The following is a 113557-nucleotide window of genomic DNA, read 5'->3' as shown; positions in this document are numbered from 1 at the left end:
CAACTTCATGTTTGGCGAATTCGTGCTGCTGTTCATTGCCCTGGCGGCGATCATCCTGTTGCTCGATGTCTGGGCCATCCTCAGCGTCTATCGCAGCGACAAGGGCGTGGAAAGCAAGGCGTTGTGGTCCCTCGGTATCGCCCTGTTCCCGGTGCTGGGCCTGGCGGTCTGGGGTGTGCTGGGGCCGCGCGGTCTGGCCCATCCACCGAGCTCGCCAGAACACAGCAAAGGCTGAGCCCGGGGGCGGTCCCGGGCTCGTTGCCGAGCGTTACTCGGGCAGCTGGGCGTTGATCTGCTCGGCCATCTTCAGGTGATGTTCGAGCTTGGGCAGGGTCTGCTTGGCGAAGGCGGCGATCTCGGCATCCTCGGCATTGCTGGCCTTCTGGAACAGTTCGATGGCCTCCTTGTGGGCCATGACCTGGTTGTTCATGTAGGCCTTGTCGAACGAGGCCTCACCGCGCAGCTTTAGGATCAGCGCCTTGGCCTGGTTGATCAGTTCGGCGTCGGTGGACACCTCCAGTTCCTTCTTGGCGGCCAGTGCGCTGAGCTCCTTGTTGGCCGCGGTATGGTCCTCGACCATGCTCTGGGCGAACTCCTTGACGTCGTCAGTGGTGCCTTTTTCCAGGGCCAGCTTGCCGGTCTCGATTTCGGCGATGCCCTTGGCCGAGGCTTCCTCGACGAAGTTGCGTGGGCTCACCTGTTCCTCGGCGGCGGGCGTCTCGTTGGCTTGTACGGCGGTACCCGCGCTCAGGGCGACGGCGGCGAAGAGGCCAAGACTGAGTTGTTTTAGATCGAGCATGGATGTCTCTCCTGTTTGAGTTGCCTGGTGTAGAAGCGGCGAACGTCGGCGAAGTTCAGCAAAAAGGATGAGTGGGCACTCAGGGACGCAGCACCACCTTGCGGCAGTCGTCTTCCTTCTTGTCGAACAGCCGGTAACCCTCGGCGGCCTGCTCCAGGGTCATGCGGTGGCTGATGATCACCTCGGGCTTCAGCTCGCCGCGCTCCACGTGCTCCAGCAGCATCGGCAGCAGGGCCTGTACATGGGTCTGGCCCATCTTGAAGGTCAGGCCCTTGTCGAACGCGTCGCCGAACAGGAAGCCGTGGATGAACCCGGCGTATACCCCCGGCACGCTGACCGTGCCGCCACGGCGCACGGCGGCGATGCACTGGCGCAGCACCTTGCCGCTGCTGGCCTCCAGCTTGAGGGTGGTGAGGATGGTTTCGGTCGGGCTGCCCTTGGCCTCGAAGCCCACGGCATCGATGGCCGCGTCCACCCCACGGTGGCCCGCCGTCTGCTCGATGATGGCGGTGGCCGGGTCGTCGATCTCGTCGAAGTTGATCGGAATGATTCCGTAGGCCTGGCGGGCGAACTCCAGGCGATACGGATGCTCGTCGGTCATGAAGATCTGCTCGGCGCCGGCCAGGCGCGCGCAGGCAGCGGCCATCAGCCCGACCGGGCCGGCGCCGTAGATGGCCACGCTGTGGCCCGGACAGATGCCGGCGTTGAGTACGGCCTGGTAGCCGGTGGGCAGGATGTCGGTAAGAAAGAGCACCTGTTCGTCGACCAGGGTGTCGGGAATCTTCATCGGCCCGACATTGGCCTTGGGCACGCGCACGTACTCGGCCTGGCCACCGGGCAGCCCGCCATACAGGTGGCTGTAGCCGAACAGCGCGGCGCCGGAAGGTATCTGTTTCTTGTTGAGGATGGCGCCGCGCCCTGGGTTGGTGGTTTCGCAGGCCGCGTGCAGGTTCATGGCGCAGAAGAAGCAGGTGCCGCAGGCGATGACGAAGGGCACCACCACCCGATCGCCCTTGCTCACCCGGGTCACCGCGCTGCCGGTCTCGACCACTTCGCCCATGAACTCGTGGCCGAAGATGTCGCCATCCTTCACCTGGGGAATCTTGCCGCGATACAGGTGCAGGTCCGAGCCGCAGATGGCGGTGGCCGTTACCCGCAGGATGATGTCGTCGTCGGCCTGGATGACCGGGTCGGCAACCGTCTCGACACGAACGTCGTGGCTGCCGTGGTAGGTGAGTGCGCGCATGGGATTCTCCTCGGGACAAGTCCTGTATCGAGGAAAGTCGCTACCCCAGAGTTCAGCCCGCTGGACGGGCGGTGCCATCGGATTACTCGAACTTCAGGCGCACCCGCAAGGTCATTCCCTAGGTCCGCACCAGCGGTCAACCGTCCATAGCCTGGAGATAATCATGAACGCCGTAGAGCTGCTCAAACAGGACCATCAGGTGGTCAAGCAACTGCTGGAAAAACTCGTCGCCACCACCGAGCGCGGGGTCAAGACCCGCCAGGATCTGCTGCACAAACTGCACCTCGAACTGGCGGTGCACACCGATATCGAGGAACAGATCTTCTATCCCGCCTACGAGAAGGCCGGTGGCCGCGAGGAAGGGGTGATGTCTGCCGAGGCCAAGGAGGAACACCGCACCGTGGATTCCCTGGTGCTGCCGGACCTGGTCAAGACCGACCCGGCGACGATCAACTTCGCCGGCCGTGCCAAGGTGCTCAAAGAGCTGCTGGAGCACCACATCGAAGAGGAAGAGAAGGAGATGTTCCCCAAGGCCGAAAAGCTGCTCGGGGCGCAGAAGCTGGAAGAGCTGGGCAAGCTGATGGAGGAGCGCAAGCGCAGCCTCAAGCAGTCGCTCAGCCGCCAGGCCGCCTAGGCCGGTTCGGGCTCGCTCCGTACGGAGCGGGCCCGGGTTTCATCCAGCACCTGATCGACCACCGCCGCCAGTGCCTGACGTTGCCCGATGCCGGTGCTGCGCACACCTTCATATAACGCCAGCTGGCGCTCCGCACTGCTACCGTGGCGCAGAATGCGCCGGGCCTGCTCGAACACTTCGCCATCGCCGAACGCCTCGACCCAGGGGCCGATCCGCTCGCGCAGCTGCGCCAGCCAGTCCAGCGCGCGCAGTGCACTGCGGCCATCCATATCGAGAAAATGCGCCGCGCCACCCAGGCGCCGGGCGCGCCAGTAGTTCTCTTCCAGCACCAGGCGCTGCAGGCCCATGTCCGCCGGATCCTTGGCCTCGATGGCCCAGGCCACCAGGCCACGGAACAGCCCGGCGATGCACAGCACGTCCGCCACCCGCGGGCAGGCGTCGGCGATCCGCAGCTCCAGAGTGGGGAAGCGCGCCGAGGGGCGGATGAACCACCAGACATCGCCGCGCTTGCGGATCGACTCCGAGGCCAGCAGCAGGTCGATATAGGCCTGCAACGCCGGCTCGTCGGGCAACGCCTCGGGAATGCCCATGCGCGGCCACTCCCCGCACAAGGCGCGGCGGTAACTGAGCAGGCCGCTGCGCCGGCCATTCCAGAATGGCGACGAGGCGCTTAGCGCAAGCAGCAACGGCAGCCAGGGCAGCACCCGGTTCATCACCCGTACCCGATCGACATCCGCCGGCACGCCGACATGCACATGCAGGCCGGAGAGCAGGCTGCGCTGGGCCACGTCACGGTAGTCGGCGAACAGCTGCGCGTAGTGCGGCGAGTCGGTGGCCAGCTGCTGGCGCCAGTCGGCGAAGGGATGGGTAGCGGCGCCATACAGACCCAGCCCATAGCTTTCGGCGATCTCGGCCAGACGCTGACGGCCATCCAGCAGACAGGTGCGGGCGCCGGCGAGGTCGTGCAGCACCGGCGTCACCAGTTCGATCTGGCTGCGGAACATCTCCTCGGCCAGGCGCTGGCCGAAAGCCCGGCGGCAGGCTTCCACCAGGCCGGCGGGGGGCTGGGCCACCACATCGCGGCTGCGCGGGTCGACCAGAAGGAATTCCTCCTCGATGCCGAAAGTGGGGGCAGAGCAGTGGTCAGGCATGGCGATCTACCGGGTCTAGTTCCTTCCCAAGGGACGGCCCCTGGCTTCGCCGAGTTCAAGTAACCCGCCAATCCTGTTGGTGGAATCTTTGCGACGCACCGGCACTCCCACTGATACCAGGCATCGCGCGAGAACCCTGCCATGAGCATGACCACCACTGCACCACCCCCTACCTGCCCGCTGAGCGCGGTGGATTGCCACCCGGTGCGCGACACCTACGAAGCGCTGCTGCGAGGGCCGGCCGATGCCGCCAGCCTGGCGCGGGCGGGGGACTTTCTCGACACCCAGCTGGCCATGGCCGAACGCCTGCCCTGTGACTTGCCGAGCGATCCGCAGCGCCTGCTGGAGTGGGTTAGGGCTGGCGCCAAACGCACCACCGAGGCCTACGCCGAGTACCTGCAAGCCCGCAAGCGCGGCGAGCCGCGCCGTTACTTCAGCTGCCGCGCCCATGCCTTGTACTTCCTGCGTGGCGTGGCACCGACCAAGCTGGTGGACGGTGCCTGGCTGTACGGCCTGCTGCCACACTGGCACGAGCTGCGCTTCCAGCCGCTGGTGCAAACCTATGTCGAAGAGCTGGGCAGCGGCCAGCCGGCGCAGAACCATGTGCTGCTGTATCGCCGTCTGTTGGCCGAGCACGGCTGCGACGAGCTGAGCGGCTTGAGCGATGCCCACTATATCCAGGGGGTGCAGCAGCTCGCCCTCGGCTACCTGGCCGAGCGCTATCTGCCGGAGCTGATCGGCTACAACCTGGGCTACGAACAGCTGCCGCTGCACCTGCTGATCACCACCTACGAACTCGGCGAGCTGGGCATCGATCCTTATTATTTCCAGCTGCATGTGACCATCGACAACGCCGCCAGTGGCCATGCCCAGCGCGCCGTACAGGCGCTGCTGGACAACCTGCCGGTGGTCGGCGATCGCGACGAGTTCCTGCGCCGCGTCAGCCTTGGCTACCGCCTCAACGAACTGGGCCGCGGCACCAATGCGGTGATCGACGAGTTCGACCTCGAGCGCGAGCTGCTGGCCATGTTCGAGCGCAAGCGCCAGGTCGCTGGGCGGGTGCATTCCGATCACTGCCGCATCGACGGTCGCACGGTCAACCAGTGGCTCGGCGCGCCGGGCCGCATGGGCGACTTCCTCGCCGCGCTGCAGGCGCGAGGCTGGATTCGTCGCAACCAGGATCCGCAGGACAGCCACTTCTGGCAGCTGATCGACGGCCAGAAGGCGGCCATGTTCGGCGTATTCAATCCCTACGAACGACAACTGCTGCACGACTGGATCGCTGGCGAATGGCTGGGTGAGGAGGGTGCGTCGATCACTCAACGCCAGGAAGCGCCACAGGAGACGGGTGAGGGTGATTTCGCCAGCGAGACCCGTGCCCTGCTGGCGGAGCTGGAGCAGCTGTCCACCGCGCAACGCAGCGCTCGGCTGATCGAGCTGATGTCGCCGGCCTTGCATCACACACCGGCCGGGCTGCTGGCCACGCGCCTGTTCGCGGCGAGCCACCGCTGATCATGGGCCGGGTCAATCGCCATCTGCTGCGTCTCGGTCAGGCCCTGCATGCCCGCGCCTATCACTTCACCACGGTGACGCCGCTGACCCACAGTCGGGTCAATGCGCGCGTGGAAAATGCCTGGGCGAGCGATCTTGCCGGTGTGTTCGGCTGGAGCCGGCCGTTCCAGCGCGAGACCATCGGCGACGAGCTGTTCGGTCTGCTGGACAGCGCCAACGCCTTGCTGGAAACGCCGAACGGCGGCTGGCTCAGCACCGTGCGCTGGTCCAGCCTGGGCGGCGAGCTGTACGTGCACTCGCGTTACCCGACCGAGGAGGCGGACGCGGTGTTCTTCGGCCCGGACACCTATCGCTATGCCCAGGCCATCGAACAGCATCTACGGCAACAGCCCAATCCAATGCACCGGGTCGCCGATATCGGCTGCGGGGCAGGGCCGGGCGCACTGCTGGTGGCCCAGGCCGATAGCATGGCGGAGGTGTTCGCCCTCGATATCAATCCGCTAGCCCTGGAATACACCGAGGTCAATGCGCGCCTGGCCGGCATCGGCAACGTGCGCGTGCTGCGCAGCGATCTGCTCGACGCGGTCAGCGGTCAGTTCGACCTGATCCTCAGCAATCCGCCCTACATGCTCGATCCGCAGCAGCGCCCGTATCGCCACGGCGGTGGCGCGCTGGGTGCGGAACTGGCCCTGACATTGATCGATGCTGCGCTGCCACGCCTGGCACCGGGCGGTAGCCTGCTGCTGTACACCGGCGTGGCCATGGTCGCTGGGCGCGATCCGCTGCTGGAACACTGCAAGGCTTACCTGGCCGGGCAGGACTTTGTCTGGAGCTACCGCGAAATGGACCCGGACCTGTTCAGCGAGCAGCTGCTGGAGCCCGGTTATGAGGCGGTCGAGCGTATCGCCGCGGTAGTACTGACCATCACCCGCAGCTGATCGCGCGGAGAAGCCAATCGATGAATGCAGAGGAATCCCGCAGCAGAACCGAGCCGGTACGTGAAAACATGCCGCTGCAGCTCAGGGTCTGGCGGTTAGAGCGGCTCGGCTGGTGTTGTCTGCTCGCCGTTGTCCTGCTGGCCCTGGCCGGGGTATTCGGCAAGGGACCACTGAGCACGGCCAAGGCCAGTAGCGCGGACGGACGACTGCAGGTGGAGTATCAGCGCATCGCCCGCAACGGCGCGCACTCGGAGTTGTTGATCCACGTGCAGAAGGCAGGGGAGCGCCAGCTGGAGATCGACCTGAGCGGCGATCTGTTCGACGGGGTCAGCATCGAGGCAATCGAGCCGCAGCCGCTGCGTAGCGCGACGTCCGACGGTTCCGGCCAGCGCCTGCTGGCAGCTGCCGATGGCCAGGGCAGGGTACGTCTGCGCCTGCATCTGCGCGCTGAGGGCGTCGGGCGCTACGGTGCCCGCATCGATTCCGGTACGCAACATGTCGCGTTGCGGCAACTGATCCTGCCCTGAGGCTCGCCCATGGACGCCGTACTTCGCGCCGCCGCCATCTACCTTGCCCTGGTGGTGCTGTTCAAGCTGGCCGGGCGCCGCTCGCTGGCCCAGCTGACCACCTTCGACTTCGTGCTGCTGTTGATCATCGGCGAAGCCACGCAGCAGGCGCTGCTCGGCGAGGACTTTTCGCTGACCAACGCGTTGCTGGTGATCATCACCCTGATCGTCCTCGATGTGGGCGCCTCGCTGCTCAAGCGTCATTCGCAGCGTTTCGCCGCACTGCTCGACGGCACGCCGACCATCGTGGTGGAGCACGGCGTGCCGCTGGAAAAGCGCCTGGCCAAGTCGCGCCTGAAGCTAGACGACATCATGGAATCGGCACGCGAGAGCGGCATCGAGCGGCTGGAGCAGATCAAGTTCGCCATCATCGAACGCAACGGCAAGATATCCATCATCCCGCGGGAAGACTGACCAGGAAAAACCTTGAACCAGAGCGGAACCGGACCAGTCAGCTGATCAGTGCTGATACGTCAATTCGGTGAAACCACGATGATCAAGAAATGCCTGTTCCCCGCCGCGGGCTACGGAACCCGCTTCCTTCCCGCCACCAAGTCCATGCCCAAGGAAATGCTGCCGGTGGTGGATACGCCACTGATCCAGTACGGCGTCGAGGAAGCCTACCAGGCCGGGTTGACGCAGATCGCCATGGTCACGGGGCGCGGCAAGCGCTCGCTGGAGGATCACTTCGACATCAGCTACGAGCTGGAGCACGAGATCAGCAACACCACCAAGGAGAACGCCCTGCGTGGCATTCGCCGGCTGATCGATCAATGCACCTTTTCCTATACGCGCCAGGTCGAGATGAAGGGCCTCGGCCACGCCATCCTCACCGGCCGCCCGCTGATCGGCGACGAGGCCTTCGCCGTGGTGCTGGCCGATGACCTGTGCCTGAACCCCGGCGGCGATGGTGTGCTGACGCAGATGGTCAAGCTGTACAACCAGTTCCGCTGCAGCATCGTGGCGATCCAGGAAGTGCCGCCCGAGGAAGTCTCCAAGTACGGAGTGATATCCGGCGAAGCCATCCGCGACGATATCTTCCGGGTCGATCGCATGGTGGAGAAGCCACGTCCGGAAGATGCGCCCTCGAACCTGGCGATCATCGGCCGCTACATCCTCACGCCCGACATCTTCAAGCTCATCGAACAGACCGCACCGGGCAAGGGTGGCGAGATCCAGATCACCGACGCCTTGCTGAAACAGGCCCAGCAAGGTTGCGTGCTGGCCTACAAATTCAAGGGCCGACGCTTCGACTGCGGCGCCGCGGAAGGCTATGTCGAGGCGACCAACTTCTGCTTCGAGCACCTGTACAAGCCCGCCCACGAAAAGCCGCAGATCAAGGTGGCGAGCGAACCGGCTGAGCTGGAGACCTCCCCGGTGGCATAGCGCGGGCTATGCCATTGCCCGCGTTGCGGGTATCTAGAAGCCGCTCTCTCGAAGCAACACACCTGCGGTGTAGATCGCCATTTCGCCGAGCAGGCTGCGCTGGCGGCCGTCGATCTGCAGGTGGCCTAGGGTCTCACGCGGGCTGCCGGGAGGGGCGTCCAGCTGGATCAGCACATGGAACAGCGGGGTGCTGGGTATCAGGCCGTCGCCTTCGCGTGAGGTGGTGATGGGGCCGCCCAGCTCGGCGGCCAGCATGCGGTGGCTGAGGCGGGTGACCTGGGTGCTGGCGACCTCGAGCACGCGGCCGACGATGGCGATGGGCTGGCCGCTGGGGTAGAAGCGCACGCTGTCACCGGCGCTGAGCAGGTGCACCTGGTCCTGTTTGACGTAGGCGTCGACCTGCCAGCTGGACGGGTCGATCAATACACCTATCTGTTCCTGGCTGCCGATCCACTGTCCGGCCTGCCACTGCGGGTCCGTGTCCTGCCAGCGTCCTGCGAATGGCGTACGGAGCACCAGGCGCTGTATCTCGGCCTGGGCCGAGCGAACCTGCTCCAGCTCCACATCCAGGCGCTGCTCGGTGCTGCTCTGTTGCTGCAGGCCCGCCGGATCGGCCAACAGGCCGCCGAGGCGGGCGCGATAACCATCAATATTCGCCTGGTTGGCTTGCATGCGCGCGGCGATGTCAGGTTCGTCCAGCACCGCCAGGGTTGCCCCAGCTTCCACCGTGCCGATTGGGTGAACCTTCTTGAGCAGCGCGGGGTAGGGCGAGAACACCCGCAGCTGCTGGGCTGCGCGGGCAACGCCATCGGCCTCGACCTGGCTGTGCCAGGGCAGCGCCAGCAGAAGCAGCGCCGCCGCCGCTATGCCCCACAGCAGGTAGCGACGGCGGCGCGGGATACCGGCGCGTGCCGTCCACCAGTGCTCCAGCTCGCGCCAGACCGGCATTACGACGAACCAGGCGATCTCCACCAGGAACAGGAAGATGCCCAGCGCCTTGAAGAACATCAAGTAGACGGCCAGGGCAATGCCAAGGAACAGCACCAGGCGGTACATCCAGGTCAGTACTGCGAAGGTCACCAGCAGGCGCCGCTGGTTGTCCGGGAAGTGTTCCGGCCAGGGCTCGTCGAGGCCGAGCAGGCTGCGGCGAATGCTCACCCGCGCCAGCGCCGAGGAGCGCTCGTGCAGGTTGGGAAAGTCCAGCAGGTCGGAGAGGATGAAGTACCCGTCGAAACGCATGAACGGGCTGAGGTTCAGCGCCAGCGACAGTATCCAGCTGGTGGTTGCCAGGTAGAGCAGGGCGTTGCGCAGCATGCCCGGTTCGCTCAGGGCCCAGCCCAGGGTGGCCAGGCCGGCCAGGGCCAGCTCGGCGAGGATGCCGGCGGAGGCGATGGCCAGGCGTTGGCGTGAGCTGCGCAGCCGCCAGCTTTCGCTGGTGTCGGTATAGAGCATGGGCCAGAGCACGACGAAGGCGATACCCATGTGCGCCACGCGCAGGCCGAGGCGCGTGGCCACCAGGGCGTGGCCGAGTTCGTGAATGGTCTTGGCCACCGCCAGGGCCAGGGCGAAGCTGAGCATGCCATCGAGCGAGAAGGACTCCAGTACCGCGTGGGCGAAGCTGTCCCACTGCTGCAGCACCAGCATCACGCCGAGCGCGCCGAGCAACAGCACCAGCCAGGCGGCGAATGGGTGGAACAGCCAGTCCAGGTGCCCGGCCAGGCGCTGCAGATGTTGTTGTGGATGCAATAGCGGCACGCGGAAGAACAGGTAGTGGTGCAGCCACCATTTCCAGGTCAGCCATTGGTTACCCTCGCTGCGTGTGCGCAGGCGGGCGATTGCCGCGGCGTCCGGGCGCAGCAGCTGATTGTGTTCGAGGAACTGGCGCAGGCCGAGTACCTGCTCCACCTCGGGTTGCAGCGGCGTCTGCTCGCCGATCTGCTGGCAGATCTGCCGGGGCGTCTTGCCCCAGCGCAGCAGGCACTCGAACTCCAGCCAGCCAATGCGGTAGAAACGGTTGACCACGCTGTCGTGGATCATCCAGCAGGGTTCGCCGCTGGGCCCGGGATTGCCCTCGCTCAGGCGCAGATCCTCGCGCAGCGAGGGTGTCGGCAGGTCGGCCGGATCCAGCATTACCAGCCGCTCCAGGCGCGCGCCGCGGCCAGGGGGCGGCGCAGCAGGTAGTAGCCGAGCGGCACCCGATCGCCATGCAGCTTGGCGGTGCCATAGAGACCTAACCGGGCATGTGCGGGATGGCCGTCGATGCTGGCCAGCAGGCGGTAGGCGGGCACGCCGTCGTCTCCCGGCTTGGCCTGGTAACTGGTCTCCAGAATCTCGCCCTCGAGAGGTGCCAGCGGATAGGCGGTGAGGAATAGGGTGACGGGGGCACCGGCGTCCAAGGCGATGGCATCGGCTACCGGCAGGCTGATGCGCATGGCCGGTTGCTCGGGATCGGCAACCTGCATGATGCGCTCGCCGATGCTCACCGGCTTGCCCAGCCAGTCGTTGGGGTCGCCGAACACCGCCACCCCGCTGCGCGGCGCCAGTACCTGGGTGCGCTCCAGTTGCGCCTGGATCGCCGCGAGTTCGGCACGGCGCTGCTGCGCACGACCGCCGAGCAGGGTCAGCTCGGCCTTGGTCTGGGCGTTGTCGAAGGCACTCTGGCTGGCGGCGATCAGCTCCGCATCGGCCACCGCCACTTCCTTGCCTAGCACCTCGGCACGGCTGCGCAGGCTGGTCTCGTCCATGCTCAGCAGCAGGGTGCCGGCCTGTACCTGCTGGTTGGGCCGTACGTGGATGCTGGCGATCACGCCGTCGATGGGGGAGCTGACGATCTGTGCCTGGCGCGATACCACCTCGGCAGGCGCCAGTACCGTCTGTTGCACGGGCAGCAATAGCAGCGCCGCCAGCACGGCCAGGGTCAGCACGAGCTGCTTGCGACTCGGGCGCCAGCGCAGCAAGCGGCGCTGGCGGGTGAGGTTGGCCCAGCAGTAGGCCCAGGTCTGCCACAGGCCCTGCAGCAGTTCGGGCAAGGGTTCGGGCGGTGGCGCCTCGAGCTGGAACAGCAGCAGGCCGAGGCGGGTACCATCGCGGTCGCGCAGGGGCACGCACCAGATGCCTGGCGTCCACCACTCCTGCCAGCCCTCGGCGATCTCGGTGGGCGCGTCGCTCTGGTCCCGGTTCAACCACAGCGGCTGGTCCCCGGTCCGCTCGACGAGCCAGCTTCCGGCGCGATTCAGCCAGACCAGGTAGGGGGAGTCCTCGGTGGGCTTGGCCAGGCCGGAAATGCACAGCAGCTCGACCTTATCGCCGCGCTGGGCCAGTACCAGTGCCTGGTGGAAACGCAGCAGAGGATGCAGGTCGTTGGCCATGGAGAAGGCCAGGGCGTTCAGCGAGTCGGCGGCCAGGGCGCGGTCACGCAGGGCCGCCAGGCTGAGGAGCAGCTGCGGGTGCGGCAGGCGCTCGCTCATGGATTGTCCGCGAGACGTGCCACGCCGCTCATGCCGGCGATCAGTTCGGGATGCTCGGCGTCGAGCGTGGCTTCCAGCTCCACGCTCTGGGCCACCGCGTCGACCCGCGAGTTGATCGCGCTGACCTTGGCCGCGTAGTCCTTGCCGGTCTCGCTGATATTGATCTGCAGCGGGCTACCCAACTGCAGGCTAGTCAGCAAGCGTGACGGCACGTTCATGCGCACCTTGAGCGTGCCGGCACCAACCAGGTCGAACAGCGGGGCGCCGGCGCTAACGGTCTGATGCGGCTTGGCATGCACCTTGGCAATGCGCCCGGTAAACGGGGCGACGACCTTGCAGTAGCTGACCTGGGTCTGCGCCATGCTGCGCGCGCCGTCGGCCTTTTCCACCTCGGTGGCGGCCATCGCCACCTCCAGGTCGCCTACCGCGTCGAGCTTGCGCAATTGACGCTTGGCCTCGAGGTTCTGTTTGGCCATGGTCAGTTCGGCGTTGGTCACCTTGGCGCGAGCCTGCCCCTCGCGGCAGTCGAACTGGGCCAGCAGCTTGCCCTTGTCGACCGTTTGGCCGAGCGAGGCGTGCAACTCATCCAGGGTGCCACCCATCTTGCTGGAAAGGGTGGTCTCCACCTCGGCCGCCAGCAGCACACGGATCGCCGCGGGGTCGGTGTACAGGGCGCCGGTATCCACGGCGAGGGCAGAGTGGGAGACGAACAGCAGCGGCAACAACAGAGGAGTCTTACGGCTGGACGGCATTCGCACTTCCTTGTGTGGTGGCGAGCAGGTTCTGCTTCTGCTGGGCCTCGACGGTGTTCTGGATCTCGCGGGCCAGGGTCTTGATATCGTGCTGGTCGATGGCCTCCGGCAGCACGTCCAGGCCGACCGAGTTGTACAGGCGACCCCAGGCGGCCTGCGCGCTGGAATAGGCCGCCTCGCGTTGGTAGCGCGACAGCAGATAGCGGCCCTCGGCGCGGATCACTTCCAGTTCGGAACCCAGCGAGCTGCTACGAGCGGCGCGGGCATAGTCGAGCAGGCCTTCATCGACGCGCAGCCCGGCCTCGGAGAACTCCACTTCCTGCTGCGCCAACTGGTAGCGCAGGGCGCCGACGCGCACCTGGGTCAGCACGGCCATGGACAGTGCCACGCGTCGTGCATCGTCGGTGCCGCCCTGGCTGCCCTCGGCGTCCAGCAGGGCGGGAAGCTGCAACAGGCGCAGCAGGTTGAGCGAGACCTGTACGCCGGTTTCGGACCAGTGATTGTTGTACAGGTACTTGTTGGAGTCGTACTGATAGCCCCAGTTGAGGCTGACGTTCGGCCACAGCTGGGTCTTGGCGATCTTCAGATCGTTTTCGTTGACCCGCTTGCGGTACCACTCCTCCATGATCTCCGGGCGATGTTGCAGAGCGAGGCGTTCGAGGCGTTCGATATCCACGTCCAGCGGCGGCATGCTTGGCTCGTCCTGCTCCACCAGCTCCATGCGGCTGCCCGGCGGCAGGGACATCAATGCGGCCAGCTCGGCCTGGGCGAACTCCAGGTCCTGACGGCGTACGGTGAGTAGCGAGATGGAGTCGAGCAGGGCGCGTTGATAGGCGAGGATTTCCTGACGCGGCAACAGCCCCTTGGTCTCGGCCTGGCGGGCGGCGTCCAGCGCCTGTTCGGTGCGCGCCAGCAGGCGATTGACCTGGGGCAGCAGGCGCTGGGCACCGAGGGCTCGCCAGTAGGCGTTGCGTACGTCCTGCAGGACGTTCTGCGCCACCTTGCGCCGGCGCTCCTCGGCCATGAGTATCTGGTCGCTCTTCTGCTGGGTGCGGTAGTAGGCCATGCCGAAGTCCAGCAGGCTCCAGCTCAGCCCTAGGCCGGCAAGGTCGCGGTAGCGCTCCTGCGAGGTGGAGGCGCGCAGGCTTTCTTCGCCGTCCTCGATGCCGATCGAGGTGCCGCCGGAGTCGTTGTTACGCCCGGAATATCCGGCCGAAGCTACCAGGCGCGGCAACATCTCGTGGCTGGAAACGTCACGCAGGTCGGCGGCCAGTGCGCTCTCCATCAGCTTGAGACGGTAGTCGAGGTTGTACTTGAGGGCCCGCGCCGCCGCCTCGTAGAAGGTAATCGGACCGCTCACCGGTTCTTGCTGGCCGTACATCTGCGCGCGGTCGTCGAGGATGCGCTCGTCTTTCTCTTGCTGGCTGTAGGGTTGCGGCACCAGCGCCGAGCAGGCGCTGAGCAGCAGGGTGGAGGCGATGGTGAAACTCAACGCTTTTGGGGTGGTGCCGGGCATGGAGAGTCCTTTTCCTGTCAACTGCGCGGAGAGGTCTGCGCCAGCGGGCTGAGCCGCTTGGCAGCGGCTGCCAGCTGCTGCTGGAAGCTGCGCGAAGCCTGGGACTGCTGTTCCGGCTGTTCCTGCTCTTGCGGTGCCTGATGCATGCGCGTCATGTCGGCAGGGTCGCTGGCGAACAGCGATGGATCGCTGAGCAGGCCGTCGGCTGTCAGGTCGATGCGGCCCTGGCGGGCGAGAATCCAGTCCAGGTCCAGTTCGCTGGCAAAGCGGCTGCGCTCGACCATTTGCTCGACGAACTGGCCCGGTACCGCGGGAACCTCCAGCGACTCGCTCTCGACGAAGGACGGCCGCGCCAGCCGCAGATTGCTGCCGTCTGAGCGCCAGCTGCGCACCTCATCCAGCTCGCTGTTGGCCCGCACCACCGGTGTGACGTAGATCGCCGGCTCGAAGGCAAGCTGGGTCGAGACCGGGTTCTGCCCGGTGTGCTGATAGGGGTGCCAGCTATCGGCGTCATCCAGGCCGCCATCGTCCGGCGGCGGGATATAAGGCGCGGCGATGTCCAGGTCAATCACCAGTTCGGCCAGATCGGTGGCCCCGGCGAGGTCCTGCATGGTGTAGGTGAATACGTCCTGCAGCACCTGTCCGAGGCCGGCCGCGGCCAGCACCTCGGGGTTGCTCATGTCGATGCTGTAGCTGTAGCTGCCATCGGCGTTGATGACCAGGGTGCCGTAGCGGCCGACCAAGGACTGGCCGACGCCACCCGCAATGCCAGCCTCGCCCTCGGCCCCCGTGCGGATGCCAATGACCTGGAAGCGCTCACCGCCGTCCACGTCGCCGTCGTTTGGCAGCACATTGCCGGTGGCCTGGGGCGCACGGACCTGGTCACTGGCAACGTTGCGGTCGTTCTGTGCCAGCGGGTTGTCGTTGGCGCCCTGGATCAGCACATTGAGGCGTGCCGTGGACTCCAGGCCTGCGGTATCGCGCATGCGGTAGGTGAATACCTCGCGCAGGGTCTGGCCGGCGGTGCGCAAGGCCTGTACTACGGGATCGGCGTTGTTCAGCAGGTACTGATAGCTGCCGTCGGCGTTCAGGGTGAGGGTGCCGTAGCGACCCTGTAGCACCTGGCCGGCACCGGCGCTGTTGCCCAGCTCGCTGGTGGCGCCCAGGACCTGCTGGGTCTCGCCGTTGGCAACGCTGTCCACGTCGGTGTCGTTGCTCAGCACATTGCCGGTCGGGGCGGTGCCAGGCGTGCCGTTGGCTATGCCGCCAGCCTCGACAGCCGTGGCGTCGTCGTCGACGGCGATCGGAGTGTCGTTACGGCCGTCGATGGTGATCACCAGTTCAGCCAGGTCGGTATAGCCGTAGATGTCCTCCACCGTGTAGGTAAAGGTGTCGGTCAGGGTCTGGCCGCTAATGCGCAGGGCCTGCACGGCGGGCAGGTCGTTGTCGAGCACATAGTTCCAGGTGCCATCGGCGTTCAGGGTCAGGTCGCCGTACTGGCCGCGCAGCACGCTGCCGAGCGTACCGCTGGTGCCGCTGCCGCCCTCTGAGCCAGTGCGCACGGCGGAGACGATCAGCGCGTCGCCCTCGGTATCGGTGTCGTTGGTCAGGACGTTGCCGGAGGGGTCGCTGCCTGGGGTAGCGTTGTTCAACCCACCAGCCTCGATGGCCGTACCCTGGTCGTCGTTGCCCACCGGTGCGAAGTTCTGTCCGCGGATGATCACGGTCAGCTGGGCCAGGTCGGTCAGCCCACCCTGGTCGCGGACTTCGTAGGTGAATACCTCGGTGACGAAGCCTCCCGGACCGAGCGCCTGGATGTCCGGGTGGGACGAGTTGATGGCGAAGCTGTAGCTGCCGTCCGCATTGATGGTCAACTGGCCATAGTTGTTGTCGCCGGTCAGTGCCACGCCAACGGTACCGGCGCTGCCACTCCCGGCCTCGCTACCGGTGCGGATGCCGCTGACCGCCAGCTGGTCGCCCTGGTCGATGTCGCTGTCGGCGGGGAAGAAGCGTGAGTCGGTGATCACGTTGCCGGTTGGGCTGCGCCCAGGGTCGCTCGGCGACGCGGCCACGCCATAGGCCAGGTTATCCCCTGCCACCGGCGCATCCCAGGCGCCCTGGATACTGACATTGAGCTGGGCGTTGTCGGTCAGCCCGGCCGTGTCGCGCATGCGGTAAGTGAAGGTGTCGGTGAGCGACTGGCCGGGACGCAGCTGCTGCACGGCCAGCAAGCTGTTGTCCACCTGGTACAGGTAGTTGCCGTTGGCGTAGACGGTGAGGGTGCCGTACTGACCCTGGATCACCTGGCTGCCGCTGACATTGGTGAAGCTGCCGCCAGCCGCCTCGTTGCCGGTGCGGATACCGTTGATGGTCTTGCTGTCGCCGGCATCCACGTCGCTGTCGTTGTCCAGCAGGTTGGCGAAGCTGCCGGGGCTGTTGATCGAGTCTGGGTCCACACCCGGCGTACCGTTGTTGGTGCCACCGGCCTCTTGGGCGGTGATGTTGTCGTTGCCGGCCAGCGGAGCATCGTTGGCGCCGGAGATCACCACCATCAGTTGCGCTGCACTGGTGCCGCCGCGGCTGTCGCGCACCGTGTAGTTGAAGGTCTCGTTGAGCTGGTTGCCGCTCAGACGCAGGGCCTGAACGGCCGGCAGGTTGTTGTTGACCACATAGGTGTAGCTGCCGTTGGCGTTCAGGGTCAGGGTGCCGTAGGTGCCGATCAGCGCCTGGCCAACCGTACCGCCGCTGATGGCACTGACGCTCAGGCTGTCGCCGTCCGGATCGCCGTCGTTGCTCAGCACGTTGCCGCTCGGGTTGGTGCCAGGCGTCTGGTTGTTGACTCCGCCGGCTTCCACCGCCTGGGCAGTATCGTTGACCACCACCGGTGCATCGTTGACCCCGCTGATGGTGATGGTGAGTTGAGCCAGGTCGGTCAGGTTGCCGTTGTCGACGATGCGGTAGGTGAATACATCGTTGATCGTGGCGCCCGGGGCCAGGGCGCGGACCGTGGCATTGTTGCTGTCCACGTCGTAGCTGTAGCTGCCATCGGGGTTGATGGTCAGGCTGCCGTAGAGCCCGGGGACCACGGTGGCGCCGCTGACGCTGGTGAGGCCGCCGCCGGCCGCTTCGCCACCGCTGCGGATGCCGTTGACCAGCAGTTCGCTGCTCGCGGGGTTGTCGATGTTATCGACGTCCGAATCCGTGCCGGGGCTGTCGGTGATGACATTGCCGGTGGCGAGCACCTCGGGAATGCCCAGGGCCACCGAGCCGGCCTGGGCGGTGTCGCTGTCGTCGCGTGCGATCGGGTTGTCCTGGTTGCCCTGGATGGTGATGGTCAGGCTGGCCAGATCGCTCAGGCCGCCGGCGTCGGTCACCGCGTAGGTGAACGCTTCGGTCAGGGTATCGCCGATGGCCAGGGCCTGGACGGTGGCATTGCTGTTGTTGATGACATAGCGGTAGCTGCCGTCGGCGCCGATGTGCAGGGTGCCATAGAGACCGACCACCTGGGTGCCGTTGGCACTGGTGGTGCCTGCGGGCACCGCCTGCGCCGGGCCGGTCTGCCCATCGAGGATGGCACGTACGCCGGAAACCCGTTTGGTCTCGCCATTGGCTGCGCTATCCACATCGGTGTCGTTGGGCAGCACGTTGCCGGTGGCATCGGTGCCACCGGAGCCATTGGCCACGCCGCCGGCCTCGATGGCCGTGCCGACGTTGTCGACGCCTACCGGGGTGTCGTTGGCGCCGCGGATGGTCACGGTCAGGGTAGCCGTGGCGGCGGCCAGCGCGCTGTCGTTGATGGTGTAGCTGAAGCTCTCGCTGAGGGTCTGGCCACTGGTGCGCAGGGCTTGGACCAGCGGGTTGCTGTTGTTCACCACATATTCGTAGCGGCCGCTGGCATCGATCTTCAGGGTGCCGTACAGACCGACCAGCTCATACACGGTGCCGTCGTCAACGATGGCCTGCACCACGTCGTCGCCGCTACCGGCGCCCTTGAGCGCGGTGACCGACACCACGCTGAGCACATCGCCGTTGGTGGCGATGTCGACGTCGGTATCGTTGGCCAGCACGGTGCCGCGCGGATCCACGCCGAGGGTGCCGTTATTGACGCCGCCGGCCTCGGTGGCCAGCGCGCTGTCGTTGACCGCCACGGGGGCGTCGTTGACCGCGGTCAGCACGATCAGCACGCTGTCCTGGTCGGTCAGGGCGTCCTCACTGGTCTCGCCGGGAATGCCATCTCCGTCATGGTCGCCGAAGTTGCCCTGGTCGTTGGTCAGCACCGTGAGGGTGTCGTTGCCGTTGTAGTTGAGGTTGCCCAGGTAGCGCAGGTTGGCCAGCGCCGTGTTGAGAACGGCCTGGGTGCCGGTCAGCACCATCTGTGCGCTGTTGGCGCCGCTGACGCTGACCCCGGCCGGCGTACTGGACAGCGACAGGGTGCCGTGCAGCACGCGGAGGGTCACAGTAAGGGTACGGCTGGCGCTATTAGGGTCGCGGTCGGCATCGACATCGGCCACCGAGATGCCGCCAATGCTCAGCGGCGTATCTTCCGAGCCGTTGCGGGTGCCGGGCACCGTGTTGACCGGCGCATCGTTCTGCTCGACGTAACCGGCGTTGGCGGCCTGCTGCACGCCCTCGCCGAGGGTGACCAGCACCTGGCCGAGAGTGCCGCCGTCGCTGTCGATGCGCAGGCGCAGGTCGCCCACCGGCTGCGTGTAGGTGAGGGTGCCGGTGGGCACGTCGATACGGTAGATGCCGCTGGGCAGCACGCCGAAGCGGTACTGGCCGTTGCTGTCGGTGGTGGCGGTGAAGGTGGCGTTGTCGCCGGTGGTGGCCAGATCGCCGTCGGCGCCGGCCCAGACCAACGTCACAGTCTGCCCGGCCAGGCCGGTGCCATCGGGCGTGGTGCTGGCGGTTGCACTGGCGGTGTCGTTCCACAGGGTGCCGGCGATGATACCGAGCCCGGCACCGGAACTGAGCACATAGTCGTTGACCCCGCCGGTGCCGTTGCGCTCGCCGCTGGTGCCGCCGTCGCTGCCGACGTTGCTACCGCCCCAGCCCGTGAAATCCTCCGGCAGACTGGACCAGCGCAGGCTGGCCAGGGCGTTGTTCTGCGCGACCAGGGCGTCGTTGGGCACCGTCACCTGGTAGACCACGCGCACCTGGGTGCCCTCGTCCAGCTGATCGAAGTTGACCGTCAGCCCGCCGCTCTGGCTGAAGCTGATGCCATCGGCCGGCAAAGCGCCCGGCAGGTAGGTGGTGCTGCCCACGGTGATGCTGGTGAGGCTGTACCCGGAGCCGCCGGGGAAGGCGTCGGTGAGTACTGCGTTATAGGCTGGCACGCCGCCGTTCTGGGTGAACACCACGGCCACGGTGGCGGTGCCGGTGGCGCCGGATGGATTGGGATTGAAGGCGGTGACCGTCTTGTCCATGCCGGTAAAGCCGGGCTCGACGATGTCCTCGTACAGCGTCGCGCTGCTGCCGATCTGGGTGGTGCCGTTGCCCACGTAGTCGCGGGCGGTAAGGCCCAGCTGGTCGCCGGCCTGGTTCGAGGCCTGGTTGCTGACCCGTACGTTGAACTCGATGGCCACGCCCTCGAGGTTGCCGTCGTTGAGGTCGTTGTTGGTCAGGTTGCCGAAGCTAAAGGTGACGGTGCGGCCGTCGGCGGAAATCGAGATCTGGCTGGAATTCAGCACTGCGGTGAGAGAGTTGGCCAGGGCGGGGTCGAGCGGACCGGCCTGGGGCAGGTTCTCGTCGCCACCGAGTTGCGGATTGCCGCTGCTGACCAGCGCGCCACCCAGGCTGCTGGTCAGGCCGGTATCGGAGATCAACCCCACCAGCACGTTGTTGAGGTTGGCCGGAATGAATTCCAGGCCATCGTCCAGGGTCAGGCGGATCTGGTAACCGGTACGCCCGCCCTCGGGAATCACCGCCACCACCCGGTAGCGCACGATCTCGCCGATGGTCGCCTGTTCGTGGGCGCCATTGGTGGGAATCACCGCGGGCGTGTCATCCAGGCCGCCGACCCGCGAGATGCGCAGGCCTTGGGTCGCCGGAATGACCAGGGTAGCGCTGTGCCGGTAGTCGTTGAGCGTGCCGCCATTGAGCGCCCCGTCCACGCCGGTGCGCTCGCCGCTCGGGTCGGCGGTACCGCCGACGCTGCCATCCAGGCTGGTCCATTGCGCCGTGGCGGTGTTGCTGAAATTGGGTGCCAGGTTGGCCGAGGCGTTCACCGTGCCGCGCACGGTCAGCACGATGCTGTCGCCGGCGGCGATGTCGATATTGGCGCCGCCGACGCTGCGCAGCACGTATTGCCCGCCCACCAGAGCAACCTCGAAACCGGCGATGGGCGCGGGCGTGCCGTCGTCGTACTCGGCGCTGACCAGCAGAAGGCCGTCCAGCTGGGTGGGCAGGTTGTCCAGCAGTGTGATGTCGAAGGCGTCGTAGCCGCTGTTGTTGGCGATGGTGATGGTGAAGTCGATCACCGAGCCCAGGTCGAAGCCGACAATCGGCGGCACCGTGACCAGCTGCTGAGAGACGCTGAGCACCGGCTCGCGCACGGTGATGGCCGGCGTGCTGGTGTTCTCCACGCTGCGCTCCAGTGCGGTGCTGCCGTTGGCGATGTCGCCGTCCGGGTCGCTGTAGGTCAGGCGCGCATCGTTGGTGCGGGTGACACCCTCCTGGTTGCTGCTGGTGTTGTCGGCCACCAGGCGCACACGGATGACGAAGCTATTGTTGTTGCCATTATTGTCCGCCGAGGCGCTGGCGGCGCTGAAGGTGAAGCGTGCATCGACATCCTGTACGCCCAGGGTGCCGGAGATGCCGGTGAGCGTGGGGGTGGATATGCTGCCGGCGAAGTTGGCCGCCAGCGCGCCGCCGGCGGTGGTGATGATCTGGTAGCCGGTGCCATTGAAACTGGTATCCAGGCGCATGCCGGGCGGAATCAGGTCGTCGATGCGCAGGCTCTGGGTGGTGCCCTCGGGCAGGGTCACGACGATGTCATAGAGCATGCTTTCGCCGACCACCAGATTGGCCCCGGTGGTATGACTGGCGCTGGAGTCGCTGTTGTCCAGGCTGCCTCCGGCGAACACCAGATCGACGTTGGGCGCGGCCACCTGCTGGCCAGCGGTGTCGCTCAGGGGGCTGCCGGCGACGAAGTTGTCGCCGCCCTCGGCGCTGGCGTAATGGGTCAGGCTGGCACTGCTCTGCAGGGTGCGGCTAGCGGCGATGCTGTTGCTGACGCTGACGTCATAGGTGATCACCACCAGGTTGGCGCCGCTGGTATCGGCGGTGGTGCCGGAGCGACCTGCCAGCAGGGCGCCGACGCCGGCGCTATCGACGAAAGTGATGGTATTGCCACTGACGCTGTAGTCGACGCCGGCCTGCAGCAGGGTACCGTCACCGCGGTAGATCTGCAGGTTGGCGTTGGCCAGGCTGCCGCCGACGAAGGACAGTCCGGAGGGCAGGGTGATGCTGGTGGCCACGTCGAAGGCATTGCCACCGCCGCTGTTCTCGATGGCCGTGGCCAGGCGCAGCAGGTCGCCGCCGTCGATGCCGCTGACGCTGCCATTGATGTCGCCAATGTCGGTCACGCTGTTGCCCACGCCGAAGGGTGGTACGCCGCTGGTGCCCGGTGCGCCCCAGGTACCGGTCGTGCCGCTGACCGTGCCGCCGCTGCTGGAGACCACGCCGTGGCTGATGTTCAACACCGGTTCGGCGATGGAGGCGATCACCGCCACGTCGGCCGAGCTGAAGCTGGTCTTGCCTTCCAGGGTGGTGGTCTGGCTGGACTGCGCCAGCACGTCGAACTGGCGATTGTCGGCGAAGGGCTGGTCGCCGACGCGCAGGGTGAACTCGATCTCGATGCGACTGCCGGTGGTGATGTTGTTGGCCTTGACGTAGCTGCCCAGGTCGAACACCACCGAGTTACCAGCGCCGTTGCTCACGCTGATGCTGCCATCGGCATTGGTGTTGCCGCTGCCCAGTACCCACTGGCCGACATTCGCCTCGCCGCCGCTGCCGAGTTGCCAACTGATGCCGCTGACGTCGAATAGCGGCAGTGGCAGGTAGGCTGTGAGCTTGAGGTTTTCGTAGTCGCCGGTCACCAGGTCGTAACTGAGGCGGAAGGTCACCTCGTCGCCGGGCTTCAGCTCCACGCCAGGGGCCGGGGCGCCGCCGTCATTGAGATCAGCCAGAACGATGTCGATGTTGCTCTTCGGTACCTCGCTGACGGTGCTGGAGTCGTCGCTCTCGGTGCTGCCGGTGAGGTTGATGAAGTCTTCGAGAATGGTGGCGGTGACCGTGGCGTTGTTGCCAAGCTTGTCGCCCTCGTTGATCTCGCTGTGCGGGTTGCCGGCCGGTGGGGTGTAGCTCTGGCCGACCACTGCCAGATAACTAATGACTGCCGTGGTGGCGCCCTGCAGGACACTGTCGAAGGCCAGGTCGCCATTGAGCCAGCCGCGGTCGGCGAAGGCATTGAGCAGCGACTGGCCGATATCGAAGGTGAGCGAAGTGGTGCCATTGGCATTGACCACGCTGGAGGTGACCAGGGTGATGACCTGGCTACCGCCATTGAAATTCAGGGTCAGGGTCGGCGTGCCTTGCAGGGTCTGCCCATCGCCCAGGGAGTCGGCGACGGTGAACTGGCCCTGTTCGAAGAAGTTCTTGCCGAAGGCGAAGTAGTCGGAGATGGCGATATTGAGATCGTATTTCAGGGTATCGCCGGGCGTCACACCACTGTTACCGGCGTTGACCTGGATGCTGACTTCCTTGACCAGGGTGATGGACTTGGCGACGAAGCTGACACTGCTGCCGGTACCGCTGAAGTCGATCTCGGTAGCGGGCGGGGTCAGGTCACGGCTGTCCAGCGGCACCCATTCGCCGGTGGCGCTCGGCGCACCGAAGGTGATGGTGACATCGTCGCCGGTGACCGGGTTGAGTACTGGCTGGCCGTCCTGGTCGGCATCCGGCACGAAGAAGGTCACGGCGGTGCTGGTCGCCCCGCTGAGGCTCGCATAGGTGATGGTAAAACTACTGATATAGAGGTCGTTGCTCAGGTCGGCGTCGTTGTTCAGCGCCAGAGCGGCGGCAATGACCGCGGCATTGGTGCTGGTGCGGCCATCGTGCAGGGTGATGGAGGTGATGGTGCCGCCGGCGCCGGGAGTGATGCCGGTGACGATGACGTTGCCCGGGATCGGCTGGGTGACCACCACGTCGGTCAGGGTCTGGCCGCTGGCCGGCGTCACCGTCAGCTCGAGGGTACGCTCGAAGTTGGGGCCGGTGGCGGTCTCGCCCTCGGGAGTGATCACCGTCTGGTCGAAGGTGAGCACGCTGGGGCGCACCACGAAAGACTGGCTGCCTGCCTCCAGCAGGCTCGGGTCGCTGGCTGGGTTGTTCAGCGAATCGTTGCCGTATTGGAAGCCGCTGCGGGCGCGGATGGTCAATTCCGGCGTGCCGTTGGAGAAGCTGGTGTCGGCCAGATTGCTGAGCGCGGCGGTGATCTGCACGCCAATGGTCGGCTGGCTCTGGTTGACGCTGGCGAAGGGCAGCTCGATCACCACCAGTTGATCGCCAGCACGCATGCCGAAGCTGGCTGCGTTGATCACCAGGGGCGTGCCGCTGGCATCCACGGCCAGGGGGTGGGTGGCCTGGCCGTTGGCATCGAAGGTGATGACGTGGGTGACCAGCGACTGGCCCAGGTAGCTCGCCGAGACGAAGGTCACGCCATCGTCCGTGGCGCCGCCTGCGCCATCCTTGCCGGTGGCCGGCAGGAACAGGTCAATGAAGGGCGCGAAGCCGGTCTGGCTGGAGCTGTTGGTGAAATTCACGGTGAAGGTGAAGTTATTGCCCAGCAGCACGTCGCTGCTGCCGACCGGCAGACCGGTGGTGGGATTGGCGTTGGCCAGCAGCTTGTCGTAGCCGCTCAGCGCGGCGTCACTCAGGGCGATGTGCTGGTCGATGTCGCCGCTGCGGACCTCCAGTTGCCAATCGCCACCGGCGCCGGTGGCACCGGTGTCGTCGTCGGAGGCGGCGACGTCCGCGCCGGTCCAGCGTGCCAGCTCGGCCACCAGGGTCTTGCCCGCTTCACCGGCGCCGAGGTTGCAGCCATAGAGTTGAATGTCCGCGCGGCCGCTGAGGTTGTCGCGCCACTGCTGCAGTACCTCGCCGAACTGGCCGACATTGTCGCTGCTGAGGGTGGTGCCACCGAGGGTGAACTGGCCGGAACTGCCGTGGGAGAGGATCTGGATCGAATCGACCTGGCCGAGTGCTTCCAGAGCCTGTTCGATGGCAGCCAGACCATCCTGGCCGGCCTGCACCACCAGCGCCTTCACGCCGTGCGGCAGTTGCTGAACCAGTTGCTCACGATTCTCCACCCGGCTGTCGATCACCAGCAGGTGACGGGGGGAGGATTGGGCGGAGGCTGGTGGCTCGGACGGGGCAGGGTGATGGTCGATGCTGTCGGCCGGTGCAGGAGCGTTGTCATGTTGCTGCTCGACAGCGACAGCCGCCGCACCGTCGAACAGGATGCGCGGCTCCAGCGCCAGCGCCAGGCCCTGTGGTCGGAAGAGTGAACCGGTATTTTTACGGACACCTGACGTCATCGCCTCAACTCCATGGAGACGCACTCGCATCCGTGAACTATAGACATTTATCGGATTTGCCAAGAGCTGGTACTGCCGTTCCGGATGGGCGGCGTACTGGCCTCTGGCTATCTCTATCTCGGTAGTTCCAGGCAGGCTGAGTCTGCCGAGGCAGCCCTCCGTTTTTGCCGAGGGCGTCTAGGCTGAACTTCGGGTCGAAATGTCCATGTTGTGCCGGGCGATGGAGCCCTGCGGGGGATTTGAATCATGGGGAACCGGTTATACGGATGTCGCTCGATCTTCGTCGCCATCTGCCTGGCATGTGCGTGGGGTGCTCATGCCGCCGAAGAGGCTGCGGTGGTCACGGCGGAGCCGGCAGAGCTGAAGGTCGCCAACCGCAGCATCATCCTGCTGCAGGCCACGCTGCTCGGCGAAACGCCGGAGGTGCGGGTCCGCCGTGCGGAAAACGTGATCGGCGAGGTGCTGGACGGCACCGAACATGCCGAGGTGAGCGTGGACAGCATCCAGGACGCCTACATGGTGCTGCTGGGTGACCGTCGCGCCTTCATCGTCACGCCCAAGGACCTCGACTCGGCCGACCTGGATGTGCGCCGCGCCGCCGAAGAGGCCGCCCAGCGCCTGCGTCGGGTGATCGGTGAGACCCAGGAGGCCCGCAACCTGCGCTTCCTGCTGATCGCCGGCAGCCTGACCGCGGTGGCCACGCTGCTGTTCATCGGCCTGCTGCGCCTGCTCGGCTATTGCCGGCGGCGCATGCTGTCCTGGCTGCCCAGCCAGGTGCATCGGCATACCAGCGCCCTCAAGGTCGGCCATACCCAGCTGATCGACAGCAGCAACCTGGTCGCGCTGACCCGGCGCCTGATCGGCCTGCTGTACTGGCTCCTGGTACTGCTGCTGGTGTACGAGTGGCTGACCTTCGTGCTGCAGCGCTTCCCCTATACCCGGCCCTGGGGCGAGAGCCTCAACCATTACCTGATCGGGCTGGTTCGCTATCTGCTCGACGCCATGGTCAGCGCCGTGCCGGGGCTGGTGATCGCGCTGCTGATCTTTTTCATCGCCCGCGGCTTCAGCGCCTTCAGCAAGCGCCTGCTGGAGCGCCTGTCCCGCCCCGGGACCATCAGCTGGCTGAACCACGAGACGCTGCAGCCCACCACCCGGCTGACCTCGCTGGCTATCTGGCTGTTCGCCCTGGCGATGGCCTATCCCTACCTGCCGGGTGCCGGTACCGAGGCGTTCAAGGGGCTCTCGGTACTGATCGGCCTGATGATCTCGCTGGGCGCATCCAGCGTGGTGGGGCAGGCGGCGGCCGGGCTGATCCTCACTTACACCCGCACCCTGCGGCCCGGCGAGTTCGTCCGCGTCGGCGAGCATGAGGGCACGGTGACCGAGGTCGGCATGTTCACCACCAGCATCCGCACCGGCCTGGGCGAGGTGCTGACCATCCCCAACTCGATGATCACCGGCTCGGTGACCAAGAACTACTCACGGGTGGTGCAGGGCGCCGGCTACGTGGTCGACACCGTGGTGACCATTGGCTACGACACGCCCTGGCGCCAGGTCGAGGCCATGCTGCTGGAGGCCGCGCGACGCACTCCTGGCGTGTTGCAGAGTCCGCGGCCCCAGGTGTTCCAGACCGCGCTGTCGGACTTCTACCCCGAATACCGCCTGGTGGCCCAGGCGGTGCCCAGCGAGCCGCGGCCGCGCGCCGAGCTGCTGACCATGCTGCACGCCCATATCCAGGACGTGTTCAACGAGCACGGCGTGCAGATCATGTCGCCGCATTACCTGGGTGATCCCGAGCAGGAGAAATGGGTGCCCAAGGAGCGCTGGTTCACCGCGCCCGCCCAGGCGCCGGAACAGGACGGCAAGCCATGAGCGAGTTCGCGCTCCATGCGCTGCGCTCCAACCCGGAACTCGCCGTGTTCCTGGCGATAGCGCTGGGCATGCTGGTCGGCCGCATCCAGGTGGGCAGCTTCCACCTGGGCTCGGTGGCCGGCGCGCTGCTGATGGGGCTGCTGATCGGCCAGGTGGGGCTGGAGGTGCCCCACGAGCTGAAGTCGGTGTTCTTCATACTGTTTATCTACGCGGTCGGCTTCAAGAGCGGACCGGAGTTCTTTGGCAGCCTGAACCGCGGCACCTTCAAGCTGGTGCTGTTCTCCGTGGTGCTGTGCGCCACCGCCCTGGGCGCGATCCTGCTGATGAATTCGATCTACGACTTCGACGCCGGCTTCACCGCCGGGTTGGGCGCCGGGGCGTTGACCGATACGGCGATCATGGGCACCGCCAGCAGCGCCATTGCCCAGCTGCCGCTGGACGAAACGGCCAAGGCCCAGCTCAACAGCCACATGGCCATCGCCTACGCCATCACCTACCTGTTCGGCACCATTGGCCTGATCGTCTTCGTCGGCAGCATCGCGCCGCGGCTGCTCAACGTCGACTTGCGCGCCTCGGCACGCGAGCTGGAACTGGAGCTAGGTATCACCAGCGACGATGAGTACATCAACGTGCCCTATACCCGCATCGTGGTGCGGGCCCACCGCGCCGAGGCGGGCGGGGCGGCGGGCAGCTCCATCGCCGATATCGAGCGGCTGCATCCGGGGCTGAGCGTCGAGCGGGTGGTGCGCGGCGGGCAGGTCATCGCACGCGATCCACAACTGGTGCTGCAGCAGGGCGACATCCTCGGTATCTACGCGCTGCGCGAGGCGGTCGGCGAGTTGCAGCAGTGGATCGGCCCGGAGGTGGACCACGCCGAGTCGATGTCCTTCCCGACCCGCGAGGCCGACATCGTGCTGACCTCGGCCGAACTGGCCGGCAAGACCATCCAGCAGATCAAGTCACGTTTGATCGGCAGCGAGCGCCTGGGTTGCTTCATCAACGGCATCACCCGTCAGGGGCTGCAGTTGCCGCTGCTGCCCAACACCGTGCTGCGCCGCGGCGACGTCATCTCGCTCGCCGGCCGTACCGCCAGCATCGAGGCCCTGGCTGCGCAGCTGGGGCGCATCCGCGAGAGCAGCTACAAGTCGGACATCGCGGTACACAGCCTGGGCATGGTGCTGGGCGCGCTGCTGGGCATGCTGTCGACCCATATCGGCATGATCCCCGTCGAACTGGGCGTTGGCGGTGGCGTGCTGCTGGTGGCGCTGCTGATCGGCTGGTTCAATTCGCGTCACCCGGATGTCGGCAACTTGCCGCCGGCCGCTCAGTGGGCCTTCTCCGAGTTCGGCCTGACGGCCTTCGGCGCCGTGGTCGGCCTGCTCGCCGGCCCCGCGGCGCTTGCCGCCATGCAGGAGCAGGGCGTGGCGCTGCTGATTTCCGGTGTGGTGGTGACGCTGCTGCCGCCATTGGTGGCACTGTACTTCGGGCGCTATGTACTGCGGTTGCACCCGATGATCCTGTTCGGCGCCCTGGCCGGCGCCCAGACCGAGGCGGCGTCGATGAACAAGGTCATGGAGCAGTCCGGCAGCAATACCCCGGTGATCGGTTTCACCGTCTGCTATGCCATTTCCAACGTATTGCTGGCCGTGTGCGGGCCGATCATCGTATTCGTCGCCAGCTGAACTATTTGGCCGCATCGACAGGAAGCGAAGGTCGACATGAGTTAGCCTGATCGCGCGTGCCCGAGCATGTGAATAGAACGACAGCCCGTTCCAGGGCGACATGAATTGACCGTGGAGTAGGGGAATGAGGCAACGGCTGCCCGCCTGGTTCAAAGCGCCACTCTTGGCCCTGGGGTTGCTCATCAGCCATCCGGCTTGGGCCGGCAGCGATGCGCCAGGCCAGCTTCCAGCCCTGGCCAAGGACCGCGAAGGTTATGCCGAGGCCGCTAGCTGCCTCGGCTGCCACGCGACTCAGGCCAAGCAGTGGAAGGACTCCGACCACGACTGGGCGATGCGCGAGCCCAGTGCCGGCAATGTGTTGGGCAATTTTGCCGACGCCCGTTTCGACGAGGCCGGTGTCTCCGCTCGTTTCTTCCGCAAGGGCGAGCACTATTACGTCAACATCGAAGGCGAGGACGGCAAGCCGGCGGACTTCCGCATTCTCTATACCTTCGGCTACTACCCGCTGCAGCAGTATCTGGTGGCCCTGCCCAGGGGGCGCCTGCAGGCGCTGACCATCGCCTGGGACAGCAGGCCGCAAGGCGAGGGCGGCCAGCGCTGGTTCTCGCTCTATCCGGGGCAGCGCTTTACCCCTGACGATCCGCTGCACTGGACCGGCCGCTACCAGAACTGGAACTCGATGTGCGCCGATTGCCACTCGACCCGCCTGCTCAAGCACTACGACGACCGCCAGGACAGCTTCGCCAGCACCTGGCACGAACAGAACGTCGGCTGCCAGAGCTGCCATGGACCGGGTCAGGCCCATGTGGACTGGGCGAAGAAGGCGCCATCGGGCGCCCGGAAGACCTACAGCGAGGCCAAGGAGGTGGGCCTTTCGGTCGACTTCAAGGCCCTCGGCAACCAGGGCTTGGTCGAGCAATGCGCCTTCTGCCACAGCCGCCGGCAGACCCTCGGCACCGGGCAGATGCCCGGTCACCCGCAGCTCGACCAAAGCCTGCCGGCCAGCCTGCGGGCCGACCTCTACCATGCCGATGGACAGATCGACGGCGAGGTTTACGAATTCGGCTCCTTCACCCAGAGCAAGATGTATGCGGCAGGTGTGGCCTGCACCGATTGTCACGATCCGCATAGCACTCAGGTACGCATCGAAGGCAACGGGCTCTGCACCCAGTGCCACAGCCCGCAACCGCCGCTGGGGCGTTTCCCGAGCCTGCAGGCAAAGAACTACGACAGCAAGGAGCACCACCAGCACGAGCCGGCCACGCCGGGGGCCCAGTGCGTCAACTGCCACATGCCGAGCAAGACCTACATGGTGGTGGACCCACGGCGTGACCACAGCCTGCGCATCCCGCGCCCAGACCTGGCGGCCAAGACAGGCAGTCCGGATGCCTGCACCAGCTGTCACCAGGGCAAGACGCCGGAGTGGGCGGCCAAGGCTATCGATGGCTGGTTCGCCACGCCTCAACGTCCCGCGCATTACGGCGAGACCTTCCATTCGGTGCGCAATGGCGATGGCATCGCCCTGAGCCTGCTCGGCCGGGTCCTGTCGGATCAGGGCAATTCGGCAATAGTTCGTGCCAGTGCCGCCGAGCAACTGGGCGAACTCGGCCCGGTAGCCGGCCTGAACCTGAGCTGGGCGCTGAAGGACAGCAGTGCCCTGGTCCGCGCATACGCCGCGTCCGGCTTCGCCAGTGTGCCGCCGGCCGAGCGTGTGCAACCCCTGCTGCCGCTGCTGCAGGACCCGGCGCTGGCGGTGCGCGACGAGGCGGTGCGGGCGCTGGCCGATGTGCCCACTGCCCAACTGCCGGCAAGCTTCGTGGCGCAGCTGACCGACTATGAGCGGCGCCTGCGTGGCAATGCCGACCTGCCCGGCGGCCGCCTCAACCTGGCGGTGTTGCTGTCGCGCCAGGGGCGCGATAGCGAGGCCATGGACGAGTATCGCCAGGCGCTGAAGCTGGACCCGTACTTCTCTCCGGCGCGGGTCAATCTGGTGACACTGGCCAACGATGCCCAGCGTCCGGACGAAGCGGAGCGGCTGCTGCGTGAAGGCATTGCGCTGGAAAAGATGCCAGCGCCCGACCGTGGCAATCTGGCCTACATGCTGGCGCTGCTGCTGGTAGAGCGTGGACAGACTGAAGAAGCACTGCAATGGATGGAGGAGGCGGCCGTCGCGCTGCCAGGCAATTCACGTATCCGCTACAACCAGGGGCTGCTGCTCGCGCAGCTGGGGCGCCGTGGCGAGGCATTGGATGCCTTGCGCACTGGCCTGCTTCAAGCGCCGGAGGATGCCGATCTGCTCTATACGCTGGTCTACCTACATGCCGCGGCGGGTGAGCGCGCAGAGGCCTACGAGTATCTCAAGCGCATGCGCGAAGCAGTGCCTGGCGATCCTCGGCTGCAGGCCATCGAGCGGCATTGGCAGTGAAGTGCGAGGGTTTCCCAACTGCACTGACCACTCATCCGAGAGCCACTGGCGGGTCAGGAGTAAGCGTCTAGATTGATCGAAACGCGGTGCCAAGCGGCTCCAGCCATTTCCAGGCATTGCCTGACCGATCAATGGAAGTGTTCGTCGGGGGAAGGATCATGACTGCGCGTGAGCAAATTGCAGCGCTCGAAGCCAGCGTGGCGGAAAAGGTACTAGGGCAAGCTGCCATCATTCGCCAGGTACTGCTGGGCATGTTGGCCAATGGCCACGTACTGCTGGAGAGCTTGCCTGGGTTGGCAAAGACACGCACGGTCAAGACGCTGTCCACTCATCTGGAAGCGCGCATGAGCCGCATCCAGTTCACCCCGGATCTGCTGCCCTCGGATATCACCGGCGGGGAGATCCTGCAGCAGACTGCAGAGGGCAGCCAGATCAAATTCCAGCCAGGTCCGCTCTTCGGCAACATCATCCTTGCCGACGAAATCAACCGTGCCCCGGCCAAGGTTCAAGCCGCACTGCTGGAGGCCATGGAGGAACGGCAGATCACGGTAGCCGGGCAGAGCTATCCCATGCCGCAGCTGTTCATGGTGCTGGCTACGCAGAACCCCATCGAACAGGAGGGTACCTACCCGCTGCCGGAAGCGCAGATGGACCGTTTCCTCATGAAGGTCCAACTGGACTACCCCAAGGCAGAGGATGAAAGCCAGGTGCTGCGTCTGCTGCGCGACGAAGAGCAGAAGGCCCAGTCCGCAGCCGCGGAGCATCTGCGCTTGAGCCAGGAGGTGGTGTTTGCCGCCCGGGGCGAAATCACCGCCGTGCATGTGGCGCCAGCCATCGACACCTACCTGATCGACCTGATCAACGCCACTCGCTATCCGGCGCAATATGACGAGGACCTGGCGCGCTGGATCCAGATCGGCGCCAGTCCCCGCGGCGGCATCAGCCTCGACCGCGTCTCGAGAGCGCATGCCTGGCTGAACGGCCATGACTTCGTGTCACCGGATGATGTGCGTGCGGTGCTGCATCCCGTCCTGCGCCACCGCTTGCTGCTTTCCTACGACGCCGTGGCCGACGGCGTATCGGCCGACCAGGTAATAGATCGCCTGCTCGACAAGGTGGCCATTCCGACCTGAGTTCCGGCGAGGAGTTGTACATGCAGCAGTTCGTCACGCCGGATGGCTTCGTTTACGTCTCGCTGGAGCAGCTGATGCGGCTTGAGCACAACGTGTTCGGCCTACGTTTTCAAGGCAGCCAGCCGCGCTCGAGCATTCTTTCCGGCAACCACGCCTCGCGCCTGCGCGGGCGCGGGCTGAACTTCGACGAGCTGCGCCATTACAACCCCGGCGATGACCTGCGCCACCTCGACTGGCGCGCCAGCCAGCGCTATGGCAAACCCTTCGTGCGCAGTTACACCGAGGAGCGTGATCGCCCCGTGCTGATCCTGGTGGACCAGCGCATGAACATGTTCTTCGGCTCGCAACGCAGCTTCAAATCCGTTACCGCCGCGGAACTGGCCGCGCTCTCGGCCTGGATGGCCTTTCACGGGGGTGACCGGGTCGGTGGTTTGGTGTTCAACGACAGCTGCATCGAGCGCGTCAGCCCCGTGCGCAGCCGTAGCCGGGTGGAGGCTTTGTGCGCGGCCATTGTCCGGCAGAACCAGGCACTGGCCGCCGATCTGCCCGACACGGAGAACGAGCCGCAGTTGGACCGTGCGCTACAGACCTGTCTGGCAATGGCGGGGCATGACCATCTGATCTGCCTGATCAGCGACTTCGCGGGCGCCGGGCCGCGCACCCTGCAGCTGATGCGCCAGTTGTCCGCGCACAACGATGTGATCGCCATGCAGGTGTACGATCCTTTGGCGCTGAACCTGCCCAACCAAGGGCGGATCATGGTCACTCAGGGTGCGTTGCAGGTGGAGCTGGAAATCGAGCGCCGCCAGGTACACCTGCCATTGGGCGATTTTCTCAGCGGCCGGCTCAAGGAGGTGGCCGGTCTGCTGCGGCGCAGCCAGGTGCCGCTGATGATGATCAGCACCGGCGCGCAAACTCACGAACAGCTGCGCAGCGAACTGGGCAGGGCGAGCGGAGGGCGGCGATGAGCACGGACAACACGCCGCATCTCGATCAGCTCAAGGAACTGGCCTTGCCCGCGCCGCCGGTCAGTTACTGGCCGCAGACCTGGGGCTGGCTGGTGCTGGCTAGCCTACTGCTGCTTGCCTTGGCAGCCTGGGGCATCTGGTGCTGGTGGCGCTGGCGACGAGACCGCTACCGGCGCGAGGCTATTGCCCGCCTCGCCGAGATAGAGCGGGCGCTGGGCGACGACGCGCGTCGTTTGGCCGCGCTGCGCGAGCTGCCGGAGCTGCTCAAACGCGTGGCCCTGTCGATGCCGGATCGGCCGCAGGTCGCCACCTTGCACGGCAGTGCCTGGCAGCATTTCCTGCAACAGCGCAGCCCAACCCCACTGCCGGAGGATTTCAGCCACCACCTGGCCACGCTGGCCTATGCTCCCGCGCCGCACCTGGCGACCTGGTCTCGCGAGCAGCAGCAGACGCTGCTGGCGCACGCCCGACGCTGGATCGAGACCCATCATGTGGCAGTTTGACTATCCCTGGGTCGTGTTGCTGTTGCCGCTGGCGCTGTTGGGGTTGCGCTACCTCCGCCCCTACCGCGAGGCGCGCAGCGCCGTGCGGGTACCGTTCTTCGCCGCCATGAGCCGCGCCGCCGGGCAGACACCGGCGGCCTCCGGGGCAGGTGGCAACGCCTGGCAGCTGGGGCTCAACCTGGTGGTATGGACGCTGCTGGTGCTGGCCTGTGCCCGCCCGGTGCTGGTGGCAAAGCCCCTCGAGCACACGCAGCCGGTGCGCGACCTGATGCTGGCCATCGATATTTCCCAATCGATGGAGACGGCTGACTACACCAATGCCGCCGGTCAGCGGGTGGATCGCCTGAGCGCGGTCAAGGAAGTGGTGAAGGGCTTCATCGACAAGCGCAAGGATGACCGCCTGGGCCTGATCGTGTTCGGCACCGGCGCCTATCCCCAGGCGCCGCTGACCCTCGACCATGCCAGTCTGCAACTGCTGCTGGAGGAAATCGCCACCGGCATGGCCGGTCCCGATACCGCCGTAGGCGACGCCATCGGCCTGACCATCAAGATGCTTGCCGCGGCGAAGGAGCAGGACAAGGTGCTGATCCTGCTCACCGACGGCAACGACACCGGCAGCGCCATCACCCCCGAGCATGCGGCGCAGATGGCCGCGGACCAGGGCATCGTGGTGCACACCATCGGCATTGGTGATCCTAGCGCCACCGGTGAGGCCAAGGTCGACCTCGACATCCTGCAATCCATCGCCAGCACCACCGGCGGGCAGTTTTTCCGTGCCGATGATCGCGCCGCGCTGGATCAGGTCTATTCCACGCTCGATCGCCTCACCCCGCACAAGGTGCACAAACTCAGCCACCAGCCCAAACGTGACCTGTTCTGGTGGCCGCTCGGCGCCGCCATGCTGTTGCTGGCGGCCTATCAACTGCTCGCCGCCCTGCGCGCCCGCCTGACCAGGGCAGGGCAGGCACTGCAGGCGACGGGGGAGGTGTGAATGGACATCGACCTCGCCGCCTTCCACTTTTTGCGTCCGCTCTGGTTGCTGCTGGCGCTGCTGGGCATTGCCCTTCTGGTGCTCTGGAATCGCGCACGCCACTCGGCGCTGCGGGCCGTGCCGATCGCCCCGCACCTGCTCAAATCCTTGCTAACCAAGCCCGGCGACACTCATCGTCTGCGCCCGATCCACCTGCTGGCAGCCTTGCTGATCCTCGGCGGGCTGGCGGCGGCAGGCCCCACCTGGCAGCAGGATCGCCCGGACTTCCTGGAAAATCGTGCCCCGTTGATCCTCGCAGTCGACCTATCGCCCTCGATGGACGCCAGCGACGTGCCACCGTCGCGTATGCAGGCGGTCAAGCACAAGATGCACGACCTGATCCAGCGCCGTGCCGGGGCCAAGACCGGGCTGATCGCCTATGCCGGAACCGCCCACCTGGTGCTGCCCGCAACCCAGGACCCGCAACTGCTCGATACTTTCCTGCAGGCGCTGAGCACCGAGCTGATCGAGACGCCCGGCAAGGATGTGGCCGGGGTGATCGAGCAGGCCAAGCGCCTGCTGGCCGCCGAGGACTCGCCGGGCACCCTCCTGCTGCTCACCGATGGCGCCGAGGTGGGGCAACTGGATGAAGTGGTCGACAGCCTCAAGCAGAGTGACCTGCAGGTGCTGATACTGGCCGTCGGCAGCCAGAATGGCGGCATGCTGCGCGACGCAGAGGGCCAGCCACGGGTCGATGCCAACGGGCGTCCGCTACTGGCCCAGTTCGACGCCGAAGCCTTGAAGCAGCTGTCCCGCGCGGCCGATGCCCCGCTCGGCAGCCTGACCTTGGACGACGATGATCTGGAGTGGGTCGAGCTGCACGCTCAGCAGCACCTGCAGGCCGCCAACGGCGATGACGAGCAGGTTTACTGGAAAGACGCGGGCTACTGGCTGTGCTGGCCGCTGGCGCTGATCGCCTTCTTCGGCGTACGCCGGGGGTGGAGCGTCAACTGGCTCGCCGGCCTGCTGGCTGTCGCCTTGGGCGGATTCGGCACGCCAGCGCAGGCCGGCGCGCTGGCCGATGCCTTCTTCACCGCCGACCAGCAGGGCCGCTGGGCCTTTGAGCATGGCCACTTCCCGCAGGCCGCCAAGCACTTCCACGACCCGTACTGGAAGGGCCTGGCCGCCTACCGCTCGGCCGACTACGACACCGCGCTGGCCAGCTTTGCCCGGCTCGACAGTGCGCCGGCTTACTTCTACCTGGGCAATACCTATGCCCACCTGCTCAAGTACCCGGCGGCCATCGCCGCCTACCGCCAAGCCTTGGAACTGCAGCCGCAGTTCCCCGAGGCCAGTGCCAATCTGGCGCTGGCCATTGCCCTGCAGAAGGACTTCGAGGAACAGCAGGAAGTAGCTCCCGAGATGGCGCCGGACAAGATCGAGTTCGACAAGCAGGCTGGCAAGGGCAAGAAGGCCGAGATCAGCGCCCAGCAGAGTGCTTCCGATGCCCTGTGGCTGCAGAACCTGACCACCTCGCCGGCCAAGTTCCTGCAACAGAAGTTCCGCATCCAGAGTGCGCGCCAGCAACCAGGGGGCACGCAGCCATGAAGCGTCTGCTGCTGGTCCTGCTGCTCGGCCTGGCGCCGCTGTCCGTCGTGGCCGAGCCCCAGGTGCTGGTGGAGACCCGGCTAGTGCCGGATGACAAGCCACTGGTCGGCAGCAACCTGCAATTGCAGGTCGATGTGCTGACCGACACCTGGTTCACCGATGCACCGCAGTTACCGATATTCGATCTACCTGGCGCGCAGGTCACACCGCCCAGCAGCGAGGCGACTCACCTGACGTTCCAGCGTGACGGCGTGACGCTGTTTGGCCTGCGTTTCAACTACCAGATCACCCCCAACCAGGCCCAGCCGTTTCACATCCCGGCCTTAGCCGTGATTGCCAGCCCGGGGCAGGGCAGCGGGCCGGTGACGGTGCGGACAGCTCCGGTGGACTTCGTCGCCAGCCAACCGGAAGGCATCGCCACGGGACAACAGGTGCTGATGGCCCGGCGTCTGACCTTCACGCAGCAGATCGAACCCTCGCACACGCCACTGCGGGTGGGCGACAGCGTGGTGCGCCGTCTTGTCTTGGAGGCCGAGGACACGCAGGCCATGCGCATTCCGCCCCCCGAGTTCGTCGACATCGATGGCCTGCAGCGCTACGTCAAGCCGCCGCAGGTGGGGCCACTGGACGATGGGCGCGGCAATGTGACCGGCGGGCGGCGGGTGGATGCAGTCAGCTACGTGGTCAAGCAGCCCGGCGACTACCAACTGCCGGTTATCGAGGTGCAGTGGTGGGACGTGGCGGCCAAGCAGATGCGCACCGCCCAGGTGGCGGCAAAATCCCTCAAGGTCAGCGCCGGCCAAGCCTATCAAGCGCCGTTTTCGATCGCCGCAGACTTGCAGGCGCTGGGCCAGGGTGCGCGTATCCACATTGCGCAGCACTGGCTGCTGTCGGTGGTGGTTCTGGCACTCGCCGGACTGGCCGCATATTGGGGCCTACCGGTATGGCGGCGTGGCAAGGCAGCCTGGAAGGCCTGGCGCATTCGCCGTCAACACACTTACCGGCAATCCGCCACATTCGCCTGGCGGCAGATACCCGACCAGCTCCGAGCTAGCCCCGCGCAGCTCGGCGCGCTGTACCTGTGGGGCCGGCGAAGCCTGGGCGCACGGACGCTCGCCGCCATGGCCAAGGAAATATCCAACCCCGCTGCGCAGCGACTGCTAGCGTTTCTCAGGGCCTGCTACGGTCCAGAGGCCCGGCCGGATGCGGCGGGCGCGGAACTGCAGCAGGCACTGCCGGCGTTGAAGCGTAGCCTCCAGCGGCGGGTGGGGAGCCCGTCCCGCCATGGGCTGCTTCCCTTGAACCCTCGCCAGCCGTTGGCCGGCAACACTTACGGGGACGAACGATGAACAGACATTCGCATGCCCACATCGCCTGGCGCTGGCTGCTCGCGCTCCTGCTCGCGCTACCACTGCTGACCAGTGCCGCCGATCCGCTACCGGCTTGGCAGGACGGCCCATCGAAACAAGCCATCACCCGGTTTGTCGCGGCGGTGACCGAGGAGGGCGCCAAGGGCTATGTGCCGCCGGCCGAGCGCATCGCCGTGTTCGACAACGACGGCACTCTGTGGAGCGAGCAACCGATCTACTTCCAGGTGCAGTTCGCCTTCGACGAGGCCAAGCGCCTGGCGCCCGAGCACCCCGAGTGGAAGACCACCCAGCCGTTCAAGGCCCTGCTCGAAGGCGACCAGAAGACTCTGGCCGCCAGCGGCATGGACGGGCTGATGAAGATCGTCGGTGCCACGCACACCGGCATAAGCAGCGAGGAATTCTCCTCCCGAGCCAAGGCCTGGCTGGCCAAGGCGAAGCATCCGAAAACGGGTAGGCCATACACCGAGATGGTGTTCCAACCGATGCTCGAACTGCTCGACTACCTGCGCGCCAATGGCTTCAAGACCTACATCGTTTCCGGCGGTGAGGTGGTGTTCATGCGGGCGTTCGCCGAGGAGGTGTACGGCATACCGCCGGAGCAGGTGATCGGCACCACCTTCGCCACCGACTTCGAGGCCAAGGGCGGCACCTTGCTGATCCAGCGCCAGCCCAAGCTGCTGCACAACGACGATGGGCCAGGCAAGCCGGTGAGTATCGATCAGGTCATTGGCCGCCGGCCGATCCTCGCCTTCGGCAACTCTGACGGCGACCTGCAGATGCTGCAGTGGACCGCCGCGGGCGATGGCCAGCGTTTTATGGGGCTGGTGCACCACACAGATGGCCAGCGGGAGTGGGCTTACGACCGGGAATCCCATGTCGGAAAGCTGGACAAGGCGCTCGATGAGGCCAAGGCAAACGGCTGGACGATAGTGGACATGGCCAAGGAGTGGCGGCGCGTGTACCCGTTCGAGCAACCCTGATTTCGAATAGCGGCGTGCCGCGGCGTACGAGCCGAGGCGTGCCAGGAATCCATCGACCGAGCCGGAGTTGGAGGCTGTTCTGGCTCGGTCGCCATGGAGCGTCAAGGCCCAACATTCCGCCTAGGTCTTGATAGCTGCAAGCAGTTCGCAGGCGATGAACGACCAAACTTGCATTTAGGAGTCACCGATGAAACGGACCATCTTGGCCTTAGCAGCCGTAGCTGCAATCGGCGCAGGGGGGCCTACTCAGGTCCTGGCGCAAACGGAAAAACCCAATATCGTCGTGATCTGGGGCGATGATATCGGCGTTCACAATGTCAGTGCCTATAACCTGGGCGTGATGGGTTACCAGACACCCAATATCGATCGCATCGGTAAGGAGGGCATGCAATTCACCCACGCCTACGCACAGAACAGCTGCACTGCGGGGCGGGCTTCATTCATCCTCGGGCAGCACCCGTTCCGCACGGGCTTGCTGACCATCGGTATGCCTGGTTCCGAGCACGGCATCCCCGACTGGACCCCTACCATTGCCGACCTGCTCAAGGAGCAGGGCTACGCCACCGGCCAGTTCGGCAAGAACCACCTGGGCGACCGCGACAAGCACCTGCCCACCAAGCACGGTTTCGATGAGTTCTTCGGCAACCTCTACCACCTCAATGCCGAGGAGGAACCGGAGGGTTACTACTATCCGAAGGACCCAGAGTTCCGCAAGAAATTCGGCCCCCGTGGGGTGATCCACGCCACTGCCGACGGCAAGATCGAAGACACCGGCCCGCTGACTTCCAAGCGCATGGAGACCATCGACGAAGAAGTGCACACCAAGGCGATGGACTTCCTCGAGCGCCAGGTCAAGGCCGATAAGCCGGTATTCATGTGGTACAACACCACACGCATGCACATCTGGACCCACCTGAAGAAGGAGTCGGTGGGCAAGACCGGCGTGGGCCTCTACCCGGACGGCATGGTCGAGCATGACGGCTATGTCGGCCAGGTGCTCGACAAGCTCGATGAGTTGGGCATCGCCGACAACACCATTGTCATCTACAGCACCGATAACGGCGCAGAGTCCGTTTCATGGCCGGATGGCGGCATCACACCGTTCATGGGCGAGAAGGGCAGTACCTGGGAGGGCGGCTTCCGCGTGCCGATGATGGTGCGCTGGCCTGGCAAGATCAAACCGGGGCAGATCTCCGACGCGATCATTTCCCAGGAAGACTGGATGCCGACTCTGGTGGCAGCGGCCGGTGAGGCAGATGTGGTCGAGAAGCTGAAAAAGGGCTACAAGGCCAATGGCCGCGACTTCAAGGTCCATCCGGACGGCTATAACTTCGTGCCTTTCCTGACCGGCGAAAACAAGGAAAGCCCACGCAAGGAAATCTATTACTTCGGCCAGGGCGGAGAGTTGAATGCGGTGCGGGTTGGCGATTGGAAAATCCATTTCGCCACTGTCGACGGCAATATCGCCACCGGCACGCGCAAGGTCACCTCATGGCCGCTGATCATCAACCTCAAGGCCGATCCCTACGAGAAAATGTGGGAGGAGGGCTCGTTGGGTTACCTGCGCTGGTATGCCGATCAGATGTGGACCTTCGTGCCGGTACAACAGAAGCTCCAGCAGTTCATGGCCACCATCCCGGAATACCCCTATCAGTCCGGCGAGAGCCTGAACGCGGCGGGTATCAGCTACCAGACGCTAAAGGTTCAGGAAGTGATGCAAAGGCTCAAAACGCTGAGCCCGCCGAGAAACTGACCAGCAGGTCGTAGGCGAGCAACGCCCTGACATGGTCAGGGCGTTTTTCTATGCGAGATCCAAACAGGTTTGCGGGGATCAGCGGCAAATCCGCCATCCAGCTGAAACGGCCGGTTAATGTTCCTGACGGACTAAAAAAAGGAGCGTCGCAACCGCTCTTCTTGCGAAGCAAACGCCCCTTCCAGCCCAGGAAAGCCAACCGTTGAAAGATGGCCATGAGCCACTGCCAGGCCCTTTAGATCGCGGCCTATATGCCACCCGTCGCGTTCAAATGAGATAGAAGCAATTCCCCCGCGCAAAATTTGCGGCGTAAATCTCCTCTACTACGCTCCTCTAGTCATGGCTGGGACGGCAGTACCTGAATGGTAGTTGCCATGCATCGCGCAACTGCGTCTTTACCCCCAAGGGTGCTCATGTGCCAGTAGTACCGTGACAGCCATATTCAGCAGGGGAGGCTCTATGCGCTATATCGGTACCTACAAGACTCGTACAGCCTATAAAGCGATCCTGGCGTCCAGCCTGGCGCTGTTGTTGACTGATCATGCACGGGCCGGCGGCATCCTTATCTATGAGGCGGGCCAGGAGGGCGCCGGGCTGGCCAACGCCGGCTCCGCCGCGCTGGCCAGCGATCCCAGCGTGCTGATGAGCAATCCCGCCGGCATCACCGAGCTCGCGGGCACGCAAGTCAGCGCCAACGCCCAGGTGATCCTCGGCCAGCTCCGCTTCTCCCGCGACGATGACAACCAGTTCGACGGCAACGAAGGTGGCAACTCGCTGGAGTGGCTGCCGGGTGCCAGCCTGTTCATCAGCCATCAGCTCAATGAAACCTCGGCCATCGGCTTCGGCATGTATGGCAACTTCGGCCTGGCACTGGATTATGACGACGACTGGGCCGGCCGCTATTTCACCCAGGAGGCGGCGATCATCGGTGTGTCGTTCCAGCCGACCATCGCCCACCAGTTCACCGAGCAGCTTTCGGTCGGCATCGGCCCGCGTTTCATGCTGGGCTACTACCGCACCGAGCTCGCCATCAACAACAACCTGCTCGGGCTCAATGACAACCCCGACGGGCAACTGGAATACCAGGACACGGACGTCGGCACCGGGGTCAATCTCGGCCTGCTCTACACGCTCGACGAGCGCACCCAGCTTGGCCTGGCCTACACCAGCAAGGTCAAGCTGGAGTTCGAGGACAAGCCGGACGTCGACGACGTCAGCAATCCCATCATCAACGCTGCCCTGAACCGCGTGAGTGTGGACTCGCTGGAACTCGACATGAACGTGCCGCAGACCGTGCAGCTAAGCGTGGCGCACCAGCTCGATGCGCAATGGAAGCTGCTCGGCAGCTTGGGCTGGCAAGACTGGAGCGAATTCGGCGAGTTCGGCGTGGAGGTGGATGCCAATGCCGGTGGCGTCGACCGCACCGTCGACCGCCAATACAAGGATACCTGGCATGCCTCCATCGGCACTCAGTACCAGGCCACCCGGCAGCTGCGCTGGAGCCTCGGTCTGGGCTACGACAGTTCGGCCGTGGACGACGAAGACCGCACCGTCGACAACCCCATGGGCGAGGCCTGGCGCTTCGCCACCGGCCTGAACTACCAGCTCGATGAAGGGCTCGACCTGCACCTGGCGTACACATTGGTGTGGCTGGGTGACATGGACGTCGAACAGACCAAATCGCGCTCGGGCACCACGCTCTCCGGCAGTTACGAAGACGCGGCCCTGCACGTCATCGGCGGCGGGGCGACCTGGCGCTTCTGAGCGGATATCGCGCAAGCAACAGAATCATTACTCACAGCAACATCGTTCAGCAGGAGCACCACCATGACGTTGAAGCCGATAGCGTTCGCTCTGTGCCTTGCCACTCTGGGAGTCGCGGGCTGCGCCAGCAAATATATAGCGCCCGACCAATACTCGGGTTTCCTCCAGGATTACAAACCACTGCAGGAAGAGAAATCTCCCTCCGGCGCGGCGGTGATGCGCTGGATCAAGCCGGGGATCAATGTCAACGAATTCACCAGCGTCTACATCGAGCCGAGCCAGCTCTACCCGAAACCCCAGGCGACCGAAAAGATCCCGCAGAGCACGCTGCAGGGCATCACCGATTACTACGATCAGGTCCTGAAAACCCAGTTCTCCAAGGTGCTGCCGCTGGCCAGCGCGCCGGGGGAGGGCGTACTCGTGGTGCGACCGGCGATCACCGCCGTCAGTGCATCGACCAAAGGCCTGCGCCCCTATGAGGTGATCCCGATAGCCCTGGTGGCCGCCGGCGTCAGTGCCGCTGCCGGCATCCGCGACCAGGACACCAGCATCGCCACCGAAGCGGCCTTCATCGATGGCAGCAACCAGGAGGTGGTCGCCCAGGTGGTGCGCAAAGGCGCCGGGGCCGAACTCGACAACTCGGCCCAGGTGATGACCGCCAATGACGCCAAGGCGGTGCTCGATGGCTGGGCGCGGGACATGGTTCATTCGTTCGAAGCATTGAAAGCCAAGTAAGTGCAGGGCACCACGCATACGCCGGACCACTGGCGCTGCGACCGCCCCCACGCGATCAACGACGAGACTCTGCGCCTGGCGAAGCTAACCGCTTCTCCAACCGCGGCTACTACGGCTCGCTTAACCACAACGTCAAAGCCACCTACGTGCTGCACCTAGGCTGGTTCATCGGCAACCCCGCCGACGCGCTGGAGCAGCTGGGCTATCAGGCCGAGAGTGGGCCTTGGCGCAACTTCTACCTGACCGGTGCCCAGGAGCTGCGTAACGGCGTGCAGAAACTGCCGACGCCGGACACTGCCAGCCCCGACACCGTCAAGGCGATGGACCTGGACCTGTTCTTCGACTACCTGGCCATGCGCTTGAAAGGGCCGGAGGTTGCAGACAAGCACATAACTCTCAATCTGGAATTCACGGACTTGAACCAGAAGTACGTGCTGGAAATGGTCAACGGTGTGCTCAATCACACAGAGGGCTTACAGTCGAACCAGGCCGATGCAACCATAACCCTGACCCGCGATACCCTGAACAAGATCATGCTCAAGCAAACCACGTTGAAAGACGCGGAAGGTTCGGGCGAGATCAAGGTCCAGGGCGAACAGGGCAAGCTGGAGGAGTTGATGAGCTACATGGACAGCTTCGACTTCTGGTTCAACATCGTTACCCCCTAATGCTCAAAACCCGAAGGCAAACCATTGGCAATCGTGCAGGGATGTGAAAGTGGGACTTTGAAGAAAGTGGGACTATTCCGTTTTTAAAAGTTTTGCAATATTGAGGCTCATTTCTATTCCAATTCCCTCTTAAACTCACCTCTATTTCGTTCCGTTGAGCGCTGCATTATCTCGATCACTTCTATATCTCAGCGCGTAATGAAAGTCCCACATTTCCCTCTGGAAGACAATTTGGATCTCGACGAGATCTGGAAGGTAGTTTGGAACTCTTGAGGGTTCCCTTCCGATAACCGTTGGGCTAGAGCTCTTTGTTGAAAAAATCGCTTCCTCGTCAGAATTATACTTGGTCCGGTTTGCTCAAGTCCTGTCCAGTCTCGATAGCGCATATTGCGATTAACATGGGAGTAAAATTTCAAAAAGATATTACGCGCCCAGAATTCTGGACCTTAATTGATTCATAACCTGATCACAGGGAATGGATCATGCCAGCGCTTGGGCTAGAACCTACCGTAGTAAAGAGAAAGAAGGGGCAGAACGAGTATCTGATTTGGAGCGCCAAGGCTGGCGCAGCCCTAACTTTGTACGAAAAATCCCACGTCCTATATCTCCTCCGCCAAGAATTTAGTCCCCACGTGACAGCATTGAGCGGAGAGGCCTTTCAGTTGAAGACCCCTTATGGGACAGCTGTTATGCCCATTTCTGCGAGTCTTGGAGACCAACTGAAGTTAGCCATATTTGACTCTCCTCAATTGGTAGTGCAGCAGGTGGCCGCTCTTTGCGAGCAAAGAGGATGGATCTTGGATGTCATCACCACCTCACAACATACGGACTCCAGCCACGAATTCTGGAATTTGCTCGAGATGCAGCAATGGCTTCTCAGGTGGGGAGGCGGTGTCCGAGAGAAAGACATTCAGATATTTGCCAGGAGTATGCGTTCAGGCCATTCATTTGCGCTGCAACAGCAATTGTCAAGCGAAGATGCCGTTAATCAATTGACAATGATTTATGAGTTGGTGCGGCGAGGGCGACTGGTCCCTCAGGATATTTGTACAAGGCGAATTTGTCAGGACAGTATCTTTTTAGTTCGTGGTGATTAGAAATGACCCAAGCGCGATTTTCGATATCGGAGCTTAGAGACTCCGGTCTTGATATTGATAGTTGGCCAGAGCCAGAGACAAGCGCGCTGTCGGCTAAAGAAAGAGGTCTAGTCGATAAGAAGATTGCTGCCGTTAAATCTTATTTCAAGGATGGCCTTACACTTTTTGAAGTCAGGAATAAATACGGAATTACCAAAAGCACCTTGTACAGATTGATTGAGCGTGGTCAACGCATCGTCGATGGCCAACCCCTCGGATTCTTGGGTGCTATGCCATATATACGGACTAGACCGCGCAAGGATTTAGAAAATAAACTAACTGACAAAGGCAAAGAAAATAAGAGTGGAATTTTTTCAAGATTACTAAACACGTACCCATCATTGAGCGAAGAGCTCTCTAGCTTGGTAGAGATTTATAGAAAAAAACAAAAAAGAATTTCGGATCTTCATCAGTCGTTTCTAGACGCCTGCCGAGATCAGGGCGTTGGGGATAAGGACTACCCATTCAGCGAAGCCGACCTCGCTAGGCGGACATTTGAAACGCATCTCAAAGCTAAATATAGGGAACGTCAGGCGGAGATTGAGCTTGAGAGTGCAAGCAGAATTTCTGAAAGGATTGAGCCAACCGAAGCGCTTGATGAAGTAGAAGTAGACGGCCATCAAATAGATCTTCGATTAGTTATAGAGGATTATGACCTCTATGGAGAGCCGGTTAGATATGAGATTCTTCGCGTATGGCTAATCCTAGTTATTGATGTATTTACTAGATGCGTATTGGGATACAGCATCGCTTTAGGGAAAAACTACGACCAGCAGGATGTTCTCTCAGCTATCTTCAATGCCTTGGCGCCGCACAGCAGACCAAAAGCAGTTATCACGAATGCATTATACGAACAAAGTGGTGGTTTTCCCTCTGAGCGCGGAGATGAATTTGCGTGGGCCACATGGCGGTGTATCAAGCTGGACAATGCACTTTCGCATAAAGCTATTCGGGTAAAGGAAATACTCGATAAGAAGGTGGGGTGTTTAGTTGATTACGGTCCGCCTCATCAGCCAAACGCGCGCAGTATAGTTGAGCGATTCTTTAGGTTCATAGCAGATAATTTCTCTCATCGACTGATTGGAACTACCGGCTCAAGCGTTAAAGATCCAGTTAGAGAGGCGTTATCGCCATCCTCCAACTCTGGACTATCGCTGTTAATGACACTAGACGAACTCCGACACGGTATCGATATCGTTCTATCAGATTATAACGGACGACCTCATTCTGGTGTATTTGGAAATTCGCCTTTAGAGCTTTTTACCTCGCGGCTCGCGAGGAGGCAACTCTTGATCGGGAAGCTCAAGCCTGAGGATCGCAACGAATACGACTTCATGAAAAGAGTTCAGATTGCGACGGTTCGATCTTCGAGCAAAGAGACAGGGGCGTATATTAATTTTGCCAATGTAAAGTACAAAGACCCCCTGATTCTAAGAAGTGATCTAACCGGTCGAAAAATTCAAATCACGTACGATGTTAGGGATATTTCCCATGTTCGCGCTTATACGATGGATGGCAAATTTATTGGTCCGCTTAAAGCGAGTGGACCATGGGGCAGGGAGCAACACTCTCTGCAGCTCCGGCAGACATTATTCAAGGCGTTCCGAGACCGAGCTATAAGATTCAAAGTCGGGCAAAGTTTATTGGATGCTTGCAATCAACTACGTAATCGGACCGGAAGGAGTCTGACGACGAATACTGCTCATTACGAAATAATTCAATCACTTAAGACGCAGGAAAAATCTGGGCCTGATAAATCTATGTCGGCGGACATTAAGCCACTTGTTAAAGAAGCTGTGGCTATGCCTTTAACCAAAATCTTTGTTTCCTAGGGGGTGCTAATGAACATTGCTGATCTGCCTCCTGCAGATATTGATATGGAAGATCACCCAATCAATACCGAGCGCTATTTAATACCTACTCAGCCTATCGGTAGGTTAATGGCTGTATTGGAGAAGATTGTACGCCGCCGAACGTCTGGATTACTCATACATGGCCGGCCTCGCTATGGTAAATCCAAGGCGATCAAATACTGCTCAAATGCAATAAAGGATATATTCCCTGGGCTTCCTGTATGTATATTCAGTGCACCAGAAAAAATGACCGCTTCCGAGGATGCTTTTTACTCGCAGTTATTACAAGCGCTAGGCCATAAACAGTTAGGCGGAAAGCCGCACGAAAAGCGCCAGCGCATTCTGAATCTTATCTATGAGCGCTCGTGTCGGTATAAGAGGAGGATGTTCCTTCTTTTTATCGACGAGGCTCAAAAATTTTTCGACAAGCACTTTGAGTGGCTCAGAGATATCTATGATAATTTGGAGCTACATTTTGAGGTGCGACTGGTTGTGGTTCTTGTAGGTCAGCCAGAACTCGTCATTGTAAAAGAGCAGTTTCTTAGTGCGCGTAAGCAGTCAATTATTGCGCGCTTCATGATTCAGGATATGGAGTTTCAAGGGCTCAGCTCGGCTCAAGAAGTTGCAGAGTGTCTAGGCTGCTATGATGCAGCCGTGTATCCAGCGGACACAGATTGGACTTTCACCAGGATATTTTTCCCAAAAGCATTCGCCAACGGCTTTAGGCTGGGCAACTATGGGCAGCAGTTTTGGCGTATTTTTGGATTGCATCATAATGAGCATGGTCAGATTAGTGACCTAAGCATTCCAATGAGATTCTTTACGAAGACTATCGAGATATTTTTCACTGAGTATAAGCATCTAGATGATATAAGTTTTTTGTTAACAGATGAGCTAATCAATGAGGTGATTTCAGAGACTTGGTACTACCTTTATCAGAAGGATGTTCGGCAAATGGACTATTTAGATAGCTGATGAAAATTGTTCCTTTTTCCTGCATTCAGTCGCATTTCTGCGAACTGCTCAATCACGCCGCGTCTTGTGGGGTTTGAATCTGCGTATTCTATTCTTAGCAGATTTGCATCTGCCAATGTTGTATCTGGAGCTGCCGTGGTTGGCATGTTCAAGAACCATAGCGAGAGATTTCGAAGTTATCGTTCTCGCACGAATAACTTATCCAGCTTATATTCAGTAAATATTGGTGCTTTCGAAAGGGAGCTTAGTTTGGCAAAGAGGGAAGTTTATGACTTGTTTTTAACGCCAAACTACCTGCACGATCACTGGTCATTGTGTGGTTTGCTTCGATTTTGTCCTTGTTGCATGTCGCAGGGCGTTCACTATGCAGTTTTTCAGTTCGATAAATTAGTTAACTGTCCGATTCATAAGGTGCCGCTTGAGGTGGCCTGTAGATTTTGCGGCGCCGCAACACCGTACACCTTGAATTCGCAGACATTCAGAACCCCTTTTGGCTGCGCGAGTTGCAAGTGTTCGTTGCTGCAGGGCGACTATCGCATGTCGAGTTCAGCTCTCCAGGCGGCGAGTGGATTGCCGCTGGAAGTAGAGCGAATTTACAAGACATTCAGCGCCATGGCTGGCAGCCGGCTTTGCATGCCACTTTTAGGAGCCAGTAGAGTGCGCGCTGGGCAAGTTATTCCGGCGATGCGACTTGAAGTGGACTGTGGCGAAGAAGAGGAGCAATTTTTCTCAAGTATGGTGAGCGCGCCCATGCCTCATTCCATTCTGCGGTTTGACTTTATTAGTCGAGTCTGCCAAACGGATTTGCCACATCCTCCCGAAGTTGGAGGCAGCGAGTTCACGTTGCTCGTTGACGAATTGGCATCAGTATTGAAATCGCTCATCCGACACAACTGCTTTGTTGAGCATGTCTCTACAAGAACCGTAGCATTGGTCTCTGATAACGATCTTATCGAACACACGGTTCAATCTCTTACAAATAGTATCGAAGGGCTCAAAGTCCTGGTGTCGTGGCGAAGGCTGTGGTGTGTGAACGCCACGTTTCGAGGGCGTGCGGCTATCGGCTACGCGATTTCGTCTTGGTTGGGGCGCTTTTGCCAAGAGAGCCGGACGCTAGCGCTTTCCGCCAAGGAGCGTTCATGGTTGGCTAAGCATGCTTTTGCCGATGAGGTACTGCACTCGCTAACTGAGTTTCGTCGCAATCGCAAGCTTGACGCAGGGCTCCCCATCAGTGACCAGACCGCTTATGTGGCGCCCTGTTGGGCGGTCGAAGTGGATGAGGATGACCCAGAAATTCGCAGGATCAGTTACACGCGCCAGGCGGCTGTTTGACGCTCATAAAACTCAACTTTTGGTTTTCTTTTTTGCACGGCCCGCAGCTTGCCGCTCCAGAAGCTCGCACCGAGTCAGTAGTTCCTGGCGCTGCTGTTCTGATTGCGCGTAGGCGGTCTGCTGCATGTCCAGCTCAGTCGCCTTGTGGTTTAACTGTTGCTGAAGGGCCCGCTGCTCGCGCAGCTGCTGCTGCGCTTCGCTTAGCAAGCGGGCGTTGTCGCGATTGAGTTGTGTGAGTTCGTCCTGCTTGATCATTAGAGTCTGTTGCAGCTGGCGTATCTCGGCCTGAAGCTGGCTAGTCTGGGCTTCATGGCGGCGCTGCTCCTGTTCACGCTGCTCCTTGCTGGCCTGGCGGTAATGCTCCATGCCATCACGAGCGTGCTGATGCATGTTTTCAAGCGACTGGATGCGCTCATCGCGCTCCCGCACTCGCACCTCCAGATCCTGCAGGGATTGCAGCATTCGGGCGTTATCGACTTCGACGGCTTGTCGCTGTTGCTGCTCCTGGAGAATCAACTCTTGGGCCGCTTGCAGCTGTAGAGCCAAGCCTGAGTGCTGAGATTCGATGTCTCGCATCCGGGACTCAAGCACGGCTGATTGCTGCTGTACTGCAGCGCGCTCGCGTAGGAGCGCTTCATGGGCCTGGGCGACGGATTGCTGAGCCTCTTGCTTCAATTGCTCCAGAAGCTGCTCCATGAGATTCGTTAGCGGAGCGCTTAACGCGGCACTGGATGTGGCCTGCTCGCTGGCTTCCAGTTCCTTCAAATAGCGGTGGATGGTGGTCTTGGAGCCGGTGTTGCCCAGCTCGACACGCACTGCATCAATGCTGGGGTGAATGCCGCGAGCGAGGAGGGCATGCCTGGCTTTCTGCACGACCGCTTTGTTGATTCCACCGCGGGCCATAAGTGGGTCTCCTGACGATTTCGTTCCGTGGTACGTACCATGTAAGTACATGGCATCTTATCAAAATTTTCCTTTGTGACCCGCTTGTATTCTAGAATTGAGTAATCACGAATTATCCAAGGTGAAGCGGCGTTTTCGTCGTTTGACGCTCGCTCACCGGTACACCAAGGGGATGTGCTCAGATGAGCCAGGAGGTTGAGCGGTACCTGCAGGCCGGCACTCGCGCCAACACGCGACGCAGCTACCAGCAGGCGCTTGAGCATTTCGAGGTCACTTGGGGCGGCTTCTTGCCGGCGACCAGCGATGCCATCGTGCGGTACCTGGTCGACCACGCCGCCACACTGTCCAGCAACACCTTGAAGCTGCGTCTGGCGGCATTGGCGCAGTGGCATGTCAGTCAGGGCTTTCCGGATCCGACCAAGACCCCTCTGGTCCGCCAGATCTTCAAGGGGATCCGTACCCTGCACCCTCGCCAGGAGAAACAGGCCGAGCCCTTGCAGCTGCGTCAGCTCGAGCAATGCGTGCTTTGGTTGGAGCGATCCGGTGAGCGTGCACGCGCTGAGGACGATTGGCCGCGACTACTGCGCTGTTGCCGCGATCGTGCACTGGTCCTGATTGGCTTCTGGCGGGCGTTCCGCAGTGATGAGTTGTGCCGCCTGCAAGTCGAGCACATCCAGGTGCGGGCCGGGGAGGGGATGCAACTGTTTCTGCCGTGGAGCAAAGGCGACCGCGACAACCAAGGCCAGACCTTCAGCGCGCCGGCGTTGGCCAGGCTGTGCCCAGTACAAGCTTACGTCGACTGGATCAGCGTGGCGGGCATCGCGCGTGGGCCGGTATTCCGTGGAATTGATCGCTGGGGGCATTTAGGTGAGCAGGGTTTGCACCCAAATAGCGTTGTCCCACTCATGCGCGCCGTACTGCAGGCGGCAGGGCTGCCTTCGGAGCTGTACAGTAGCCACTCGCTGCGCCGCGGGTTTGCCACCTGGGCCACCCGCAGCGGCTGGGATCTCAAAGCGCTGATGCAGTACGTAGGCTGGAGCGATGGCCAATCCGCATTGCGCTATGTGGAGAGCACAGGCGTGTTCCCTGGGCAGCTGAGTGCGCTACAACACATCTCAAACTGGCCCGAGGGACTGCCATAAGACCGCCTTCCGCGGCCCCGATCCGCACCTAGCTGCGCACTGGGAACACCAGCTCGTCATGTGCGGTGCAAATGAGTCGATGGTCCAGCACATGGAAAATTGCAGGGTTCTTGACATCCTGGGCACCCACAAAGAAGAGATAACTGCGGGATGCCTGCTTATCTTTTTTGGCTTTCATGTTCTCTTGGCGGGCTATTTCCAGCTCATTTTTCAGTCGCCCGCGGGCAGCCGCTGACCACTCGCTCCAGAGGACGACCACCTGGTAAGGCGTTAGTTTTTTCTCTTCCCATTCGCCCGCGTTGAGTGAAATGGTCAAGTGTTCGGGCGATTCAGCGGCTGGCGTCCAGGCCAGTTCCCCATAGAAAATGCGTGCATTAGGGCATGGCTCCAACCCTTTCGACCTAAGTTTCTTGAAGGCGGTTTGATAGGTCGCTGGGGCAATACCCGGGATGGCTAAAGAAAGATGCCTATCGAAGGGGAAGCGCAAAAAAGCACGGCAGATAGGGCGAATGCTGTTCGCTGCGCGTCGTCCTTCTCGGCGCACCAGGCCAGTGGCTCCATCCGACCGCCTGACGCTCTGTGTCTGAGACTCGGTGTGAGGTAGCGCAGGACCGACGATTGTACGGTCTTCAATCAGCTGCAGCCGGGCGGGCGATAAACCTGGCGAGGTCTCCAACTCCTGCTGAACACTGCCGCGCTTGCCCTGCGCGATAACCTTGGTTTCGCCCTCCACCTCACAACCTGAGACGTGAGGGTCACGCAGTTGAAAGTGAGCCCGAACCAAGTTCTCCGGGCGATAGGAACGCGGGAAGGCCTGAGTTTTGCAACCAGGGCATTGGTAGCCATAGGTATCCACTGCCGCCAGCAGTTTAAGGTCCTCGGCCTCAACAATTTCCTGGGTAATACGATCACGAGCGTTGTCCATGACGCTGACGTCTCCATGGGGGTGGGTGTTCGGCTTATGCAGCTCACCGCATACTGTCCGAATGGGTCGGAGTAAATAAAGGGGTGAAATGGTGAGCGATGAGCTTTATGTTTCCGTCGACGTAGAAACTTCCGGGCCGGTACCGGGCATCTATAGCCTGCTTTCCATCGGCGCTTGCGTCGTCTCAGAGCCCGCTCAGTCAATCTATCTCGAGCTCCAGCCAGACGGCCTACAGCACGATCCGGAGGCTGTCGCCGTAACTGGCCTTGACCTCACCAAGCTCGAAAACGAAGGACTAGCCCCACAGACGGCGATGCTCAAGCTGGAGCAATGGTTGAACCAGCTATGTTCGGCAGATCAGAAAGTCGTTTTCGTGGGGCTGAATGCCCCGTTCGACTGGTCGTTCATCAACTACTACTTCCATAAGTATTCTGGGGCGAACCCCTTTGGGTTCACCGCACTCGACATGAAGGCGTATTACATGGGGGTTACCGGATGCCGCTGGAAGGAAACTAAATCCTCGCAAATGACAGCTCGGCTCAACCCCCAAAGCGCACCCAACCATAACGCGTTGGACGATGCACGATTTCAAGCGGAGCTTTTTGCGCTAATGCTGGCAGAAGGGTGTAACCGCTAACCTGGCCAGCTACCCCATGCAGCTTCTACATAACGCCCCTCCCTGAAGGACCAAGCCTTTATGCCTTCAGGGCTGCCGGAGTTGCCCACGATGATTGCCAGCGGGTGCGGCAGATCTTGTGTGTAGCGCGCTGCAAACCTGGAAAAACTCCCGACATCAGTGGGGGAGATCATAGGAATGCTTTGCGGGTGAGTATGCCAGTACCCCACCAGTCGGAGCCCTGCAGCATTGGCTCGTTCAATTTCATCTCGGCAGCGGTGGGCATTCAACTCCAGCCAAGTTCTTCCAGCCCGGTCATCTCGATGGGGGGGAGTCGCCAAGGCAAGTACCAGTCCGGTAGCGCTTGCGGGGTCGACAAATAGCTGTCCCCCACGCTCCACATCGAAGCGCCTCTGCCGATAGCGCTCCAACAGGTTCGCAACGTCCTGCGATACCAACAGATGCGTGTCCACCCCGGGCCAGCTCCATTGCCAGGCGATTGCCGTCATCGAGCTGTCTCCAAATGCTCCGGCCAATCACGCTCCAACTGAGCCTGCTGCATGCCAGCAGGTAGTTCAGGACCCAGATACTGCCCTCCCAGCGTCGCCACGTCGTGGGGGCCATTGATGCTGCTGACCCAGATCGGGGCTCCGGTGCTGCCGCTCAATGCTCGTAATGCGGCCTGAGAGACCATTGAAGCAATGTTCACCATTCCCAGAGAACCTCCTGGGATGAAACTCTCTCCGCAGGCGGGAAGGGCGACAACGCCACCTTCCGGCCAATCGGTGAACTTGTGCCTAAATTCACCGTTTTCTGTGAATAGGCCTCGAGCATCAAATGCACCCGATGGGGCAAGGAGCACATGCCCCACCTGCGTATGAGGTTCGCTCCAGGCCTGGAGTAGACCCCAGGATGTGCCATTCGACTTGGAGCTCCACAGAGCCACCTCTGACTGCCAATCCGCAGTGGTGACTACGACCAGATCCGCTTTATCAAATACCTCGGGATTCTGGTACATCACCACTTCAGCGAAGTCTGCGAACGCAGCGACCTCCGTGGTAGGTAGGTCTTTGCGAATTCGCTCCTGAAGCGCTTCGGCCTTGGCCAGGCCTAGGTCATCGGCCCCGAGTACATGCCTGCCGAGATTCGCCGACACCAAGTAATCCGGGTCAATGAGTGTCAGATGGCCAACACCCGAGCGCGCCAACTGTAGGGCAACCGTGCCACCCAACGAGCCCACACCAACACAAACTACGCGAGCCGCTTCCAGGTTCTGCGCCATACCGCTGAGGTCACGGGACAAAATCTCTGTCCGATCCAGCACATCCAGGGTCGTTGCTCGGATCAGAACTGGGGGATGGCTGACTGCAACTGCTGGCCGGCGCCGCGCTGAACGCAGGTAAAACTTTGATCCTCGATCCAACTGTGGGCCGTACGCGCGAACGTTAAGGCAGTAGATCGGAGCACCGGCATCTCCCGGAAGCTCCAAAGCGATCCAGCGGTTAGGTAGCGAGCCACGCTCATTGAACCAAGCCAGCAGCTGCGTGCTGTCGCCAGGAGCAAGGTGTGGAATGAGCCATGTGAGCAGTAACTCCGGGGCCGGAATGCGCAGGTCCGGATAACTCTGAAGCTTTGCGTAGAAGCCTGGGGTCTCGGGAGCACGCATCCTGGGGGATCTGCCAATCGTGCGTCTGCAGTGCCTTTTCAGCGATGACAGATCTGTTGCGAGCCAGACTGTTTCCTGGCCGGACGGCAACGCTTGTCGAGGATCGCTTAGGGCAAACAGCTTCGAGGCAGCTTGGGGGCGATCCAGAAGAATAAGGTTCTGTTGAGACAGCCCCTGCTGCCTCGACCAGTAGGATGTGATTTCGCGCCGAAATTCGGCATCCCGGGCAGCCACGCATGACCCCATTTGGGACAAGCTCACGATCTTGTGTAACCGAGCTAGGCTATCCGACACCACGTATTCAGGGGTGCCCATCACTGGGCGCTCCTGGAAGCCATGCAGACAGAGCCCGACTTCCATGGCGTGGGGCCATATAAGCCATGGCGAAGGTTCGACAGTAAGCCTTAATCCGCCGCGGGGGAAACTCCTCGGAAAGCTGATACGTAGCCGCCGCTCCGTGCCCGTATAGTCGACGGGCAAAGGAAAGTAATAACTCGCAGCTTCGTCTGCTCGTGTGGTTGCAGGCTGAAGCAGTGCAAGTGCGGCATCTTCGCCAAGAGCGCTTTGCAGCGCGGCTATCCCCCGCTGCAGAGGCGTCTCCATCTGATCAACCAAGACGCCCAACTGGCTTCACATCCTCTTGTGAGTTCGCTGTTCCGCTGACACCGCCAAACAATGCGCCCATCGACGCGAAGTTTCGGGTGGTTCCGTCCGGGCGGCCTGGCATCGTCCAGTTGGACGGAATCTCGCCATTCACTGCCGAGATGAAGGCAGGGCCAATGCCAAAGTTTTCCTGAACTGCCTTGGCAAAGGCCTCTGCGGACTCGAAGCTCTCAAGCCCCATTGACACGGATGCGCTGGCATTCGAGTGCCAGTCTTGGAACGCCCGGCGGTAGCGATGTCCTTCACTCGGTCTATTCCATTTCTCCGCGAAGTTTTCACCGCTGTCGGCGGGGTTGCAGACCAAGCATTCGTTCCCGCGGTGTTTGACGTGATCCGGCATCCTCCGGACGATTTCGAGGATCGCGTCCAGCGGCCTTAGCGGTCTCGACTGAGACTCTTTCGCCACGTCCAGGTAGGCATGAGTGGCGAGTGTAGTGATGACTGCTGAAATAGGCCGGAAGCTCTCATTCTTGGTCCGAATGGCCCACTCATCCCGATGCCGCTTCAGCAGCTTGATCGTCGCCCGAAGTGGGTCTTGATCGAGGTACTCCTCATATTGAGGCAACGGATCCTGAGTGGCGGCATCAAAGGCACGCTGACTTTTCGCGACAGCCAGGTGCTCCTCGAAGGATATCGTCTGGGTAGAAGCGACCTGCAGCCAGTTAGAGTAGGGGATGGGGCTGCTCGCCTTCCATCCTGTCTCCCGATCTGGCACTTCCAGCTTACCTTCGCCATTGCCCTGAGAGTTCCCATTGATGGCACGCGCTGGCGTGACATCAATATGGAAGCCGGGGTTTTCGTCGGCATAGACGATCCGGATGCCGCGACGCAGCGGTTTGATTTCTTCCTGAACGCGGCTGCCGGCTCTGAATCGCTCTTCGATAGCACCCAGAATTGCTTGAGCGCCCGCCCCCTGGGCATGGGGAAGCCAAATGATGGCGTCCGCATCGATGGTGTCCAGATCCTCGGGAGCACCAGAAACGGGTTTGATCGTCGTTTTCAGGCGCATGGAGCCCTGAGGAAAAATATGTGCTCCTGCCAGTAGCGGATCGCTGGATGCATTAAGGATCTTCTGCAGCTGGGAGTATCGATCGCTGATCTTCTCGTACTGTGCTTCCGACAGCGAGATCTCCCGTGCTGCGCGGAGCAGAAAGTGTTCCCAGCTCCCGCGCTTGGTCTGTTCATTGCTCATGGACATCAGCGGACCTCCTGGGCCTGGTGGCCCAACTGTAGTGTTGGCGTGAACCTGTTTTGGTTGTCTTTGTCTCGATCGAAAATCAGGTAAGGGTGCCGATGTTGCGTGGTAAGCAAGGCACCGAATTCAATTGCCAACGCAGCTGGGATGGCCGCAAACACATGAATTGTGTCCGCCGTCGTGGCCTCAAGTCGGCTCAAGTGCATTTGTAGGGCGTCGCGAAAAGCGTGAATCACGCGACGGTTCTGAACCATCGCGTAACTCGGTTCTGGAATGCTTAACTCTGCGATACGTGCGCCAGGCAGTGCCTCTTCGACGTCGCGAAGCGCGACCTGAGCGGAAATAGACAGCACCAGTGCAAGCGGGCCATCCCCATCCGCTGGAGGAGTGAACAAAAACTCCGGGGGTTCAGCTGACTGGTCAGGCCAGCGCAGCTGATGCTCGCGGTGGAATGAAAAGAGCAGGCGCTTGGAGCGATCGCCTAAGGACTGTCCCAGCATCATCAGCGCCGGAATATCTGCCAATCCCACCACGGCCAACGTAGGGGCGTCCCCATAGGCTCCTCCACGACGCCTTAGCTGCTGCTCTAACTCGTGCTGAACGCTGTCCTGGATGCTCTGCCAGTAGTGGGCATCCCTGCCACGATGACTCGGGGCCGGAAAAGTGATCTTGATGGCATGATCGAATGCAGTTAGTCCCTCTGCGGACATCGCAACCAACAGATCACGAACAGGGATGTCGTTGATCGTCGCGAAATGCTGGCTCTGCACAATCACCGGAATGGCTCTGCCGCCGTCAGGCGTGGTTGCCGCAAGCCGGACTCGCTCCAGATAAGCCTGGTGCAGGCCGCTAAGATCGCTTTCCGGATATCCATCAGCATCGCGATCGATTTTGTCATGGCAGCCAGGGCAGAGCAGCATGAGGTTAGCGGTATTGTTGGTGAGCGACTCAGCCTTAGCTTCATCATGATCATCTCGCCCCCTTGGCCCCTTAGGGCTAGCCGGCAGGATGTGGGCTACCTCGCCCCATTTCATGGGCTTACCTGCACGGTAGTCGTACATGAGGTCGGTGCCGCACAGCTCACAATGGCCTGCAGCCTGAGTCCACACGACACGCTTCGTCACGTCGTCGGTGTCATAGCGACCGGTGGCAGCATTGGCTTTTTCTTGTTTTCCCACTAGGCCTCCTCAAGGCATCTGCATCGCTGATGCGTACTGGCTCTTTGAGATCAAGTGAGGTCGCTAAATCGGATTTCAAGGGGAGGGAAGCGAAGCGGCTAAAATATGATTCTCTCGCGCTCAGAGGGGTTGAGCTTCGCCCGGAGGTAGCTATTGAGAACCGGGAGTTAGTCGATCCCACGCTTCTTAGAGCCGTAGTAGCAATTCGCACAAACTAACAGCGCCAAGAGGCTGAACGGAGCCCAGCATGAAAAATCCAGTGCTCCACAAACCCTATCTTCTACTTGAGCTTGCCCCCGACCGACGCAAGCGCAAGCGCCAACTGGGTAGGATAGTGACTGACGTTCCGCTTCGCTCTGAAGGAAGGTCTACGGACCATACCGAGATCTACTCAATCATCTGGATGCTTCGGACTGACTGCCCCAAACAGATGCAGCCGATCAAGGTGGTTCACTCGGACCGTCCAGATATTCAACTTCAGTGCGCAAACTTAACGATTGGGATCGAAATCACTGAGGCCGTTTCCAGCAACAACGCCAGCATGGATCGGTTGCGCGAGACAGAACCGCATTTGTGGCGAACACCTGGTGACGATATCGCCATCTTCTTTCCGCGCAGGGCAGGCGTGGGCGAGGACAAGCTCACAGCCAAAGCCCAGCGCCAATTGATACGGGACAATCAACCCGGTGAGCCATGGTGTGGCAATGGCGCCGAGAGCTGGGCCGAAGCGATGGCATACTTCGTGTCGCAGAAGTTGAAGAAAGCAGATGGTTACGTCCGATTCGACAAGAATTGGTTGCTTATCTATGACAACTGGAATGAGCCTGGCCGTCGAGTTGAATTGGCGGACGCTGCCCTTGACCGCATATTCCAGACGGAGGGAGTCTTCAACACCTTCGACAGGGTAATGATCCAAGATGGCCATTCCCTGGCGAGTTTCTGCTCATCAGGCATTCGCAGGCAGCGGAGGCCCCGGCACGGCAGATAACTGAGCCGTCGGACCTCAACCAGAGGGTTGTCATGATGAAGAAGCTTATTGAGCAAATTGGACTGCCCCAGAGCCATTACCATCTGCACCTAGCGATCATGACGGGGCTCCCCGCTGAGCTAACCGCTCGTCTGGGTGAGATGCTGGGTGTTGATTCGGGCACCGTAGCAGCCTGGATCGGAAAGGCTCCAGAGGCCTCCCTCATGACGCCCGCTGAGGGCGATGCGTTTTGCCGACTCGCGGGCCTGGCCGACGTGCTGATCAACGTGCTGGAGGCAGATCACGCCGCAGCGACTCGCTGGCTCACGTCACCCAATATCGCGTTAGGAAACCTGCAGCCCGTCTCCCTGCTGAGCAGCGAGGCCGGTGGGCGGGCTGCACGCCAGGTGTTGCTCGCTATCGAGCACGGTCTGCCGGCCTGACTGAATCGCCGATCAGGTCATCTTCAAGCGGGCCTTGGCGGCGGAACTCTACATCCAGTGGAGTCACCAGCGGCCACCTAGCATGGATCCAGGCGTACTCCGCCGGCGGGTCCGTGGTCACCACGTAAACACGGCGTTCATCACCTTCGCCAATCACCAAGCACTCTAGGGCGCAGCCTTCTTGGACGTCGAACCAGTGCGAAGGGCGGTTCTTCTCTCCTGGCTTTCCTTCCTTCTCCATAAAGCGCTGCACCATCCCAAAGCCGCGGCGAGGCCGATACTTCCTCCAGCCGCCGGCCTGTACGGTGTGGAATCGAGCCCAGCCGCCTTCAGGTCCTGTCCCCGGTTCGTCCTGCCGCCGCCCCCAATGAATCCATTCGAGCTGACTACTGTCCTCGAACAGCACCGGTATCGCTGCCTTGGGGTTCGGGAAGTAGATATTCCAGACCTTGTCTGCCTCGCGGGCCTCTACACCACCGCACATAGTCGATCCTCCATTGTGGGCCGCTGCTCAAACGCCTTGCTAACCATGTTCTAGACTGCCCGTGCAGGACGCACATTCCCTCAATCGAAAAGGACTTTCGCATGGGCTACCTGAGCCTCACTCGCCGCGATGGCGAGAACATCCGTTTGACCATCGACCCCGGCGTCGACGCCGACAAGCTGTTAAAGCAGCTACTGCGCGACGGGATAACGATCCGCATCGACACCAGAGGGCAAGGGGCTGTTCGCGTGGGCATCGAAGCCCCCAAGCAGGTAGGCATCTACCGTGAAGAGTTGCTCGACGTCTGAGTGCCTCCTGTCGGTGGAAATCACTCTCCGATTGACCACTCCTGAGCCTTCGCAAATACTGTTTGCATATACAGTATTTGATGGATGTTCCGATGTCATCTCTCTCGATACTCGCCCGCAGCGAGCTAATCCGCGAGCGCCTGCTTACCGATGTGGCCGCAGGCCTCCGCATTACTGGCTTTCAATCGCCCGCCGACGATGAAAAGGAGAGGGGGCTTTCGCTAGATCTCCTGACCGATCTCGGCGCCCCTCACATGTGGCCGGTGCGAGTGTTGGATATGAGCCTGGTGGGGTTCGGCATCTTCCAAGGTGACAGGCTGGTCATTAACCGTGCAGCGGGCCATGTGGATGACCGCCTGGTGATCGTCGACTTGGGCAGCGAGGGCTACCAGGTGCGCTGGGTCGTGAAGGATATGTTTGGCGGCCGCTGGTTGCGGGCTGCCGAGTCGCATATTCAAGATGTGCAATTAGATGGTGAGGTGCCTATCGAGGTGTGGGGAGTGGTGCGCTTCATACTCAGCAAGGTGGCTGAGTGAGTACCTCCACACGCGTGTTCGCGTTGGTCGATTGCAATTCTTTCTACTGCAGCTGTGAGCGCATCTGCCAACCGCAGCTCAAGCGCCGGCCCGTCGTGGTGCTGTCGAACAACGATCTGAGGGATTGCTTCCGTTAGTAAATGAATTACAGTCCGCACCACCTTGATAGAAGCCTGAGAAATTACATTCCAGCCTCTGAAGGGGAGTCATCTGGATGGTGTTTAAGGCTGTGAAATGAGGCTGGTGTTCGCAACAAAAGACCTTGCTGTAGCGGGTCGATCATTCGAAGGTTTCCCTCTGTTGGTTGGCGCCGACGGTTGGCCAGTGGAGCCGGCGCAATCTTTCCTTTGGCACACGCTAGTCGAGTCAGGTGAGGCACTCAGTGCTCTGACGTGGGAGGCCTATGGACGCCGTCTGTTCGACTACTTCGCCTTCCTCGAGGCCAATGGTCTGGCCTGGAATGAGGAGAGTCAGGCAGATGGCCTGAGCGTCCTGTCGCGGTATAGAGACTGGTCGAGCGGTGAGTTGGAACTAGATCCCAGCACTCTGAACAAGCGACTGAACCTAATTGTGAGGTTCTACCAATGGGCCAAGCAGCGTGATCTGATCGCAGCGCTGCCCTTTGGCGAGCGAAGGGTCAGAGCGACTCCGCATTCCGGCTTCCTCAGTCACGTAGCTCGTCCTAACGCCGAGAGTACGAAGCCCTCAGTGATGGTGCGAGAGCGTAAGCGATTGACCAAATTCCTGACCAAAGATCAGGCTAAGGTCGACGTCTCCCCCGAATTGAGTAGCGCTCAGCTTTAGAGTCCAATCCCAGTAACCAGGAGATTGGACATGAAGAAGCGTTTCACTGAAGAGCAAATCATTGGCTTTCTGCGCGAAGCCGAGGCCGGACTGCCGATCAAGGAGCTGTGTCGTCGGCACGGCTTTTCAGAGGCCAGTTACTACCTCTGGCGTAGCAAGTTTGGCGGGATGAGCGTGTCGGATGCCAAGCGCCTGAAGGCGCTGGAAAGCGAAAACGCCCGGCTGAAGAAAATGCTCGCTGAGTCGATGCTGGAAATCGAGGTCACCCGCGAGGCTTTGCGAAAAAAGTGGTGAGCGCACCCTCCCGTCGCGAGCTGGTGCGCCACATGACGGCCCGCGGCTTGAGTGAGCGCCGGGCGCTTCAGGTAATCCGCATGAGCGCCAGTGCGCTGCGCTACCAACCGAGGCCGGATCGCAACCAGAGCCTGCGCGAGCGCATTGTGGCCCTGGCACATCGGCATCGCCGCTATGGCGCCGCGATGATCTATTTGAAGCTGCGCCAGGCTGGCGAGGTGATCAACCACAAGCGGGTGGAGCGTCTGTATGCCGAGGCCCGCTTGCAGGTGAAAAGGCGTAAGCGCAAGAAGATCCCGATTGCAGATCGACAGCCGCTGGGGCGTCCACGGGCAGCCAATCAGGTCTGGTCGATGGACTTCGTGTTTGATCGCACGGCTGAAGGGCGTGTCATCAAGAGCCTGACCGTGGTGGATGATGCCACCCATGAGGCTGTCGCCATCGTGCCGGAACGAGCGATTGGCGGGCACTCGTTGACGCGCATCCTAGATCGTCTGGCCATGTCACGCGGTCTGCCCAAAGCCATCCGCACGGACAATGGCAAGGAGTTCTGTGGTCGGGCCATGCTGACCTGGGCTCATCAGCGAGGTGTGCAGCTGTTCCTGATTGAGCCAGGAAAGCCCAATCAGAACGCCTACATCGAATCGTTTAACGGGCGCTTTCGTGATGAATGCCTAAACGAGCACTGGTTCACCAGCCTACCGCACGCCAAGGTAGTGATTGAGTCCTGGCGCAGGGAATACAACGAAGAGAGACCGAAGAAAGGGCTTGGTGGGTTAACGCCATCGGCCTATGCCGAGCAACTGGCCTCGAAAGCCGTTACATTGACTCAGGACTCTAAGGCCAGCTGCTACTGAAGACGGGGAGACGTCGGAGCCGGACATGGCGGGCGAAACCGTGGTGTTGCTCTGGGGCTTGTTCGACGACGAACTCTATGCCGAATTCGACTGTGAGCGCTTCGGGCCTTACTACCCGGTCTCTGGGCCGATTCCGCTGCATCGCTACCGTGCCTTCAAGCGTGGCAAGGTGTATGAGCGGGCCGAGCGCATCCGTTCGCTGGCTGACCAGCTCGGCCTGCCGATTGCCGCACTGGCTGGTGACAATGTGCGACTGGCGCCGTCCGCGACAGCGGTGGAACTGCCGCGCCAACCATTCGACCCAGCGGCACACGAGTACCGGTTTCCCAGCGTGATCGCGGCTAAGCTCGCCGTTGCCGATGACTTGGCTCAGCCGTTAGCCAAGCTCTCGCCCGAGGATCAGGCATTCATCCACCAGGTGCTGAGCGAAACCCTGACACGACGCATCGTGTTGGAGCGCGTGCGGGGCTACTTCCGCCATAAGAAAACAGGAGAAGAACATGCGGGTTGAAGTGATGCAGCACTACGGACTGACGTTGCCACTGAACCAGGCCGGGTACTTTGAGACCGCCCACCACCAGCAACTGATCAAGGATATCAAGGCGGCGATCTTCGAAGGTCGGCTGATCGCGCTCTGCGGCGTCATTGGCAGCGGCAAGACCGTGATGCTGCGCCGGCTTCAGCAGGCGATGGAAGAGGAAAAGAAGATCACGGTATCCAAGTCGCTGGCGATCGAGAAACACAGCATCAAACTGGCCACCTTCATCGCCGCGCTCTTCTACGACCTTTCCACCGAGAAGCAGGTACGCATCCCGACCCAGGGCGAAAAACGTGAGCGTGACCTGCGCGAGCTGGTGAGGAAGAATAAGCGCCCGGTGGCCCTGTTCGTTGATGAGGCACATGACCTCAACGGCCATACGCTGACTGGTCTCAAACGTTTGATGGAGCTGGTAGAGGATGGCGACGGCCGACTGTCGGTGGTACTGGCCGGGCATCCCAAGCTGCGTAACGACCTGCGCCGGCCGACGATGGAGGAAATCGGCTACCGCACCGACATCTTCTCGCTCGACGGCATCGCCGGCAGTCAGCGCGAATACATTCATTGGTTGCTGGAAACCTGCACTAAAGGGAAGGTCGAACCCGAGTCGATCCTGAGTGAAGACGCCATAGACCTGCTCGCCACCAAGCTGCGCACACCACTGCAAATCCAACTGCACATCAGTTTGGCACTGGAAGCGGGCTACCTGACCGGCGAGAAGCCCGTTTCGGCGGAGCTGGTGGAATCGGTGCTGTCGCGCCAACTGGATGACCTGGAACCGACCCTGACGCGCCACGGCTACCGCATCAAGGATCTGGTGGAGCAGTTCGACGCCAGGCCTACCGAGATCAAGGCGCTGCTCAGTAACGCGCTTGACCCCGCGCGCGCTGCCGAGCTGCGTGACAAGATGCTGGCGGCGGGGCTGCCGATCTGATCACTGGCTAATTTCACGTTTTCGGGGTTGGGCAAAAATAGCCAACTTCGACGCTGCACTGCAAGTTCGCCAGTCTGTCGCTCCAACCGATCCTGCTGAGTGGCCTGTTCCTTCAGCAGTAGTCGGGCCTCGGTGAGCAGGCGCTCATTGTCGCGGTTCAACCGGGTCAGTTCGTCTTGTTTAACGATTAGCGTCTGCTGTAGCTGGTGAGCCTCCAGCTGCAGCACCTGCGCTTCGTGCCGGCGCTGCTCCTGCTCACGCTGATCCTTGCTTGTACGTCGGTAGTGCTCAAGTGAATCACGGGCATGTCGGTGTCCGGTTGGTCAGGCTTTCAATGCCAGTATTCGGCGCGCACCGTTCAGTACGATGAGGCCCACGACAGTACCAATCACCAAATCTGGGTAGGAAGAACCTGTCCAGGCAACCAATGCACCTGCTGCAATAACACCAATGTTCGCGAGCACATCATTGGCTGAAAAAATCCAACTCGCTTTCATGTGTGCACCACCTTCGCGGTGGCCATAGATCATCAAGAGACAGCTGACGTTTGCGACTAGTGCGACTGCGCCAATCCCCATCATCAGCATCGACTCAGGTTCGCTGCCGTAGAGGACGCGTCTAGCCACTTCCACGAGCACGCCCAGAGCCAACACGATCTGAAAGACCCCCGCCAGGTGGGCAGCCCGAACTTGAAGCCGTGCACTCCGGCCGACCGCATAGAGAGCCAGCCCATAGACGGCAGCATCAGCAAACATGTCCAACGAGTCGGCAACCAGGCCAGTCGACTGGGCGATCAAACCTGCACCCATCTCGATGACAAACATCGCGGCATTGATACCGAGCAGGATCTTCAGCGTGCTTGCCTCTTTCGAAGCAGTCAGCTCTTCATTGGCACTATTGGCCGAGGCTGCTTCCTGACTGGCCGGCTCAGTACCCAGCAACGCTGCACCCAGGCCAAGTGACTCCAGCTTGGTAGCGATCTGGTCAACCGCCCCGTCATGGAAAGCGCGTACCTGTCTGCTGGTCAAATCAAAGGACAACGAATTGAGCTCAGGCAAGCCATTCAGTGCGAGCCGAATCATTCGTTCTTCTGAAGGGCAATCCATCTTGGGTACAGAAAAACTGCTGACCCATGTTCCTTCATTCGAAGGCGCGGTTGCCGCTTCTGTGGTTGCCGAAACTGGGCCACAGCCACAGGACTTCTCACAAGAACTCATGATTCGCTTCTCCTATCGGGCTTTATTTTGTCGATTAAAAACCATATAGCAGGTATAGGGTCAAGCATGGATATACTGAGTTTTCACTCAGGAGAAGGCCATGCGCATAGGCCAACTTGCAAAGCTGACGGGGGCGGACATTCAGACGATTCGTTTTTATGAACGTCAGGGACTGCTCCCACCTCCTAACCGTCAGGACAATGGCTACCGAGCCTACGAAGCGGATCATGTGGAGAAACTGCTGTTCATTCGCCGATGCCGCTCTTTTGGCATGTCACTGGAAGAAATTGGTGTTTTACAGGGCTTTCAGGAGCAGCCGCAGCAACCATGCACGGCGATCAATACGCTCCTTGATAGACATATCGCCCAGGTAAGGGCTCAGATCGCATCCTTACATGCCCTCGAAAACCAGTTGGTGACGTTGCGGGGCTGCTGCGATGACGAACGACAAAGCCTGGACTGCGGAATACTTTCGGGTCTGGTGGAGGGCGGCACTCCACTTCTTCAATCCTGAGGTCGAAGACCCTGCTTTTGATCGAGGATCAAGCGGCAGACCTCTTTCCTATTCACGGCTTAAATTCTTTTTTTGCATCGCCTCAATCCATAGCGCTTGACCCTATTGCGACTACAGGGTGTTCACTTGGCACATCTGACCAAGGAGTATTTCATGTCCAGTTGCTGTGGCGATGACCCTAAGCCCACTACTTCCTCTGGGACTTGCGCCTTGCAGCAAGCCGGCCCGTCCCCATGCGGCTGCGCGTCTATGGGCGTCAGCTTGCTGGTTGTCCTGAATGGCCTTCGACCGCTGCGCAAGTGAGATCCAGATGAATACAGCCCTCCGCATTGCCATTGATGAAGCCTTCTCACGAGCAAAGCAGGCCCTCCGAGAAAAGGATGAAGCCGGAACCTTTCCCTGGTTGGAGCGGGCCCACATATTGAGCCAGCGAATGCCAGTCCTTCACGCTCGGAGCCATTGGCTGATGCTGAGGGCTGGCTGGCAGTTGCGCGACTATCGGGAGGTGCTCGGCCAAGTGCCTCGGATCATTGCGGCACTGCTGTTCTCCTGGATCTGGGTGCCACTCGGAAACACCGGGCGGGCCAGGGTTAGTGCTTTCGCGCCGATGCCCGTCTCCCAGGAGTTGCAGCGACTTCTTCAAGGAGAGTCGCGATGAGCTCTTCTCCTGAAAGGTCACTTTTCGGCGCTCCTTGGCTTTGGTGGTCGTTATCGCTAGCAATTGCGTTAGCCGACCAGGTGTTCAAGAGCACAATTGAGGGTTCGCTCCCGGTCGGCTCCGTGACTCCTATGGCCACGTTCTTCAATCTGGTTCATTTCTGGAATACCGGCGCTGCGTTCAGCTTCCTGGCTGACGCGGGCGGTTGGCAGCGATACGTCTTCATCGCCCTGGCCGTCATCATTTCGATAGTGCTCGCGCTGATCCTGCGTAAGCCCAGGCCCAAGAGCGAAGCGCTGGGCTATAGCCTCATACTGGGCGGTGCAGTTGGGAATCTGATTGACCGCGCATTCCGTGGTCATGTGATCGACTACCTGGATTTCTACTGGCAGTCCTGGCATTGGCCGGCGTTTAACCTGGCGGATATCGGTATCGTCGGTGGCGCCGCCATGTTGATCCTGAGCAGTTTGCTGAACCCAAAAGCGGAAGTGGACCGAGCCAGAGAATGAAAAGCTCGCCTTCGACGGACACAGTGCGCTGGGTAGGCCATGCATGGGTCGGACCCGGTATCGGAGTCTTTCATGGGCGTGCCGGTCACCAAGGCTGGCACCACCATCAGGCGCATCAGATCTCAGTGGGCCTCGATTCAACCGTAGCGGTCGAAACCCCGCTGGGTATTCATTCAGGGGCAGCCATCTTCATTCCGGCAGGCTTGAAACACCGGCTGAGCGCCGGTCGAGTTCTGTCGATCTATGTGGATGCGCTGTCCGAGGAAGCTCGTGCTTTGCGGGGTACCGAAGAAGCGAGGGTGATTGAGATCACGCCGGCGGATGTAGCGGCGATTATCGGCGCGCTGCGCGAGACAGGACACAGTGCTGTACAGCTGAAGGCTGGGGTGCGCCAGGCGCTGCGGCTACCCGACCCACCGATCTCAGATCCTCGCTTGACCAAGGTGATTGAAGCGCTGCGTAGAGGCCAAATGAGACGCGAAGAAATGGCCGCACTGGTGCATTTATCACCCACACGGTTTTCCCATTGGTTCGTGGAACAGACAGGTCTGCCGCTTCGCAGCTATGCGAAATGGTTACGTCTCACGCAAGCCCTACAGCACCTGGCCAAAGGGGGGCGGCTGACCGAAGCGGCGCATGAGGCGGGCTTTTCTGACTCGGCGCATTTCTCCCGAACATTCCGGACGCTGCTGGGCATCGATCCATCATCTGCCCTGGCTGAAGTCGATCTCCAGGAATCCTAGCTCTTTCGTTCAAGTCGAAAGCTGGAATCTCCGAATAGAGTCATGGCTCCATCACAGGGAGCTGAACGATGTCGACCTTTCTTCGATTTGTCATACGGTGGGTGAGCTATCCACTCGTGTTTGGTGGCGCTGCCGCCTTCATGATCTGGGCGCTGTATGCCGGCGTACCGTATTGGCCCACCACTCCCATAGCCGCCGCGATAGGACTGTTGAGCATCGCTGGCTTGGAGCGCATCCAACCTTTTCGCGAAGCCTGGCTTGAGGATCATCAAGACACCGCGACAGATCTGCTGCACATGCTGGTGAACCTTTCCGTCATTCAATTCACCGCGGAAATCCTGGCCAAACTTGGCGATGCGGTGCCGGCTTCGGTTCGTCTCTTTCCGATCGAGAGTCCGCTGTGGCTCCAGTTGCTACTGGTCGCTGCCGTGCTCGATCTGGGCCTGTACGCCATGCATCGAATTAGTCACCGAGTGCAATGGTTGTGGCGTTTTCATATGATTCATCACAGCGCCGAGCGGTTGTATTGGGTGAACGGGGAGCGACGCCATCCCCTGCACGCGGCGCTCATGGCCGGCCCGGGGCTGGTGATTCTGCTCGCATTAGGCGCCCCGTCTGCCGTAGTCGCCACCTGGTTTGGCATTCTGACCGTGCACTTGGCTTTCCAACATTCGAACCTGGACTACCGGCTTGGATGGCTGCGTCATTTGATCGGGGTTGCTGAAATTCATCGCTGGCATCACAAGCGCGACTTTGAAGATGCCCAGGTCAACTTTGGTGAGTTTCTGATGGTCTGGGATCGACTGTTCGGCACCTTCTTCGACAGTGCGGGGAAGCTAGGGGAGGCCGAGGTCGGGTTGCATGAAAAGGACTACCCCAAAGGCTACCTTGGGCAGTTCGCCGAACCCTTTGGGCTAGATCGTAGAAGCAAAGGCTAGCGGGTTCTCTTGCAGTGGCACGATGTCTCTGGATTGCTCTGGTTAGTTGCAGAAAGCGTGAGCCCATTGAGATTGAATGCGAGCCGAAGCGGCTGAATGCAAGCTCGCTCGCAGTTAATGTGAGCCCGAGGGCTTCGTCAGTTGCAGTTAATCTGAGCCGGGAATCGCGTTAATTGCGAGCCCGGTTGTTTTCAAATGCGAGCCGTTACACGTAGCCACTGGTAAGGTGGTTCTTCTGAGCAGTAAGCCGGCTTCCTAGCAGCGCTGGGGTGTGCCTCACCTCACTGTCCAGAGCTGATCTAACCGTGTGGTATAGCTTGGGCCGAGCATTTCCCGACACATCCCCAGTCAGGAGTCACCGGCACCCCGCCCAGGCGGAGCGTGCCTCGACCCCACTTGGAATTGATCCGATCCATCACCTGCATGACCTTCTCAGAGGCGACGGGCTGTACGGCGGCGATCACGATGTCACGAGAGCGACCGAGCAGATTGTCTCCATGCGCGACAAGGCTGACGCAATCCTAGTGGCGGAAACCGTCAAGAAGATTGAACAACTGGGCGCCACGGCGGCAGGCCGTGGCGAAGCGAAGCGCAGCCCGGCTGTCCGCCTGCAAGGTAGATATGTGCTACTCGACCAGATGCAACGTGGGCCCGCCCCACTGATGCACAAGGGCAAATAGCAGTACCAACCTAGGGCCTTTGCAAGTGCTCCTTTGCCCAGTCAGCGGCGCTCAATGAGCGCCGCTCTTTCCACCTTCAGACCGACAAACAGAGAGCCCTGACAAACGGGAAATCGTGGGCTAACGCGCGAAGTGCGGGCGGTCACTTGCTCGCTTGCAGCGAAACGATCAGCGGACAGCTCACTGTCCCTTGGCTCGCGCAACAGTCATCAACCAGCTGCGCCAAGACCGACTCGATCCGCTGAAGATCCGCGAGTTTCTCACGCACATCCTCAAGCTTCTGCTCGGCGAGCACACGCGCTTCGTCGCAGTGCGCGCCGTCGTCCAGTCGCAACAGTCCGGCCACTTCATCAAGGCTAAAGCCCAGCCGTTGCGCGGACTTCACGAATCTCACCCGTGCGACATCCGCCTCGCCATAGCGGCGAATGCTGCCGTAGGGCTTGTCCGGTTCGGGTAACAGCCCCTTGCGTTGATAGAACCGAATGGTTTCCACGTTAACCCCGGCTGCCTTGGCAAAGGCGCCGATGGTCAGGCTTTCCACCGCGTTGTGCATGCCGCTTGACCCCGTACCTAACTACGGAAATAACCTTAACCCATCGATCAACCACTCGGAAGGATGAACGTATGTCTGAATCGCGAAATGGGCGCGGTGCACTCCTCACTGGAGGTCTGGCGGCAATCCTCGCGTCCACGTGCTGCCTGGGGCCGCTGGTGCTGATCGCCTTGGGCTTCAGCGGTGCCTGGATCGGCAGCCTCACCGTTCTGGAACCTTACCGCCCGTTCTTCATTGGCGCGGCACTGGTTGCGCTGTTCTTCGCTTACCGGCGCATTTTCCGCCCGGCTCAAGTCTGCATACCCGGTGAGGTCTGCGCTGATCCCCAGGTAAGCACCATCTACAAGCTCGTTTTTTGGGTCGTGACGGCCTTGGTGCTGGTCGCGCTCGCTTTCCCCTACATCCTCCCCTTGTTCTACTAATCAGGAGTTGGTCATGAAAAAGCTGCTTGCCGCTCTCGCCCTCATTGCCGTGGTTTCCCCAGTGTGGGCCGCCTCCCAAATCATCACCCTGTCGGTGCCGGGCATGACCTGCGCCGCTTGCCCAATCACGGTGAAGAAAGCGCTGACCAAGGTCGAGGGCGTGACCAAGGCCGAGGTGAGTTATGAGAAGCGCGAAGCCATCGTCACCTTCGACGATGCCAAGACCAGTGCGCAGGCGCTGACCAAGGCGACAGAGGACGCCGGCTACCCGTCCAGCGTCAAGCAATAGGCGGGCATTCCGATGGCAAATTCTTTCAATCTGTTCACACGGATCGGTGACAAAGCCGGTTCCGTCGGCGTGCTGGTTTCCGCCATAGGTTGCGCCTCGTGCTTTCCCGCCCTTGCCAGCCTGGGCGCCACGATCGGACTGGGCTTTTTGAGCCAATGGGAAGGCCTGTTCATCACCACGCTGTTGCCGTTGTTTGCCGGCGTGGCTCTGCTCGTCAATGCCCTCGGCTGGTTCAGTCACCGGCAGTGGCGACGCGCTGCGCCTGGCCTGATCGGCCCGGCCCTGGTGCTGGTAGCGGTGTTTTTGATGCTGGCTCACGGCTGGCGGAGCGGCTGGCTGCTCTATATCGGCCTGGCCGTCATGTTTGGGGTGTCCATCTGGGACTTCGTGTCGCCCGCGCACCGCCGTTGCTCCCCGGCGTCCTGTCCGACGCCGCCAAACCAGTGAACCTCACAAGAGACGATTCAATGAGTAACGTTATGACCGAACTGAAAATCATTGGCATGACCTGCGCATCCTGTGTCGTGCATGTGAAAGAGGCCTTGGAGAAGATTCCGGGCGTGCATCGGGCGGATGTTTCCTACGCCAGTGGGAGGGCCGAATTGAAGGTCGACGAGGCCGTAAGCCGTGAACAAATGCAGGCCGCCGTCGAGGCCCTGGGGTATCGAGCGGCGTTCGAAGACATCACGCTACCTACCCGTCCCGGCCTGCTCGATAAGGCACGGGGCTGGCTGAGCGGTGGCACTGACGCCGGGAAAGAGGGTGACAGGCTTCACGTGGCGGTTATCGGCAGTGGTGGCGCCGCCATGGCGGCCGCGCTCAAGGCGGTAGAAAGGGGGGCCCGCGTCACCCTGATCGAGCGCGGCATCATCGGCGGCACCTGCGTCAACGTCGGCTGCGTGCCCTCCAAGATCATGATTCGCGCCGCGCACGTGGCCCATCTGCGCCGCGAAAGTCCGTTTGATGGCGGACTGCCCGCCACGCCGCCGCTTGTCTTGCGCGAACGGTTGCTCGCCCAGCAACAGGGTCGTGTCGACGAACTGCGCCACGCCAAGTACGAAGGCATTCTGGAAAGCACCCCAGCCATCACCGTGCTGCGTGGCTCCGCCCGCTTCCAGGACAGCCACACGCTCAGTGTGGAACTGGTCGAGGGGGGCGAGCGCATCGTGACCTTCGACCGCTGCCTGATTGCCACCGGCGCCAGTGCGGCCGTGCCGCCGATTCCCGGACTGCAAGATACCCCCTTTTGGAACTCGGAAAAGGCGCTGGCAAGCAGCAGTATTCCGCAACGGCTCGCCGTGATCGGCTCATCCGTGGTGGCCTTGGAGCTGGCGCAAGCCTTTGCCCGGCTGGGTAGCCGCGTCACCATCCTGGCGCGCAACTCGCTGTTCTTCCGTGAAGATCCGGCCATCGGCGCAGCGCTGACGGCGGCCTTCCGCCTGGAGGGCATCGAAGTGCTGGAACAGACGCAAGCCAGCCAGGTGGCCCATGCCAACGGCGAGTTCGTGCTGACCACCAAGCACGGTGAAGTGCGGGTCGACCAACTGCTCGTCGCCACCGGACGCACGCCCAACACCCACGGCCTGAACCTGGAAGCGGCCGGCGTGCAGCTGGATGAACGCGGTGCCATCCAGATCGACCAGGGCATGCGCAGCAGCAAAGCGGATATTTATGCGGCCGGCGACTGCACCAACCAGCCGCAGTTCGTCTATGTCGCGGCGGCGGCCGGCAATCGCGCGGCGATCAACATGACCGGCGGCGAGGCAATGCTCAATCTCGACACCATGCCGGCCGTGGTGTTCACCGATCCGCAGGTGGCCACCGTCGGCTTCAGCGAAGCGGAAGCGCACCAAGCCGGCCTCGAAACCGACAGCCGCACCTTGACCCTGGACAACGTGCCGCGCGCTCTGGCGAACTTTGACACACGGGGGTTCATCAAGCTGGTCGCCGAAACGGGCTCGGGCCGACTGCTGGGCGTGCAGGCAGTGACCCCGGAAGCGGGCGAGCTGATTCAGACGGCCGCCCTCGCCATCCGCGCCCGGATGACGGTGCAGGAACTAGCCGACCAATTGTTCCCCTACCTGACCATGGTCGAGGGCCTGAAGCTCGCGGCGCAAACCTTCAGTAAGGACGTGAAGCAATTGTCCTGCTGCGCCGGGTAAAGAATGCGAGGTGCAAACATGAACATTAAGACTAATGAACTCGGCAGGGGTGACAGCCTGCGCCAGACATGGCAGGTGATCAGCTTCTGGGGGCTGCCTGCCGTTGTCGCGACGCTAACCATTCTTCTGGCAGATCGACACCCCACGCTATTCCTGGCCGCAAGCGCCGCGCTGGCGGTGATGGGTGGCGCCTGCCTGGTCAATGCCGCACGCTGCCGCCGACTTCACTGCTACCTCACGGCGCCGTACTTCCTGTTGCTCGCGCTCGGCGGGCTGCTGGCTTATGGCTTCGACCCGCATGGCGAGCAGTTCTCCAGACTGTGGCTATTGCTGGCACTGGGGGCGGCACCCTTGCTCATCTGGCTGCCCGAGCGCCTGGCCGGCCGAAAGTACCTTGGCGCTCCAGGGTGCGGAGAAGGCCGGGAGTGTCGGTGATGTAGGCCCTCTCAGCAGCCCTGATTGGCCGGGAACGCTTCGGTCTCCGTAATAGTGCTGCGAGCCAAGGACGTTATGCGAGGACTCCGTGTGCTTTTCGGTTTCGCCTGCTCTTCCGAACAACCGAACGACTCCAGCCGACAACAGATGTGCACGCTCATGAAGTTCATTCAAAGTTTTTTGGGGCCTCGCGGCCCCAGGGACACGACATTCGAGGCGGGCAGCTAGTTGGCCGCATGGGGGTGGGTCGGACTGAAAAGCCCTGATTTAGGCTGCGAAGGACGAAAAATTGTTAGCGTAACAATATCGTTAAATATCAATATGTTATGCACTACTAACTGTTAGCGTCATTCAGATACAACGATGGATGCGTGATTGCTCGCACTTCGGAGGCCAAGGCTCTGGGCATACCTATGGGGGCGCCGTTTCATGACGTCCGCAAGCTGATACGTGAACATGGTGTCGCTGTCCGGTCCAGCAACTACACGCTCTATGCCGACATCAGCAACCGCGTCATGCGAGTGATGGCTGACATGCTGCCCGGCATCGAGGTGTATTCCATCGACGAGGCCTGGGGAGACATGACGGGCGTCGAGGACCTGGAGGGACTTGCGTGGAGCATTCGCCAGCGCCTGGCGCGCGATATAGGCATGCCTGTGGGGGTAGGCATCGGCACTACCAAGACGTTGGCGAAGCTGGCCAATTGGGCCGCGAAAAAGTGGAGGGGTACCGGCGGTGTGCTCGATCTAACCGATCCGGTTCGCCAGGAAAAACTGCTGCGTCTCGCGCCGGTGAGTGAGGTGTGGGGCGTTGGCCACCGCTCCGCGGCGAAGCTGGCCGCGTTGAACATTTCTACTGCCTGGGATTTGGCGCAGTTCGATGTCGGTACGCTGCGAAAGACTTTTGGCGTGACCATGGAGCGTACGGCGCGTGAGCTGCGTGGCGTCAGTTGCATCGGTTTCCACCAGGGGCCTCCACCCAAGCAAGCCATCTGCTCGAGCAAGATGTTTGGAACCCGCCAAACGGAGCTGCCGCCAATCCGTGAGGCGCTAACCTCGTATGTCACTCGTGCAGCGGAGAAGCTGCGAAAGCAGCAGTCGCTGTGCAGCACTATCCAGGTTGGCCTGCAGACCCAGCTGGCGGACCTCAAATGTCCTCGTTATGCCAATGCCATCACCCTGGCGCTGCCGGCGCCCACTGACGATACCCGTGAGATTCTCGCGCTGGCCCAGCGTGGCTTGGGCCAGATCTATCGCCCAGGATTTCCGTTCTCGAAGTGCTCCATCCTGCTGATGGATCTGAGTCAGCGCGGAGAGGTGACTGCAGATCTATTCACACCGACCCCGCGCCCAGGTGCCGAAAAACTGATGACAGTGATCGACAGCATCAACGAGCGGGAAGGGCGGGGCGCTGTGCGTTTTGGCCGAGTGCCGAAGAAACCGAAGTGGGCCATGCGACGCGACATGCTGAGTCAGCGTTATACGACCTGCTGGGATGAGCTGATTGGGGTGCGGGGATGAATCCACTCTTCAGCCGAGGTGCTGGCGATCATGACCTGGTTGGGTGAGACTGACTGCATCCGGCTTTCTGGGGAATTGAAATGACAATGCCTGATGAGCGCTCACGCGCGGTGGTACAGACCCGAGATTTCCTCGTCAACTTGTCTCGAGATAGCGGCGTGCCCGAGAAGGTACGGAACGATGCCAAGTTTCTGTTGCGCCACTTCCCTTCGCGAGATGACGTGATCTTGGCCGGGAGGATAGAGGAGCAATCGGAGACCTTGCCATTGGGCGCTATGGGGCCAGTCTTCAGCTCCACATTCAAAGAGTTCGTTCCGGCTTCTGTCAGCCAGAAATGATAAAGGCGGCCTTAGGGGCCGCCTCGAACCAAGTTTCATCACCGGTACAACGCCCGGGAGAGGAAGCTCTTGGGCTGCGCGCATAGGATAGCTGGCAGGGGATCGCGAAACCAGATTATTTCGCTGGATGCTTCGGGGCGGAGCCGTCCCACGTGTTCACAAGCTCATCTATCCGTTCGGGAATCTGCGGCGACTTACTGAGCACAAGGCAGCGGGTGGAGCCGATATATTCTTCGATGAGGTAGAGGCTGTCCCCGACGTCGACACCCAACTCCTGAAGTACCTCATCGGGAATGCGGATAGCACCGTCGCCATCCCAGTCCTCAATCACCACCTGCATCGACTTCATCTGCACATGCCTACTCAAGTGACAAACTGCCTTTCAGGCTCGTAATTTCTCGTTGGATCTTTTTCAGCAGCTCATCAGGCTTTAGTCCAGGTGTTTGCCTTTGATAAGCCAGAACCAGAAGCGTCAAAGGGTGAATGCCGACAACGTCGGCAATCTGTTCAACCTTTTCGATGGATGGCTTCCACTTACCGCGCTCGATCGCGCTGATGTAGCTCTGACTGGGGCCCAACCCTTCCTGAGGTAGTTCCCTCGAATTTCGTAGATTCTTGATCACCAGACCAAGGGCTTCGTTGAGTTCCATTTTGCTGTCTCGCAAAAGGAACGATGAAGCCTTTTTAGCGTCTCTGGGGCTATGCTATATATAGCTTAAAAGAGGATGTGCTGATGTTTATCACGTACAGGCGCGCTGAAATCGCGTATCCGCCGCTGCTTGGGGAGGACACCCAAATGTGGCGATTCGTCGAGTTCGAGGAGCATCGCCCTTGGTTCTACGTGATGGTGAACCGACGCCAGAAGGCAGCAGCGTGGAGAACGATGCTTCTAATACCATCAGAGGATGAGCTTGAGGACATGCTGAAAAGGCGCACAGCTGGGACGCTGATCGAAGCGATCCAGGTTGTGCTGCCTGCACGCCTGAATGGATCCGCTGATTGGACGATGGAGAGGCTGACAGAGCTGGTAAGGGTCTATGACCAGGACGAGCGAGTCTTGGGTTACGACTTCACGACAGCTTCAGGCAATACGTATTCTCAGAGAGAATGCCGGCATGCGTTGGACGCGGCGAAGCATCAGGTTTACAGCTCTTCAATGGGTTCGGCCTGAGGTGCGAATGGCCATCGCCGAGAGATTTGGCTCTCAATAGGTACTGCGCGGGAGGCTTGCTTCAAGACGTTAGCGGTAAATCCGTATGAAACCACTCCACGAGTTGATCCTGGAAGCTAGTCAGCGCTTTCCAGAAGGCCAAGTGCTTACCCCAGAACTATTTCTGAATTTAGGAAGCCGTGCCGCAGTATCGCGATGTCTGTCCCGCTTGGTACACCGTGGACGCCTGATGAGGGTGTCGCGCGGATTGTATGTGGTACCAGTAGCCACAAAATACGGCCCACATGGCTTCCTTCCTCCAAGACCCTACAAGGTCATCCAATCGCTAGCTGCTGTCACGAACGAGGTCATTGTTCGGCACGGGGGTTATGTAGCGAATGCGCTAGGTCTGACGACTCAGATGCCTTTGCGCGAAATTTTCCTAACCAACGGCCAAGCTCGCACGCTTCGGTTTGGTGCGTATCGGGTTGAAATCAGATGCGCACCGGCGTGGCTAATGTCGCTTGGAGCGACGCTGGCTGGGGATGCAATTCGAGCGCTGCAATGGATGGGCGAGCCCAGTGCAACGAAGGCTGTGGCAAGGCTTCACACCTTGTTGCCTGAGAGCGAATGGCAGGCTCTGGAGTCAGCACAAGGATCTATGCCTGGCTGGATGGCTGATGCAATCTGTGCTCAGTCGAAGCGTGCTTGATCCGTTGAGCCGCATCCCTATGTGACTACTTCGCTGACTTTCTTGGCTGCGTGAGGCCGCGGTTGAGCACTCCCAGCCATAAGCGGACTACGCAAAATCTGCGTCCAGAAATGGGATTCTATAATCGCTCTATAATTGACTATAAAGACCTATAAAGCTCGTCCTAGAGCGCCTAGTTGCCTTTGTCGCTTCTGGATTCAGATTGATTGCCTGAGATATTGCTCCCCGCCTGGGGCAACCTAGCATCGGGACGAACGACGGTCATTTGCGAGGCGAGCTTTCCAAAGGACCAGGTCAAAAGTGGCCGTTCGCGATTAACTGAGAACGTGCTACTGGCGATCTTCAATCCTCGATTGGTGCGGATTTCGATGGGAGGCTGAAGCTTGCCAGCAGGCTTATAGCCACCAGAACAGTCATTGCCGCCAGCAAGGCTTGTGGCCCTAGCTTATCCACTGCGATTGCGGCCACAACCGGGCCAGTGGCTTGAGCGATCAGCATGGGGCGGGCCAGTAGCCCCATTCGCGCTCCGTATCCTTCTTTGCCGAAAAGCACCAAGGGCAGCGTGCCGCGAGCGATGGTTAGAATACCGTTGCCAGCTCCATACAGCGCCATCGCTACAAAGGCCAGCCATGGCGCACCAGGCATCAACATGACGATGCCAACACCACTCAGCAGAATGGCTCCTCGTGCCGGCCAAGTCGGATGTAGGTTGCGGCCTATGGAAAACTCCGCGAGGCGGCCCACTACCTGTGCCGGCCCGATCACCATGCCAATGGCGAGCGCGGTGACAGAGGCGATTCCTAGCAGTTTCAGCACATCAAGCAGGTGAACAGAAACGGCAGAAACCACTAGCGATTGAAGCGTCAGGAGTAGCGCCAGCAATAGAAAGAGCTGTCGGTACTTTGGTGATGGTGGTGGAGTATTTGCCGACTGAGCATGGCTGCTCTGCGCAGCTGTTGAAGCTTCTTTGGGTACCACCACGAGGTAGATTGGCAGCCCGATAAATAGATGAGCTCCTGCTAGCACGAAGCAGCTGTATCGCCAGCCAAGCTCGTGTTCCAGGCCCGCAATCAGAGGCCAGCCCAGCGTGCTGGCGAACCCCCCAAGCAAGGTCAGGCCGGTCATCGAGGTACGTGCACCGTCGCCGAGTAAGCGACCAAGGGTGGAAAACGCCGCGTCGTACAGACCTGCCGCCATCGCCGCACCGATGCATGTCCAGGCTAGGTAGTAGACGAGCAGGTTGCCGGCCGCTCCCATCAGAAGCAGCCCCAACGCCATCAACAGCGAGCTGCTGGCTAGGACGGGCCGCCCCCCGTGGCGATCAATCTGGCGGCCTGCCAGTGGCGAGCAGATACCCGCTACCAGCAGCCCCCAGGACAGGCCGGCGACGACGCTGGTCAGTGACCATCCCATGGTCTTGGAGATTGGTGTCGCCAGTACGGCCGGCAAGTAGTACGTCGTGCTCCAGGCCAGGATCTGGGCGATACCTAAAGCCCAGACGAATTTGACTCGATTAATCGTTGGCTGGCGGCTTTCAGGTTGGGTCACGTAAAGGGCTCTAGTTGTTATGACTGCAATGCGGTACTGCTCAGGCAGGGGCAGCCTACAAGTAACGAAGCAGGTGCTTCAGATTGTGCTCGATGTCTGGGCCGACTCCGCGCAGCGTGGCCGAGGCGAAGTTGCGTTGTTTCGGCAGACCCACGAAATACAGGCCGGGAACACGAGTAGCGACGCCATGCCGTTGTAGTACGTTGCCTCGATCGTCCATCACCGACAGGCCTTCGAGGAAGGGCAGATTGGGACGGAAGCCCGTTGCGAATATCAGACTATCAATGCGCTCTACTTGCCCATCAGCCCAAACGACGCCGGAGGGCGTCACCTGGTGGAACATAGGGCGCTGGCTGTAGCGACCGGCCTTCAATGCCCGTCGATAAGTTCCATCGTCCAGCACCGGCGTGCTCTGGTCGCTGAGCCAGCGGGTTTTACCCAAGCCAGTCCACTTCAGCCAATCATGGAAGTCGGCACCGAGTATGCGTTGGGGCATAAAGCGGATGGCCTCGCGCGTGGCCAGGGTGACTTGCGCCACTTGTGCCAGCTCGTGAGCAATCTGCACCGCTGAGTTGGCCGCGCCAATAACCACGATGCGTTGCCCTTCGAATCCGGCAGAGTTGCGATATTGCGCACTATGCAGGCGCGTGCCGCCGAAGCTGTCGAGCCCCGGGATATCTGGCGTGTACGGTCGGCTGAAGGCTCCCGAGGCCACTATCAGCGCCTTGGCGAGAAATTGCTGGCCATTGGCCGAGTCGACGCGAAACACAGTTTCTTCGCGATGCACCGCGGCCACCCGCGTGCTGGGGTGGATCGGCAGCTGGAAGCGCTCGGTATACTGCTCGAGATAGCTCACCACTTCGTGTCGCGACGGGTAGTGCTTCGCTGGTCCAGGGAATGCCATGCCAGGTAGCGATGAGTAAGCCGCCGGTGAGAACAGCTTCAGGCTATCGTAGTAGTTGTGCCAGTTCCCGCCCGGACGCTGCTGTTCATCCAGGATGAGGAAATCCAGTCCCTGTTGGCGCAGATGCCAGCCTGCCGCCAAGCCGGCTTGCCCGCCGCCAATGACGATGACATCGATAATCCGGCTATTTGCGTTCATTTATGCGCACCTATGCACGTATTTAAGGAAATGAAAACTCAGGGCTGGCTGCCCAGGCAGCAGAAGGGAGCGATGGCCTTGGTGTGCTGCAGGATGTCTTCCAGCCTCTTGATGATGGCCGGCCCATCGACCTCGTAGAACACCTGGCGGCCTAACTTGGCCGAGCGAACGATGCCGGCCTCAAGCAGCACCTGGAGGTGACGAGAAACCACGGAGCGTTCTTGCGGTAGCTCCGCTGCGATCTCGGTTACGTCAGCGCGGCCTAGCTGCATGACGCGCTTCAACACCGCCACTCGCGGCGGCTCGCAGAGAGCCTTGAAGAACGCGCTGTCGAGCGAGTCGATGGCCGCTTCGATGGCCTGAGTTCGGAGAGTTGTGCTGCTGTTCATGCGGAACAATATATGTGCATGCTTATGCACATGTAAAGCCTAGGGTCGAACTCTCTTGTGGTCGCTTTACAGGTCATATGGAAATCCATATATTCGATTAAGCGAATATGTTGTGGTGTTCTCGATGAGCAACAAAAGCAGTGTGCTGTTCGTGTGTGTGGCCAATACCGCCCGGTCTCAACTGGCCGAGGCCCTGCTGCGCCATACCGACTCCGAGCATTTCGAAGCTTTCAGCGCAGGCACAGAGCCTGGCGGGGTCGACCACCGAACGATTGAGGCGCTGGAGCATCTAGGTGTGGCTGCCCAAGGTTTGCGGAGCAAGTCCATCGATGAGTTCGAGGGGCAGCGTTTCGACTATGTCATCACCCTGTGCGACAAGTCGGCGCTGGAATGTCACGCGCTCCCCGGTGCTGGCGAGGTTCTCGCGTGGAACTTTGAAGACCCGGTTACGAGCAGCAAGCCGGAAGCATTCCGCCACACCCTTCATAAGATTCATGAGCGCATCAAGATGTTCGTCCTGGTGAAAACCAAACGCTGAGGTCGCTATGGCTAAATCCCTAACCCCCATCACCGTTTTCAAATGCCTGGCTGACGAGACGCGTTTGCGCGCCATGATGCTGATCGTGGAAGAGGGTGAGCTTTGCGTGTGCGAGCTGACCTGTGCGCTCGATGAGAGCCAGCCAAAGATTTCTCGCCATCTAGCCCAGCTGCGCACCTGTGACCTGCTTGAAGATCGTCGCCAAGGCCAATGGGTGTACTACCGCCTGCACCCCGAGCTGCCGGAGTGGGTCATGCAGATCCTCCAGGCTACGCACGCGGCGAACCGCACCTTGTTCGGTGAAGACCCTCAGCGTCTACAGCAGATGGGTGATCGCCCGGAGCGGGCAGCAACCTGCTGCTGACACCGATTGAACGTCCCCAGACGGGGGCTAGTACCTGATTTAGTAGGAGTAACCATGCAAGACGACCTGTTGCCTAACCTGGATGTCGACCTGGCTCACTTGCCGACACTGGATAAGCTCGGCGTCGAGTCGGCTTCATCCCATCCGCCGCGCATCCTGCTGTTGTACGGATCTACCCGCGAGCGTTCTTTCAGCCGCCTGCTGACCGAAGAAGCAGCACGCTTGCTGCAACGCTTCGGTGCCGAGACGCGCATCTTCGATCCGAGTGGCCTGCCGCTGCCGGATGATGCTCCGGAAAGCCATCCCAAGGTGCGGGAGTTGCGCGAGCTGATGCAATGGTCGGAAGGCCAGGTGTGGTGCTCCCCTGAGCGTCACGGCTCGATGACCGCCGTGTTCAAGGCGCAGATCGATTGGGTGCCGCTGGCCATTGGCGCGGTTCGCCCGACCCAGGGCAAGACCCTGGCGGTGATGCAGGTATGCGGTGGCTCGCAGTCATTCAACGTGGTCAACCAGCTGCGTGTGCTCGGCCGCTGGATGCGCATGTTCACCATCCCTAATCAGTCCTCTGTGCCCAAGGCTTATTTGGAGTTCGACGCGGACGGCCGAATGAAGCAGTCCTCGTTCTATGACCGTGTGGTGGATGTGATGGAGGAGCTGGTCAAGTTCACGCTGCTGCTGCGCGACCGCTCCGACTACTTGGTTGACCGCTACTCCGAGCGCAAGGAGTCGGCCGAAGAGCTATCCAGGCGCGTCAACCAGCGCGCCATCTGATCAACCCGTTCGACGCAATCTGACCCACACCTTTACGCGAGACCGCACCATGACGATCAAAGTTGGTATCAACGGATTCGGCCGCATCGGCCGCCTGGCCCTGCGCGCTGCTTGGAACTGGCCCGAGCTGGAGTTCGTGCAGATCAACGACCCGGCCGGCGATGCCGCCACCCACGCTCATTTGCTGAACTTCGACTCGGTGCATGGTCGCTGGCAGCATGAGGCGGGCAGCGATGGTGAGAGCGTGGTGATCGACGGCAAGCGCATTCGCGTCAGCGCCAACAAGGCCATCGCCGATACCGATTGGAGCGGCTGCGACCTGGTGATTGAGGCCAGCGGCAAGATGAAGACCGTCGCCGTGCTCCAGGCCTATCTGGATCAAGGCGTGAAGCGCGTGGTGGTCTGCGCACCGGTCAAGGAGCAGGGCGCGCTGAACGTGGTGATGGGGGTCAACCAGCACCTGTTCGACCCGGCGCAGCACCGCATCGTCACTGCCGCGTCCTGTACCACCAACTGCCTGGCGCCGGTGGTCAAGGTGATCCACGAGAACCTGGGCATCCGCCACGGCTCGATCACCACCATCCACGACCTGACAAACACCCAGAGCATCCTCGACACCCCGCACAAGGATCTGCGCCGTGCGCGCGCCTCCGGCATGAGCCTGATCCCGACCACCACCGGTTCGGCCACAGCCATCGCCGAGATCTTCCCCGAGCTGCGCGGCAAGCTGAATGGTCACGCCGTGCGCGTGCCGCTGGCCAACGCCTCGTTGACCGACTGCGTGTTCGAGGTGGAGCGCGCGACCACCGCCGAGGAGGTCAACGCTCTGCTCAAGGCGGCCGCCGAAGGCCCGCTGAAGAACATCCTGGGCTACGAAGAGCGACCATTGGTGTCCATCGACTACCGTACCGATCCGCGCTCCTCGATCATCGACGCACTGTCGACTCTGGTGGTGGCGGGCACCCAGGTGAAGATCTACGCCTGGTACGACAACGAGTGGGGGTACGCCAACCGAGCGGCGGAGCTGGCTCGACTGGTTGGCGCGGCGGAGTAAGCAGCGATCATGAAGGCGTTGTCAGCCCTTTCAGCTGAAGTGCGTCAGTACCTATTGGTTACCGGCAACTACTGGGCTTTCACTCTCACCGACGGCGCGTTGCGTATGTTGGTGGTGTTGCACTTTCACACCCTGGGCTACACGCCACTGCAAATCGCTGCGCTGTTCCTGTTCTACGAGATCTTCGGCGTCATCACCAACCTGGTGGGTGGCTACCTCGGTGCTCGCCTAGGTCTGAACCGCACCATGAACATCGGTCTGGGCATGCAGGTGCTGGCTTTGCTGATGCTGACAGTGCCGGCCGCGTGGCTGACCGTGCCCTGGGTGATGGGAGCCCAGGCGCTGTCCGGCATCGCCAAGGATCTCAACAAGATGTCCGCCAAGAGTTCGATCAAGCTCTTGGTGCCGGACAATCAGCAGGGCACGCTGTACAAGTGGGTGGCCATCCTTACCGGCTCGAAGAACGCGCTCAAGGGCGTCGGTTTCTTCCTCGGTGGAGCGCTACTGGCCTTACTCGGTTTCACTGGATCGGTGTTGGCCATGGCGTCGGTGCTTGCCTTGATCTGGCTGGGCAGCCTGGTGCTGCTGAAGAAGGATCTGGGCAAGGCCAAGGCCAAACCAAAGTTCCGCGACATGCTGTCCAAGAGCCGGGCGATCAACATCCTCTCGGCCGCGCGGCTGTTCCTCTTCGGCGCTCGCGACGTATGGTTCGTTGTGGCGCTGCCGGTGTACCTGAGTACCGTATTCGGTTGGGACTTCTGGCTGGTGGGTGGATTCCTCGCCGCCTGGATCATCGGCTACGGCATCGTGCAGTCCTTCGCCCCTAGCATCACCGGCAAGAAGAGCGGACACGTGCCGGATGGCCGCGTTGCCTTCTCCTGGGCTCTGGCCCTGGCCGGGCTGCCGGCGCTGATCGCACTGGGGCTGAGCACCGGCTGGTCGGCACAGGTGGTATTGCTGGGCGGGCTGATGCTGTTCGGGGTGTTGTTCGCGGTGAACTCGTCGCTGCACAGCTACCTGATCGTTAGCTACGCCAAGGAGGACGGGGTGTCCCTGGACGTGGGCTTCTACTACATGTCCAACGCTCTGGGTCGCCTGATTGGCACGCTGCTCTCGGGCTGGGTATTCCAGCAGTACGGGCTGGGGGCCTGCCTGTGGGTGTCCAGTGGCTTCGTGCTGCTGGCGGCGCTAATCTCCGTCGGGCTGCCTCGGCACCAGATGCCCTCCTGATGAGGCGGGCGTCTTGGCTTGTCTGATGCTTCGATGCAATGGTCCATCGGGTAGCGATCGCGAGTGAAGTTATGACCCAGATAGCCTGGGAAACTCCATGTGAAAGCCAGTGATGCCATCGGCCGAGGTGCACCAGATCCGTCCTCCGTGGGCCTCGACTATTGATCGGGTAATCGCCAGCCCAAGACCCGCATTGCTTGGGCTGCCTTCCCGCCGGGCGGGATCAATTCGATAAAAGCGATCAAAGAGCTTCGCCAGGTGTTCTGGCTTGATCGTTTCGCCGGGGTTCTCGACAGTCAGGGTGACAGAGCTCTCGGTCTGGTGGACGGCTACCGAAATGGCCCGTCCAGCGGAGGTATAGCGCAGAGCATTAGACAGTAGATTGGAGATAGCCCGATCAAGCATCAGCCTGTCGCCAAGAACACGGCCCCCGCCGGAAGCTTTGAGGAAGATGCCATGATCATCAGCTACTAGGTGGTAGTAATCAAACAGCTTGGCCACAACGTCCGCTAGATTGATCGGGGCTCGTTCAGGGGTGATCAGTCCATTATCTGATTTTGCTAGGAAGAGCATGTCATCAATCATCCTGGACATGCGCTTCAAGTCCTCCAGATTGGAAAACAGGTTGTCCTCGTAGGCATCGGTATCACGTTTTTTGCTCAGGACAACCTCAGTGTGAGTCATCAGATTGCTCACCGGAGTACGCAGCTCGTGAGCAATGTCCGCTGAGAAATTGGAAAGCCGGACGAACGCATCCTCCAACCGAGCCAGCATGGCATTGAAAGCCTGAACGAGTTGCTGCAGCTCCAACGGCACAGGCTCTAGGGGGATTCGTTCCTGTAGCGATCGTGCGGACATCGAGGTGGCGAGACTCGTGACTTGTCGCAAGGGCCTGAGCCCGCTTCGAGCAACTACCCAACCCAGTGCGGCGCTGATCAGGGCGCTGATGGTCAATCCAATCCAGAACCATCGCTGTAGCGTGTCGAAGAAATGTGCGTGATTGGTGACGTCGAGAATGAGTACTGCCGTGAGTGGTTGAGGCTGATTGGGTACCGTGATCTTGGCGGTCACTCCGCGGTACATCTGCTCGCCGTTTTGCCAATCCCACATCCCTGTACTCTCAGTTCGCTTTAAGTCGTCGGGGATCTCCAACGCCTTGGTATCGGAAAAGAGCACAGTGCCATCGCTGGCAAGTATGGTTGCCGCCAGTTCCTGATGAGCGCCGAGCAAGGCCCGCAACTGAGGTAGTTCTTCGGTAAGGTTCGATCCGTTGCGGGCGTTGTTGAGGAGATGCCTGGTCGATTCGAGTTTTTCTTCTAAGGCCTGCCTATCCAACATTTTGAAGTGGTGCTGGCTAAGCATGTTGAAGCTCAAGCCTGCCGCTGTCAGAACAGCGATCACTGCGGACATGAACATCAGGCTCATACGTGCGGTTAACGAAAGATGGCGCATGCTTACTCCGGAGCATCCATCATGTAGCCCATTCCACGGGCGGTATGGATCAGCTTGAGATCGAAATCGTCATCGATCTTTGCGCGCAACCGGCGCACTGCAACCTCAATGACGTTGGTGTCGCTATCGAAGTTCATGTCCCAGACCTGGGAAGCAATCAGCGACTTTGGAAGAACCTCACCGCGCCGTCGCAGCAGCAATTCAAGTAATGAAAACTCCTTCGCCGTCAGGTCGATTCGCTTTCCTCCGCGGACAGCGCGTCGCTTCATCAGATCGACTTCCAGGTCTGCAATCCTCATGGTGGCCTGCGTAGGGGAGCCATTGCCTCTGCGCAGCAATGTCCGAACCCTGGCCAGAAGTTCTGAAAACGCGAATGGCTTGATCAGGTAGTCGTCTGCACCCAGCTCGAGACCTTTAACCCGATCTTCCACACCATCGCGTGCGGTCAAGAACAAGACCGGAACATCCTTTCCTGCCGCTCGCACCATGCGCAGCACTTCCCATCCATCCAGCCCCGGCATCATCACGTCAAGGATCAGGAGGTCATAGGCTTCGCTCAGCGCGTGCTGAAGCGCATCGGTACCTGTCATGACCCGGTTGACATTGAACCCTGCCTCGGTGAGCCCTTGCTGCAGATACGCACCGGTTTTGGGTTCATCTTCAGCTACCAGAAGTTTCATGCGAGCAGATTCCTGAAGTCGTGTGGGGCTGAGTTTGGAGGCAAACAGGGCCGCCAACCAGAAGCTTACGAAAATGTAATTCTGGCTTCAGGTCCCTGACAGGGTGGCTGGTCTAGGGTGCAAACATGAGCACTGGGTTGTGCTCTCGGCCCTCATTAGACAAGACCAAGAGGTGCCGGCCACAGCTTTCACTGATGGAGACTGCCCTATGAAATCGCTGAAACCTTTGCTCCTGGTTGGTTCGCTGCTGCTGTCTTCTATGGCTTGGGCCGAGGGGGGCAGCGATCGAGTCTTCGAGCGCATACAACAAATGAGCGACAAAGCCGAAGCCGTGCTGATCCAGGCGGAGCAGGCCCCTGTCGGTGAGCGGCATGTGCACTTGAAGGAGCACATGAAAATGCTCGAAGACATCATGAGTAAGCTGCACAACGAACACCCAGCTCCAGGCATTTCTGCCGAAGAGCATCTGGCCTGGATGGAAACGCACGACAAGCTGGTAGACGGCGTGCTGGCTCAAATGATTCGTGAGCACAAGCTGATGATGGCCGACAAAGAGTGCCATAAGTGAGATTTCCCCATCTTCCAGGCCTTCCGTGATTGCTCCTTTGGCCTAGCGGCGCCACATCGGCGCCGTACTTTTTCCTGGTGACGCAATTGTAGTTTTGGGGTCAGCGGTCTGACAGGAAGCGGGGAATAGCATGAGATTTCCAACACCCCAAGCGAGGTCTCACCATGAAACGCATAACTCCAAATCTGCTGATCAGCGCGCTGTTCATCAGCACCGCTTTTCCGGCGTTAGCCGAGACCAGTGACGACGTTGGGCAACTGGCCCAGTCGACGCCGACTACACGTACCATCTTCGTGAAGATGGACGACATCAGCTACAGCCAAAAGACCATCGATGTGCAGCCAGGCGAAACCGTGCGTTTCGTTCTGAAGAACGAAGGCGCATTGATGCACGAGTTCAACATAGGCCAAGCGGCGACCCAACTGGAGCACCAGCTCGAGATGGCGGCCTTGTTCAAAGACGGCACGTTAACGCCGACAGGCATGGCCGAAAGCATTGTCTGGCACGAGCGTTATGGCACCGGTGAGGCAAACCCGCCTGGGTATCCGGAAGTCATCAAAGCCAAGCATGACGATCCAAACGCGATTCTCGTCGAGCCCGGCACAACCAAAGAGTTCGTGTGGACCTTCCCTAAGGCTGGGAGCTTGAGCTTTGCCTGCACACTGCCTGGACATTATCAGGCGGGAATGGTGGGTGAGTTTGCCCTACGTTAGATCAGCAGCGGTGCTACCCGTTAGCCGTGGGCTTGGGTAGCACCGATCTAACGAACCTTACTTAGATGTATTTTTCGCGCCAGCGTGCCGGCAGCTTCGCCTAACTAGCATCAGGGCGTTCCTCCCCCCACCAAAGAGGCTCACCATGAAACTCAGATCACTTCACCTAATGACGACCATTGGCTTTCTCCTCAGTGCTGCCAACGCTCTCGCAGGCCCTGGCCACAACAAAGACAGCATCGGTCAGCCGGGAGACAGCAAGGAGGTAGACCGCACCATCGAAGTACGGATGGGCGACATCTTCTTCGAGCCCAAGGCAATTGAAGTCAAGGCGGGCGAGACGGTGCGTTTCGTATTGCAGAACGAGGGAGCTCTGCTGCACGAATTCAATCTGGGCAAAGCAGCGTCCCATGCCGCGCATCAGAAGGAGATGGCCGCGATGTTTCAGAACGGCACGCTGTCCCCGACGGCTGCGCATGACATGACCAAGATGGACCATGCCATGGGAGGCATGAAGATGGCCGGTATGAAGCACGACGACCCCAACAGTGTTCTAGTAGGACCTGGTGCACGCGAGGAGCTGGTTTGGACCTTCTCCGAGACCACTGATCTGGAGTTCGCTTGCAATGTCCCTGGGCACTATCAGTCAGGAATGGTCGGTAAGGTGACCGTACGCTGAACTCTATTGATAAGCGTCAACTCAGGTGAAAACTCAGCGGCCTATGCTGATCCAACAGCCATTGAATCGAGGCTACTGTCTTGGAGCACACCCATCATTCCAGCGCGGCGGAACCACCTTTCTGGAAGCGCAAGATCGGCATCGCGTTGATCATGCTGGCCGTCATCGGCGTCTTCTATGTGGCGCGAGAGCATTACGGCCATCTTTCACAGGCTCTGCCGTACCTAATCCTGCTGCTGTGCCCGCTGATGCACCTGTTTGGCCACAATCATGGCGGTCAATCGCGTTCCAGCAGCGCCGTTTCCAAGGACGAAAATAGGACATAGATCGCATGCACAACCCCTCCAGCCTTCAAGACCAGGATCATTCCCATCACTCCCATGGACACCCAGGGAGTCTGCGCGACCCGGTGTGTGGCATGGAAGTCAAACCTGACAGCCCTTACCACAAGAGCATTGAAGGGAAGGCCTATCACTTCTGCAGTGCGAAGTGCCTGGAGAAATTCCAAGCAGAACCTCATCAGTACCTGGGGCATCAATCGCATGCTGGGCATCACCAGCCTGCCACTTCGCCGCAGCCTTCGGCGCCGGCAAGCCCGGGTACTGAATACACCTGCCCGATGCATCCTGAGATCCGCCAACCCACTCCTGGGAACTGTCCGATCTGCGGCATGACGCTAGAAACTGTCATCCCGGAGCTGGAGGAGGAAGAGAATCCGGAGCTGAAAGACTTCTCGCGGCGGTTCTGGTGGACCCTGCCGCTGACCATCATCGTGACCGTGCTGGCGATGGCTGGTCACTCCTTACAGCTATTCCATGGCACGACCCAGAATTGGGTCGAGCTTGTTCTGGCAACGCCCGTGACGCTATGGGGCGGCTGGGTATTCTTCACCCGCGGCATCGAATCCATTCGCCACCGTAGCCCCAACATGTGGACCCTGATTGGTTTGGGAACGGCAGCTGCCTATCTCTACAGTGTGTTCGCTACCTTGGTACCGCAATGGTTTCCGGCAGCCTTCGTTCAGGATGGCCGCATCGGCGTCTACTTCGAGGCTGCTGCGGTGATCATCTCGCTCACGCTCTTGGGCCAGATGCTCGAGCTCAAGGCCCGCTCGCAAACTTCTGCAGCCATCAAATCGCTGCTGGGGTTGGCCCCCAAGACAGCGCGGCGCATCAGGCCCGACGGCCAGGAGGAAGATATTCCTCTGACTCATGTCCATCAGGGCGACCATCTGCGTGTCCGGCCGGGTGAGAAAGTCCCCGTGGATGGCACGGTGCTGGAGGGGGAGAGCGCGGTCGACGAGTCGATGCTCACCGGAGAGCCGGTACCCGTCACCAAGCGGGCAGGGGACTCCCTGATAGGCGCCACCATGAACACCCATGGCAGCCTGGTGATGGAGGCGCAGAAAGTCGGCGCAGAAACCATGCTGTCGCAGATCGTTCAGATGGTGGCAAAAGCCCAACGCTCTAAGGCGCCCATGCAGCGAATGGCCGATGCCGTGGCGGGGTATTTCGTGGTCGGGGTGATCCTGATTGCGATCCTGACCTTCTTCGGCTGGGGGCTATTCGGGCCGGAATCAGGTTGGGTGTTCGGCCTGATCAATGCCGTGGCAGTGCTGATCATCGCCTGCCCCTGCGCGTTGGGGCTGGCGACGCCCATGTCGGTCATGGTCTCGACTGGCAAGGCCGCCAGCAGCGGTGTGCTGTTCCGCGATGCCAGCGCTATAGAGAACCTTTGCAAGATCGACACGCTCATCGTCGACAAAACCGGAACGCTGACTGAGGGTCGACCGGTCTTCCATAGTGCAGAGGGAACCGGATCGTTCGACTCGGACGAGGTGTTGCGCTTGGCCGCTAGCCTTGACCAGGGCAGCGAGCATCCGCTGGCTCACGCCATCGTCGATCATGCCCGTAGCACAGGACTCACCTTGGCCAAGCCAGACACATTCGAGTCAGGCTCAGGCATCGGTGTGAGAGGGCTGGTCGATGGTCATCAATTGCAGCTAGGAAACACAGCCCTAATGGATGAGGCTGGCGTCGACATTACCCCGCTACGCAATCGTGCCGAGCAGCTGCGCCTAGAGGGTATCAGCATCATCTATCTGGCAGTGGATGGCCGCCTGGCGGGGCTGCTAGCCGTATCCGATCCGATCAAGCCGACCTCCCAGCAGGCCGTCTCCAAACTGCAAAGCGAGGACGTGAAGGTCATCATGGCGACCGGTGACGGTCTGACGACAGCAAAGGCCGTTGCCAAGCAGTTGGGGATCGAGGAAGTCCATGGGGAGGTCAAGCCGCAAGACAAGGAGAAGCTGGTCGCCGATCTGCAGAGCTACGGTCGGCGTGTCGCCATGGCGGGTGACGGGATCAACGATGCGCCGGCTCTGGCCAGGTCCGATGTGGGTATCGCCATGGGTACAGGCACAGACGTGGCCATGAATAGCGCCCAGGTGACCTTGGTTAAGGGCGATCTGATGGGCATCCTGCGAGCACGCACGCTGTCGGTGGCCACGGTGAAGAACATGCGGCAGAACCTGGCCTTTGCATTCCTCTACAACGCGATGGGTATTCCGCTGGCGGCTGGGCTGCTGTACCCGCTGACGGGCCATCTGCTGTCGCCACTGATAGCCGCCCTGGCGATGAGCGTGAGTTCTGCGTCGGTAGTCTTCAATGCGCTGCGACTACGGCAAACACGGATCGATTAGTCTTGATCGCAAGAAGGGGCCGTATCGCGGCCCCTCTATGCTTTACGCGCCTTTTTGATCGCAACAGCACGGGTCTCTACCCGAGATCTCCATGATTCCAAGCGTTCAATATCCGCGAGCAACTCTTCAGGATCAGGTACCGCCACACCACCAGCCAGGGCCTTATCATGCGCATAGTTTGAACACTGGCTCATCCCAGCAAAAACCTCTCGATAGTCGTCATCCTCGACGACCACCTCGTCCAATCGCTGAGTCTCGACACCTTTGCGGAATCGCAGGATCACCTTGCGCAGCAAGACCTCCTCTACGGCCCGCTCCCAAGCCATGCGCAGATGAAAATACGCCTCCACAGTTTGTTTACGATGTTCGGGCTCATCACCTACTCGATATAGCTTGGCAATTTGTTGCTGATGGGCGCGGAGGGCGCCGATACGCCGGCTTGTATTTTTGCCCTCAAACGGTAAATCAGCTTCGGCAACGCCAAAGCCTTCAGGGCGCCGGTTCAGGCTTTGAGCCAGCATGGGGATGTCCCGCTTCTCGGCCTCGTCGACAAGCAGGTACAGGAAGTAGATGTCGTGGGTAAGAATGATGACCTGGCGTTTGGCCGCCTCGGCGACAAGTCGTTGAACAACACGCTCTCGCCGCCGGTGATCGAGGGAGGACACCGGGTCATCAAAGATAACAGCGCCTCGACTACCGGAAAGCTCCACCTCAGATAGAAAAGCTGCGATGGCAATTGCCCGCTGCTCACCTTCGCTAAGAATGTCACCCGGACTTCGGCTCTGCGTCGTTTCGAGCTTCAGCCTGTGGAGCGCTTTGCCTTTGTCGGCCCGACTTTTGAGGGCAAGTCGTAGCGTACCCACCCCCAGAGCTTTGAACTCGCGGTTAAGGGTATTTTCCAGCTCTTGAGAGACAACTTTTTCTGCAAGCTCTCCGGCCTTGGTAGAAATGCCTGTGGTCTTAAGATCTCCCAGGCAGGCCTTCAGCTTAGCTTGCAGGACCAACTGGTTGATTGCCGCCACGACGGCATCTCTAACTGCCTGCAGGCGCACTCTGGCATCCAGATCTGTAAATTGCTTCTGTAGTGCTTCGCGAGCCTTCTCATCGGATGCTTGCTCCAATGAGTCTGCGCTTCGATTCAACGCCTGAACCAGTATCTGCAGACGCTCTGCGGGGCTGGGTGGGATCTCGCCGATCTCACTCCATGCATTATCGATAACAGCCTGCTTCAAAGCTGCTTGCCTAGATTTCAAGACAGTTTCGAAAGCCGTCACCTCAGCAGCCAAGCCAGGCACCTGGGCCTCTATCTCACCCAGGGTGACTTCATCTGCCCCTAGTCCCAGATCGTGCTGTTCCAAAGCTCTGAAGTCGGCGTACAAGTCGCGGCGCCGCTGTTGGGCGTGAGTTTTTGCTTCGGCCAGTACGAACTGCTCGAAGCGATGCAACCTCTCAGCCCCCTCTCCAAGGGGCTGCTGGCAGAGCGGGCAGGGGGCCTCTGCGCTGAGATGGGGAAACACTTGCCCAGGATGGGACTCCACTGCGTACCGGCGGGCTGCTTCGAAAAGTTCCTGCCACACCTCGCCGCCAGTTCCTGGCAGAAGGGTTTCTTGTTCTACAAACTGTTTGGCGGCTATTTCAGCCGCGGATTTAGCTTTTTGATAGACCTCAGTTTTCTCCCGCAGGCCAGCCGCAACGACGCCATCCACCAGTTTGGTTTTGTCCGCAACGCTAGTTGCGATTGCCTCCACCCGTTTTGCCAACTGACGGTGCTGAGTTGCCTTCTCCTTCGGGTTCGCCTCGAGGAGGCTTTTGCCCCAGGCTTCGTGTTGAGCTAGCTCCTCTAGCGTGAGCGTTGCAAGTGCATCGATTTGCTCCACCTTCGTCTTAGCAGACAATGTGGCAATCAACTGCCCCACCGGCGTTGCGCCTTGAAGCGGCGCAAACAGCGTCAAATCGACTGCCGCCTGGGCTATTTCTGCGTCAATGATTGCTTTCAGCTGCCGGTAGAGTTTTGCGAGTCCCTCGAACACATCGAGGCCGTACGGGACGTATGAAAAGTCGTCTTCCGTATCAAGATATGCACGTGCGCAGCGTGTATCGAAGATGGCGAGTGATGACAGCACGGCAGGAGCGGTCAGCCCCTGCACCCACTGAACACCCTGTGCGGCTCCGTCAACAGAGATATCAAACCATGCTTCAGGCACCGCAGCCTTGTCAGCAGGTAGATTCGCATTGGGGTGGATGGGCTCAATCTGATCCCTCGCACGGCAGGCCCGTTTGAGGACCCGAGAGTAGCCCGATTTTCCCGATCCGTTATCGCCATAGATAACCGTCAACCCCGAACCACCGATAGGCAGCACCTGCCCTTCAGCAATGGCATTCACATGCCTGAAATCCCTAATTGCGTGAAGCAGGACAAGAGTGTCCGCCTTCACCGGCTCGGGTATTTGTCCGGCCTGAAGCGGGCTGGGTTCGCGCTTGTGTGCGTCTTCAATCCCATGCGTCGACTTCAGTAAGGCCAGTAGGTCGGCCTGATCCGCCGCCTCCAGCTCTGGTCTCGCGAGCAACCGGGCGAGTGCGTCACTTTGCCAAGGAGCTAGTGACTGCGACCAAGCATGAATTTCTTGAAGCAGTGACATCCTTTGCCCTCCCTGGATTTCTCCCAATCCGAGCTGATGCTGAGCATTTACTGCGTGCCCTTATTTCATAGCTCGCGCTTCGCTTACTTGCCAAAAATATTGCCCAGAGTCATTTGGCGGGGCATTGACCTTGCCAGGGTGTCAAGGTTGATTCTTAAGCACGGCAATCGTGCCGATCTAGAGAAGAGGTGATTTATGGTCGTTCTGAAGGTAACGGGAATGGGCTGCGGCAGCTGCGTCAGCAAGATCACCAGGTCTATTCAGCTCCTAGATTCGGAGGCGCGCGTGGTGGTTGATCGAGCCGCCGGCACAGTTTCTGTAAACACCCAAGAAAGCGCAGCAACGGTATGTGAAACGGTACGTGAGCTGGGTTTTGGGGCTGAGATTGGCGAATGGGCCGCCTGAATCGATGTCTCGTTCTTCGAAGACCGTTGCCGGGCAACGGTCTTCACATGCCTACCTAGTGTCGAACCAGCAGTCCGTCACTGACCCACTGCTTCAACCATATCGCCGCTTGGAGGGGCGCTTGCTCGCCATGCGATGTAAGTAGCGACTCGCAGAGCTCGGCGAATGACTCGCCACCAGCAAACAGCCCCAGCGCCTTCGCCTCATCTGGCTCCAGGCTTCGATACCGACATACCAAATCATGGCGCCATACGAGGCAACTCTGATCCACTGGCATGCGAGTACTTGGGGGAAGAGGGCTTTCGGCTTTGGCGGCCTTCCATATCTCCAGCGTGTTGTACTGCAGATGCAGCCAGTTGACCGATGGTACCAAGGCCGCCCTGAGCGAGACCCACTCCTCGGCCGTGAGGCTACTCATGCAGTCCGCTGACAGCACGGCGGCATTGCATGCATCGAACGCTAGGGTGAAGGCCCACTCCAGCTTCGCGAGTTCGCGCATCGGTGATAGTTGAGGTTCTGCGACATAACTGCCAATGAACTCAGGCAGATTCTCGCCCAGCCAGCGAATGCTGAAATGTTGCGGCGGCCAGGCGGCGATATAGGCCAGTGCAAGTTGCTCGAACGACTCTGGGCCTAGCCACTGCTGCAGAGCCGGGAAGTCCTCACGCAGGACCGCAAGCAGGCGCGCACGGTAGGCGTTGTGGTAAACCCGCAGGCCGTCAGCTGCGTTGAGTGCCGGACTGCCTAGGACCTGCTCCAGTAGCTCGGCAGAGGGGAGGGCGTGCTCATCTGCCAGGTAGGCTTCCAGTGCATCCTGCAGGGTACTCAGCCGCATGACGTGGCCCCTTTTAGGACGCCACGTGCGAGCGTACGTGCATGCTCTAGCTCGCCCAGGATTTCCGCGAGGGGAGGGAAATGGTCGTCACGCTCGATCAGCGTGGAGATCGGCCCGAGGTAGGACCGGGCTTTGCTGTAGAGCGACCAGACCGGATCGGCGATGGGCTGATCATGGGTATCGATGAGGTACTGTCCATAGTCGCTGTGTCCCGCCAGGTGAATTTGGCGAATCCGGTCGTGCGGCAACTCCATGATGAACTGCCATGGATCGAACGCCTGGTTTCGCGAGCTGACGTAGACGTTGTTTATATCGAGCAGCAACTCGCAGCCTGTCGACTGGCTCAGCTCCGCAAGGAACTGTGACTCGCTCATGCAGGAGGTTTTCCACTGCACGTACGCGGAGACATTTTCCAGCACCAAGGGGCGCTCCAGGACATCCTGCACCTGTCGCACCCGTGCGGCGACATGCTGCAGGCTCTCCTGGGTAAAAGGCATGGGCAGCAGATCATGTAGTTGATGGGCGCTGCCGCGGCTCCAGCACAGGTGATCGGAAATCCAATGTGGCTGGACCCGATCGGCCAGCTTCTTGAGCTGCCGCAGGTAGTCGATGTCCAGGGCGTGAGAGCCGCCGATCGACAGGGACACTCCATGCATCACCAGGGGATACTGCTCTTTGATCGCGTCGAGAAAGTAGAGGGCTTTGCCGCCTTCCACCATGTAGTTCTCGGAAATGATCTCGAACCAATCGACTGCGGGTTGCTGCTCCAGGATCTGCTGGTAGTACTCGCTACGCAGGCCAACACCGAAACCCAGCGTATTGCCCATTCTCATTCAGGACTCCAGCAGGGGAGTGGCAGGCACTCCCCGGGTAGCATCATTCGCCGGTCTTGCCGCCGACTTCATCGCACTTGGCCTGAGTCATCAGCTTGAAGCCCTGGCCTTTGCACTCACCTTGGCCTTTGCAGGCGTTCTTGGCGGTCATGCAGTCGTTTTGACCCTTGCAACCGTTGACGCCGAAACACTTCACTTCCGCGGTTTTGGCATCTGGCGCCGCTTGTGCCGGCAGGGTGGTAAAGAGGCTGGCCGCAACCAGGGCCAGGGCGGCGCCGGTAGCGGCGTTGGATTTTGTCGACATAGTGGCTATCTCTCTAGGTGGTATCGGTTCAGGCCGTGCATGTGCACGGCCATGGAAGCTTAGGCATCGCTGCCGAGCATGCCTCTCCACGAAACTCGCAAGGCATCGGAAAAGTCACCGAGATGACACTACCTAGCTGGCGGGAGGGCCGACAAGCAAGAAATAGCTACCTGACAGAACTGTAATGTTCGGCTCAGGTTTCTGACAGGGCGCCTTGGCTAAGGTGACATTGAGCCAAATGCTCAGCCTCTGTTTTCAAGAGGCTTACCCAAACCAACGAGGAACCCAAGATGAAATCGATCAAATTGCTTTTCGTAGTGACCGCTCTCAGTGTCTCCAGCCTGGCCATGGCCGAAGGCGGCGCTGATCGCACTTTTGCTCGTATGGAGCAGGCCCGCCAAGTGTCGATGGAAGCCTACCAGGTGGCTCAGCAAGAGAAAGCCGAGACCCCGGTCGAGCAGAGCAAGCAGGCCAAACACGCCAACTGCTGACTCAACCTGACAGAAATGTAATCACCCGGATGCTTGAGATATGGCAGTTTCATACTGCTCGCTGTCGCAGTGATTTGCACACTAGCGACAGTGAGCAAGTATTCAGGGGAATTCCACTGAAACTGAAGTCGCCGACAAACTCGATGCCGGTTTTGATATTCCCCGGCTCATCAGACTGACTGGACACAACGGCATGCAAAGCAAAACCACGAGGCGAACCTTCGTCAAAGGCCTGGCCGCTACCGGCATCTTGGGTGGACTGGGCATGTGGCGTACGCCGGTCTGGGCAGTGACAAGCCCAGGCCAGCCAAATGTGCTGAGCGGTACCAATTTCGATCTCTCCATCGCGGAGTTGCCGGTGAACATAACCGGTTCATCGCGAATGGCCATGGCCATTAATGGGTCCATCCCCGGCCCCATCCTGCGCTGGCGGGAGGGTGATACCGTCACCCTGCGTGTACGCAACCGGCTGAAGGAGGACACTTCCATCCATTGGCACGGGATCATCCTGCCCGCCAACATGGATGGCGTGCCCGGCCTGAGCTTTCATGGCATCGCTCCCGATGGCATGTATGAATACAGATTCCAGGTTCATCAGAACGGTACCTACTGGTACCACAGTCACTCGGGGTTGCAGGAGCAAGTCGGGGTCTACGGTGCCCTGGTGATTGATGCGAAAGAGCCTGAGTCCTTCAGCTACGACCGCGACTACGTTGTACTGCTGAGCGACTGGACTGACGAAAACCCGGCTCGGGTTTTGGCCAAGCTGAAGAAACAGTCGGACTACTACAACCGTCACAAGCGCACCGTCGGCGATTTCATCGATGACGTGAGCGAGATGGGCTGGTCCGCCGCGGTGGCCGATCGCAAGATGTGGGCCGAAATGAAGATGAGTCCCACCGACCTCGCCGACGTCAGTGGCTATACCTATACCTACCTGATGAACGGCCAGGCGCCGGATGGCAACTGGACTGGCATCTTCAAGCCAGGCGAGAAGATTCGTCTGCGCTTCATCAATGCATCGGCCATGACCTACTTCGACGTGCGCATCCCGGGCCTGAAGATGACGGTGGTGGCGGCCGATGGGCAGTACGTCAAACCGGTCAGCATCGATGAGTTCCGTATCGCCGTGGCCGAGACTTACGACGTGATAGTCGAACCCGAAGGCGAGCAGGCCTATACCATCTTCGCGCAATCCATGGACCGCACCGGCTATTCCAGGGGCACCCTGGCGGTACGTGAAGGTCTGAGCGCGCCTGTTCCGGAAGTTGACCCGCGTCCGCTTATCTCCATGGGGGACATGGGGATGGATCACGGCAGTATGGGCGGCATGGATCACGGAGCTATGCAGGGCGGAATGTCTGAAATGGCCGGCATGGATCACAGCAAGATGGCCGGGATGGACCATAGCAGCATGGCTGGTATGGACCATAGCCAGATGGCAGGAATGGATCATGGCGCAATGCAAGGCGGCATGGCCGGCATGGATCATTCGGCAATGGCGGGCATGGGGGGCGCCATGCAGTCGCATCCCGCCTCGGAGACCAACAACCCTCTGGTCGACATGCAGACCATGACGCCGACGCCCAAGTTGAACGATCCAGGAATCGGCCTGCGCAACAACGGGCGCCATGTTCTGACCTATGCGGACTTGCGCAGCACTTTCCTCGATCCGGATGGCCGTGAGCCGAGCCGCACCATTGAACTGCACCTTACCGGGCACATGGAGAAGTTCTCCTGGTCGTTTGACGGCATCAAATTCTCCGATGCCGAACCGTTGCGGCTCAAGTATGGCGAGCGAGTGCGCATCACTCTGGTCAACGACACCATGATGACTCATCCCATCCACCTGCATGGCATGTGGAGCGATCTGGAAGATGACAAAGGTAACTTCATGGTGCGCAAGCACACCATCGACATGCCGCCAGGATCTAAGCGTAGCTACCGCGTAACCGCTGACGCCCTGGGCCGTTGGGCATATCACTGCCACCTGCTACTTCACATGGAAATGGGCATGTTCCGTGAAGTTCGAGTGGACGAGTAAAGGAGAGATCCAATGAGCAATTTCCTGAAACGAAACGCCCTGCCTGCCGGTGTCGCCATGCTGAGTCTGCTGGGCGCCATGTATGCCCCTGTCTCGCTGGCAGATGAAGGTCACGATGAGCATGCCCAGCACGCGGCTGAAGCGCCTAAGCCAGCAAGTGACAATGCGAGCTCCACCCCCCAAGACAAGCCTGCTCCAACACAGAAGATGGAACATGGTGCGATGGATCATGGTTCCATGAATCATGAAGAGATGGACCACGAGAAAATGACGGATGGGCATGGCGGCGAAGCCGAGGCGGGTTCGAACCATGATCACTAGGCCCACACGAATCTCGCTCGTCGCGCTGACGGTGTCACTGAGCGCACTTAGTGGAGGCTTTACCTTCGCCGCGGAAGAAATGGATCATTCGGCTATGGGCCACGGCTCCATGCCGATGGACCACAGCCAGATGGGTCATGGCGCTGGGCAGCGGCCAATGGAGGGCATGGATCATGATCAGATGCCCAAGGAGCAAGCATCGCCAGCGAAGGCTCCTGCAATCGATCACAGCAAGATGAATCATGGTGCGATGGGCACCATGGATCACTCCCAGATGGGGCATGGCAAGAGCCAGGAAAAAGCTCCAGCTATGGACCACAGCAAGATGGGCCACGGCGCCATGCAAGGGCAGATGGAGGGGATGGATCACAGCACCATGGATCACTCCCAGATGAACCATGGCTCCGCTGAAGCACCGAGAACGACCAGCCGTACGCCTATCCCGGTCCTGACAGACGCCGACCGTCAGGCAGCATTTCCGCCGCTGCCGGGGCACAAGGTGCATGACAGCGCCATCAACAGCTTCTTTCTGCTCGATCAGCTCGAATATCAAGATGCCGATGAAGGCAGCACCTTGGCCTGGGATGCCTCTGGCTGGGTAGGTGGCGACATCAATCGGGTCTGGTTCCGTTCCGAGGGAGAGCGCGCCAACGGCGTGACCGAGGATGCCGAGCTGCAGCTGTTGTATGGGCGCTCAATCGGCCCCTGGTGGGATGTCGTCGCCGGCGTCCGCCAGGACTTCAAGCCAGAGTCGCCACAAACCTGGGCGGCCTTTGGCGTGCAGGGCATGGCGCTCTATGCCTTCGAGGCCGAAGCCACCGCCTTTGTAGGTGAGAACGGCCAGACTGCGGCACGCCTGGAAGGCGACTACGACATTCTGCTGACCAATCGGCTGATTCTCCAACCAACCGCAGAAGTGAATTTTTACGGCAAGAACGACCCAGAGCGGGGCGTCGGCTCGGGGCTAGCCAATACCGAGCTCGGCTTGCGTCTGCGTTACGAGATCGTTCGCCAGTTTGCGCCCTATATCGGTGTGTCTTGGAGTCGTTCCTATGGCAACACCGCGGACCTCGTGCGTGACGAAGGCGAGGATGTTGATGAGGCGCGTTTTGTCGCCGGCATTCGTATGTGGTTTTGAGAGCCTGACATGAAAAAAACAATTACAACCCTGGTGGCAGCGGGTGCTGTTGGTAGCGCTGCGGTACTGGCCGGAGCCTATGCCGGCTTGGTCAATATCGGCGCCGACGATCCCCATTTCCCGGCCGTGCATGCCTTCCTAACTATGGCGCGTGACCGCTCCATCGAAGTGCGCGCCAAGGACATCGAAGTACCCAAGCTGGACGATGAGGCGCTTATCCGCACGGGAGCGGGCAACTACAACGCTATGTGTATTGGTTGCCACCTCGCGCCCGGCGTGGCCAAGACTGAGCTCAGCCAGGCACTTTATCCTGCGCCACCAAATCTCGCCGAAATCGGTGTAGATGGAAACCCGGCAGCTGCCTTCTGGGTCATCAAGCATGGCATCAAGGCCACCGGCATGCCGGCTTGGGGCAAGAGCATGGCTGATGAGTACATCTGGGGCATGGTTGCCTTCCTGAACCAGCTACCGAAGATGGACGCCGAGCGATACCAGACCTTGGTGGCATCCAGTGGCGGCCACGAGCACGGTGGCGGGGAAAGCCAGATGCACAACCATGAAGGGCAGCATGGCGGTAACAAGCCTGACCACCATGGCGATGCCGCCGCTGGTGAAGACCATCATGGCTCTGGGGCGTCTGAGGCAGCGCCCGGACATCATGATTCGGCACCTGCAGATCACCATGGCGGGGCTGCCCCAAGCTCTGATCATCATGCAGGGGAAGCTTCCTCTGGCGATGAGGGTAGCTCCGGTGCTCACCACTCTGAGCAACCCCCGAAAGCTGCCCCTAAGACCCATACCCACAGCGATGGCAAAGAGCACGTCCATGAAAGTTAAAAGCAAAGGCGCGCGCCTGGCTACCCTGGCGGCTTTGTTCACCATCGCTTCCGTGCAGGCCGCCGAGTCTATGACCATCGATGTGCATCGGGATGCCAATTGCGGTTGCTGCAAGAAGTGGATCTCGCACCTTGAAGCGAGCGGTTTCAAGGTCATTGATCACGTCGAAGGCGACATGACTTCGGTCAAGCAGAAACTGGGCGTCGCTCCGCGACTGGCGTCATGTCATACCGCGGTGATTGACGGAAAATTCGTCGAAGGTCATGTGCCAGCAGCGCAGGTGGTCGAGCTCACCAAGCGCAACGACTTGGTCGGCATCGCTGTACCCGGAATGCCGGCCGGTTCTCCAGGAATGGAAGTGGGAGGCGTGCAGCATGCCTACCAAGTCATCGGTCTGACTAAAACCGGGGCTGAGCAGATCGTCGCCGAATACCCCGCCCAGTAACTTGCTGCACAGCCAGACGCCTGGTCGACATTCCAATGAGTGACGTCTAGGGCATCTGCGCCTATAAAAAAGCGCCCGATTGGGCGCCGAGGGCTGTCTCCAAAACCAAAGGAGCACTCTAGGGGACAGCAGCTTAGTAGGTAGAGCGGCAGTAGGCCGCTCTACCTACTGAGTTAAAGAACTTCTAACGGGTATTCGACGATGAGGCGGAACTCATCTAGATCCGATTCGAAGTCGGTAGCTCGAGTTGTGGCCTGCCGAAAGCGGAATGACATGTCCTTCAACGAACCGGTCTGCATGACGTATTTGACCTCGATGTCACGCTCCCAGCGTTTCTGATCGGTGAGCGGAGCACCATTGTCATCACGTCTCATGTAGACCTCGTTGGCATTGCTGTAGTCGGCATCCCAGCCGTGCGCATAACGAGTCATGAAGCTCAGGCCCGGCATACCAAACGACGCCATGTCCACGTCATAGCGCACTTGCCACGACTTTTCCTTTGGGGAGTTGAAGTCGCTGTACTGGATTGAGTTATCGAGGTAGATGGAGTCGGACTGTCGCAGGTAATCGAAGTCGTCATTGCCATTGTTCCGCTGGAGACCTACCAGCACAGTGTGCGCTCCGACCTGGAGGCCGACCTTGCCGCTCCAAATGTTGTTATCAAAACTGCCGAGGAGCTGCTTCCCTTGGTCGACGGCCTTGTAGTAATTCAAACCACCAATCAGGGCGACATCATCCGCAAGCGGGTAGCTCCAAGTACTGCCCGCGTAGTATTGGCTCCAGGCATCTTTGAGGCGGCTGGTGTAAAGGCTGAAGCCAACGTTGTCGTTGAGCGTGTAATCCCCTCCGAAGTAGGCGATCCACGGAGAGTCGACTTCGCCTGCGTAGAAGGTTGCGAAGCCATCTCGCATGCTGCTGGAGTTTGGTTGGCTCATCGAGTGCAGCCTCCCACCCTGGAGAGCCAAGCCGTCGAGACTGGTGTTGGATACGGTGACGCCGCGGAAACTTTCCGGCAGCAGTCGCGAATCGCCGTACTGCACGACAGGCGTCACAGGGAATACATCGCCCACTTTGATCTCAGTGTCGAGAAAGCGAGTCTTTACGGCGCCGCCGAGCTTGGAGTAATTGTCCTCGGCCTGGCCGAGACTGTTGTAGGGCATGACATCGACCGAGCCACCCGCTCCTGAACGGCCGTCACCCGAGTCAAGCTTGATTCCAAGCATGGCGAATGCGTCGACGCCAAAGCCAATGGTGCCCTGCGTGAAGCCCGACTCGAAGCGGCCTATGACACCGTGGGCCCATTCTTCGGAGTAGCCGTTTCCGCTGCTACTTGATTGGCCTTTGCGGAAATCACGGTTGAAGTAGAGATTCCGATTGAGGATGCTCAGACTACTTCCTTCGATAAATCCCTCTTTGTTTTCCTCGGCGGCCATTGCAGCCTGCCCAACGCTGACGCTCAAGGCGATCAGAGAAAGTCCCAACAGAGACTTGTTGTTCATAAAACGCTCCTGATGCTTTTTGGCAGTTTTAATTGTGAATTTGTATATGTGCCCAAGCGTTCCGGTTAAGCGGCACGCTTTCGACATACTTCCACATGCCAAATAACGCCAAGGTGACCTGAAAATTACTTTTTCGTCAGTTGCGCGTCATTAATTCCTATTTCTAGCTCCCGCGGTTCTTGCCTTAGTGGGCGAACAGGTATGGCCAGAAAGTTACTATGAACTTATAAACTGCGCAGGGAGTCCTAGACATGAGCGATTGAGGCTCATCCACTTCGGGATAATAAGCACATCATTCTGGGGTGCCTCTCCCGACCTTTTCCGGAGATTCACTATGTTACAACCACACGACAACCTTAATGTTGGCCGCTTTACGCTGTCGGCCTGTGCGATGGCGATTGTCGCTATGTCCCTGTTAGTAACGCCTACCTGGACGAATGCTAACGAATCTGCAGATGCCAAGAATGCAGGGCATATGCAGGATGGCATGTCGATGACCGGCGACGCGGATTACGACTTCGCAGCGAATATGCGGATGCACCATCAGATGGGCGTAGATATGGCGAAAACCGAGCTCAAAAATGGCAAAGACGCAGAGATGCGCCGTATGGCTGAGGACATCATTACCGCGCAACAGAAAGAAATCGCCGCACTCGATCAATGGCTGAAGGCGCGCAAAAAGCCATGAACCAGGTGTCCTGAAGCCTAATCTTGCAAGGCTCAATCATGCCTGCTCAGTGTCGTGTGTTGTCGGGCCGGCTGATCTGGACCACGGAGAAAAATCTATGGCTACTTCTGCCGTCAAGCGTGCGACACCCGTGTTCGTGGAAGTCGGCAGGGCTCTGCTAGCCCGTAACTTTCGTAGATGCGACGCTGGCTGTTCGGCAGCTCATAGAAACCTGCCGCGCCGAGCAAAGTCCACCCGCGGCTTCTGTCTTTCAGGACGTCCCCGCCTGTGGGCAGAACGTACCGAAATATGGAGAGCGATGATGACACATACCCAGTTTCATTCCTGTATCCAAGCCTGCATAGACTGTGCTCTTTCCTGTGAGAGCTGCGCGTCAGCCTGCCTAGGTGAGGGCGATGTGCAGATGATGGCTAAGTGCATCCAGCTTGATCGAGATTGCGCAAGTTTCTGCACTCTCGCGGCCATTCTGATGAGCCGTCAAAGTACATACGCTAAAACCTTCTGCAGATTGTGCGCAGAAGTGTGCAGGGCCTGCGGAGAGGAATGCAGCAAACATCAATCCGATCATTGTCAGGAGTGCGCGAAAGCCTGCCTCGCCTGTGCAGAAGAATGTGAGCGAATGGCGGCTTAGCTGCCCGAGGGCGATGCACTTAATGCTGCATCGCCCTCCATAAGGCCTTACTCGTTTATTTTATTGGCTGTTTTCAGCTCAGCCTTCAGGGCGGTCAATTAGAAGCCCAATTTCTGCAAATATACTACGACTTACAAGCGCCCTTGCCATTTAATAAACGATTTGGCCTGACCGAGTCACACCAAGTAAAGCTTGCCTGCAGGCAATTTAAACAGGCTTATTATCTAACGACACCAAGATTGAAAGCTGCAAGCGAAGCTCAGAGGTGAATAATCAATGCAGTTATTTCGCGCCACATCGATTAATCTCGATACTTACATGAACTAACTCTTCGTGAATGCTCAACTGTTGTCTGAAGTAGTCCGGCTCGGCGCTATCCTTGACGGCAAGCGCGAGGTTGCATGCGTACTTCCCCTTGCCGACACGCCAGACGTGTAGGTCAGTGATAGTGGCTAGGATGGGACTTGCCTCAATAACTTCCCTGATTTCCGCGACCACTGGGGCATCCATTTCCGCATCGAGCAGAATGCACCCGGTGTCCCGCAGTAACCCATAAGCCCAGATCGCAACCAGTCCAGCACCGACGATCCCCATCACCGGGTCGAGCCAGCTAGCGCCCCAAAATTTGCCACCGGTGAGGGCAAGGATGGCGAGTATCGAAGTCGCAGCGTCTGCCACGACGTGCAAATAGGCAGAGCGCAGATTCAGGTCGTGATGGTGATCATGAGCGCCATGCTCATGGTGATGGCCATGTTCGTGGTGGTGGGCATGGCCATCTTTGAGTAACCACGCACAGGCGAGATTCACCAGCAAGCCAACGGCAGCGATCGCGATGGCTTGATCGTAGTGAATCGGTGACGGTGAGATCAGACGCTCAACTGATTGGTAGAGCATGAGCATGGCCACCCCCACGAGGAAGATTGCGCTGGTAAAGCCGCCCAGCACCTCAATTTTCCACGTGCCGAAGGCAAACCGCGTATCGCTGGCAAAGTGTCGGGCCGCCGCGTAGGCCAGCACTGAAAGGCCCAGCGCTAGAGCGTGTGAGCTCATATGCCAGCCATCGGCCAGGAGCGCCATCGAGTTATACAGCCAGCCGCCGACAATCTCCGCCACCATCATCGTGGCGGTCAGAAGCACGGCCCAGCGGGTGTTTCTTTCGGCCAGCGGGTTGCCCTCATCAAAGACGTGGGAGTGTTGCCAGCGATTGGCGGGGGCGGGGGCGGGAGACTGCATTCTGGGTGTCCTTCAAGTAGCTCTAATATACTATACCCCAGTATACCAATCTCTTAAGGTGCCCCATGGCTCATACGGCTAAATCGCAAAAACAACTCCTGACTCGTGTGCGACGTATCAAGGGGCAGGCGCAGGCTTTGGAAAAGGCGCTGGAACAGGAAAGTGAATGCGCCGCGATTCTTCAGCAGATCGCCGCGATCCGGGGTGCGGTTAATGGGCTAATGGCTGAAGTGCTAGAGGGGCACATCCGCGAACACTTGGGGGCAGATGATGTTTCCCCGCAACAGCGGCACGAGGACTTGGAGCAAGTCGTTGGTGTACTCCGCTCCTACCTGAAGTAGGGCAATCCAACGAACCCAGGCCAATCACTGAAACCTCATAGCTGTCTCGGATTGGCCCAAGTGAAGGATGACGATCTATGAAGGGGTACCGTTTGCTTTGGTATGTCTCCGCATCAGCCAAAAGGCGGCCGGCAACACCAGCATGGACATCAGTGGTGCGGTGATCATGCCTCCGACCATGGGCGCGGCGATGCGCTTCATGACCTCCGAGCCAGCGCCACCTCCCCACAGGATCGGCAGCAGCCCGGCGATGATCACGGCCACAGTCATCACCTTGGGCCTGACACGCAGCACCGCGCCTTCGCGAATCGCCTCAAGCAGTGCCGCAGAGTCGTTGCGCCCAGCAGCCACGCGTGCATGCCAGGCGTTCTTCAGATACAGCAGCATGATCACCCCGAATTCGGCTGAGACTCCGGCCAAGGCGATGAAGCCGACCCCTGTGGCCACCGACAGGTTGAAGCCGAACCAGTAGAGCAGCCAGATACCACCCGACAGGGCGAAGGGCAGGGTGGCCATGATCAACAAGGCCTCGCTGAAGCGGCTGAAGGTCAGGTTGAGCAGCACGAAGATGATCAACAGGGTTGCCGGTACCACCCAGGTCAGTCGGGCATTGGCGCGTTCCAGGAACTCGAACTGACCGGAGTAGGAGACGGTCATGCCTGCGTCCAGTTGGACGCGCTCGGTGACCCGCTGCTGTAACTCACGCACTGTCGATGCCAGGTCCCGGCCGCGGACATCGACATAGACCCAGCCCGAGAGACGCCCGTTCTCGCTACGCAGCATCGGTGGACCATCAGTCAGGCTGATCTGGGCGACAGTCCCTAATGTAATTTGCTGGCCCGTCGCGGTCAGAATCGGTAACCGCCGCAAAGCCTCCGGGCTGTCCCGCCACTCCCTGGGATAGCGCAGGCTAATCGGGAAGCGGGCCAGCCCCTCGACCGTTTCGCCGATGTTGCTGCCGCCGATGGCCCCCGACACCATTGACTGCACGTCGGCGATGCTCAGGCCATAGCGCGCTGCGGCCAGGCGATCGATCTGGATGTCCACGTAACGGCCGCCAGTAAGGCGCTCTGCCAGTGCGGAGCTTACCCCGGGCACATCCTTGGCCACGGCTTCGATATCACGGGTGAGGCGCTCAATATCGGCCAGCGAGGTGCCGGCAACCTTGACCCCAATCGGGCTCTTGATCCCCGTCGCCAGCATGTCGATGCGGTTACGAATCGGCGGAACCCAGATGTTGGACAGCCCCGGAACTTTCACCGCCTGATCCAGTTCCTCGATGAGCTTTTCCGACGTCATTCCCGGGCGCCACTGCTCACGCGGCTTGAATTGCACCGTGGTCTCGAACATCTCCAGCGGCGCTGGGTCGGTAGCGGTTTCCGCCCGCCCGGCCTTGCCGAACACCCGCGCCACTTCCGGCACCGTGAGGATCATCCGGTTGGTCTGCTGCAGCAGTTGTGTTGCCTTGCTTGCAGGCAAGCCGGGCAGGGCCGACGGCATATACAAAAGATCGCCCTCGTCCATGGGCGGTAGGAACTCGCCACCCAGTCTGCTGAGGGGCCAGAGGCTGGAGAGGAAGACCAGCAAGGCCATAGCAAGCGTGGCCTTGGGCCAGGCCAGAACAAACTCCAGCACCGGCCGGTAAGCATTGATCAGCCAGCGGTTCAAAGGATTTTGCTGCTCGCTGGGGATATGCCCGCGAATCCAGTAGCCCATCAGCACCGGCACCAGGGTGACCGATAGTCCGGCAGCGGCCGCCATGGCATAGGTCTTGGTAAAGGCCAGCGGACCGAAGAGTCGGCCTTCCTGGGCCTCCAGTGTGAAGACGGGGAGGAAGGACAGGGTGATGATCAGCAAGCTGAAGAACAATGCTGGCCCGACTTCGGCCGCGGCTTCGCCAATCACCCGCCAGTGCGCCTCGCCATGGAGCTGATTATCAGGATTACGGGCCTTCCAGGCCTCGATGTGCTTGTGGGCGTTCTCGATCATCACCACCGCGGCATCGACCATGGCGCCAATGGCGATGGCGATGCCGCCAAGCGACATGATGTTGGCGTTGATGCCCTGGTAGCGCATGACGATGAAGGCCATCAGGATGCCCAAGGGCAGGGTGATGATCGCTACCAGCGACGAGCGCAGATGCCAGAGGAAGATCAGGCAAACCAGGGCGACCACCACGAACTCTTCCAGCAGCTTGTAGCTGAGGTTGTCGATGGCGCGCTTTATCAGTTGGGAGCGATCATAGGTGGTAACCACCTCGACGCCGGCGGGCAGGCTGGCTTTCAAGGCATCCAGTTTGGCCTTCACCGCCTGGATGGTGTCCTGGGCATTCTTGCCAGAGCGCAGAATGACCACGCCGCCGACCACTTCGCCGTGGCCGTCCAGCTCGGCAATGCCTCGGCGCATCTCCGGCCCAAGTTGAATGGTGGCCACCTGGCCCAACAGCACCGGAACCCCGCTTGCTGTGGCCCGCAGCGGCACATTGCGAAAGTCTTCCAGACTCTGCAGATAGCCTGAGGCTCGCACCATATACTCACGCTCCGCCAGCTCCAGGATGGCACCACCGGTTTCCTGGTTGGCACTCTTCAGGGCTGCCTCGATCTCTTGTTGAGTCACGCCATAGGCCACCAATTTCTGGGGGTCGAGCACGACCTGGTACTGCTTGACCATGCCACCGAGGGTGGCCACCTCGGCGACGTTGGGGAGGCTCTTCAGCTCGTATTTGAGAAACCAATCCTGCAGCGCACGTAGTTGGGCGAGGTCATGCTTGCCGCTGCGGTCGACTAGGGCGTACTGGTAGATCCAGCCCACGCCGGTGGCGTCCGGCCCCAGGGTAGTGGTTACGCCCTCGGGCAGGCGCTCCTGGGCCTGGTTGAGGTACTCCAGTACCCGCGAGCGCGCCCAGTAGAGGTCAGTACCGTCCTCGAACAGCACGTAGACGAAGGAGTCACCGAAGAACGAGTAGCCGCGTACCGTCTTCGCCCCCGGCACCGAGAGCATGGTGGTGGCCAGCGGGTAGGTCACCTGGTTCTCGATGATCTGCGGCGCCTGGCCGGGAAAGCTGGTTCTGATGATGACCTGGGTATCGGACAGATCCGGCAGTGCATCCAGCGGCGTGCTGCGCAGCGACCAGAGGCCCAGCGCGGTGATGAACAAGGTCGCCAGCAGCACCAGGAAGCGATTGCCGATCGACCAGTGAATCAGGCGCTCGATCATGGCTGGCCTCCTTCCTTGCTGAGCAGCTCGATCAGCAGGCCGGAGTCCGTCTGCCGGGCACCGATGCGCACCCGGTCCCCGGGCTCGAGGCCGGCGGCCACCTCTGGGCTGGCCAGCGGAAACGCCATGGTCATGCCGGGCATGTTCAGGCTCTCGAAGGGCCCGTGCTCCAGGGTGACCTGCTGCGCATCCAGGGCGCGAATCACGCCATGGGACTCATGCAGCCTCTTCGTACTGTCCTGTTCCGCGCTGCTGGCCATGACACCTTGGAGGCTGGCTTCCGAATCGATCAGGAACTGGCCAGAGGTGACGACCGCCTGTCCTTCCTCAAGGCCAGACAACACCTCCAGGCGTCCATCGGCTTCGCGGCCCAGGGTGATTTCCTGTGGGCGGTAGCGCCCGTCGCCGTCGGCCAGCATCACCAGTGCCCGTTTGCCGGTACGGATTACCGCCTCACTTGGCACAAGCAGCGCGGGCTGCTCGACTCCACTGTTCAGGCTCACGGACGCAAACATACCGGGGCGTAGCTTGCCAGCAGGGTTGGGCAATTCGCTGCGCACGGTGACCGTACGCGTTTGCGGGTCTGCACTCGGCAACAAGGCGATAATCCGGCCTTGTAGCGGTTGCCCAGGGAAGGCTGTCAGGGTGGCGCGGATATCGGCCCCAATTTGAACCGTTCCAGCCATTGCTTCGGGTATCGCCGCATCGAGCCAGACCGTGGACAGCCCATTGACCCGCGCCAGATCCTGCCCGGCTTCGACGGTCATCCCAGCGCGTACCTCCAAGGCTTGGAGCTCGCCGCTGATAGGTGTGGTGAGGGTTTGCACCGCTCGTGGTATGCCGCTGCGTCGAACCTGTTCGATCAGCGTTTGCGGCATGCCCAGCAGGCGCAGTCGTTCCTGGCCTGCGGCGATTAGGCGGGTATCACCGGTGAGCAGTACCGCCAGGAACTCCAGCTGGGCTGCGGACCATTCGGGAATCAGGAGGTCGACGAGAGGCGTGCCGGCGGGCAGTACATCGCCCGGAGCACGCCCGTAGATTCGCTCGACGAATCCGCCAGCGCGGGCCTGGAGGTTTGCCACCTCGCGCTGGTTGTAGGCCAAAGAGCCGACCGCTTCGATACTGGAGGGAAGTACCCCGCGGACCACCTTTGAGGTTCGCATCCCAAGGTTTTGCACGGCTTGAGCGGGCACGCTCAGGGCAGACGACTCCTGTGCAGCCCCCGCGTACTTGGGGACAAGTTCCATATCCATGAAGGGTGATTTGCCCGGTTTATCGAAGCGCTGCTCCGGCTGCATCGGGTCGTACCAGTAGAGCACTTTGCGCTCATTCGGCTGCGTGCTGCTTGGCATGACGTTATGTCCGGCCTGCCTCTGGGCCAGCCAGTAGCCACCGCCTGCCGCCGCAATCCCAACGGCCAGCATGGCGACCGCAAAACCAAATGCCGAAACCTTCATTTCAGTCCCTCCACATACGCGTAATACAGGCTTGCGGAGAGCTGGCTCAGCTTGCGCTGCTGTTCGATCTGCCGCAGCTGCGCCTCGATCAGATCGCGCTTGGCGGTGATGACGGATGTCAGCTGGCTGTTGCCGGCCTGGTAGGCGGCCAGTTCGAGATCAGAGCGTTTGCTAGCCAGCGGGATCACAGTGCTTTCGGTGCGCGTCAGGGTTCTGCGAAGTTGGTCAAGCTCAGCCAGGCCGCTTTCCAGCTCGGCCTGATGGGCCCGCAGCAGCACTTCCTGCTCGGCTTCCATCTGCGCCACGCTCTGCTGCTTGGCGTTGATCTTGGGCCCCTGGCGGGTGCCAACAAACATCGGAAGGTCGAAGGTGAACTGCACCATCACCATGTCGCCGAACTGGTTGTCGCGGTTGTTGTAGGCAAGCTCAACACCCCAGTCAGGCGTCTTCTCGGCGATCGCCTCGTCCAGCTCAGCGCTGGCCTCGCCAACCCGGGCCGATGCTGCTCGCAAGTCGGGATGCTGAGCCAAGCGGTGGTGCAAATGCGGAGCTTCAAGGCTCAGGTTGGGCACGTTGCCGGTCAGAGGTTGATCGGCCTCGTTGCCGATCCAGCGCCGCAGCTTGGCCCGAGCGATCGCCACATCGCGATTCAGCTCATCTCGCCGATCCTGCAGTGCCAGAGCTTCTTGGTCGGCCTGCAACAGCTCACCAGGCTGAACGCTGCCGCCGGCGATCAGCGATTGCACCGTCGAGCGGAGCATGTCGATCTGCTGCTCCAGTTGATCGAAGAGGCCAACACTGCGTTCGGCGTAGTAGACATCCAACCAGCTCAATGCCGTCTGGCGCTTGATCTCCAACTGCATGGCACGTTGCTCGGCTTCGGCCCGCGTCATGGAGGCTTCGGCCAGTTGGCGACGGGCCAGACGCTTGTCGCTGTTGGGGACCTCCTGCATGAGTCCAATGCGGCGCATGGTCATGGAGTCACGATTCAGGGTGTAACGGTCAGGGCCTTCGATCGGCAGGTTGTCGATGCCTAGAATCAGCTTGGGATCGGGCAGGGCGTCTGCGGGCCCTACAGCCTGCTGTGCCGATTCCACTTGCGCCTGGCGCGCGAGGTTCTCAGGGGCACTCTGCTCGGCCAGAGCTTGGGCTCGTTCGAAGGTTAGGGGCTGCGCCTGCGCGGCAAGCCAGGGAGCTGCCCAGAATGCGGCAGCCAACACGCCGAGATAGCCACGGCGTGGGAAAAGGAAAGTGGACATGCTTTCGCCTCCAATGCGATTGATCGAGGTCGAGACAACGAAACGTGGCCGCGACGATGCGCCTGACTGTAAGGCGCGTGATGATCACTGCATTAGACGAAACGAGGAGGGCGCCAGAGTCCTGCAGGCTCTCGCTTAATCACCGACTGGGTCAGCAATATTTCGGGGCGTGAGAGGAGAGGGGATATGCTCTTGATCACGGTGGTCTGGAGAAGCCCTCCGGTTTTGCATTCCTGACCGGACTTGCAGGGGGACTTACTGGCCAGCCCATCGGACTTGTCCATTTGTTCGCAGCAAGGAGCATCAGCCGTTGCATGGTTCTGATGATCGGCGCTCTGCATCGGGCAAGGTTGTGCCGGCATGCTGAAAGCCACACCGCCGAAGGTCGGCAGCACGAGGCTAGCAATCATTAGCAGGATCAATCCAATCCGACGCACAGCAATTCACCAGGCGGGGCGATAGGGCGACGATAGCAGATTGCCCCGAGGCATGAGCGTTCCTTTTGACGATAACAGCACTTCGTTGATTTGGATCAAATAGAGTGTCATTCGGAGTAGGGTGCGGAAAACAGAGGAACTATCAGGTGATTGCATCACATAGCGCCAGCTGGCACGGCAAAGCCTGGGTATCTCCAGGTTTCGGGGTGTTTTTAGGGCAGGTAGGCAATCATGATTGGCACCGCCACATGGCTCACCAGATCACCATTGGTATCAACCACGACTTGACGGTGACTACACCTGGTAGCCACGTCACGGCCCGAGCCATTTGCATTCAAGCGGGCGTCACTCATCGAATCGAAGCAGTCGAGGTTATTTCGATTTACCTTGATGCACTTTCTGAGGAGGCACGGGCATTCACTGCCTCTACGAGCATCTTGCCTATCGATGTGCAAAGCATTTTGTCTCTGCAGACACTATTGGCAACTCCCTGTATCACCGCACAGAAAATGCGGGGAGCGGTTCGCCAATTTCTTAATCTCACCGATCTACCAATCATCGATCCACGGCTGCAACTTGTCCTGGAAGCCTTGAACGAGCCCACCAATGGCAGACAAGAACTGGCAGATCTGATGCACCTGTCGACGACTCGCTTTTCTCATTGGTTTGTTGAACAGACTGGCTTGCCATTGCGCAGCTACCGTAAGTGGCTTCGCCTGGTCGCTGCGTTACAACTCATTACTGCTGGCCAAAGTCTGACAGGGGCCGCCCATGCAGCAGGATTCTCGGATTCCGCGCACTTTTCTCGCACCTTTCGCAGCCTCTTTGGCCTCGATCCTTCTTCAGCTCTGAGCCAGGTCAGTCTCAGCAGCTGAGATCAGCTTTTTTGTTCAAGCCAGAACCCTGGGGGCCGCTTAACGTAGGGTCATCAAGAAGAGGGGGCCGCATGATGAACAATTGCTTAAGATTCATGATCCGCTGGTTCAGCTATCCCGTCATATTTGGCGGTACGGCTGGCTGGATGATCTGGCAGCTATACGAGGGCTTGCCATATTGGCCCAGCACAGCCCTGATTGCCGTAGTCGGAATTATTCTGGTCGCCATGCTGGAGCGTCTACAACCGTTCCGTCAGAGCTGGCTTGCCGACCACCACGATACACTGACCGATCTGCTCCACCTGATCGTGAATCTGTCCGTCATCCAGTTCACCGCTGCGGTTCTGGCTCGGCTGGGCGATTGGGTGCCTGACGCTGCGCGTACCTTCCCAACGGATCTGCCGCTGTGGTGCAAGCTACTCATCGTAGCCATGGTTTTGGATCTCAGTCTCTACGGCATGCACCGACTCAGCCACTACGTGCCTTGGCTATGGCACCTGCATGAACCCCATCACAGTGCAGAGCGACTTTACTGGATGAATGGCGAGCGTCGACATCCACTACACGCGGCGATCATGGCGGGCCCTGGACTCTTGGTGCTCTTCGCGATGGGAACACCTTCATCTCTCGTCGCAACCTGGTTTGGCATCCTGACAGTACATCTTGCATTTCAGCATTCCAATCTGGACTACTCGCTAGGCTGGATGAGCAATGTGATTGGCGTTGCTGAGACACACCGCTGGCACCACAAGCGTGAGTTTGAAGATGCTCAGGTTAACTTCGGCGAGTTCTTGCTCCTGTGGGATCACCTGTTTAGGACCTTCTACGCTGGAACAGACAAGCTCGGCGATGCCCAGGTAGGGCTACAAGAGCGTGACTACCCAACGGCATATGGGGCTCAACTGGTAGCTCCGTTTAAGCGGATGTCCCAAACTCGCCGGACTCGCAACACTCATTCGGCACGAAGCTAGCCAGAGTCCGGTAAACCAGAAGCGGGTGGAGCTGGTTGAATCCCAGACCCCATCCGTTGGTGTGGAAGCTTTGTTGGTGCCTCTAGAACTCAGCCTATCAGCGGTCTCGATGCATTTCAGGCATTGCCTTCAAAAGCCCCAATGAAGTCTAAGTTGCCTCCGGTATTGGCGCCCGTGCTGCGACCGCTGTGCATGTTGAATATGCCGGAGATGCGCAGTCACCGCCTGCGTCGCGAATTCGTCACCACTTATCTTGCTCGAGATCAAGCGCCAGGCTGGCCGCAGGATGATGGCAACGTCCATGGTGACACAGAGGAGGTAGAGCCCTCGGGGCAAGCGCGGCAGGGCTATGGGGCAGGCCATAGCCCTCTGCACTACACTGCCAATAGTGTTTAGTTCTCCACGGACGGAAGAAACTTTGCTCGATTACTTTGAACTGGGTTTATTGATTTTTGTTGGGTTGGTACTGTTTTACGGGATGATTGTTATCCATGACATCCCTTGCGAAATTGCCAGGCAGCGCAACCACCCCCATCAGGATTCGATCCATGCCGCCGGCTGGGTCAGTATGTTCACATTGCATGCACTCTGGCCGTTCCTGTGGATATGGGCGACCCTTTACCGGGAAGACCGCGGCTGGGGCTTTGGCGATGGCAGCCCGCAAAGCCGTGTCGTTCGCCTAGAGCAACAAGTAGCTGAACTACAACAGCGTATCGAACGGTTGGAGGAGTATGCAGGGGAGGCACTAGATTCGGGTGAGATCGATTCCTGCGAGAGAATCTGAGCGATGGACTTTTGCGCGTACTCACCGTCTTAGGTGATTTGTCGATCAATATCGTGATCGTCTCGGATTGAGTCGATCTGCCGTCAGGCACCGCAGGTCGTACGGACAACAGTAATCAGGACATTCACTATGTCCGCCTAATCGCATGAGCCTCGTTGGGTACCAAGGCTGTGGATGACAGCTTTGTTGGCACCCCTGAGTTCGGCCTTATCAGCGGCCTCGGTGCATATCAGATATTTCCACTATAAGCCGTTATTATTGATGGAAGAGACCAGGAGCGATGTCCCACATTGACTTCCAAGAAGCAGATGGAGTCCCACATTGCCTTCTAAAACACCAACAAAGTCCCAAGTTGCCTTCCAAGGCGATCAAAAAACAGGTCCAATCCGGCCAAAAGTCCCAGACTGCCTACCGCGAAAGGCAATGTCCGATGGTTTGCCTTCTTCAAGGCAAGCTAACGCACATGGCCTATCGTTTAACATAATATATATTATGCGAAGCCT

Annotated in this window: 105 protein-coding genes and 5 pseudogenes; 74 read left to right on the top strand and 36 right to left on the bottom strand. The window is 60.5% G+C overall.

All coding sequences use genetic code 11. From position 1 onward, the window contains the following. The first annotated feature begins 7 nt into the window (after window positions 1-7). On the top strand, window positions 8-235 hold the full coding sequence (locus N7607_RS20985; protein ID WP_279868545.1) for a PLD nuclease N-terminal domain-containing protein: 228 nt from the start codon (window positions 8-10) through the stop codon (window positions 233-235). 33 nt (window positions 236-268) lie between these two features. On the opposite strand, the gene N7607_RS20980 is transcribed toward N7607_RS20985, so the two are convergent. Together N7607_RS20980 and N7607_RS20975 are read right to left on the bottom strand one after the other, a co-directional pair. After that, window positions 269-799 (bottom strand): DUF4142 domain-containing protein, encoded by a 531-nt coding sequence (locus N7607_RS20980; protein ID WP_279868548.1) that lies wholly within the window; start codon window positions 797-799, stop codon window positions 269-271. A gap of 79 nt (window positions 800-878) precedes the next feature. Beyond that, window positions 879-2045 (bottom strand): glutathione-dependent formaldehyde dehydrogenase, encoded by a 1167-nt coding sequence (locus N7607_RS20975; RefSeq protein ID WP_279868549.1) that lies wholly within the window; start codon window positions 2043-2045, stop codon window positions 879-881. A gap of 163 nt (window positions 2046-2208) precedes the next feature. On the opposite strand from N7607_RS20975, the gene N7607_RS20970 reads away from it, so the two are divergent. Further along, window positions 2209-2679: a hemerythrin domain-containing protein gene (locus tag N7607_RS20970; RefSeq protein ID WP_279868550.1), complete on the top strand. Its 471-nt coding sequence runs from the start codon at window positions 2209-2211 to the stop codon at window positions 2677-2679. Here the strand turns inward: N7607_RS20970 and N7607_RS20965 are convergent. Continuing rightward, complete coding sequence (locus N7607_RS20965; RefSeq protein WP_279868552.1) at window positions 2676-3830, bottom strand: carboxylate-amine ligase; 1155 nt, start codon at window positions 3828-3830, stop codon at window positions 2676-2678. The two genes, N7607_RS20970 and N7607_RS20965, sit on opposite strands and share 4 nt — an antisense overlap. A gap of 147 nt (window positions 3831-3977) precedes the next feature. Here N7607_RS20965 and N7607_RS20960 point away from each other — a divergent pair, with 147 nt between their 5' ends. The 5 genes from N7607_RS20960 (at window position 3978) to galU (ending at window position 8232) form a co-directional block, all read left to right on the top strand. Then, window positions 3978-5342 carry an iron-containing redox enzyme family protein gene (locus N7607_RS20960; RefSeq protein WP_279868617.1) on the top strand — a complete coding sequence of 455 codons (1365 nt, stop codon included), beginning with the start codon at window positions 3978-3980 and terminating at the stop codon, window positions 5340-5342. Between the two features lie 2 nt (window positions 5343-5344). Next, on the top strand, window positions 5345-6280 hold the full coding sequence (locus N7607_RS20955; protein ID WP_279868553.1) for a class I SAM-dependent methyltransferase: 936 nt from the start codon (window positions 5345-5347) through the stop codon (window positions 6278-6280). A 20-nt stretch (window positions 6281-6300) separates the two neighbouring features. Next, a complete protein-coding gene (locus N7607_RS20950) occupies window positions 6301-6807 on the top strand; it encodes a hypothetical protein (RefSeq protein WP_279868555.1) in 507 nt (168 codons plus the stop codon). A gap of 9 nt (window positions 6808-6816) precedes the next feature. Next, the gene (locus N7607_RS20945; RefSeq protein ID WP_279868556.1) at window positions 6817-7260 is read left to right on the top strand and encodes a YetF domain-containing protein; all 444 of its coding nucleotides are present in this window, start codon (window positions 6817-6819) and stop codon (window positions 7258-7260) included. Window positions 7261-7338: 78 nt separating this feature from the next. After that, window positions 7339-8232, top strand: coding sequence for a UTP--glucose-1-phosphate uridylyltransferase GalU (gene galU / locus N7607_RS20940; protein WP_279868557.1), 894 nt, complete (start codon window positions 7339-7341; stop codon window positions 8230-8232). A gap of 33 nt (window positions 8233-8265) precedes the next feature. Here galU and N7607_RS20935 read toward each other — a convergent pair whose 3' ends face one another. From N7607_RS20935 to N7607_RS20915, 5 genes are read right to left on the bottom strand one after another with little or no spacing between them, the layout of a single operon-like run. Further along, window positions 8266-10362: a site-2 protease family protein gene (locus N7607_RS20935; protein ID WP_279868558.1), complete on the bottom strand. Its 2097-nt coding sequence runs from the start codon at window positions 10360-10362 to the stop codon at window positions 8266-8268. Beyond that, entirely contained in the window at window positions 10362-11699 is a 1338-nt protein-coding gene (locus tag N7607_RS20930; RefSeq protein WP_279868559.1) for an HlyD family efflux transporter periplasmic adaptor subunit, read from the bottom strand. The genes N7607_RS20935 and N7607_RS20930 overlap by 1 nt, the downstream gene beginning before the upstream one ends. Then, window positions 11696-12451: an efflux RND transporter periplasmic adaptor subunit gene (locus N7607_RS20925; protein WP_279868561.1), complete on the bottom strand. Its 756-nt coding sequence runs from the start codon at window positions 12449-12451 to the stop codon at window positions 11696-11698. Before N7607_RS20925 ends, N7607_RS20930 begins: the two co-directional genes overlap by 4 nt. Next, window positions 12435-13967: a TolC family protein gene (locus N7607_RS20920; protein ID WP_279868563.1), complete on the bottom strand. Its 1533-nt coding sequence runs from the start codon at window positions 13965-13967 to the stop codon at window positions 12435-12437. Before N7607_RS20920 ends, N7607_RS20925 begins: the two co-directional genes overlap by 17 nt. 17 nt (window positions 13968-13984) lie before the next feature. After that, a complete protein-coding gene (locus tag N7607_RS20915; RefSeq protein WP_279868564.1) occupies window positions 13985-24562 on the bottom strand; it encodes a VCBS domain-containing protein in 10578 nt (3525 codons plus the stop codon). Window positions 24563-24808: 246 nt separating this feature from the next. Between N7607_RS20915 and N7607_RS20910 the strand changes: the two genes are divergently transcribed. The 11 genes from N7607_RS20910 (at window position 24809) to N7607_RS20860 (ending at window position 39826) form a co-directional block, all read left to right on the top strand. Continuing rightward, the gene (locus N7607_RS20910; protein ID WP_279868566.1) at window positions 24809-26434 is read left to right on the top strand and encodes a mechanosensitive ion channel family protein; all 1626 of its coding nucleotides are present in this window, start codon (window positions 24809-24811) and stop codon (window positions 26432-26434) included. Continuing rightward, on the top strand, window positions 26431-28116 hold the full coding sequence (aspT, locus tag N7607_RS20905; RefSeq protein ID WP_279868567.1) for an aspartate-alanine antiporter: 1686 nt from the start codon (window positions 26431-26433) through the stop codon (window positions 28114-28116). Before N7607_RS20910 ends, aspT begins: the two co-directional genes overlap by 4 nt. Before the next feature lie 124 nt (window positions 28117-28240). Then, on the top strand, window positions 28241-30541 hold the full coding sequence (locus tag N7607_RS20900; protein WP_279868568.1) for a tetratricopeptide repeat protein: 2301 nt from the start codon (window positions 28241-28243) through the stop codon (window positions 30539-30541). 158 nt (window positions 30542-30699) lie between these two features. Next, on the top strand, window positions 30700-31674 hold the full coding sequence (locus tag N7607_RS20895) for a MoxR family ATPase (RefSeq protein WP_279868570.1): 975 nt from the start codon (window positions 30700-30702) through the stop codon (window positions 31672-31674). Between the two features lie 20 nt (window positions 31675-31694). Further along, on the top strand, window positions 31695-32642 hold the full coding sequence (locus N7607_RS20890; RefSeq protein ID WP_279868572.1) for a DUF58 domain-containing protein: 948 nt from the start codon (window positions 31695-31697) through the stop codon (window positions 32640-32642). Then, the gene (locus N7607_RS20885; RefSeq protein ID WP_279868573.1) at window positions 32639-33145 is read left to right on the top strand and encodes a DUF4381 domain-containing protein; all 507 of its coding nucleotides are present in this window, start codon (window positions 32639-32641) and stop codon (window positions 33143-33145) included. The genes N7607_RS20890 and N7607_RS20885 overlap by 4 nt, the downstream gene beginning before the upstream one ends. Then, window positions 33132-34136, top strand: a complete 1005-nt coding sequence (locus tag N7607_RS20880; RefSeq protein ID WP_279868576.1) for a VWA domain-containing protein — start codon at window positions 33132-33134, stop codon at window positions 34134-34136. Before N7607_RS20885 ends, N7607_RS20880 begins: the two co-directional genes overlap by 14 nt. Next, window positions 34137-35723 carry a VWA domain-containing protein gene (locus N7607_RS20875; RefSeq protein WP_279868578.1) on the top strand — a complete coding sequence of 529 codons (1587 nt, stop codon included), beginning with the start codon at window positions 34137-34139 and terminating at the stop codon, window positions 35721-35723. Then, a complete protein-coding gene (locus tag N7607_RS20870) occupies window positions 35720-37072 on the top strand; it encodes a hypothetical protein (protein WP_279868580.1) in 1353 nt (450 codons plus the stop codon). Before N7607_RS20875 ends, N7607_RS20870 begins: the two co-directional genes overlap by 4 nt. Continuing rightward, entirely contained in the window at window positions 37069-38073 is a 1005-nt protein-coding gene (locus tag N7607_RS20865) for an HAD family hydrolase (protein WP_279868582.1), read from the top strand. The genes N7607_RS20870 and N7607_RS20865 overlap by 4 nt, the downstream gene beginning before the upstream one ends. A 187-nt stretch (window positions 38074-38260) precedes the next feature. After that, window positions 38261-39826, top strand: coding sequence for an arylsulfatase (locus N7607_RS20860; RefSeq protein ID WP_279868585.1), 1566 nt, complete (start codon window positions 38261-38263; stop codon window positions 39824-39826). Here the strand turns inward: N7607_RS20860 and N7607_RS20855 are convergent. Then, window positions 39798-40043, bottom strand: coding sequence for a hypothetical protein (locus tag N7607_RS20855; protein ID WP_279868587.1), 246 nt, complete (start codon window positions 40041-40043; stop codon window positions 39798-39800). The two genes, N7607_RS20860 and N7607_RS20855, sit on opposite strands and share 29 nt — an antisense overlap. A gap of 242 nt (window positions 40044-40285) precedes the next feature. Between N7607_RS20855 and N7607_RS20850 the strand changes: the two genes are divergently transcribed. The 7 genes from N7607_RS20850 (at window position 40286) to N7607_RS20820 (ending at window position 48289) form a co-directional block, all read left to right on the top strand. After that, the gene (locus tag N7607_RS20850) at window positions 40286-41590 is read left to right on the top strand and encodes an OmpP1/FadL family transporter (RefSeq protein WP_279868590.1); all 1305 of its coding nucleotides are present in this window, start codon (window positions 40286-40288) and stop codon (window positions 41588-41590) included. 63 nt (window positions 41591-41653) lie between these two features. Beyond that, window positions 41654-42325, top strand: a complete 672-nt coding sequence (locus N7607_RS20845; protein ID WP_279868592.1) for a DUF3313 domain-containing protein — start codon at window positions 41654-41656, stop codon at window positions 42323-42325. Next, complete coding sequence (locus tag N7607_RS20840) at window positions 42277-42993, top strand: alkyl sulfatase C-terminal domain-containing protein (RefSeq protein ID WP_347881178.1); 717 nt, start codon at window positions 42277-42279, stop codon at window positions 42991-42993. Before N7607_RS20845 ends, N7607_RS20840 begins: the two co-directional genes overlap by 49 nt. Window positions 42994-43475: 482 nt before the next feature. After that, on the top strand, window positions 43476-44090 hold the full coding sequence (locus N7607_RS20835) for a hypothetical protein (protein ID WP_187805749.1): 615 nt from the start codon (window positions 43476-43478) through the stop codon (window positions 44088-44090). A 2-nt stretch (window positions 44091-44092) separates the two neighbouring features. Then, entirely contained in the window at window positions 44093-45961 is a 1869-nt protein-coding gene (locus N7607_RS20830) for a Mu transposase C-terminal domain-containing protein (protein WP_187805750.1), read from the top strand. A 9-nt stretch (window positions 45962-45970) separates the two neighbouring features. Continuing rightward, on the top strand, window positions 45971-46957 hold the full coding sequence (locus N7607_RS20825; RefSeq protein ID WP_187805751.1) for an ATP-binding protein: 987 nt from the start codon (window positions 45971-45973) through the stop codon (window positions 46955-46957). A 6-nt stretch (window positions 46958-46963) separates the two neighbouring features. Then, on the top strand, window positions 46964-48289 hold the full coding sequence (locus tag N7607_RS20820; protein WP_279868598.1) for a TniQ family protein: 1326 nt from the start codon (window positions 46964-46966) through the stop codon (window positions 48287-48289). Between the two features lie 12 nt (window positions 48290-48301). On the opposite strand, the gene N7607_RS20815 is transcribed toward N7607_RS20820, so the two are convergent. Then, window positions 48302-49192 carry a DNA-binding protein gene (locus N7607_RS20815; RefSeq protein WP_187805753.1) on the bottom strand — a complete coding sequence of 297 codons (891 nt, stop codon included), beginning with the start codon at window positions 49190-49192 and terminating at the stop codon, window positions 48302-48304. Window positions 49193-49374: 182 nt separating this feature from the next. On the opposite strand from N7607_RS20815, the gene N7607_RS20810 reads away from it, so the two are divergent. Beyond that, complete coding sequence (locus N7607_RS20810) at window positions 49375-50334, top strand: site-specific integrase (protein ID WP_187805754.1); 960 nt, start codon at window positions 49375-49377, stop codon at window positions 50332-50334. Between the two features lie 28 nt (window positions 50335-50362). Here N7607_RS20810 and N7607_RS20805 read toward each other — a convergent pair whose 3' ends face one another. Next, complete coding sequence (locus tag N7607_RS20805; RefSeq protein ID WP_187808664.1) at window positions 50363-51259, bottom strand: hypothetical protein; 897 nt, start codon at window positions 51257-51259, stop codon at window positions 50363-50365. Window positions 51260-51347: 88 nt separating this feature from the next. On the opposite strand from N7607_RS20805, the gene N7607_RS20800 reads away from it, so the two are divergent. Continuing rightward, window positions 51348-51896: a 3'-5' exonuclease gene (locus N7607_RS20800; protein ID WP_046163592.1), complete on the top strand. Its 549-nt coding sequence runs from the start codon at window positions 51348-51350 to the stop codon at window positions 51894-51896. On the opposite strand, the gene N7607_RS20795 is transcribed toward N7607_RS20800, so the two are convergent. The 4 genes from N7607_RS20795 to N7607_RS20780 form a co-directional block, all read right to left on the bottom strand. Then, window positions 51893-52384 (bottom strand): Mov34/MPN/PAD-1 family protein, encoded by a 492-nt coding sequence (locus N7607_RS20795; RefSeq protein WP_187805755.1) that lies wholly within the window; start codon window positions 52382-52384, stop codon window positions 51893-51895. The two genes, N7607_RS20800 and N7607_RS20795, sit on opposite strands and share 4 nt — an antisense overlap. Continuing rightward, window positions 52381-53856 carry a ThiF family adenylyltransferase gene (locus N7607_RS20790; RefSeq protein WP_279868605.1) on the bottom strand — a complete coding sequence of 492 codons (1476 nt, stop codon included), beginning with the start codon at window positions 53854-53856 and terminating at the stop codon, window positions 52381-52383. The genes N7607_RS20795 and N7607_RS20790 overlap by 4 nt, the downstream gene beginning before the upstream one ends. Window positions 53857-54148: 292 nt before the next feature. Further along, on the bottom strand, window positions 54149-55402 hold the full coding sequence (locus N7607_RS20785; RefSeq protein ID WP_279868607.1) for a nucleotidyltransferase: 1254 nt from the start codon (window positions 55400-55402) through the stop codon (window positions 54149-54151). Continuing rightward, complete coding sequence (locus N7607_RS20780) at window positions 55402-56577, bottom strand: SAVED domain-containing protein (protein ID WP_187805758.1); 1176 nt, start codon at window positions 56575-56577, stop codon at window positions 55402-55404. The genes N7607_RS20785 and N7607_RS20780 overlap by 1 nt, the downstream gene beginning before the upstream one ends. 247 nt (window positions 56578-56824) lie before the next feature. Here N7607_RS20780 and N7607_RS20775 point away from each other — a divergent pair, with 247 nt between their 5' ends. Together N7607_RS20775 and N7607_RS20770 are read left to right on the top strand one after the other, a co-directional pair. Further along, window positions 56825-57565, top strand: coding sequence for a hypothetical protein (locus N7607_RS20775; RefSeq protein ID WP_187805759.1), 741 nt, complete (start codon window positions 56825-56827; stop codon window positions 57563-57565). A gap of 32 nt (window positions 57566-57597) precedes the next feature. Then, the gene (locus tag N7607_RS20770) at window positions 57598-57987 is read left to right on the top strand and encodes an antitoxin Xre/MbcA/ParS toxin-binding domain-containing protein (protein WP_187805760.1); all 390 of its coding nucleotides are present in this window, start codon (window positions 57598-57600) and stop codon (window positions 57985-57987) included. On the opposite strand, the gene N7607_RS20765 is transcribed toward N7607_RS20770, so the two are convergent. Further along, window positions 57962-58471: a hypothetical protein gene (locus N7607_RS20765; protein WP_187805761.1), complete on the bottom strand. Its 510-nt coding sequence runs from the start codon at window positions 58469-58471 to the stop codon at window positions 57962-57964. The two genes, N7607_RS20770 and N7607_RS20765, sit on opposite strands and share 26 nt — an antisense overlap. A gap of 101 nt (window positions 58472-58572) precedes the next feature. On the opposite strand from N7607_RS20765, the gene N7607_RS20760 reads away from it, so the two are divergent. The 7 genes and pseudogenes from N7607_RS20760 (at window position 58573) to N7607_RS20730 (ending at window position 62742) form a co-directional block, all read left to right on the top strand. Continuing rightward, on the top strand, window positions 58573-58779 hold the full coding sequence (locus tag N7607_RS20760) for a carbon storage regulator (protein ID WP_171016322.1): 207 nt from the start codon (window positions 58573-58575) through the stop codon (window positions 58777-58779). Between the two features lie 80 nt (window positions 58780-58859). Further along, window positions 58860-59315: a S24 family peptidase gene (locus tag N7607_RS20755; protein ID WP_279868610.1), complete on the top strand. Its 456-nt coding sequence runs from the start codon at window positions 58860-58862 to the stop codon at window positions 59313-59315. Beyond that, a pseudogene (locus N7607_RS20750) lies at window positions 59312-59431 on the top strand (RulB protein); the annotation flags it as partial. The gene N7607_RS20755 and the pseudogene N7607_RS20750, both read left to right, overlap by 4 nt. Window positions 59432-59549: 118 nt before the next feature. Continuing rightward, window positions 59550-60083: pseudogene (locus N7607_RS20745) on the top strand (site-specific integrase); the annotation flags it as partial. A 66-nt stretch (window positions 60084-60149) separates the two neighbouring features. Further along, window positions 60150-61270, top strand: a protein-coding gene (locus tag N7607_RS20740) for an IS3 family transposase (RefSeq protein ID WP_279868613.1) whose coding sequence is annotated in 2 segments (ribosomal slippage) — window positions 60150-60408 and window positions 60408-61270 — 1122 coding nt in all. Because the reading frame shifts where the segments join, the coding sequence is not laid out codon by codon here. Between the two features lie 16 nt (window positions 61271-61286). Continuing rightward, window positions 61287-61781 (top strand): annotated as a pseudogene (locus N7607_RS20735) (IS481 family transposase); the annotation flags it as partial. Beyond that, the gene (locus N7607_RS20730; protein ID WP_195883223.1) at window positions 61771-62742 is read left to right on the top strand and encodes an AAA family ATPase; all 972 of its coding nucleotides are present in this window, start codon (window positions 61771-61773) and stop codon (window positions 62740-62742) included. The pseudogene N7607_RS20735 and the gene N7607_RS20730, both read left to right, overlap by 11 nt. A gap of 71 nt (window positions 62743-62813) precedes the next feature. On the opposite strand, the pseudogene N7607_RS20725 reads toward N7607_RS20730, so the two are convergent. Together N7607_RS20725 and N7607_RS20720 are read right to left on the bottom strand one after the other, a co-directional pair. Beyond that, window positions 62814-63056: pseudogene (locus N7607_RS20725) on the bottom strand (cointegrate resolution protein T); the annotation flags it as partial. A gap of 9 nt (window positions 63057-63065) precedes the next feature. Beyond that, window positions 63066-63959, bottom strand: a complete 894-nt coding sequence (locus N7607_RS20720; RefSeq protein ID WP_181263714.1) for a cation diffusion facilitator family transporter — start codon at window positions 63957-63959, stop codon at window positions 63066-63068. 100 nt (window positions 63960-64059) lie between these two features. Here N7607_RS20720 and cadR point away from each other — a divergent pair, with 100 nt between their 5' ends. From cadR to N7607_RS20695, 5 genes are all read left to right on the top strand, one after another. Further along, window positions 64060-64473 (top strand): Cd(II)/Pb(II)-responsive transcriptional regulator, encoded by a 414-nt coding sequence (cadR, locus tag N7607_RS20715; protein WP_107320920.1) that lies wholly within the window; start codon window positions 64060-64062, stop codon window positions 64471-64473. 310 nt (window positions 64474-64783) lie between these two features. Beyond that, a complete protein-coding gene (locus N7607_RS20710) occupies window positions 64784-65131 on the top strand; it encodes a DUF3703 domain-containing protein (protein ID WP_107320934.1) in 348 nt (115 codons plus the stop codon). Next, the gene (lspA, locus tag N7607_RS20705; protein WP_107320919.1) at window positions 65128-65640 is read left to right on the top strand and encodes a signal peptidase II; all 513 of its coding nucleotides are present in this window, start codon (window positions 65128-65130) and stop codon (window positions 65638-65640) included. The genes N7607_RS20710 and lspA overlap by 4 nt, the downstream gene beginning before the upstream one ends. Further along, on the top strand, window positions 65637-66383 hold the full coding sequence (locus N7607_RS20700; RefSeq protein WP_107320918.1) for a helix-turn-helix domain-containing protein: 747 nt from the start codon (window positions 65637-65639) through the stop codon (window positions 66381-66383). The genes lspA and N7607_RS20700 overlap by 4 nt, the downstream gene beginning before the upstream one ends. A gap of 68 nt (window positions 66384-66451) precedes the next feature. Next, window positions 66452-67321 carry a sterol desaturase family protein gene (locus N7607_RS20695; RefSeq protein WP_107320917.1) on the top strand — a complete coding sequence of 290 codons (870 nt, stop codon included), beginning with the start codon at window positions 66452-66454 and terminating at the stop codon, window positions 67319-67321. A 276-nt stretch (window positions 67322-67597) separates the two neighbouring features. Here the strand turns inward: N7607_RS20695 and N7607_RS20690 are convergent. Further along, window positions 67598-67770 (bottom strand): annotated as a pseudogene (locus N7607_RS20690) (DUF4113 domain-containing protein); the annotation flags it as partial. A gap of 48 nt (window positions 67771-67818) precedes the next feature. Between N7607_RS20690 and N7607_RS20685 the strand changes: the two are divergent. After that, entirely contained in the window at window positions 67819-68001 is a 183-nt protein-coding gene (locus tag N7607_RS20685) for a hypothetical protein (protein ID WP_008567184.1), read from the top strand. 142 nt (window positions 68002-68143) lie between these two features. Here the strand turns inward: N7607_RS20685 and merR are convergent, their stop codons facing one another. Continuing rightward, a complete protein-coding gene (gene merR / locus N7607_RS20680) occupies window positions 68144-68554 on the bottom strand; it encodes an Hg(II)-responsive transcriptional regulator (RefSeq protein ID WP_008567182.1) in 411 nt (136 codons plus the stop codon). 71 nt (window positions 68555-68625) lie between these two features. On the opposite strand from merR, the gene merT reads away from it, so the two are divergent. The 7 genes from merT to N7607_RS23095 all read left to right on the top strand — a co-directional run bounded on the left by merT (window position 68626) and on the right by N7607_RS23095 (window position 73720). Next, entirely contained in the window at window positions 68626-68976 is a 351-nt protein-coding gene (gene merT / locus N7607_RS20675; protein ID WP_008567181.1) for a mercuric ion transporter MerT, read from the top strand. A 13-nt stretch (window positions 68977-68989) separates the two neighbouring features. Then, complete coding sequence (merP, locus tag N7607_RS20670) at window positions 68990-69265, top strand: mercury resistance system periplasmic binding protein MerP (protein WP_008567180.1); 276 nt, start codon at window positions 68990-68992, stop codon at window positions 69263-69265. Between the two features lie 12 nt (window positions 69266-69277). Next, window positions 69278-69712 (top strand): organomercurial transporter MerC, encoded by a 435-nt coding sequence (gene merC / locus N7607_RS20665; RefSeq protein ID WP_008567179.1) that lies wholly within the window; start codon window positions 69278-69280, stop codon window positions 69710-69712. 32 nt (window positions 69713-69744) lie between these two features. After that, window positions 69745-71427 carry a mercury(II) reductase gene (gene merA, locus N7607_RS20660; protein WP_008567178.1) on the top strand — a complete coding sequence of 561 codons (1683 nt, stop codon included), beginning with the start codon at window positions 69745-69747 and terminating at the stop codon, window positions 71425-71427. Between the two features lie 18 nt (window positions 71428-71445). After that, window positions 71446-71862 (top strand): hypothetical protein, encoded by a 417-nt coding sequence (locus tag N7607_RS20655; RefSeq protein ID WP_008567175.1) that lies wholly within the window; start codon window positions 71446-71448, stop codon window positions 71860-71862. Window positions 71863-72233: 371 nt separating this feature from the next. After that, window positions 72234-73382, top strand: a complete 1149-nt coding sequence (locus N7607_RS20650) for a Y-family DNA polymerase (protein WP_279869032.1) — start codon at window positions 72234-72236, stop codon at window positions 73380-73382. Window positions 73383-73462: 80 nt separating this feature from the next. Further along, complete coding sequence (locus N7607_RS23095; protein ID WP_262410568.1) at window positions 73463-73720, top strand: BPSL0761 family protein; 258 nt, start codon at window positions 73463-73465, stop codon at window positions 73718-73720. A gap of 115 nt (window positions 73721-73835) precedes the next feature. Here N7607_RS23095 and N7607_RS20645 read toward each other — a convergent pair whose 3' ends face one another. Together N7607_RS20645 and N7607_RS20640 are read right to left on the bottom strand one after the other, a co-directional pair. Next, window positions 73836-74069 carry an AbrB/MazE/SpoVT family DNA-binding domain-containing protein gene (locus N7607_RS20645; protein ID WP_187805763.1) on the bottom strand — a complete coding sequence of 78 codons (234 nt, stop codon included), beginning with the start codon at window positions 74067-74069 and terminating at the stop codon, window positions 73836-73838. Window positions 74070-74079: 10 nt separating this feature from the next. Further along, entirely contained in the window at window positions 74080-74370 is a 291-nt protein-coding gene (locus N7607_RS20640; protein ID WP_187805764.1) for a helix-turn-helix transcriptional regulator, read from the bottom strand. Window positions 74371-74453: 83 nt separating this feature from the next. Between N7607_RS20640 and N7607_RS20635 the strand changes: the two genes are divergently transcribed. Both N7607_RS20635 and N7607_RS20630 read left to right on the top strand, forming a co-directional pair. Further along, a complete protein-coding gene (locus N7607_RS20635; protein WP_187805765.1) occupies window positions 74454-74891 on the top strand; it encodes a hypothetical protein in 438 nt (145 codons plus the stop codon). Between the two features lie 85 nt (window positions 74892-74976). Next, the gene (locus tag N7607_RS20630) at window positions 74977-75582 is read left to right on the top strand and encodes a DUF6088 family protein (protein ID WP_223123190.1); all 606 of its coding nucleotides are present in this window, start codon (window positions 74977-74979) and stop codon (window positions 75580-75582) included. Between the two features lie 342 nt (window positions 75583-75924). Here the strand turns inward: N7607_RS20630 and N7607_RS20625 are convergent, their stop codons facing one another. Genes N7607_RS20625 through N7607_RS20615 form a run of 3 tightly spaced genes read right to left on the bottom strand, consistent with a single transcriptional unit; the run spans window position 75925 to window position 78621 of the window. Next, the gene (locus N7607_RS20625) at window positions 75925-77130 is read right to left on the bottom strand and encodes an MFS transporter (RefSeq protein WP_279869037.1); all 1206 of its coding nucleotides are present in this window, start codon (window positions 77128-77130) and stop codon (window positions 75925-75927) included. A 55-nt stretch (window positions 77131-77185) separates the two neighbouring features. Next, a complete protein-coding gene (locus N7607_RS20620) occupies window positions 77186-78232 on the bottom strand; it encodes an NAD(P)/FAD-dependent oxidoreductase (RefSeq protein ID WP_187805767.1) in 1047 nt (348 codons plus the stop codon). Between the two features lie 38 nt (window positions 78233-78270). Next, window positions 78271-78621, bottom strand: coding sequence for a metalloregulator ArsR/SmtB family transcription factor (locus N7607_RS20615; RefSeq protein WP_187805768.1), 351 nt, complete (start codon window positions 78619-78621; stop codon window positions 78271-78273). Window positions 78622-78745: 124 nt separating this feature from the next. Here N7607_RS20615 and N7607_RS20610 point away from each other — a divergent pair, with 124 nt between their 5' ends. Genes N7607_RS20610 through arsJ form a run of 5 tightly spaced genes read left to right on the top strand, consistent with a single transcriptional unit; the run spans window position 78746 to window position 82578 of the window. Next, window positions 78746-79159: an arsenate reductase ArsC gene (locus N7607_RS20610; RefSeq protein ID WP_187805769.1), complete on the top strand. Its 414-nt coding sequence runs from the start codon at window positions 78746-78748 to the stop codon at window positions 79157-79159. Window positions 79160-79166: 7 nt separating this feature from the next. Beyond that, entirely contained in the window at window positions 79167-79523 is a 357-nt protein-coding gene (locus N7607_RS20605) for a metalloregulator ArsR/SmtB family transcription factor (protein WP_187805770.1), read from the top strand. 54 nt (window positions 79524-79577) lie between these two features. Continuing rightward, the gene (gene arsH / locus N7607_RS20600; protein WP_187805771.1) at window positions 79578-80294 is read left to right on the top strand and encodes an arsenical resistance protein ArsH; all 717 of its coding nucleotides are present in this window, start codon (window positions 79578-79580) and stop codon (window positions 80292-80294) included. 49 nt (window positions 80295-80343) lie between these two features. Continuing rightward, window positions 80344-81348, top strand: coding sequence for an ArsJ-associated glyceraldehyde-3-phosphate dehydrogenase (locus N7607_RS20595; protein WP_187805772.1), 1005 nt, complete (start codon window positions 80344-80346; stop codon window positions 81346-81348). Window positions 81349-81357: 9 nt separating this feature from the next. Next, complete coding sequence (arsJ, locus tag N7607_RS20590) at window positions 81358-82578, top strand: organoarsenical effux MFS transporter ArsJ (RefSeq protein ID WP_187805773.1); 1221 nt, start codon at window positions 81358-81360, stop codon at window positions 82576-82578. Between the two features lie 69 nt (window positions 82579-82647). Here the strand turns inward: arsJ and N7607_RS20585 are convergent, their stop codons facing one another. Beyond that, window positions 82648-84030, bottom strand: a complete 1383-nt coding sequence (locus N7607_RS20585) for a heavy metal sensor histidine kinase (RefSeq protein WP_187805774.1) — start codon at window positions 84028-84030, stop codon at window positions 82648-82650. Window positions 84031-84032: 2 nt separating this feature from the next. Next, window positions 84033-84710 carry a heavy metal response regulator transcription factor gene (locus N7607_RS20580; RefSeq protein ID WP_279869042.1) on the bottom strand — a complete coding sequence of 226 codons (678 nt, stop codon included), beginning with the start codon at window positions 84708-84710 and terminating at the stop codon, window positions 84033-84035. 208 nt (window positions 84711-84918) lie between these two features. Between N7607_RS20580 and N7607_RS20575 the strand changes: the two genes are divergently transcribed. From N7607_RS20575 to N7607_RS20555, 5 genes are all read left to right on the top strand, one after another. Continuing rightward, a complete protein-coding gene (locus N7607_RS20575; protein ID WP_137973134.1) occupies window positions 84919-85278 on the top strand; it encodes a co-regulatory protein PtrA N-terminal domain-containing protein in 360 nt (119 codons plus the stop codon). 164 nt (window positions 85279-85442) lie between these two features. Continuing rightward, on the top strand, window positions 85443-85991 hold the full coding sequence (locus N7607_RS20570; RefSeq protein WP_187805775.1) for a plastocyanin/azurin family copper-binding protein: 549 nt from the start codon (window positions 85443-85445) through the stop codon (window positions 85989-85991). A 145-nt stretch (window positions 85992-86136) separates the two neighbouring features. After that, window positions 86137-86670 carry a plastocyanin/azurin family copper-binding protein gene (locus tag N7607_RS20565; RefSeq protein ID WP_187805776.1) on the top strand — a complete coding sequence of 178 codons (534 nt, stop codon included), beginning with the start codon at window positions 86137-86139 and terminating at the stop codon, window positions 86668-86670. Window positions 86671-86750: 80 nt separating this feature from the next. Then, window positions 86751-86996, top strand: a complete 246-nt coding sequence (locus tag N7607_RS20560) for a DUF2933 domain-containing protein (protein WP_187805777.1) — start codon at window positions 86751-86753, stop codon at window positions 86994-86996. Window positions 86997-87001: 5 nt separating this feature from the next. Continuing rightward, entirely contained in the window at window positions 87002-89371 is a 2370-nt protein-coding gene (locus N7607_RS20555; protein ID WP_279869045.1) for a heavy metal translocating P-type ATPase, read from the top strand. A gap of 35 nt (window positions 89372-89406) precedes the next feature. Here the strand turns inward: N7607_RS20555 and N7607_RS20550 are convergent, their stop codons facing one another. Next, window positions 89407-92010 (bottom strand): AAA family ATPase, encoded by a 2604-nt coding sequence (locus N7607_RS20550; protein WP_279869047.1) that lies wholly within the window; start codon window positions 92008-92010, stop codon window positions 89407-89409. Window positions 92011-92205: 195 nt separating this feature from the next. On the opposite strand from N7607_RS20550, the gene N7607_RS20545 reads away from it, so the two are divergent. Then, a complete protein-coding gene (locus tag N7607_RS20545; RefSeq protein ID WP_187805780.1) occupies window positions 92206-92415 on the top strand; it encodes a heavy metal-associated domain-containing protein in 210 nt (69 codons plus the stop codon). Between the two features lie 55 nt (window positions 92416-92470). Here the strand turns inward: N7607_RS20545 and N7607_RS20540 are convergent, their stop codons facing one another. From N7607_RS20540 to N7607_RS20530, 3 genes are read right to left on the bottom strand one after another with little or no spacing between them, the layout of a single operon-like run. After that, a complete protein-coding gene (locus N7607_RS20540) occupies window positions 92471-93250 on the bottom strand; it encodes a DNA-binding domain-containing protein (protein ID WP_279869048.1) in 780 nt (259 codons plus the stop codon). Next, window positions 93241-94077 carry a DUF692 domain-containing protein gene (locus N7607_RS20535; RefSeq protein ID WP_279869049.1) on the bottom strand — a complete coding sequence of 279 codons (837 nt, stop codon included), beginning with the start codon at window positions 94075-94077 and terminating at the stop codon, window positions 93241-93243. The genes N7607_RS20540 and N7607_RS20535 overlap by 10 nt, the downstream gene beginning before the upstream one ends. Before the next feature lie 49 nt (window positions 94078-94126). Then, a complete protein-coding gene (locus N7607_RS20530; protein WP_187805783.1) occupies window positions 94127-94387 on the bottom strand; it encodes a hypothetical protein in 261 nt (86 codons plus the stop codon). 290 nt (window positions 94388-94677) lie between these two features. On the opposite strand from N7607_RS20530, the gene N7607_RS20525 reads away from it, so the two are divergent. The 6 genes from N7607_RS20525 (at window position 94678) to N7607_RS20500 (ending at window position 99663) form a co-directional block, all read left to right on the top strand. Further along, window positions 94678-94878: a co-regulatory protein PtrA N-terminal domain-containing protein gene (locus tag N7607_RS20525; protein ID WP_137973124.1), complete on the top strand. Its 201-nt coding sequence runs from the start codon at window positions 94678-94680 to the stop codon at window positions 94876-94878. Between the two features lie 193 nt (window positions 94879-95071). Beyond that, a complete protein-coding gene (locus N7607_RS20520; RefSeq protein WP_187805784.1) occupies window positions 95072-96922 on the top strand; it encodes a copper resistance system multicopper oxidase in 1851 nt (616 codons plus the stop codon). A gap of 12 nt (window positions 96923-96934) precedes the next feature. Continuing rightward, a complete protein-coding gene (locus N7607_RS20515; protein ID WP_187805785.1) occupies window positions 96935-97243 on the top strand; it encodes a hypothetical protein in 309 nt (102 codons plus the stop codon). Further along, a complete protein-coding gene (locus tag N7607_RS20510) occupies window positions 97233-98381 on the top strand; it encodes a copper resistance protein B (RefSeq protein ID WP_187805786.1) in 1149 nt (382 codons plus the stop codon). Before N7607_RS20515 ends, N7607_RS20510 begins: the two co-directional genes overlap by 11 nt. Window positions 98382-98390: 9 nt before the next feature. Next, the gene (locus N7607_RS20505; RefSeq protein ID WP_187805787.1) at window positions 98391-99218 is read left to right on the top strand and encodes a cytochrome c; all 828 of its coding nucleotides are present in this window, start codon (window positions 98391-98393) and stop codon (window positions 99216-99218) included. Next, window positions 99208-99663, top strand: a complete 456-nt coding sequence (locus tag N7607_RS20500; RefSeq protein ID WP_187805788.1) for a DUF411 domain-containing protein — start codon at window positions 99208-99210, stop codon at window positions 99661-99663. The genes N7607_RS20505 and N7607_RS20500 overlap by 11 nt, the downstream gene beginning before the upstream one ends. A 173-nt stretch (window positions 99664-99836) precedes the next feature. On the opposite strand, the gene N7607_RS20495 is transcribed toward N7607_RS20500, so the two are convergent. Next, the gene (locus N7607_RS20495; RefSeq protein ID WP_187805789.1) at window positions 99837-101162 is read right to left on the bottom strand and encodes an OprD family porin; all 1326 of its coding nucleotides are present in this window, start codon (window positions 101160-101162) and stop codon (window positions 99837-99839) included. Window positions 101163-101496: 334 nt separating this feature from the next. Between N7607_RS20495 and N7607_RS20490 the strand changes: the two genes are divergently transcribed. Further along, window positions 101497-101850: a DUF305 domain-containing protein gene (locus tag N7607_RS20490; RefSeq protein WP_262410572.1), complete on the top strand. Its 354-nt coding sequence runs from the start codon at window positions 101497-101499 to the stop codon at window positions 101848-101850. Between the two features lie 301 nt (window positions 101851-102151). Further along, entirely contained in the window at window positions 102152-102481 is a 330-nt protein-coding gene (locus tag N7607_RS20485; protein WP_279869053.1) for a four-helix bundle copper-binding protein, read from the top strand. 282 nt (window positions 102482-102763) lie between these two features. Here the strand turns inward: N7607_RS20485 and dmeF are convergent, their stop codons facing one another. Continuing rightward, window positions 102764-103714 (bottom strand): CDF family Co(II)/Ni(II) efflux transporter DmeF, encoded by a 951-nt coding sequence (dmeF, locus tag N7607_RS20480; protein WP_279869054.1) that lies wholly within the window; start codon window positions 103712-103714, stop codon window positions 102764-102766. A 65-nt stretch (window positions 103715-103779) separates the two neighbouring features. Between dmeF and N7607_RS20475 the strand changes: the two genes are divergently transcribed. Further along, window positions 103780-104055 (top strand): metal/formaldehyde-sensitive transcriptional repressor, encoded by a 276-nt coding sequence (locus tag N7607_RS20475; RefSeq protein ID WP_187805791.1) that lies wholly within the window; start codon window positions 103780-103782, stop codon window positions 104053-104055. Window positions 104056-104130: 75 nt separating this feature from the next. Here N7607_RS20475 and N7607_RS20470 read toward each other — a convergent pair whose 3' ends face one another. From N7607_RS20470 to N7607_RS20460, 3 genes are read right to left on the bottom strand one after another with little or no spacing between them, the layout of a single operon-like run. Continuing rightward, window positions 104131-107271 carry an efflux RND transporter permease subunit gene (locus N7607_RS20470; protein ID WP_279869056.1) on the bottom strand — a complete coding sequence of 1047 codons (3141 nt, stop codon included), beginning with the start codon at window positions 107269-107271 and terminating at the stop codon, window positions 104131-104133. Next, the gene (locus N7607_RS20465) at window positions 107268-108728 is read right to left on the bottom strand and encodes an efflux RND transporter periplasmic adaptor subunit (RefSeq protein ID WP_279869057.1); all 1461 of its coding nucleotides are present in this window, start codon (window positions 108726-108728) and stop codon (window positions 107268-107270) included. The genes N7607_RS20470 and N7607_RS20465 overlap by 4 nt, the downstream gene beginning before the upstream one ends. Further along, window positions 108725-109987: a TolC family protein gene (locus N7607_RS20460; protein ID WP_187805794.1), complete on the bottom strand. Its 1263-nt coding sequence runs from the start codon at window positions 109985-109987 to the stop codon at window positions 108725-108727. Before N7607_RS20460 ends, N7607_RS20465 begins: the two co-directional genes overlap by 4 nt. Window positions 109988-110570: 583 nt before the next feature. On the opposite strand from N7607_RS20460, the gene N7607_RS20455 reads away from it, so the two are divergent. The 3 genes from N7607_RS20455 (at window position 110571) to N7607_RS20445 (ending at window position 113054) form a co-directional block, all read left to right on the top strand. Beyond that, window positions 110571-111299 carry a helix-turn-helix transcriptional regulator gene (locus N7607_RS20455; RefSeq protein WP_279869058.1) on the top strand — a complete coding sequence of 243 codons (729 nt, stop codon included), beginning with the start codon at window positions 110571-110573 and terminating at the stop codon, window positions 111297-111299. Between the two features lie 71 nt (window positions 111300-111370). Continuing rightward, a complete protein-coding gene (locus N7607_RS20450) occupies window positions 111371-112270 on the top strand; it encodes a sterol desaturase family protein (RefSeq protein ID WP_279869060.1) in 900 nt (299 codons plus the stop codon). Between the two features lie 418 nt (window positions 112271-112688). Beyond that, window positions 112689-113054, top strand: coding sequence for a DUF3302 domain-containing protein (locus tag N7607_RS20445; RefSeq protein WP_279869062.1), 366 nt, complete (start codon window positions 112689-112691; stop codon window positions 113052-113054). The last annotated feature ends 503 nt before the right edge of the window (window positions 113055-113557 follow it).

Source organism: Pseudomonas sp. GD04019 (assembly GCF_029837695.1).
In the GTDB taxonomy this organism is placed as follows: domain Bacteria; phylum Pseudomonadota; class Gammaproteobacteria; order Pseudomonadales; family Pseudomonadaceae; genus Aquipseudomonas.
This window is presented reverse-complemented; position numbering and strand designations above follow the sequence as displayed.

Bases quoted from the DNA above. Each gene is read 5' to 3' on its own strand.
- N7607_RS20555 (WP_279869045.1), top strand. From the start codon at position 87,002: ATGCACAACCCCTCCAGCCTTCAAGACCAGGATCATTCCCATCACTCC.
- N7607_RS20495 (WP_187805789.1), bottom strand. From the start codon at position 101,162: ATGAACAACAAGTCTCTGTTGGGACTTTCTCTGATCGCCTTGAGCGTC.
- N7607_RS20800 (WP_046163592.1), top strand. From the start codon at position 51,348: ATGGTGAGCGATGAGCTTTATGTTTCCGTCGACGTAGAAACTTCCGGG.
- N7607_RS20510 (WP_187805786.1), top strand. From the start codon at position 97,233: ATGATCACTAGGCCCACACGAATCTCGCTCGTCGCGCTGACGGTGTCA.
- N7607_RS20760 (WP_171016322.1), top strand. From the start codon at position 58,573: ATGGGCTACCTGAGCCTCACTCGCCGCGATGGCGAGAACATCCGTTTG.
- N7607_RS20875 (WP_279868578.1), top strand. From the start codon at position 34,137: ATGGACATCGACCTCGCCGCCTTCCACTTTTTGCGTCCGCTCTGGTTG.
- N7607_RS20790 (WP_279868605.1), bottom strand. From the start codon at position 53,856: ATGGGCACCCCTGAATACGTGGTGTCGGATAGCCTAGCTCGGTTACAC.
- N7607_RS20830 (WP_187805750.1), top strand. From the start codon at position 44,093: ATGACCCAAGCGCGATTTTCGATATCGGAGCTTAGAGACTCCGGTCTT.
- galU (WP_279868557.1), top strand. From the start codon at position 7,339: ATGATCAAGAAATGCCTGTTCCCCGCCGCGGGCTACGGAACCCGCTTC.
- N7607_RS20585 (WP_187805774.1), bottom strand. From the start codon at position 84,030: ATGCGCCATCTTTCGTTAACCGCACGTATGAGCCTGATGTTCATGTCC.
- N7607_RS20900 (WP_279868568.1), top strand. From the start codon at position 28,241: ATGAGGCAACGGCTGCCCGCCTGGTTCAAAGCGCCACTCTTGGCCCTG.
- N7607_RS20915 (WP_279868564.1), bottom strand. From the start codon at position 24,562: ATGACGTCAGGTGTCCGTAAAAATACCGGTTCACTCTTCCGACCACAG.
- N7607_RS20860 (WP_279868585.1), top strand. From the start codon at position 38,261: ATGAAACGGACCATCTTGGCCTTAGCAGCCGTAGCTGCAATCGGCGCA.
- merT (WP_008567181.1), top strand. From the start codon at position 68,626: ATGTCTGAATCGCGAAATGGGCGCGGTGCACTCCTCACTGGAGGTCTG.
- N7607_RS20850 (WP_279868590.1), top strand. From the start codon at position 40,286: ATGCGCTATATCGGTACCTACAAGACTCGTACAGCCTATAAAGCGATC.
- N7607_RS20525 (WP_137973124.1), top strand. From the start codon at position 94,678: ATGAAATCGATCAAATTGCTTTTCGTAGTGACCGCTCTCAGTGTCTCC.
- N7607_RS20985 (WP_279868545.1), top strand. From the start codon at position 8: ATGTTTGGCGAATTCGTGCTGCTGTTCATTGCCCTGGCGGCGATCATC.
- N7607_RS20550 (WP_279869047.1), bottom strand. From the start codon at position 92,010: ATGTCACTGCTTCAAGAAATTCATGCTTGGTCGCAGTCACTAGCTCCT.
- N7607_RS20470 (WP_279869056.1), bottom strand. From the start codon at position 107,271: ATGATCGAGCGCCTGATTCACTGGTCGATCGGCAATCGCTTCCTGGTG.
- N7607_RS20880 (WP_279868576.1), top strand. From the start codon at position 33,132: ATGTGGCAGTTTGACTATCCCTGGGTCGTGTTGCTGTTGCCGCTGGCG.
- N7607_RS20530 (WP_187805783.1), bottom strand. From the start codon at position 94,387: ATGTCGACAAAATCCAACGCCGCTACCGGCGCCGCCCTGGCCCTGGTT.
- N7607_RS20910 (WP_279868566.1), top strand. From the start codon at position 24,809: ATGGGGAACCGGTTATACGGATGTCGCTCGATCTTCGTCGCCATCTGC.
- N7607_RS20615 (WP_187805768.1), bottom strand. From the start codon at position 78,621: ATGAACAGCAGCACAACTCTCCGAACTCAGGCCATCGAAGCGGCCATC.
- N7607_RS20775 (WP_187805759.1), top strand. From the start codon at position 56,825: ATGAAAAATCCAGTGCTCCACAAACCCTATCTTCTACTTGAGCTTGCC.
- N7607_RS20695 (WP_107320917.1), top strand. From the start codon at position 66,452: ATGTCGACCTTTCTTCGATTTGTCATACGGTGGGTGAGCTATCCACTC.
- N7607_RS20450 (WP_279869060.1), top strand. From the start codon at position 111,371: ATGATGAACAATTGCTTAAGATTCATGATCCGCTGGTTCAGCTATCCC.
- N7607_RS20655 (WP_008567175.1), top strand. From the start codon at position 71,446: ATGAACATTAAGACTAATGAACTCGGCAGGGGTGACAGCCTGCGCCAG.
- N7607_RS20515 (WP_187805785.1), top strand. From the start codon at position 96,935: ATGAGCAATTTCCTGAAACGAAACGCCCTGCCTGCCGGTGTCGCCATG.
- N7607_RS23095 (WP_262410568.1), top strand. From the start codon at position 73,463: ATGACAATGCCTGATGAGCGCTCACGCGCGGTGGTACAGACCCGAGAT.
- arsJ (WP_187805773.1), top strand. From the start codon at position 81,358: ATGAAGGCGTTGTCAGCCCTTTCAGCTGAAGTGCGTCAGTACCTATTG.
- N7607_RS20545 (WP_187805780.1), top strand. From the start codon at position 92,206: ATGGTCGTTCTGAAGGTAACGGGAATGGGCTGCGGCAGCTGCGTCAGC.
- N7607_RS20960 (WP_279868617.1), top strand. From the start codon at position 3,978: ATGACCACCACTGCACCACCCCCTACCTGCCCGCTGAGCGCGGTGGAT.
- merC (WP_008567179.1), top strand. From the start codon at position 69,278: ATGGCAAATTCTTTCAATCTGTTCACACGGATCGGTGACAAAGCCGGT.
- N7607_RS20460 (WP_187805794.1), bottom strand. From the start codon at position 109,987: ATGTCCACTTTCCTTTTCCCACGCCGTGGCTATCTCGGCGTGTTGGCT.
- aspT (WP_279868567.1), top strand. From the start codon at position 26,431: ATGAGCGAGTTCGCGCTCCATGCGCTGCGCTCCAACCCGGAACTCGCC.
- N7607_RS20605 (WP_187805770.1), top strand. From the start codon at position 79,167: ATGGCTAAATCCCTAACCCCCATCACCGTTTTCAAATGCCTGGCTGAC.
- N7607_RS20685 (WP_008567184.1), top strand. From the start codon at position 67,819: ATGCGCGACAAGGCTGACGCAATCCTAGTGGCGGAAACCGTCAAGAAG.
- N7607_RS20485 (WP_279869053.1), top strand. From the start codon at position 102,152: ATGACACATACCCAGTTTCATTCCTGTATCCAAGCCTGCATAGACTGT.
- N7607_RS20575 (WP_137973134.1), top strand. From the start codon at position 84,919: ATGAAATCGCTGAAACCTTTGCTCCTGGTTGGTTCGCTGCTGCTGTCT.
- N7607_RS20645 (WP_187805763.1), bottom strand. From the start codon at position 74,069: ATGAAGTCGATGCAGGTGGTGATTGAGGACTGGGATGGCGACGGTGCT.
- merA (WP_008567178.1), top strand. From the start codon at position 69,745: ATGACCGAACTGAAAATCATTGGCATGACCTGCGCATCCTGTGTCGTG.
- N7607_RS20540 (WP_279869048.1), bottom strand. From the start codon at position 93,250: ATGCGGCTGAGTACCCTGCAGGATGCACTGGAAGCCTACCTGGCAGAT.
- merR (WP_008567182.1), bottom strand. From the start codon at position 68,554: ATGCACAACGCGGTGGAAAGCCTGACCATCGGCGCCTTTGCCAAGGCA.
- N7607_RS20935 (WP_279868558.1), bottom strand. From the start codon at position 10,362: ATGCTGGATCCGGCCGACCTGCCGACACCCTCGCTGCGCGAGGATCTG.
- N7607_RS20885 (WP_279868573.1), top strand. From the start codon at position 32,639: ATGAGCACGGACAACACGCCGCATCTCGATCAGCTCAAGGAACTGGCC.
- N7607_RS20920 (WP_279868563.1), bottom strand. From the start codon at position 13,967: ATGCCCGGCACCACCCCAAAAGCGTTGAGTTTCACCATCGCCTCCACC.
- N7607_RS20500 (WP_187805788.1), top strand. From the start codon at position 99,208: ATGAAAGTTAAAAGCAAAGGCGCGCGCCTGGCTACCCTGGCGGCTTTG.
- N7607_RS20755 (WP_279868610.1), top strand. From the start codon at position 58,860: ATGGATGTTCCGATGTCATCTCTCTCGATACTCGCCCGCAGCGAGCTA.
- N7607_RS20640 (WP_187805764.1), bottom strand. From the start codon at position 74,370: ATGGAACTCAACGAAGCCCTTGGTCTGGTGATCAAGAATCTACGAAAT.
- N7607_RS20535 (WP_279869049.1), bottom strand. From the start codon at position 94,077: ATGGGCAATACGCTGGGTTTCGGTGTTGGCCTGCGTAGCGAGTACTAC.
- N7607_RS20965 (WP_279868552.1), bottom strand. From the start codon at position 3,830: ATGCCTGACCACTGCTCTGCCCCCACTTTCGGCATCGAGGAGGAATTC.
- N7607_RS20465 (WP_279869057.1), bottom strand. From the start codon at position 108,728: ATGAAGGTTTCGGCATTTGGTTTTGCGGTCGCCATGCTGGCCGTTGGG.
- N7607_RS20580 (WP_279869042.1), bottom strand. From the start codon at position 84,710: ATGAAACTTCTGGTAGCTGAAGATGAACCCAAAACCGGTGCGTATCTG.
- N7607_RS20630 (WP_223123190.1), top strand. From the start codon at position 74,977: ATGAAACCACTCCACGAGTTGATCCTGGAAGCTAGTCAGCGCTTTCCA.
- N7607_RS20925 (WP_279868561.1), bottom strand. From the start codon at position 12,451: ATGCCGTCCAGCCGTAAGACTCCTCTGTTGTTGCCGCTGCTGTTCGTC.
- N7607_RS20710 (WP_107320934.1), top strand. From the start codon at position 64,784: ATGAATACAGCCCTCCGCATTGCCATTGATGAAGCCTTCTCACGAGCA.
- N7607_RS20610 (WP_187805769.1), top strand. From the start codon at position 78,746: ATGAGCAACAAAAGCAGTGTGCTGTTCGTGTGTGTGGCCAATACCGCC.
- N7607_RS20980 (WP_279868548.1), bottom strand. From the start codon at position 799: ATGCTCGATCTAAAACAACTCAGTCTTGGCCTCTTCGCCGCCGTCGCC.
- N7607_RS20730 (WP_195883223.1), top strand. From the start codon at position 61,771: ATGCGGGTTGAAGTGATGCAGCACTACGGACTGACGTTGCCACTGAAC.
- N7607_RS20815 (WP_187805753.1), bottom strand. From the start codon at position 49,192: ATGGCCCGCGGTGGAATCAACAAAGCGGTCGTGCAGAAAGCCAGGCAT.
- N7607_RS20765 (WP_187805761.1), bottom strand. From the start codon at position 58,471: ATGTGCGGTGGTGTAGAGGCCCGCGAGGCAGACAAGGTCTGGAATATC.
- N7607_RS20895 (WP_279868570.1), top strand. From the start codon at position 30,700: ATGACTGCGCGTGAGCAAATTGCAGCGCTCGAAGCCAGCGTGGCGGAA.
- N7607_RS20505 (WP_187805787.1), top strand. From the start codon at position 98,391: ATGAAAAAAACAATTACAACCCTGGTGGCAGCGGGTGCTGTTGGTAGC.
- N7607_RS20945 (WP_279868556.1), top strand. From the start codon at position 6,817: ATGGACGCCGTACTTCGCGCCGCCGCCATCTACCTTGCCCTGGTGGTG.
- N7607_RS20975 (WP_279868549.1), bottom strand. From the start codon at position 2,045: ATGCGCGCACTCACCTACCACGGCAGCCACGACGTTCGTGTCGAGACG.
- N7607_RS20890 (WP_279868572.1), top strand. From the start codon at position 31,695: ATGCAGCAGTTCGTCACGCCGGATGGCTTCGTTTACGTCTCGCTGGAG.
- dmeF (WP_279869054.1), bottom strand. From the start codon at position 103,714: ATGCAGTCTCCCGCCCCCGCCCCCGCCAATCGCTGGCAACACTCCCAC.
- N7607_RS20970 (WP_279868550.1), top strand. From the start codon at position 2,209: ATGAACGCCGTAGAGCTGCTCAAACAGGACCATCAGGTGGTCAAGCAA.
- N7607_RS20855 (WP_279868587.1), bottom strand. From the start codon at position 40,043: ATGGCCATCTTTCAACGGTTGGCTTTCCTGGGCTGGAAGGGGCGTTTG.
- N7607_RS20635 (WP_187805765.1), top strand. From the start codon at position 74,454: ATGTTTATCACGTACAGGCGCGCTGAAATCGCGTATCCGCCGCTGCTT.
- N7607_RS20955 (WP_279868553.1), top strand. From the start codon at position 5,345: ATGGGCCGGGTCAATCGCCATCTGCTGCGTCTCGGTCAGGCCCTGCAT.
- N7607_RS20785 (WP_279868607.1), bottom strand. From the start codon at position 55,402: ATGTCCATGAGCAATGAACAGACCAAGCGCGGGAGCTGGGAACACTTT.
- N7607_RS20595 (WP_187805772.1), top strand. From the start codon at position 80,344: ATGACGATCAAAGTTGGTATCAACGGATTCGGCCGCATCGGCCGCCTG.
- N7607_RS20475 (WP_187805791.1), top strand. From the start codon at position 103,780: ATGGCTCATACGGCTAAATCGCAAAAACAACTCCTGACTCGTGTGCGA.
- arsH (WP_187805771.1), top strand. From the start codon at position 79,578: ATGCAAGACGACCTGTTGCCTAACCTGGATGTCGACCTGGCTCACTTG.
- N7607_RS20845 (WP_279868592.1), top strand. From the start codon at position 41,654: ATGACGTTGAAGCCGATAGCGTTCGCTCTGTGCCTTGCCACTCTGGGA.
- N7607_RS20565 (WP_187805776.1), top strand. From the start codon at position 86,137: ATGAAACTCAGATCACTTCACCTAATGACGACCATTGGCTTTCTCCTC.
- N7607_RS20490 (WP_262410572.1), top strand. From the start codon at position 101,497: ATGTTACAACCACACGACAACCTTAATGTTGGCCGCTTTACGCTGTCG.
- N7607_RS20950 (WP_279868555.1), top strand. From the start codon at position 6,301: ATGAATGCAGAGGAATCCCGCAGCAGAACCGAGCCGGTACGTGAAAAC.
- lspA (WP_107320919.1), top strand. From the start codon at position 65,128: ATGAGCTCTTCTCCTGAAAGGTCACTTTTCGGCGCTCCTTGGCTTTGG.
- N7607_RS20570 (WP_187805775.1), top strand. From the start codon at position 85,443: ATGAAACGCATAACTCCAAATCTGCTGATCAGCGCGCTGTTCATCAGC.
- N7607_RS20620 (WP_187805767.1), bottom strand. From the start codon at position 78,232: ATGAACGCAAATAGCCGGATTATCGATGTCATCGTCATTGGCGGCGGG.
- merP (WP_008567180.1), top strand. From the start codon at position 68,990: ATGAAAAAGCTGCTTGCCGCTCTCGCCCTCATTGCCGTGGTTTCCCCA.
- N7607_RS20700 (WP_107320918.1), top strand. From the start codon at position 65,637: ATGAAAAGCTCGCCTTCGACGGACACAGTGCGCTGGGTAGGCCATGCA.
- N7607_RS20835 (WP_187805749.1), top strand. From the start codon at position 43,476: ATGCCAGCGCTTGGGCTAGAACCTACCGTAGTAAAGAGAAAGAAGGGG.
- N7607_RS20930 (WP_279868559.1), bottom strand. From the start codon at position 11,699: ATGAGCGAGCGCCTGCCGCACCCGCAGCTGCTCCTCAGCCTGGCGGCC.
- N7607_RS20770 (WP_187805760.1), top strand. From the start codon at position 57,598: ATGATGAAGAAGCTTATTGAGCAAATTGGACTGCCCCAGAGCCATTAC.
- N7607_RS20810 (WP_187805754.1), top strand. From the start codon at position 49,375: ATGAGCCAGGAGGTTGAGCGGTACCTGCAGGCCGGCACTCGCGCCAAC.
- N7607_RS20720 (WP_181263714.1), bottom strand. From the start codon at position 63,959: ATGAGTTCTTGTGAGAAGTCCTGTGGCTGTGGCCCAGTTTCGGCAACC.
- N7607_RS20865 (WP_279868582.1), top strand. From the start codon at position 37,069: ATGAACAGACATTCGCATGCCCACATCGCCTGGCGCTGGCTGCTCGCG.
- N7607_RS20795 (WP_187805755.1), bottom strand. From the start codon at position 52,384: ATGACGGCAATCGCCTGGCAATGGAGCTGGCCCGGGGTGGACACGCAT.
- N7607_RS20520 (WP_187805784.1), top strand. From the start codon at position 95,072: ATGCAAAGCAAAACCACGAGGCGAACCTTCGTCAAAGGCCTGGCCGCT.
- N7607_RS20825 (WP_187805751.1), top strand. From the start codon at position 45,971: ATGAACATTGCTGATCTGCCTCCTGCAGATATTGATATGGAAGATCAC.
- N7607_RS20870 (WP_279868580.1), top strand. From the start codon at position 35,720: ATGAAGCGTCTGCTGCTGGTCCTGCTGCTCGGCCTGGCGCCGCTGTCC.
- N7607_RS20805 (WP_187808664.1), bottom strand. From the start codon at position 51,259: ATGGACAACGCTCGTGATCGTATTACCCAGGAAATTGTTGAGGCCGAG.
- cadR (WP_107320920.1), top strand. From the start codon at position 64,060: ATGCGCATAGGCCAACTTGCAAAGCTGACGGGGGCGGACATTCAGACG.